The sequence below is a fragment of the Roseovarius sp. MBR-79 genome (assembly GCF_053628555.1).
Genome location: NZ_JBRJGP010000004.1, coordinates 1 through 112,511, shown reverse-complemented (window position 1 = coordinate 112,511; position 112,511 = coordinate 1). Strand labels below are relative to the sequence as shown.

Annotated in this window: 99 protein-coding genes, 1 tRNA gene and 3 pseudogenes (1 of these 103 running past the window's edge); 45 read left to right on the top strand and 58 right to left on the bottom strand. The window is 65.8% G+C overall.

The features are described from left to right. Together ACSSV8_RS05385 and fdhF are read left to right on the top strand one after the other, a co-directional pair. Nucleotides 1-582, top strand: the final stretch of a protein-coding gene (locus tag ACSSV8_RS05385) for a TIGR03862 family flavoprotein (RefSeq protein WP_454281760.1). It extends 588 nt beyond the left edge of the window; the window shows 582 of its 1,170 coding nt (coding positions 589-1,170); its start codon lies beyond the left edge, outside the window; its stop codon occupies nt 580-582. Between the two features lie 204 nt (nt 583-786). Then, entirely contained in the window at nt 787-3,561 is a 2,775-nt protein-coding gene (fdhF, locus tag ACSSV8_RS05380) for a formate dehydrogenase subunit alpha (RefSeq protein ID WP_454281759.1), read from the top strand. 82 nt (nt 3,562-3,643) lie between these two features. On the opposite strand, the gene ACSSV8_RS05375 is transcribed toward fdhF, so the two are convergent. Both ACSSV8_RS05375 and ACSSV8_RS05370 read right to left on the bottom strand, forming a co-directional pair. Then, the gene (locus ACSSV8_RS05375; RefSeq protein ID WP_454281758.1) at nt 3,644-4,300 is read right to left on the bottom strand and encodes an OmpA family protein; all 657 of its coding nucleotides are present in this window, start codon (nt 4,298-4,300) and stop codon (nt 3,644-3,646) included. Nucleotides 4,301-4,412: 112 nt separating this feature from the next. Continuing rightward, on the bottom strand, nt 4,413-5,237 hold the full coding sequence (locus ACSSV8_RS05370; protein WP_454281757.1) for a methylated-DNA--[protein]-cysteine S-methyltransferase: 825 nt from the start codon (nt 5,235-5,237) through the stop codon (nt 4,413-4,415). Between the two features lie 96 nt (nt 5,238-5,333). On the opposite strand from ACSSV8_RS05370, the gene nth reads away from it, so the two are divergent. The 3 genes from nth to ACSSV8_RS05355 are packed head-to-tail and all read left to right on the top strand — an operon-like array spanning nt 5,334 to nt 7,241. Then, nucleotides 5,334-5,978 carry an endonuclease III gene (gene nth, locus ACSSV8_RS05365; RefSeq protein WP_354537395.1) on the top strand — a complete coding sequence of 215 codons (645 nt, stop codon included), beginning with the start codon at nt 5,334-5,336 and terminating at the stop codon, nt 5,976-5,978. Continuing rightward, the gene (locus tag ACSSV8_RS05360; RefSeq protein ID WP_454281756.1) at nt 5,975-6,958 is read left to right on the top strand and encodes an adenosine kinase; all 984 of its coding nucleotides are present in this window, start codon (nt 5,975-5,977) and stop codon (nt 6,956-6,958) included. Before nth ends, ACSSV8_RS05360 begins: the two co-directional genes overlap by 4 nt. Nucleotides 6,959-6,971: 13 nt before the next feature. Further along, nucleotides 6,972-7,241: a DksA/TraR family C4-type zinc finger protein gene (locus ACSSV8_RS05355; RefSeq protein ID WP_354537393.1), complete on the top strand. Its 270-nt coding sequence runs from the start codon at nt 6,972-6,974 to the stop codon at nt 7,239-7,241. A gap of 311 nt (nt 7,242-7,552) precedes the next feature. On the opposite strand, the gene rplP is transcribed toward ACSSV8_RS05355, so the two are convergent. The 9 genes from rplP to ACSSV8_RS05310 all read right to left on the bottom strand — a co-directional run bounded on the left by rplP (nt 7,553) and on the right by ACSSV8_RS05310 (nt 13,972). Next, complete coding sequence (rplP, locus tag ACSSV8_RS05350; RefSeq protein WP_354537392.1) at nt 7,553-7,966, bottom strand: 50S ribosomal protein L16; 414 nt, start codon at nt 7,964-7,966, stop codon at nt 7,553-7,555. Between the two features lie 13 nt (nt 7,967-7,979). Further along, nucleotides 7,980-8,687, bottom strand: coding sequence for a 30S ribosomal protein S3 (rpsC, locus tag ACSSV8_RS05345; RefSeq protein ID WP_354537391.1), 708 nt, complete (start codon nt 8,685-8,687; stop codon nt 7,980-7,982). Continuing rightward, entirely contained in the window at nt 8,687-9,067 is a 381-nt protein-coding gene (gene rplV / locus ACSSV8_RS05340; protein WP_354537390.1) for a 50S ribosomal protein L22, read from the bottom strand. Before rplV ends, rpsC begins: the two co-directional genes overlap by 1 nt. Before the next feature lie 3 nt (nt 9,068-9,070). Then, nucleotides 9,071-9,349 (bottom strand): 30S ribosomal protein S19, encoded by a 279-nt coding sequence (rpsS, locus tag ACSSV8_RS05335; protein ID WP_354537389.1) that lies wholly within the window; start codon nt 9,347-9,349, stop codon nt 9,071-9,073. 3 nt (nt 9,350-9,352) lie between these two features. Continuing rightward, nucleotides 9,353-10,195 carry a 50S ribosomal protein L2 gene (rplB, locus tag ACSSV8_RS05330; protein WP_454281755.1) on the bottom strand — a complete coding sequence of 281 codons (843 nt, stop codon included), beginning with the start codon at nt 10,193-10,195 and terminating at the stop codon, nt 9,353-9,355. A 217-nt stretch (nt 10,196-10,412) separates the two neighbouring features. Further along, nucleotides 10,413-10,835, bottom strand: a complete 423-nt coding sequence (gene arfB, locus ACSSV8_RS05325) for an alternative ribosome rescue aminoacyl-tRNA hydrolase ArfB (RefSeq protein WP_354537387.1) — start codon at nt 10,833-10,835, stop codon at nt 10,413-10,415. Between the two features lie 260 nt (nt 10,836-11,095). Continuing rightward, nucleotides 11,096-12,016 (bottom strand): penicillin-insensitive murein endopeptidase, encoded by a 921-nt coding sequence (gene mepA, locus ACSSV8_RS05320; protein ID WP_354537386.1) that lies wholly within the window; start codon nt 12,014-12,016, stop codon nt 11,096-11,098. Continuing rightward, nucleotides 11,998-13,380, bottom strand: coding sequence for an MFS transporter (locus ACSSV8_RS05315; protein WP_454281754.1), 1,383 nt, complete (start codon nt 13,378-13,380; stop codon nt 11,998-12,000). Before ACSSV8_RS05315 ends, mepA begins: the two co-directional genes overlap by 19 nt. 52 nt (nt 13,381-13,432) lie before the next feature. Beyond that, on the bottom strand, nt 13,433-13,972 hold the full coding sequence (locus ACSSV8_RS05310; protein WP_354537384.1) for an acyl-CoA thioesterase: 540 nt from the start codon (nt 13,970-13,972) through the stop codon (nt 13,433-13,435). Nucleotides 13,973-14,108: 136 nt separating this feature from the next. Between ACSSV8_RS05310 and ACSSV8_RS05305 the strand changes: the two genes are divergently transcribed. The 3 genes from ACSSV8_RS05305 to yaaA all read left to right on the top strand — a co-directional run bounded on the left by ACSSV8_RS05305 (nt 14,109) and on the right by yaaA (nt 17,317). Beyond that, nucleotides 14,109-14,396, top strand: coding sequence for a YggT family protein (locus tag ACSSV8_RS05305; RefSeq protein WP_454281753.1), 288 nt, complete (start codon nt 14,109-14,111; stop codon nt 14,394-14,396). A gap of 79 nt (nt 14,397-14,475) precedes the next feature. Next, nucleotides 14,476-16,521: a DNA helicase RecQ gene (gene recQ / locus ACSSV8_RS05300; RefSeq protein WP_454281752.1), complete on the top strand. Its 2,046-nt coding sequence runs from the start codon at nt 14,476-14,478 to the stop codon at nt 16,519-16,521. Between the two features lie 31 nt (nt 16,522-16,552). Further along, nucleotides 16,553-17,317 carry a peroxide stress protein YaaA gene (gene yaaA, locus ACSSV8_RS05295; protein WP_354537381.1) on the top strand — a complete coding sequence of 255 codons (765 nt, stop codon included), beginning with the start codon at nt 16,553-16,555 and terminating at the stop codon, nt 17,315-17,317. Here the strand turns inward: yaaA and ACSSV8_RS05290 are convergent. Together ACSSV8_RS05290 and ACSSV8_RS05285 are read right to left on the bottom strand one after the other, a co-directional pair. After that, complete coding sequence (locus tag ACSSV8_RS05290) at nt 17,302-19,461, bottom strand: response regulator (protein WP_454281751.1); 2,160 nt, start codon at nt 19,459-19,461, stop codon at nt 17,302-17,304. The two genes, yaaA and ACSSV8_RS05290, sit on opposite strands and share 16 nt — an antisense overlap. An 80-nt stretch (nt 19,462-19,541) precedes the next feature. After that, nucleotides 19,542-20,717: an acetyl-CoA C-acyltransferase family protein gene (locus ACSSV8_RS05285; protein ID WP_454281750.1), complete on the bottom strand. Its 1,176-nt coding sequence runs from the start codon at nt 20,715-20,717 to the stop codon at nt 19,542-19,544. Nucleotides 20,718-20,909: 192 nt separating this feature from the next. Here ACSSV8_RS05285 and ACSSV8_RS05280 point away from each other — a divergent pair, with 192 nt between their 5' ends. Next, nucleotides 20,910-22,658, top strand: coding sequence for a hypothetical protein (locus tag ACSSV8_RS05280; RefSeq protein WP_454281749.1), 1,749 nt, complete (start codon nt 20,910-20,912; stop codon nt 22,656-22,658). A 139-nt stretch (nt 22,659-22,797) separates the two neighbouring features. Here ACSSV8_RS05280 and ACSSV8_RS05275 read toward each other — a convergent pair whose 3' ends face one another. The 7 genes from ACSSV8_RS05275 to pgsA form a co-directional block, all read right to left on the bottom strand. Beyond that, nucleotides 22,798-23,523, bottom strand: coding sequence for a metallophosphoesterase (locus ACSSV8_RS05275; protein ID WP_454281748.1), 726 nt, complete (start codon nt 23,521-23,523; stop codon nt 22,798-22,800). Between the two features lie 41 nt (nt 23,524-23,564). Further along, nucleotides 23,565-24,707: an alpha-D-ribose 1-methylphosphonate 5-triphosphate diphosphatase gene (locus ACSSV8_RS05270; protein ID WP_454281747.1), complete on the bottom strand. Its 1,143-nt coding sequence runs from the start codon at nt 24,705-24,707 to the stop codon at nt 23,565-23,567. Next, nucleotides 24,704-25,429, bottom strand: a complete 726-nt coding sequence (locus tag ACSSV8_RS05265; RefSeq protein ID WP_454281746.1) for an esterase/lipase family protein — start codon at nt 25,427-25,429, stop codon at nt 24,704-24,706. The genes ACSSV8_RS05270 and ACSSV8_RS05265 overlap by 4 nt, the downstream gene beginning before the upstream one ends. Nucleotides 25,430-25,592: 163 nt before the next feature. Next, nucleotides 25,593-27,275 carry a thiamine pyrophosphate-dependent enzyme gene (locus tag ACSSV8_RS05260; protein ID WP_454281745.1) on the bottom strand — a complete coding sequence of 561 codons (1,683 nt, stop codon included), beginning with the start codon at nt 27,273-27,275 and terminating at the stop codon, nt 25,593-25,595. A 60-nt stretch (nt 27,276-27,335) separates the two neighbouring features. After that, entirely contained in the window at nt 27,336-27,776 is a 441-nt protein-coding gene (locus ACSSV8_RS05255; protein WP_354539969.1) for a molybdenum cofactor biosynthesis protein MoaE, read from the bottom strand. 3 nt (nt 27,777-27,779) lie between these two features. Beyond that, entirely contained in the window at nt 27,780-28,025 is a 246-nt protein-coding gene (gene moaD, locus ACSSV8_RS05250) for a molybdopterin converting factor subunit 1 (protein WP_354539968.1), read from the bottom strand. After that, nucleotides 28,025-28,690 carry a CDP-diacylglycerol--glycerol-3-phosphate 3-phosphatidyltransferase gene (gene pgsA / locus ACSSV8_RS05245; RefSeq protein WP_454281744.1) on the bottom strand — a complete coding sequence of 222 codons (666 nt, stop codon included), beginning with the start codon at nt 28,688-28,690 and terminating at the stop codon, nt 28,025-28,027. The genes moaD and pgsA overlap by 1 nt, the downstream gene beginning before the upstream one ends. 120 nt (nt 28,691-28,810) lie before the next feature. On the opposite strand from pgsA, the gene parE reads away from it, so the two are divergent. After that, nucleotides 28,811-30,766 (top strand): DNA topoisomerase IV subunit B, encoded by a 1,956-nt coding sequence (gene parE, locus ACSSV8_RS05240; RefSeq protein WP_454281743.1) that lies wholly within the window; start codon nt 28,811-28,813, stop codon nt 30,764-30,766. Beyond that, complete coding sequence (locus tag ACSSV8_RS05235; protein WP_454281742.1) at nt 30,763-31,656, top strand: hypothetical protein; 894 nt, start codon at nt 30,763-30,765, stop codon at nt 31,654-31,656. Before parE ends, ACSSV8_RS05235 begins: the two co-directional genes overlap by 4 nt. A 401-nt stretch (nt 31,657-32,057) precedes the next feature. Here the strand turns inward: ACSSV8_RS05235 and ACSSV8_RS05230 are convergent, their stop codons facing one another. Further along, the gene (locus ACSSV8_RS05230) at nt 32,058-33,650 is read right to left on the bottom strand and encodes a 2-isopropylmalate synthase (RefSeq protein WP_454281741.1); all 1,593 of its coding nucleotides are present in this window, start codon (nt 33,648-33,650) and stop codon (nt 32,058-32,060) included. 250 nt (nt 33,651-33,900) lie between these two features. On the opposite strand from ACSSV8_RS05230, the gene ACSSV8_RS05225 reads away from it, so the two are divergent. Then, nucleotides 33,901-34,566 carry an SDR family NAD(P)-dependent oxidoreductase gene (locus ACSSV8_RS05225; RefSeq protein ID WP_354539964.1) on the top strand — a complete coding sequence of 222 codons (666 nt, stop codon included), beginning with the start codon at nt 33,901-33,903 and terminating at the stop codon, nt 34,564-34,566. Beyond that, nucleotides 34,560-36,089, top strand: a complete 1,530-nt coding sequence (locus tag ACSSV8_RS05220; protein WP_454281740.1) for a cryptochrome/photolyase family protein — start codon at nt 34,560-34,562, stop codon at nt 36,087-36,089. The genes ACSSV8_RS05225 and ACSSV8_RS05220 overlap by 7 nt, the downstream gene beginning before the upstream one ends. Here the strand turns inward: ACSSV8_RS05220 and ACSSV8_RS05215 are convergent, their stop codons facing one another. Beyond that, nucleotides 36,090-37,529, bottom strand: a complete 1,440-nt coding sequence (locus tag ACSSV8_RS05215) for a 2-isopropylmalate synthase (protein ID WP_454281739.1) — start codon at nt 37,527-37,529, stop codon at nt 36,090-36,092. Between the two features lie 154 nt (nt 37,530-37,683). Between ACSSV8_RS05215 and ACSSV8_RS05210 the strand changes: the two genes are divergently transcribed. Then, nucleotides 37,684-39,339, top strand: coding sequence for an NAD+ synthase (locus ACSSV8_RS05210; protein ID WP_454281738.1), 1,656 nt, complete (start codon nt 37,684-37,686; stop codon nt 39,337-39,339). 6 nt (nt 39,340-39,345) lie between these two features. Here ACSSV8_RS05210 and ACSSV8_RS05205 read toward each other — a convergent pair whose 3' ends face one another. Continuing rightward, on the bottom strand, nt 39,346-41,445 hold the full coding sequence (locus ACSSV8_RS05205) for an ATP-binding protein (protein ID WP_454281737.1): 2,100 nt from the start codon (nt 41,443-41,445) through the stop codon (nt 39,346-39,348). A 22-nt stretch (nt 41,446-41,467) separates the two neighbouring features. Then, nucleotides 41,468-41,866 carry a hypothetical protein gene (locus tag ACSSV8_RS05200; protein WP_354539959.1) on the bottom strand — a complete coding sequence of 133 codons (399 nt, stop codon included), beginning with the start codon at nt 41,864-41,866 and terminating at the stop codon, nt 41,468-41,470. A gap of 177 nt (nt 41,867-42,043) precedes the next feature. On the opposite strand from ACSSV8_RS05200, the gene ACSSV8_RS05195 reads away from it, so the two are divergent. Together ACSSV8_RS05195 and ACSSV8_RS05190 are read left to right on the top strand one after the other, a co-directional pair. Continuing rightward, the gene (locus ACSSV8_RS05195) at nt 42,044-42,841 is read left to right on the top strand and encodes an alpha/beta hydrolase family esterase (protein ID WP_454281736.1); all 798 of its coding nucleotides are present in this window, start codon (nt 42,044-42,046) and stop codon (nt 42,839-42,841) included. 44 nt (nt 42,842-42,885) lie between these two features. Next, nucleotides 42,886-44,250 (top strand): MATE family efflux transporter, encoded by a 1,365-nt coding sequence (locus ACSSV8_RS05190; protein WP_454281735.1) that lies wholly within the window; start codon nt 42,886-42,888, stop codon nt 44,248-44,250. Here the strand turns inward: ACSSV8_RS05190 and ACSSV8_RS05185 are convergent. Continuing rightward, entirely contained in the window at nt 44,247-45,356 is a 1,110-nt protein-coding gene (locus tag ACSSV8_RS05185; protein WP_454281734.1) for a pyridoxal phosphate-dependent aminotransferase, read from the bottom strand. The genes ACSSV8_RS05190 and ACSSV8_RS05185 overlap by 4 nt on opposite strands. Nucleotides 45,357-45,464: 108 nt before the next feature. Here ACSSV8_RS05185 and ACSSV8_RS05180 point away from each other — a divergent pair, with 108 nt between their 5' ends. Further along, nucleotides 45,465-46,259, top strand: a complete 795-nt coding sequence (locus tag ACSSV8_RS05180; protein ID WP_454281733.1) for a crotonase/enoyl-CoA hydratase family protein — start codon at nt 45,465-45,467, stop codon at nt 46,257-46,259. 185 nt (nt 46,260-46,444) lie between these two features. Here ACSSV8_RS05180 and ACSSV8_RS05175 read toward each other — a convergent pair. Continuing rightward, nucleotides 46,445-46,520: transfer RNA gene (locus ACSSV8_RS05175), tRNA-Lys, on the bottom strand. Nucleotides 46,521-46,761: 241 nt separating this feature from the next. Here ACSSV8_RS05175 and dapF point away from each other — a divergent pair. After that, nucleotides 46,762-47,598, top strand: coding sequence for a diaminopimelate epimerase (dapF, locus tag ACSSV8_RS05170; RefSeq protein WP_454281732.1), 837 nt, complete (start codon nt 46,762-46,764; stop codon nt 47,596-47,598). Continuing rightward, on the top strand, nt 47,595-48,851 hold the full coding sequence (gene mtaB, locus ACSSV8_RS05165) for a tRNA (N(6)-L-threonylcarbamoyladenosine(37)-C(2))-methylthiotransferase MtaB (protein WP_454281731.1): 1,257 nt from the start codon (nt 47,595-47,597) through the stop codon (nt 48,849-48,851). Before dapF ends, mtaB begins: the two co-directional genes overlap by 4 nt. A gap of 213 nt (nt 48,852-49,064) precedes the next feature. On the opposite strand, the gene ACSSV8_RS05160 is transcribed toward mtaB, so the two are convergent. From ACSSV8_RS05160 to ACSSV8_RS05145, 4 genes are all read right to left on the bottom strand, one after another. Next, nucleotides 49,065-49,997: an isocitrate lyase/PEP mutase family protein gene (locus ACSSV8_RS05160; protein WP_454281730.1), complete on the bottom strand. Its 933-nt coding sequence runs from the start codon at nt 49,995-49,997 to the stop codon at nt 49,065-49,067. Then, nucleotides 49,994-50,512, bottom strand: coding sequence for a hypothetical protein (locus ACSSV8_RS05155; RefSeq protein ID WP_454281729.1), 519 nt, complete (start codon nt 50,510-50,512; stop codon nt 49,994-49,996). The genes ACSSV8_RS05160 and ACSSV8_RS05155 overlap by 4 nt, the downstream gene beginning before the upstream one ends. A gap of 11 nt (nt 50,513-50,523) precedes the next feature. Continuing rightward, nucleotides 50,524-51,780, bottom strand: coding sequence for a 3-isopropylmalate dehydratase large subunit (locus ACSSV8_RS05150; protein ID WP_454281728.1), 1,257 nt, complete (start codon nt 51,778-51,780; stop codon nt 50,524-50,526). 84 nt (nt 51,781-51,864) lie between these two features. Further along, nucleotides 51,865-52,665, bottom strand: a complete 801-nt coding sequence (locus ACSSV8_RS05145; RefSeq protein WP_354539949.1) for an IclR family transcriptional regulator — start codon at nt 52,663-52,665, stop codon at nt 51,865-51,867. Nucleotides 52,666-52,823: 158 nt separating this feature from the next. Here ACSSV8_RS05145 and dctP point away from each other — a divergent pair, with 158 nt between their 5' ends. The 4 genes from dctP (at nt 52,824) to ACSSV8_RS05125 (ending at nt 57,511) form a co-directional block, all read left to right on the top strand. Next, nucleotides 52,824-53,897 carry a TRAP transporter substrate-binding protein DctP gene (gene dctP / locus ACSSV8_RS05140; RefSeq protein ID WP_454281727.1) on the top strand — a complete coding sequence of 358 codons (1,074 nt, stop codon included), beginning with the start codon at nt 52,824-52,826 and terminating at the stop codon, nt 53,895-53,897. Between the two features lie 89 nt (nt 53,898-53,986). After that, nucleotides 53,987-54,529: a TRAP transporter small permease gene (locus ACSSV8_RS05135; protein ID WP_454281726.1), complete on the top strand. Its 543-nt coding sequence runs from the start codon at nt 53,987-53,989 to the stop codon at nt 54,527-54,529. Between the two features lie 2 nt (nt 54,530-54,531). Then, the gene (locus ACSSV8_RS05130) at nt 54,532-55,875 is read left to right on the top strand and encodes a TRAP transporter large permease (protein ID WP_454281725.1); all 1,344 of its coding nucleotides are present in this window, start codon (nt 54,532-54,534) and stop codon (nt 55,873-55,875) included. A gap of 49 nt (nt 55,876-55,924) precedes the next feature. Continuing rightward, on the top strand, nt 55,925-57,511 hold the full coding sequence (locus ACSSV8_RS05125) for a hypothetical protein (RefSeq protein ID WP_354539945.1): 1,587 nt from the start codon (nt 55,925-55,927) through the stop codon (nt 57,509-57,511). A gap of 46 nt (nt 57,512-57,557) precedes the next feature. Here ACSSV8_RS05125 and dacB read toward each other — a convergent pair whose 3' ends face one another. From dacB to ACSSV8_RS05110, 3 genes are read right to left on the bottom strand one after another with little or no spacing between them, the layout of a single operon-like run. Beyond that, entirely contained in the window at nt 57,558-59,060 is a 1,503-nt protein-coding gene (gene dacB, locus ACSSV8_RS05120) for a D-alanyl-D-alanine carboxypeptidase/D-alanyl-D-alanine endopeptidase (RefSeq protein WP_454281865.1), read from the bottom strand. 58 nt (nt 59,061-59,118) lie between these two features. Then, a complete protein-coding gene (locus ACSSV8_RS05115; protein ID WP_454281724.1) occupies nt 59,119-59,733 on the bottom strand; it encodes a nicotinate-nucleotide adenylyltransferase in 615 nt (204 codons plus the stop codon). A 47-nt stretch (nt 59,734-59,780) separates the two neighbouring features. Further along, nucleotides 59,781-60,953, bottom strand: a complete 1,173-nt coding sequence (locus tag ACSSV8_RS05110) for an alpha/beta hydrolase (RefSeq protein ID WP_454281723.1) — start codon at nt 60,951-60,953, stop codon at nt 59,781-59,783. A gap of 159 nt (nt 60,954-61,112) precedes the next feature. On the opposite strand from ACSSV8_RS05110, the gene ACSSV8_RS05105 reads away from it, so the two are divergent. Beyond that, entirely contained in the window at nt 61,113-62,927 is a 1,815-nt protein-coding gene (locus ACSSV8_RS05105) for a putative bifunctional diguanylate cyclase/phosphodiesterase (RefSeq protein WP_454281722.1), read from the top strand. 71 nt (nt 62,928-62,998) lie between these two features. Continuing rightward, complete coding sequence (gene ettA / locus ACSSV8_RS05100; protein WP_354539940.1) at nt 62,999-64,654, top strand: energy-dependent translational throttle protein EttA; 1,656 nt, start codon at nt 62,999-63,001, stop codon at nt 64,652-64,654. Nucleotides 64,655-64,813: 159 nt separating this feature from the next. On the opposite strand, the gene ACSSV8_RS05095 is transcribed toward ettA, so the two are convergent. The 20 genes from ACSSV8_RS05095 to ACSSV8_RS05000 form a co-directional block, all read right to left on the bottom strand. Further along, the gene (locus tag ACSSV8_RS05095; protein WP_354539939.1) at nt 64,814-65,707 is read right to left on the bottom strand and encodes an FAD:protein FMN transferase; all 894 of its coding nucleotides are present in this window, start codon (nt 65,705-65,707) and stop codon (nt 64,814-64,816) included. Between the two features lie 5 nt (nt 65,708-65,712). Beyond that, a complete protein-coding gene (locus tag ACSSV8_RS05090) occupies nt 65,713-66,273 on the bottom strand; it encodes a nitrous oxide reductase accessory protein NosL (protein ID WP_354539938.1) in 561 nt (186 codons plus the stop codon). Beyond that, nucleotides 66,270-67,091 (bottom strand): ABC transporter permease, encoded by an 822-nt coding sequence (locus ACSSV8_RS05085; RefSeq protein WP_454281721.1) that lies wholly within the window; start codon nt 67,089-67,091, stop codon nt 66,270-66,272. The genes ACSSV8_RS05090 and ACSSV8_RS05085 overlap by 4 nt, the downstream gene beginning before the upstream one ends. Next, nucleotides 67,088-67,975 (bottom strand): ABC transporter ATP-binding protein, encoded by an 888-nt coding sequence (locus ACSSV8_RS05080; RefSeq protein WP_454281720.1) that lies wholly within the window; start codon nt 67,973-67,975, stop codon nt 67,088-67,090. The genes ACSSV8_RS05085 and ACSSV8_RS05080 overlap by 4 nt, the downstream gene beginning before the upstream one ends. Beyond that, complete coding sequence (locus ACSSV8_RS05075; protein ID WP_454281719.1) at nt 67,950-69,272, bottom strand: nitrous oxide reductase family maturation protein NosD; 1,323 nt, start codon at nt 69,270-69,272, stop codon at nt 67,950-67,952. Before ACSSV8_RS05075 ends, ACSSV8_RS05080 begins: the two co-directional genes overlap by 26 nt. 2 nt (nt 69,273-69,274) lie before the next feature. Then, nucleotides 69,275-71,203, bottom strand: coding sequence for a TAT-dependent nitrous-oxide reductase (nosZ, locus tag ACSSV8_RS05070; protein ID WP_454281718.1), 1,929 nt, complete (start codon nt 71,201-71,203; stop codon nt 69,275-69,277). Further along, a complete protein-coding gene (locus ACSSV8_RS05065; RefSeq protein WP_454281717.1) occupies nt 71,196-73,400 on the bottom strand; it encodes a 4Fe-4S binding protein in 2,205 nt (734 codons plus the stop codon). Before ACSSV8_RS05065 ends, nosZ begins: the two co-directional genes overlap by 8 nt. A gap of 1 nt (nt 73,401) precedes the next feature. Beyond that, nucleotides 73,402-73,752 (bottom strand): hypothetical protein, encoded by a 351-nt coding sequence (locus tag ACSSV8_RS05060; RefSeq protein ID WP_454281716.1) that lies wholly within the window; start codon nt 73,750-73,752, stop codon nt 73,402-73,404. Nucleotides 73,753-73,796: 44 nt separating this feature from the next. Further along, entirely contained in the window at nt 73,797-74,000 is a 204-nt protein-coding gene (locus tag ACSSV8_RS05055; protein ID WP_454281715.1) for a hypothetical protein, read from the bottom strand. A 16-nt stretch (nt 74,001-74,016) separates the two neighbouring features. Continuing rightward, nucleotides 74,017-75,570, bottom strand: a complete 1,554-nt coding sequence (locus ACSSV8_RS05050) for a cytochrome D1 domain-containing protein (protein ID WP_454281714.1) — start codon at nt 75,568-75,570, stop codon at nt 74,017-74,019. Then, on the bottom strand, nt 75,545-76,756 hold the full coding sequence (gene nirJ, locus ACSSV8_RS05045; protein WP_354539929.1) for a heme d1 biosynthesis radical SAM protein NirJ: 1,212 nt from the start codon (nt 76,754-76,756) through the stop codon (nt 75,545-75,547). The genes ACSSV8_RS05050 and nirJ overlap by 26 nt, the downstream gene beginning before the upstream one ends. A gap of 3 nt (nt 76,757-76,759) precedes the next feature. Beyond that, nucleotides 76,760-77,245, bottom strand: coding sequence for a siroheme decarboxylase subunit beta (gene ahbB, locus ACSSV8_RS05040; RefSeq protein ID WP_454281713.1), 486 nt, complete (start codon nt 77,243-77,245; stop codon nt 76,760-76,762). Next, the gene (locus ACSSV8_RS05035) at nt 77,242-77,715 is read right to left on the bottom strand and encodes an Lrp/AsnC family transcriptional regulator (protein ID WP_454281712.1); all 474 of its coding nucleotides are present in this window, start codon (nt 77,713-77,715) and stop codon (nt 77,242-77,244) included. The genes ahbB (ACSSV8_RS05040) and ACSSV8_RS05035 overlap by 4 nt, the downstream gene beginning before the upstream one ends. Beyond that, the gene (gene ahbB, locus ACSSV8_RS05030) at nt 77,712-78,698 is read right to left on the bottom strand and encodes a siroheme decarboxylase subunit beta (RefSeq protein WP_454281711.1); all 987 of its coding nucleotides are present in this window, start codon (nt 78,696-78,698) and stop codon (nt 77,712-77,714) included. The genes ACSSV8_RS05035 and ahbB (ACSSV8_RS05030) overlap by 4 nt, the downstream gene beginning before the upstream one ends. Before the next feature lie 3 nt (nt 78,699-78,701). Then, complete coding sequence (locus ACSSV8_RS05025; protein WP_354539925.1) at nt 78,702-79,859, bottom strand: cytochrome D1 domain-containing protein; 1,158 nt, start codon at nt 79,857-79,859, stop codon at nt 78,702-78,704. Beyond that, nucleotides 79,856-80,188, bottom strand: coding sequence for a c-type cytochrome (locus ACSSV8_RS05020; protein ID WP_354539924.1), 333 nt, complete (start codon nt 80,186-80,188; stop codon nt 79,856-79,858). The genes ACSSV8_RS05025 and ACSSV8_RS05020 overlap by 4 nt, the downstream gene beginning before the upstream one ends. Continuing rightward, complete coding sequence (gene cobA / locus ACSSV8_RS05015) at nt 80,181-80,963, bottom strand: uroporphyrinogen-III C-methyltransferase (RefSeq protein WP_454281710.1); 783 nt, start codon at nt 80,961-80,963, stop codon at nt 80,181-80,183. Before cobA ends, ACSSV8_RS05020 begins: the two co-directional genes overlap by 8 nt. Nucleotides 80,964-81,029: 66 nt before the next feature. Continuing rightward, complete coding sequence (locus ACSSV8_RS05010; RefSeq protein ID WP_354539922.1) at nt 81,030-81,446, bottom strand: hypothetical protein; 417 nt, start codon at nt 81,444-81,446, stop codon at nt 81,030-81,032. 80 nt (nt 81,447-81,526) lie between these two features. After that, a complete protein-coding gene (locus ACSSV8_RS05005; RefSeq protein WP_454281709.1) occupies nt 81,527-83,275 on the bottom strand; it encodes a NapC/NirT family cytochrome c in 1,749 nt (582 codons plus the stop codon). An 85-nt stretch (nt 83,276-83,360) separates the two neighbouring features. Beyond that, complete coding sequence (locus ACSSV8_RS05000) at nt 83,361-84,932, bottom strand: cytochrome D1 domain-containing protein (RefSeq protein WP_454281708.1); 1,572 nt, start codon at nt 84,930-84,932, stop codon at nt 83,361-83,363. Between the two features lie 252 nt (nt 84,933-85,184). Between ACSSV8_RS05000 and ACSSV8_RS04995 the strand changes: the two genes are divergently transcribed. The 7 genes from ACSSV8_RS04995 to ACSSV8_RS04965 all read left to right on the top strand — a co-directional run bounded on the left by ACSSV8_RS04995 (nt 85,185) and on the right by ACSSV8_RS04965 (nt 91,865). Next, nucleotides 85,185-86,396, top strand: a complete 1,212-nt coding sequence (locus tag ACSSV8_RS04995; RefSeq protein WP_354539919.1) for an NnrS family protein — start codon at nt 85,185-85,187, stop codon at nt 86,394-86,396. A gap of 76 nt (nt 86,397-86,472) precedes the next feature. Beyond that, on the top strand, nt 86,473-86,925 hold the full coding sequence (locus tag ACSSV8_RS04990; protein ID WP_354539918.1) for a c-type cytochrome: 453 nt from the start codon (nt 86,473-86,475) through the stop codon (nt 86,923-86,925). A gap of 12 nt (nt 86,926-86,937) precedes the next feature. Then, the gene (locus ACSSV8_RS04985; protein WP_454281707.1) at nt 86,938-88,302 is read left to right on the top strand and encodes a cbb3-type cytochrome c oxidase subunit I; all 1,365 of its coding nucleotides are present in this window, start codon (nt 86,938-86,940) and stop codon (nt 88,300-88,302) included. Nucleotides 88,303-88,307: 5 nt separating this feature from the next. Beyond that, nucleotides 88,308-89,117, top strand: coding sequence for an AAA family ATPase (locus tag ACSSV8_RS04980; protein ID WP_454281706.1), 810 nt, complete (start codon nt 88,308-88,310; stop codon nt 89,115-89,117). Between the two features lie 8 nt (nt 89,118-89,125). Further along, nucleotides 89,126-91,069, top strand: coding sequence for a VWA domain-containing protein (locus ACSSV8_RS04975; RefSeq protein ID WP_454281705.1), 1,944 nt, complete (start codon nt 89,126-89,128; stop codon nt 91,067-91,069). Then, nucleotides 91,066-91,608, top strand: coding sequence for a cytochrome c oxidase subunit 3 (locus ACSSV8_RS04970; protein WP_454281704.1), 543 nt, complete (start codon nt 91,066-91,068; stop codon nt 91,606-91,608). The genes ACSSV8_RS04975 and ACSSV8_RS04970 overlap by 4 nt, the downstream gene beginning before the upstream one ends. Next, a complete protein-coding gene (locus ACSSV8_RS04965) occupies nt 91,605-91,865 on the top strand; it encodes a nitric oxide reductase F protein (RefSeq protein ID WP_454281703.1) in 261 nt (86 codons plus the stop codon). The genes ACSSV8_RS04970 and ACSSV8_RS04965 overlap by 4 nt, the downstream gene beginning before the upstream one ends. 315 nt (nt 91,866-92,180) lie before the next feature. On the opposite strand, the gene ACSSV8_RS04960 is transcribed toward ACSSV8_RS04965, so the two are convergent. Beyond that, nucleotides 92,181-92,885, bottom strand: a complete 705-nt coding sequence (locus ACSSV8_RS04960) for a Crp/Fnr family transcriptional regulator (RefSeq protein ID WP_354539912.1) — start codon at nt 92,883-92,885, stop codon at nt 92,181-92,183. A 143-nt stretch (nt 92,886-93,028) separates the two neighbouring features. On the opposite strand from ACSSV8_RS04960, the gene ACSSV8_RS04955 reads away from it, so the two are divergent. The 5 genes from ACSSV8_RS04955 to ACSSV8_RS04935 all read left to right on the top strand — a co-directional run bounded on the left by ACSSV8_RS04955 (nt 93,029) and on the right by ACSSV8_RS04935 (nt 100,228). Beyond that, nucleotides 93,029-93,340 carry a hypothetical protein gene (locus ACSSV8_RS04955; protein ID WP_454281702.1) on the top strand — a complete coding sequence of 104 codons (312 nt, stop codon included), beginning with the start codon at nt 93,029-93,031 and terminating at the stop codon, nt 93,338-93,340. Nucleotides 93,341-93,587: 247 nt separating this feature from the next. Then, nucleotides 93,588-95,375 (top strand): sensor histidine kinase, encoded by a 1,788-nt coding sequence (locus ACSSV8_RS04950; RefSeq protein ID WP_454281701.1) that lies wholly within the window; start codon nt 93,588-93,590, stop codon nt 95,373-95,375. A gap of 17 nt (nt 95,376-95,392) precedes the next feature. Continuing rightward, nucleotides 95,393-96,736 (top strand): sigma-54-dependent transcriptional regulator, encoded by a 1,344-nt coding sequence (locus tag ACSSV8_RS04945; protein ID WP_454281700.1) that lies wholly within the window; start codon nt 95,393-95,395, stop codon nt 96,734-96,736. A gap of 197 nt (nt 96,737-96,933) precedes the next feature. Then, nucleotides 96,934-97,908 (top strand): TAXI family TRAP transporter solute-binding subunit, encoded by a 975-nt coding sequence (locus ACSSV8_RS04940; protein WP_354539908.1) that lies wholly within the window; start codon nt 96,934-96,936, stop codon nt 97,906-97,908. A 97-nt stretch (nt 97,909-98,005) separates the two neighbouring features. Continuing rightward, complete coding sequence (locus tag ACSSV8_RS04935) at nt 98,006-100,228, top strand: TRAP transporter permease (RefSeq protein ID WP_454281699.1); 2,223 nt, start codon at nt 98,006-98,008, stop codon at nt 100,226-100,228. A gap of 56 nt (nt 100,229-100,284) precedes the next feature. Here the strand turns inward: ACSSV8_RS04935 and ACSSV8_RS04930 are convergent, their stop codons facing one another. After that, a complete protein-coding gene (locus tag ACSSV8_RS04930) occupies nt 100,285-100,938 on the bottom strand; it encodes a peroxiredoxin (RefSeq protein WP_454281698.1) in 654 nt (217 codons plus the stop codon). A gap of 124 nt (nt 100,939-101,062) precedes the next feature. Here ACSSV8_RS04930 and ACSSV8_RS04925 point away from each other — a divergent pair, with 124 nt between their 5' ends. The 3 genes and pseudogenes from ACSSV8_RS04925 to ACSSV8_RS04915 form a co-directional block, all read left to right on the top strand. Beyond that, the gene (locus ACSSV8_RS04925) at nt 101,063-102,505 is read left to right on the top strand and encodes an aldehyde dehydrogenase family protein (RefSeq protein WP_454281697.1); all 1,443 of its coding nucleotides are present in this window, start codon (nt 101,063-101,065) and stop codon (nt 102,503-102,505) included. 268 nt (nt 102,506-102,773) lie between these two features. Next, nucleotides 102,774-102,920: pseudogene (locus ACSSV8_RS04920) on the top strand (SWIM zinc finger family protein); the annotation flags it as partial. Between the two features lie 1,548 nt (nt 102,921-104,468). Next, nucleotides 104,469-104,612 (top strand): annotated as a pseudogene (locus ACSSV8_RS04915) (IS256 family transposase); the annotation flags it as partial. Nucleotides 104,613-104,719: 107 nt separating this feature from the next. Here ACSSV8_RS04915 and ACSSV8_RS04910 read toward each other — a convergent pair. Continuing rightward, on the bottom strand, nt 104,720-106,750 hold the full coding sequence (locus ACSSV8_RS04910) for a hypothetical protein (RefSeq protein WP_454281696.1): 2,031 nt from the start codon (nt 106,748-106,750) through the stop codon (nt 104,720-104,722). A gap of 21 nt (nt 106,751-106,771) precedes the next feature. Beyond that, nucleotides 106,772-107,998, bottom strand: a complete 1,227-nt coding sequence (locus ACSSV8_RS04905; protein ID WP_454281695.1) for an ATP-grasp domain-containing protein — start codon at nt 107,996-107,998, stop codon at nt 106,772-106,774. 314 nt (nt 107,999-108,312) lie between these two features. Here ACSSV8_RS04905 and ACSSV8_RS04900 point away from each other — a divergent pair, with 314 nt between their 5' ends. The 5 genes from ACSSV8_RS04900 (at nt 108,313) to ACSSV8_RS04880 (ending at nt 111,769) form a co-directional block, all read left to right on the top strand. Next, the gene (locus ACSSV8_RS04900; protein ID WP_454281694.1) at nt 108,313-109,296 is read left to right on the top strand and encodes a helix-turn-helix domain-containing protein; all 984 of its coding nucleotides are present in this window, start codon (nt 108,313-108,315) and stop codon (nt 109,294-109,296) included. A 130-nt stretch (nt 109,297-109,426) separates the two neighbouring features. After that, nucleotides 109,427-109,867, top strand: a complete 441-nt coding sequence (locus ACSSV8_RS04895; RefSeq protein ID WP_354539901.1) for a DUF6789 family protein — start codon at nt 109,427-109,429, stop codon at nt 109,865-109,867. 28 nt (nt 109,868-109,895) lie between these two features. Then, the gene (locus tag ACSSV8_RS04890) at nt 109,896-110,642 is read left to right on the top strand and encodes a flavodoxin family protein (protein WP_354539900.1); all 747 of its coding nucleotides are present in this window, start codon (nt 109,896-109,898) and stop codon (nt 110,640-110,642) included. A 38-nt stretch (nt 110,643-110,680) separates the two neighbouring features. Beyond that, nucleotides 110,681-111,529: an alpha/beta fold hydrolase gene (locus ACSSV8_RS04885; protein WP_454281693.1), complete on the top strand. Its 849-nt coding sequence runs from the start codon at nt 110,681-110,683 to the stop codon at nt 111,527-111,529. A gap of 90 nt (nt 111,530-111,619) precedes the next feature. Next, nucleotides 111,620-111,769 carry a hypothetical protein gene (locus ACSSV8_RS04880; protein WP_454281692.1) on the top strand — a complete coding sequence of 50 codons (150 nt, stop codon included), beginning with the start codon at nt 111,620-111,622 and terminating at the stop codon, nt 111,767-111,769. 214 nt (nt 111,770-111,983) lie between these two features. On the opposite strand, the pseudogene ACSSV8_RS04875 reads toward ACSSV8_RS04880, so the two are convergent. Further along, nucleotides 111,984-112,398 (bottom strand): annotated as a pseudogene (locus ACSSV8_RS04875) (transposase); the annotation flags it as partial. Nucleotides 112,399-112,511: the final 113 nt, after the last annotated feature.

The window sequence follows — 112,511 nt, the reverse complement described above, 5'->3', positions numbered from 1 at the left end:
TCGGCGCATATGGCACCCCATTTCGGTCAGGCCGTGAAGGGTGTCGCGCTTCGGGCCGGTGCCACCGGCTCTCGCGGGGAATTCATCATTTCCGCCAGTGGGCTTGAGGGCGGAGGCATCTACGAGGTGAGCGCGTCATTGCGCGACGGCGCGGCGCTGACAATCGACTTGCTGCCCGACCTGAACCGCGAGGAGATCGCCACCCGGCTTGGCCGTGCGAGGTCCGGCGACAGCCTTGGCAACCGGCTGCGCAAGGCGCTGCGCCTCTCGCCGGTCAAACTCGCCCTGGCGATGGAATTCGCGCGGGGCGCGCCGGACATGGCGGGCGCGCTCAAGGCGTTGCCAGTGCCGCTCAATGGCCCGCGTCCGATGGATCAGGCGATTTCGACGGCGGGCGGCCTGCGCTTTGCGGCACTTGACGCAGGGTTGATGCTGCGCGCGCGTCCCGGCAGTTTCGCGGCGGGCGAAATGCTTGACTGGGAGGCCCCGACGGGGGGCTACCTGCTGACCGCCTGTCTCGCCACCGGGCTCTGGGCCGGACGGCACGCGGCGGCCTGTCTGAGGAATGCCCGGGCGCCGTGATCCGAAGCGCGATGCGCATATGGGGCGCGTGCACACCCGCCATGTCGGAAATTGCCCTCGAATGTCTCTGGCGGCGGCCCGGGCGGCGGGACTCATGCGATGATCCTCCCAGCGCGCGTAGCGTGTTTTCGATGAAACCGGAATTGACGGCGGGCGCCTGCGCCTGCCATGATCCGGTTTGATGAATGGCGAGGAGAGACAGGCATGGCCCAAACGATCCGGTTCACACTCGACGGCCGCAAGGTCGAGGCCGAAGAGGGGCAGACCATCTGGGAGGTGGCCAATGGCCGGGGCCTCAAGATCCCGCATCTGTGCCACAAGCCTAGCCCCGGATACCGCCCCGATGGCAACTGTCGTGCCTGCATGGTCGAGGTGGAGGGCGAGCGCACGCTGATCGCCTCCTGCATCCGCGAGGCCCGCGACGGCATGGTGGTCACGACCAATTCGGCGCGGGCGGAAAGCGCGCGCAAGATGGTGGTCGAGATGCTTCTGGCCGACCAGCCCGCGCGTGATGCCGCGCGTGACGCCTCCAGCCATCTGTGGGACATGGCCGACGCGAACGGCGTCACCCACAGCCGCTTCCCGAAGCTCGAGCAGGGCCGCATCCCGCTTCTGGATGACAGCCACGTTGCCATGCGCGTCAATCTCGATGCGTGCATCCAGTGTGGCCTCTGCGTGCGCGCCTGCCGCGAAGTGCAGGTCAACGATGTGATCGGCATGGCCGGGCGCGGCCACGATGCCTATCCCGTCTTCGACTTCGCGGACCCGATGGGCGAGAGCACTTGCGTCGCCTGCGGCGAATGTGTGCAGGCCTGCCCCACCGGCGCGCTGATGCCCGCCACTGTGCTCGACGCGGCCCAGAAGGGCGACAGCACCGATTTCGACAGCGAGGTGAACAGCATCTGCCCGTTCTGCGGGGTTGGCTGTCAGGTCTCGCTCAAGGTCAAGGATGGCCGCGTCAAATATGTCGAGGGGGTCAACGGCCCCGCCAATCAGGGGCGGCTTTGCGTCAAGGGGCGGTTCGGGTTCGACTATATCCACCACCCCCACCGTCTGACCAAGCCGCTGATACGTCGCACGGATGCGCCCCCGAAGGGCCTCAACGTGGATCCCGGCAACTGGCAGGCGTTTTTCCGCGAGGCGGAGTGGGACGAGGCGCTTGATTTTTCTGCGGATGGCCTCGCGCGCCTCAAGGAGGCGCATGGCGGTCCTTCCGTGGCGGGCTTTGGCAGCGCAAAGTGCACCAATGAAGAGGCTTATCTCTTTCAGAAACTCATCCGGCAGGGCTTTGGCCATAACAATGTCGATCACTGCACGCGGCTTTGCCATGCCTCATCCGTGGCGGCATTGATCGAGAATGTGGGTTCCGGTGCGGTCACTGCCACGTTCAACGAGATCGAAAATGCCGATGTGGCCATCGTGATCGGTGCCAACCCGGTCGAGAACCACCCGGTTGCTGCCACCTATTTCAAGCAGTTCACCAAGCGCGGCGGCAAGCTCATCGTGATGGATCCGCGCGGGCAGGGCCTGCGCCGCTTCGCCACCCACATGCTGCAATTCAAGCCGGGCATGGATGTGGCGATGCTCAACGCGATCTGCCATGTGATCGTGGAGGAAGGGCTTTACGACCGGCAGTATATCGCCGCCTTCACCGAGAACTGGGAGGCCGAAAAGGCGCATCTGGCGCAATTTCCGCCCGAGAAGATGGCGGCCATCTGCGGCATCCCCGCCGAGACGCTGCGCGCCGTGGCCCGCGATTTCGCCACCGCACAGGCCGGCATGATCTTCTGGGGGATGGGCATTTCCCAACATATCCACGGCACCGACAATTCGCGCTGCCTCATCAGCCTCGCGCTGATGTGCGGCCATGTCGGGCGCCCCGGCACCGGGCTGCATCCGCTGCGTGGCCAGAACAACGTGCAGGGCGCGTCCGACGCGGGCCTCGTCCCGATGTTCCTGCCCGACTACCAGACGGTGACTGACGACGCCATCCGCCGCGCCTTTACCGAGGTCTGGGGGACGGATGATTTCAGTGCCCAGAAGGGCCTCACCGTCACCGAGATCATGGACGCGGTGCACGCAGGCACGATCAGGGGCATGTATGTTCTGGGCGAGAACCCGGCGATGAGCGATCCGGATGTCGAGCACGCCCGCGACGCGCTCGCCAAGCTGGAGCATCTGGTCGTTCAGGACATCTTCCTGACCGAGACCGCGAACTATGCCGATGTGATCCTGCCCGCCTCGGCCTTCTACGAGAAGTCCGGCACCGTGACGAACACCAATCGGCAGGTGCAGATGGGTCGCCCCGCCGTGCCGCCGCCTGGGGAGGCGCGCGAGGATTGGGCGATCACCATGGCGCTTGCCAACCGGCTTGGCCTTGACTGGCGCTATGACAGCCCGGCGGATGTCTTCGCCGAGATGAAGCACAACATGCGTTCTCTTGACAACATCACATGGGAGCGGCTGGAGCGCGAGAGCGCCGTCACCTATCCCTGTCCCGCCCCCGATCATCCGGGCCATGCGGTCGTGTTCGGCGACGGCTTCCCGCGTCCGGAGGGGCGCGCGCGATTTACCCCCGCCACGATCATCCCGCCCGACGACGTGCCCGATGCCGAGTATCCGATGGTGCTGACCACCGGCCGCCAGCTTGAGCATTGGCATACCGGCTCGATGACCCGCCGCGCCAGCGTGCTTGACGCGGTGGAACCGGAGGCGAACTGCTCGCTGCACCCCTCGACGCTGCGCCGCCTCGGGGTAGAGCCGGGCGGCATGGTGCGCCTCACCACCAAGCGCGGCTCGATCATGGTGATGGCGCGCGCCGACCGGGCGGTTTCGCCCGACATGGTGTTTCTGCCCTTCGCCTATGTGGAGGCGGCGGCGAATATCCTCACCAATCCGGCGCTTGATCCCTACGGCAAGATCCCCGAGTTCAAATTCTCGGCGGTGCGCGTCGAGGCGGCAGAGGTGGCCGCCGAATGACAGGACGGGGGCGGCCCGCCTGTGACCGCCCCCGCTTCATCGTTCCAAAAATACTCATGGCCCCATCGAGGCCAGTGCCACCTCAGTTGGGCAGGATGACGATTTCCACCCGGCGGTTCTGGGCCCGGCCCTCGGGCGTGAGGTTCGAGGCCACGGGCTGATCCTCGCCGCGCCCGATGCTGCGCAGACGCGAGGCGGGAACGCCGCCCTGCATCAGCACATCCGTCACCGCCGCCGCGCGGCGCTCCGAGAGCGTCTGGTTGTAGCTGGCCGATCCGGTGCTGTCGGTATGGCCCACGACCTGCACGGTGGTGTCGGGGTAGCGCTGAAGGCTCGAGGCCACGGTGAAGAGGTCTTGGCGCAGCCCCGGCGCGACGGTAAAGCTGCTGGTTGCGAAAAGGATATCCTGCGGCATCGTCACGATGAGCCGGTCGCCGGTATTGACCACCCCAACCTCGTTGCCGAGATCCCGGCGCAGTTCTGCCGCCTGCCGGTCCAGCGCATTGCCGATGGCCGCCCCGCCAAGCGCGCCGATCGCCCCGCCCAGCAGCGCACCCGTGGCGCGGTTGTCACTGACCGCAGCACCTGTGCCCGCGCCGATGATACCACCGATGATCGCGCCCGACCGGGTGCGCTGGTTGGGATCGGTGCCGCCCACCTGATTGGGATCGGTGCAGGCCGTCACCAGCAGAAGGGCCGTGCCGGAGAGGGCGAGAAGGGTCTTGTTCGCTCGGATCATGGACATACCTCGTTGATGAACCTGCCCGATCACGTCGGGTATAACCACATGATATGCAATATCATGCCCGTCCCCAAGGCTCTTGAAGGGGGAATTTCGCGCGGTTTCCCGCCTATCCCTCTGCCCGTGCGCTTTCCCATGCCAGCAAAGCGCGTTTGACGGGCAGGCCCCAGTGATACCCCCCAAGCGCCCCCGATTTGCGCAAGGCGCGGTGACAGGGAATGAGGTAACTCACCGGGTTGCGCCCCACGGCGGTGCCGACGGCGCGCACGGCGCGGGGGTGGCCGATGGCGCGGGCGATCTCGGAATAGGTGGTGACATGGCCCGAAGGGATCGTGAGCAGCGCCTCCCAGACCTTGATCTGAAAGGGCGCGCCGATCATGTGCAGCCGCGCCTCGCCCCGGCCCGAGAACGCCGCTGCGACCCAGGGGGCAATCGCCTCGGGGGCCTCCTCATAGCGCGCCTCGGGCCAGCGCGCGCGCATGTCCGCCATGGCCGCCGCGCGCCCCGTCTCGGCGACAAAGGCGAGGCCACAGAGGCCGCGCCCGGTGCCCATGGCGAGCGCCTCGCCAAAGGGCGTCTCGAACCAGCCATACCGGACCGTCAGCCCCGCGCCGCCGCGCGCGAACTCGCCCGGTCGCATCGCCTCCCACCGCAGGAAAAGATCGTGCAGCCGCCCGGTGCCCGACAGCCCCGCTGCCTCTGCCGCCTCCAGCGTGGTAAAGCGCTGCGCCAGCATTTCCTTGGCGTGGCCAAGGGCCAGATATTGTTGATACCGCTTCGGAGACACGCCCACCCAGGCCGAGAACAGCCGCTGGAAATGCGCCGCACTCATCCCCATCTCGCCCGCCAAGGCCTCAAGCGTCATCCCCTCGCCGCCCGCGTCAATGAGCGCGATGGCGCGGCGCATGACATTGTAGTGATAGCTCTGCGACATTGCGGCCCCCGGTCGTTTCGCCACAAGATACGCCGCGTCACAGGGGCACGCGACCCGAATGTTGCGCAATCCCCGGTTTCGCGTCATAGACGGACCATGGCCCGCCAACTCGATTACCACACGATCCGCGAGATATTCACCCGCTTTCAGGCCGCCCAGCCCGAACCCAAGGGCGAGCTTGATCATGTCAACGCTTTTACTCTGCTGGTCGCGGTCGCGCTCTCGGCACAGGCCACCGATGTGGGCGTGAACCGGGCCACGCGCGCGCTCTTCCAGATCGCCGACACGCCGGAAAAGATGCTGGCGCTTGGCGAAGAGGCGCTTATCGGTCATATCAAGACCATTGGCCTCTATCGCAACAAGGCCCGAAACGTGATGAAACTCAGCCGCATTCTTGTCGAGGACTATGGTGGTGAGGTGCCCAACAGCCGCGCCGCGCTGCAATCACTGCCCGGTGTCGGGCGCAAGACCGCCAATGTCGTGCTCAACATGTGGTGGGGGCATCCGGCGCAGGCGGTCGATACGCATATCTTTCGCATCGGCAACCGCACCGGCATCTGCCCCGGCAAGGATGTGGAGGCGGTCGAACGCGCCATCGAGGACCATATCCCCGTTGATTTCCAGCGCCATGCGCATCACTGGCTGATCCTGCATGGCCGCTATACCTGCAAGGCGCGCAAACCCGCCTGCGGCACTTGTCTCATCCGCGATCTCTGCCCCTATGAGGAAAAAACCCTATGACACAATATCAGGTTGTCGGCATCGGCAATGCCATCGTCGACGTGATCGGAGGGTGCGACGACGCCTTTCTTGCCCGCATGGGGATCGACAAGGGCGTGATGCAACTGATCGAGACCGAGCGCGCCGAATATCTCTACGAGCAGATGCCCGAGCGGCGGCAGATGCCCGGCGGATCGGTCGCCAATACCGTCGCCGGGATTGGCGCGCTCGGCCTCTCCACGGCCTTCATCGGGCGGGTGAGCGATGACGAATTGGGCCGCTATTACGCCGAGGCGATGCGCGCCGTCGGCACCGACTTCGTCAACCTGCCGCGCGCGGGCGCGCTGCCGACCTCGCGCTCGATGATCTTCGTGTCCCCCGATGGCGAGCGCTCGATGAACACCTTCCTCGGCATTTCGACCGATCTTGACGAGGCCGACGTGCCCGAGGCCGTGGCGGGAGGGGCGCAGATCCTCTTTCTCGAAGGCTATCTCTACGACAAGCCCAAGGGCAAGGCGGCGTTCGAGCGCGCAGCACGGGCCGCGCGCGCGGGCGGCGGTCGCGCGGGCATCACCCTGTCCGATCCGTTCTGCGTCGACCGTCATCGCGCGGATTTCCGGGAACTGGTCAAATCGCTCGATTTCGTCATCGGCAACGAACATGAATGGCGCTCGCTTTACGAGACCGACGATCTTGGCGCGGCGCTGGAACAGGCGGCGCGCGAAAGCGGTCTCATCGTGTGCACCCGTTCGGGTCACGATGTGGTGCTGGTCGAGGGCGACGAGACGGTGAGCGTGCCCGTCACCCGCGTCGACCCGGTCGATACCACCGGCGCGGGCGATCAATTCGCCGCTGGCCTGCTCTACGGGCTGGCCACGGGCAAGCCGCTGGCGGTCGCGGGCCGCATGGGGTGCATTGCCGCCGCAGAGGTGATCGGGCATTATGGCGCGCGCCCCGAACGGGACGTGGCGGCGCTCTTCGCCGCCGAGGGGCTGATCTGAAGGAGGTGGCCCCATGGCAGGCGGCTGGACACGCGACGGCGCGGTGAGCGAGCAGATCGAGGCATCCATCGCCGAAGAGCTTGCGCGGCTGCGCGCCCGGCCCGTGCCATCGGGTGAAAGCCGCACCCATTGCGCCGAGTGCGAGGAGCCCATCCCCGAGGCGCGCAGGCAGGCCATCCCCGGCGTCAAGCTCTGCCTCGACTGCGCCAACGAGCACAACCACGCAGCGCGCCCGCGCAGCGGCATCAACCGGCGCGGCTCCAAGGACAGTCAGTTGAAATAAGCAGGGGCGTTGCCCCTCTTGGCCTTCGGCCAATTCACCCCAGGATATTTGCAGCCAGAAGAAACAACGATTTCTTCATCATTTTCCGACACTGTCGGGGCGCGGTACAGGCGGGGACGCCGATGACCGCGCCAGGAGAAGCACAGTCGTGTTTCGCGCGGGGGGTGCTATGTCCCCCGCGTTTCTTCTGGCCTCAAATATCCCCGCCGGAGGCTCCGACGCCGGCCACATGCGCGACGTGCGATATGAAAAACCCCGCGCGATCTCTCGCACGGGGCCAAATCTCGGGGGTGGATATCACCCTACCGCCCTTACCAGTCCTCGCGGACCACGACGCGGGTCTTGATCGGCAGTTTCATCGCGGCAAGGCGCAGGGCTTCGACCGCAACCGCCTCGCCGACGCCGTCGATCTCGAACATGACGCGGCCGGGCTTGACCTTGCAGACCCAGCGGTCGACCGAGCCTTTGCCCTTGCCCATGCGAACCTCGATGGGCTTGGCCGAGACCGGCACATCCGGGAAGATGCGGATCCAGACGCGGCCCTGACGCTTCATGTGGCGGGTCATGGCGCGGCGGGCGGCCTCGATCTGGCGCGCGGTGACGCGCTCCGGCTCGGTCGCCTTGAGGCCAAAGGTGCCGAAGTTCAGGTCCGAGCCGCCCTTGGCCTCGCCCTTGATGCGGCCTTTGAACTGCTTGCGGAATTTCGTGCGCTTAGGTTGAAGCATTTTTCAGTCCTCCTCAGCGACGGCCGCCGGCGCCACGCGGGGCCGGGCCATCCTGGAGTTCCTGGGCCTTGCGATCACGCGCACCGGGATCGTGCTCGAGGATCTCGCCCTTGAAAATCCACACCTTGATGCCGATGATCCCGTAAGGGGTCGAGGCTTCGGCAAGGGCGTAGTCGATGTCGGCGCGCAGCGTGTGCAGCGGCACCCGGCCTTCGCGATACCACTCGGTGCGCGCGATCTCGGCACCGCCGAGGCGACCCGACACGTTCACCCGGATCCCGAGCGAGCCCATCCGCATGGCGTTCTGCACAGACCGCTTCATGGCCCGGCGGAAGGACACCCGGCGTTCAAGCTGCTGCGCGATGCTCTCGGCCACGAGGGCTGCGTCAAGTTCGGGCTTGCGCACCTCGACGATGTTGAGATGCAGCTCGCTTGCGGTCATCGCGGCCAGTTTCTTGCGCAGGGTCTCGATATCGGCGCCTTTCTTGCCGATGATCACGCCGGGGCGCGCGGTGTGGATCGTGACGCGGCACTTCTTGTGCGGGCGCTCGATGATCACACGGCTGACGCCGGCCTGCTTGCACTCTTCCTTGATGAACTCGCGCATGGCGAGATCCTCGAGCAGAAGATTGCCATAGTCCTTGGTATCGGCATACCAGCGGCTGTCCCAGGTGCGGTTGACCTGAAGGCGCATACCGATCGGATTGACTTTGTTACCCATCAGGCTTGCTCCTCGAGTTGACGCACCTTGATCGTGAGTTCCGAGAACGGCTTGCGCAGCGCGCCGAACCGGCCGCGTGCGCGCGGGCGTCCGCGCTTGAGCACCAGGTTCTTGCCGACCCAGGCCTCGGCGACGATCAGCTCGTCCACGTCAAGCCCGTGGTTGTTCTCGGCGTTTGCTATCGCCGATTGCAGGCATTTCTTGACGTCCTGCGCGATCCGCTTGTTCGAGAAGGTCAGATCGGTCAGTGCCTTGTCGACCTTCTTGCCCCGGATCATCGCCGCGACGAGGTTGAGTTTCTGCGGGCTGGTGCGCAACATGCGCAGCTTGGCCATCGCCTCATTGTCCGCCACGCGGCGGGGATTCTTATCCTTGCCCATGGCTTACTTCCTCTTCGCTTTCTTGTCGGCCGCGTGCCCGTAATAGGTGCGGGTGGGGGAGTATTCCCCGAATTTCTGGCCGATCATGTCCTCGGAGACGTTCACCGGCACATGCTTGCGCCCGTTGTAGACGCCAAAGGTGAGGCCCACGAATTGCGGCAGGATCGTCGAGCGCCGCGACCAGATCTTGATGACTTCGTTACGCCCCGATTCGCGCACTGCCTCGGCCTTTTTCAGGACATAGGCATCGACGAAGGGGCCTTTCCATACAGAACGTGCCATGTGTTAACGGCCCTTCTTCTTGGCGTGACGCGAGCGCACGATGAGCTTTTGCGACGCCTTGTTCGTGTTGCGGGTGCGCGCGCCCTTGGTGGGCTTGCCCCAGGGCGTGACCGGGTGACGGCCACCGGAGGTGCGGCCCTCGCCACCACCATGGGGGTGGTCGATCGGGTTCATGACAACGCCGCGAACGCTCGGGCGAATGCCCTTGTGGCGCATCCGGCCGGCCTTGCCGTAGTTCTGGTTGCTGTTGTCGGGGTTCGAGACCGCGCCAACCGTGGCCATGCATTCCTGACGTACGAGGCGAAGCTCACCCGACGAAAGCCGGATCTGCGCATAGCCACCGTCGCGGCCGACGAATTGCGCATAGGTGCCTGCCGCGCGGGCGATCTGCCCGCCCTTGCCGGCCTTGAGCTCGATATTGTGGATGATCGTGCCGATTGGCATGCCCGAGAACGGCATCGCGTTGCCCGGCTTGATGTCGGCCTTGGCGCTGGCGATGACCTGATCGCCGATGGCCAGGCGCTGTGGTGCCAGGATATAGGCCTGCTCGCCGTCCTGATAGCGGATGAGCGCGATGAAGGCGGTGCGGTTGGGATCGTATTCGATCCGCTCGACGGTTGCCGGGATGTCGAACTTGGTGCGTTTGAAATCAACGATCCGATAGAGGCGTTTCGCCCCGCCGCCCTTGCGGCGCATCGTGATTCGTCCGGTGTTGTTTCGGCCACCGTTCTTGGTCAGACCCTCTGTGAGGGACTTGACCGGACGGCCTTTCCACAGCTCCGAACGGTCGATCAGCACCAGCCCGCGCTGGCCCGGCGTCGTCGGCTTATACGACTTGAGTGCCATGCTTTCTGTCTTCCGTTAGCTAGCGGCGGGTTGCCCCGCCTGTATGCAGGGTGGGAAAACCCACCCTTGGTTATAGGGCCCCGAAGGTCCCCGGCTCGGATTGCTCTTGCGAACAACAGCGAAGCCCCGGACGAATCCGGGGCTTTGCGGATGGGCTCTGTTAGGGGAGCGCGCCCCCGGCGTCAAGGGTATTGGCCGGTTTTCGGCGCAATCGCGTCTATTCCTCGCCCTCCACCTTGCCGCGCAGCGACTTGACCTCGCCGCGCACCTTCTTGGCCTTGAGGCGGCGCTTTTTCGCGCCAAGCGTGGGGCGGGTCGGGATGCGCCGTTTCGGGGCGACCAGCGCCTGCCGGATCAGATCGGCCAGCCGGTCGCGGACGATCTCGCGGTTGCGCACCTGGCTGCGGGTCTCGTCGCACTGGAGCACGATCGCCCCCTCGCCGGTCCAGCGCCGCCCGGCGAGGCGCTTGAGCCGCGTCTTGACCGGCGCGGAAAGGTGGGGCGAGCGCGCGGCCTCGAAGCGCAACTCCACCGCACTTGCCACCTTGTTGACATTCTGGCCGCCGGGGCCAGAGGCGCGGATGAACTGCTCGGAGAGTTCCCAATCCTCGATGGCGATTTCGTCGGTGATCCTCAGCATCGTTCCTGCCGGTTCAGTCCCTGCCCGATTGAAAAGGCCGCCCCTTGCGGAGCGGCCTTCCTGAAGTCGCGGAGGTGGGCCGGTCAGGCGCACCAATCCGGGTGGGGCCAATGCGCCCCGAGGCTGCTCTAGGCGCGCGCCCCCCGAACTGTTCCGACATCACGCTCCAATCCCTTCATAGACACTGGACCACCTCCTTTCGCTTGGTTGACGTTGCCCTGATGGTGCCACGGATCGCGCGGATTTCAAAACGAAATCTGTCACTGCGACTGAAGCACCGCGACACATTGTTGTGGCAGGTCGTGCATGGTCAGGTCGCGCTTGGGTTTGGGCTTGGGCGCATTGGGGTCGGGCGGGGCGGGCCGCAGGATGTTGCGCACCCACTGATCGGCCTCGGCGCAGCCATCGCCCTGCGGCGGGGCCTCCTGCGCTTCGCATCCTCTTGTTCCCTCGGGGCAATTCAGCCTGACATGGAAATGATAGTGATGCCCCCACCACGGCCGCACCTTGCGCAGCCAGGCGCGGTCGCCGGTCTCGTCGCGGCACATCTGCGCCTTGGCCCCGGCAAAGATGAAGATGCGCGCCGTGCGCGGATCGCTGGCCGCCGCCTTGACGATCTCGTGATGGGCGCGGGTCCACTGGCTGTTGGTATAGGCACCGTCCGCGCGCTGCATCGACACCGAGGAGATGTTTTCGCGCGCCGTGCGGCTGAGGGTCAGATCGGTGGCGGGCCTGAGCCAGATGTCGATATCGAGCCCCATCTGGTGGCTCGAGTGCCCCGAGAGCATCGGCCCGCCGCGCGGCTGGCTGATGTCGCCCACATAAAGCCCGGTCCAGCCCGGTTGCGTCGCGGCAAAGCGCGAGAGGTCCTGCACGAAACCGATTGCCTTGGGATGGCCCCAGTTGCGGTTGCGGCTGAGCCGCATCGCCTGCCAGGTGGGGCCGGTTTCCGGCAGTTGCATCGCCCCGGCCAGACAGCCGCGCGCATAGCTGCCATGGGGGGCCGGCCCCTGTGCCGAGGCCTTGGCATGGCCTCCGAAAAGCTGTTTCGCGGGCACGCCGCGCATCGCGGCGGGAATGTTCTGCGATGACACGACCGCCGCGGCCGGCACCGTCTCCTTGGTTTCCATGCAGCCCGCCAGGGCCAGAACCAGAGCACCGATTAACGTGACACGTCCCATGGCCCGCGATCTCCTTCTGCCTTGACATAGCGTAGCAGAAAAAGCCCGATCAGGAAAAGCACGATGACCGGCGAAATGCCGATCCGGGCATTGCCCGAAAGCGCCGTCACCAGCCCGATGAGCGCGGGCGCAAGAAACGAGGTCGCGCGCCCCGACAGGCCGTAAAGCCCGAAGTTTTCCGTGGGATGCTCCGGGTCGGTATGGCGCACCATCAATGTGCGGCTTGCGGCCTGAAGCGTGCCGCCAAGCCCGCCGATCAGCACACCGCAGCCAAAAAAGATCATGTCGGGCAGGCGAGAGCCCTCGGCGAGCGGGACGCCGAACAATTGCGTTCGGTCCATGCTGACCACCGTCACGCAGACTGCGATCAGCCCCCAGACCGCCACTCTGATCACCGGCTTGGGGCCAAAGCGTGCATCGAGCCTGCCGCCTGCCCAACTGAACAGCGCGGCGGAGATTGCCCCGATGATGCCGAAGATCCCGACCGAGACGATGGACCATTTCAGCACCAAGACCGCATAGGTCCCGCCAAAGCCATACAGCCCGTTGAGCGCGTCGCGGTAGAACATCGACGATCCCAGATAGGCGCTGAGGCTGAGCCGGTGCCGCAGCCCCTTGACCGTGCGCCAGAGCGAGCCGAGTGCTTCGCCGACCCGTGCGCCGCGCGTCGCCGGGCCGCTTTCGCGCACCCAGAGGAAATAGGGGATCATGAAGAGCGCATACCAGAGCGCGGTGAAGGGGCCGACAAGACGCGTGCCCTCGCGCGCGCCCGCGTCCAGACCAAAGAGCGGATCGAACCCGATCAGCGTCTTGCCCGAGGGCTGTTCGACAAAGAGCAGCAGCATCAGAAAGAGCGACGTGACCCCGCCCGCATAGCCGAAGGCAAAGCCAGACCCCGAGATCGCGCCCACCTCCTCTTCGGTGCCGAGCGAGGGTAGTTGCGCGTTGATGAAGATGAGCGCGTATTCCGCCCCGATGAAGCCGAAGGCAAAGGCCATCAGCCCCCACCACAGGTTCGATCCATCGGGCAGCATCCCCCAGATCGCAGCCGCCCCCACCACATACATGACGGAAAACACGGCAATCCACGGCCTGCGCCGCCCGGTCCGGTCGGCAAAGGCCCCCATGATCGGCGCGCCAAGCCCGATGATCAGCCCCGAAATGGTCAGCGCCTGAGACCACATGGTCTGCGCCTGCGCCGCCGCCGCCTCTGGCCCCAGGCCCGTGGTCAGGAAATGCTGGGAGGCGACCGAGGCGAAATAGGGCCCGAAGATGAAGGTGACGAGCAGGGTATGATAGGGCTGGCTGGCCCAGTCGAAGAAATACCAGCCCCAGATGCGCTTGTGCTGCGAGATATCCGCCATGCCTGCCCCTCGTTTTGTCGGGATAAGACAGGCTGGGGTCGGGTCTGGCAAGCTATTCCTGCATGGGTGGCCAGGGGCGGGTTTCCTCGGCGGCGATCCAGGCGCGCACCCAGTCGGGCAGGGGTGGTGTCACCGCCTGACCCTGCCCGAGTGCCGCCAGCACCTCGGCGGTCGGCACGATGCCCGCCCGTCCCGTCACCGCAGCGCGATAGAGGATATGGCTGGCACATTCGCCGCGCGCGTTCCACATCGACTGTTCCAGATACATGAAGCGCGCATCCCAGCCAATGAGCCGCGAGCGCATCTCGACCCGTTCGAACGCCCGCACGCGCCGCCGGTAGCGCACGCTCGCGCCCGCCATGGTCAGCCCCCAGCGGTTGCGCCTGAGCCCCCCGAAAAGGCCCACGCGCCCCGCCAGCGGGATGCGCCCCAGATCGTAGAGCGTAAGGGTGCGCCCGTTATTGAGTTCGCGCCACATGTCGATATCCCAAGGCAGGCAGTAGTGGTAGGAGACATGGGTTCCGGTGAGCGGCAGCGGTGGTGATTTGCGGTGCAGGTAAAGCTGCCAGAACATGCGGGCAAAGGGATACATGGGCAAACTCCGTGGCGGTGCGGGAAGGGCGTGACAGGCGCGCCACGCCCCGTCAACCGCGACCGCGCGTCAGGCTTGCGCTCGGGGCGCGGCCCGCTTAGGTCTGAACCCGACCCGGACCAAAGGACCCGCGCCCATGCAATCGCTTTTCCAGATCCTGATGCTGATCCTCGATGTGGTATGGTTCTTCATCATCGCGCATGTGATCATGTCATGGCTGATCAACTTCCAGGTGCTCAACACCCGTCAGCAATTCGTGGCGCAGATCTGGTATGGTCTGAACCGCATACTGGAGCCGCTCTATGCCCCGGTGCGGCGCATCCTGCCGCCCATGTCCGGCATCGACCTTGCCCCGCTGGCGGTTCTGATCGGGGTCTACGCGCTTCGGATCATCCTGATGAACAACGCGGCGGCGTTTTACTGAGACGGGGGCTTGTTCACCGAATCTTAGTATGAAAATGTCCCTGCTAGAGCAGATATAGCCAATCCTCACAGGGAATCCAATGTCCGGCGCTGCCACGCTTCTGCGCGATATCTTTGGATTCGATGCCTTCCGCCCCGGTCAGGAAGAGATCGTCCACACCGTCGCTGCGGGCTGCAACACGCTGGCGATCATGCCCACGGGCGGCGGCAAATCGCTCTGCTTCCAACTGCCCGCGCTGATGCGCGACGGCGTGACGGTCGTGGTCTCGCCGCTCATCGCGCTGATGCGCGATCAGGTGCGCGCGCTGCGCGCGGCGGGCGTTTCGGCGGGCGCGCTCACCTCCGGCAATACCGAGGAAGAGACGGCCGAGGTCTGGCGCGCGCTCGACGAGGGGCGGCTGAAGCTGCTCTATCTTGCCCCCGAACGGCTGGCCTCCTCGGGCACCACCGCGATGCTGCGGCGTGTAGGCGTCAGCCTTATCGCCGTGGACGAGGCCCATTGCGTCAGCCAGTGGGGCCATGATTTCCGCCCCGACTATTTGCGCATCGGGGCGCTGAGGCGCGCGCTCGACGTGCCGCTCGCCGCCTTCACCGCCACCGCCGATGCCGAGACGCAGGCCGAGATCATCGAGAAACTGTTTGACGGCACTGCGCCGCAAAGCTTTCTCTACGGGTTCGACCGGCCCAATATCCACTTGGCCTTTGCCCCCAAGGACAACCCGCGCCGCCAGGTCCTCGATTTCGCCACCGCGCGGCGCGGGCAATCGGGCATCGTCTATTGCGGCACCCGCGCCAAGACCGAGACGCTGGCGCAGGCGCTGTCCGAGGCCGGGCACGCCGCCTGCGCCTATCACGGCGGGATGGAGGCGGGCGCGCGCCGCGAGGTCGAAGAGCGGTTCAACACCGAGGACGGGCTCATCGTGGTGGCCACGGTCGCCTTCGGCATGGGGGTGGACAAGCCCGATATCCGCTGGGTCGCCCATGCCGACCTGCCCAAATCCATCGAAAGCTACTATCAGGAGATCGGGCGCGCGGGCCGCGACGGCGCGCCCGCCGAGACGCTGACGCTTTATGGCCCCGACGACATCCGCCTGCGTCGCAGCCAGATCGACGAGGGGCTGGCCCCACCCGAGCGCCGAAATGCCGATCACGGGCGGCTCAACGCGCTTCTGGGGCTGGCCGAGGCGATCGAGTGCCGCCGGGTGAGCCTCTTGCGCTATTTCGGCGAGGACCCCGCGCCCTGCGGCAATTGTGATCTGTGCGACGCCCCGCCCGAGGGCTTTGACGGCACAGAGGCCGTGCGCATGGCGCTCTCGGCGATGCTGCGCACCGGCGAGAGCTTTGGCGCGGGGCATCTCATCGACATCCTGACCGGGACCTTGACGGACAAGGTGCGCACGCGCGGCCATGATGCGCTGCCGACCTTCGGCGTGGGCCGCGCCCATGACAAGCGGCTTTGGCAGGGGGTATTTCGGCAGATGATGGGGCATGACCTCGTTCGCCCGGACGCCGAGCGCCACGGCGCGCTGGTGATGCAGGAGGGCGCGCGCCCGATCCTGCGCGGCGAGGCCACGATCCGGCTCAGGCGCGACACGCTGAAGGCCGCCGCCCGCCCTGCGCCGCGCGCACTTGTCGCCGACGAGGACGCGCCGCTTCTGTCCGCGCTCAAGGCCAAGCGCCGCGCGCTCGCAGAGGCCGCAGGCGTGCCCGCCTATATCGTTTTCACCGATCGCACGCTGATCGAGATGGCCGAGACGCGCCCCGCCACGCTCGACGCAATGGCGCGCATCGGCGGCGTCGGCGCGACCAAGCTGGAGCGGTATGGCTCGGCCTTTCTCGAGGTGATCACAGGTGCCGGGACAGAGGCCATGCACCCCACCCGGCGCAAGCTGGCGGGGCGGCCCGAGGGCGCGCTTTACGACCGGCTGACCGAGGTGAGCCGCAGCCTCGCGCGCGGGGAGTGCGGCACGCTGCGGCCGCTGTCATGCACCAATTCGACGCTGCGCCAGATCGCAGAGCGTCGTCCCGCGACACTCGACGCCCTTGAGCGGCTGCCGGGGATGGGCCCGCAAAAGACCGAGCGTTTCGGCGCGGCCTTTCTGGACGTTCTGCACGGGGCGGACTAAATCCCCGGCCAACCCGGTAAAGGAAACAAAGATGCTGGTTGTCGTCTCGCCCGCCAAGAAACTTGACATGACCCCCGCCCCGGGCATCACCGCCACCCGGCCCGCCTTTGCCGCCGAGGCCCGGGAACTGGCACAGGTGGCGCGCGGGCTGGATGCCGGAGGGCTGCAAAAGCTCATGAAGATCTCGCTGAACCTCGCGCAGATCAACGCCGGGCGGTTCGCGGATTTCGGCACGATGGACGAAAAACCCGCCGCACTCGCCTTTGCGGGCGACACCTATCAGGGGTTGGAGGCCGGATCGCTCGATCCCGATGAGATGGCTTTCGCGCAGGATCACCTGCGCATCCTTTCGGGGCTTTACGGCCTCTTGCGCCCGCTTGATGCGATCGAGCCTTACCGGCTCGAAATGGGCAGCAGGCTGGCCACCGCGCGGGGCCGCACGCTCTATGATTTCTGGGGCGACCGGATCGCGAAGGCGCTGAAGGATCAGGCGGCAGAGGTCGGCACCGAAACGCTCGTGAACTGCGCCAGCCTGGAATATTTCGGCGCGGTCGACGAGGCCGCGCTTGGCCTTCGTGTGATCACACCCGTCTTCATGGAAGAGCGTGGCGGCGAGGCCAGGATCGTGAGTTTTTACGCCAAGCGCGCGCGGGGCGCGATGGCGCGGTTCATCATCCAGAACCGGCTGGGCGATCCGGCAAGCCTGCTCGACTTCGACACCGGCGGCTATGCCCATGCGCCGGATCTGTCCACGCCGGACCGGCCTGTCTTCCTGCGCGCTCAGCCCGCCGCCTGAATCGCCGCTTCCGGTGGGCGCACACCGGGCGGCACCGCCGCGACCATCCGTTCGACAATGGCCGCGCGCTTGAGCGGCTTCGTGAGGTAGTGATCGAGTCCGGCGTCAAGGATCTCGGTCTCGTCGCCGCTCATGGCGTGGGCGGTCATGGCGACGATGGGCACATGCCCGCCCTGCCGCGCCTCGATGGCGCGGATGGCGCGGGTGGCCTCCTTGCCGTCCATCTCGGGCATGGAGATATCCATGAAGACGATATCGGGGGCGACGCTCTGGAACAACGCCACCGCCTCGCGCCCGTTCTCGGCGAAGGTGAGGTCGATATCGAGCGCCTGAACCATCTTGGAAAAGACCAGCCGGTTTGTCTTGTTGTCCTCGGCGGCAAGCACGCGCAACGCGCGCGGGGCGGCTTCGGGCGCGGGCACGGCGGGGGCCAGCGCGGCCAGGGCCGAGATGAGGTCGCGCCGCGCCACCGGCCTTTGCAGCACCGCCTGCACGACGTTGCGGGCGGGGTCATGGGCCAGGCTGGCGGGGCTGCTGCTGAGCAGGACAATCGGCATGGCATGGCCAGCGGCGCGCAAGGCCTGCGCCAGCTCGGTCCCGTCCATGCCGGTCATCGCATGGGCCGCCACCACCAGATCGGCCCCGGCGGCCAGACCCAGCGCGCTGGCCCCGTCGCGGCAGGTCGTCACCGTCAGCCCGAGTGCAGCCAACTGTCGCTCCAGCAGTGCGCGGCAGGTATCGTGCGGCTCGACCACCAGCGCGCGCGAGAGGCGGCCCGCAAGCGACAGAACATCCGGCGCGCCCGCCTCGGCCACCGGCAGGACCAGAGACAGGCCGAAGGTCGAACCCTGCCCCGGCGCGGATTCCACCCAGATATCGCCCCCCATCAGCCGCACCAGCCGCTGCGTGATCGCAAGGCCAAGGCCGGTGCCCTCGAACTTGCGGCTTTGCGCGTCGTCCACCTGATTGAATTCGCCGAAGATGTGGCCGATCTTGTCGGCGGGGATGCCGATGCCGGTGTCCTCGATGCTGATGCGGATATCGGCTTGCGACCCTTCGCCCGCCTGCACGCCGGTCACGCGGATCAGGACATGGCCCGCCTCGGTGAACTTGACCGCATTGCCCATGAGATTGGTGAGAATCTGCCGGATGCGACCCGGATCGCCGATCAGCTGCGTCGGCAGGAAAAGGTCGTAATCCACCAGCAGATCAATCCCCTTGTCGCGGGCATGGGCCTGCATCAGCGTCACAAGCTCGTGGATGCAGCGTTCCAGATCGAAGGGCTCGGGGTGCAGCACAAGCCTGTCCGCCTCGATCTTGGAATAGTCGAGCACATCGTTGATGATGACCAGAAGCGCCTCGGCGGAATGCTTGATCGTGGTGACATAAAGGTGCTGTTCCTCGTCCAGCGCGCTTTCCATCAAGAGATCGGCCATCCCCACCACGCCGTTCATCGGCGTGCGGATCTCGTGGCTCATATTGGCGAGAAAGGCGGATTTGGCGCGGTTGGCTGCCTCGGCGCGGCGGCGCGCCTCCTTCAGCTCCTTCTCGTGGCGGATCGTTTCGGTGATGTTGTGCACGAGGCTGACCACGTCACCGCCCGCGCCGCGCTGGTCGATGATGCGGATGTAATGCCCGTTCCAGAGGCGCAGCACCTCCGGTTCGGGTGCCGCGCTCTGCCAGCGGTCGAGCATGAATTCGCGCCAGTCCTGCGGGCTGCGACCTTGGGTATTGACGATCCCCTCTTCGGTGAGGATCTGAAGGATCTCGATATAGCTGATCCCCGGCTTCACCGCCTCAAGACCGTCGAAAACCGCAAGCCAGGCGCGATTGGCCGCGATCATCCGGCTGTCGGCGTCGAAAAAGGCAAACCCGTCCTCTATGGTCTGGATCGAATGCCAGAGCCTGCGCTCGGCGATCTCGACCTTCTGATGGGCCTCGGTGAGATCGGATTTGACGCGCTGATTCTCGTCGCGCACCTCGGCCACCTCGGCGCGGGTCTCGTGGATCTCATGGCTGAGGGCGCGCGCATGAAGGCCAAGCTTGCGGTTGGCGTCCTGCAATTCGGCCTGTTTCTGTTCCAGCAGACGTTCGGCGGCCAGTCGCGCGCGCCGTTCCTCCGCCAGCTTGTTCGCCAGGCTCATGCCCCTCCTCCGCCGTGCCGGATGGTGTTCGGGCCACCATCCGGCATCGCGGTGAAGATTGGCTTAACGCCGTTCGGGCGTCAGAGGGCTTCGATGGCGAGCGCGATACCCTGACCACCGCCGATGCACATGGTGATGATCGCGCGCTTGCCGCCCGTGCGCTCCAGTTCATAAAGCGCCTTGACCGTCAGGATCGCGCCCGTGGCCCCCACCGGATGGCCAAGGGCGATGGCCCCGCCATTGGGGTTGACGCGCGCGGCGTCGAGGCCAAGCCCCTTGTTGACCGCCAGCGCCTGCGCGGCGAAGGCCTCGTTCGATTCGATCACGTCGAAATCATCCGCCGTGAGGCCGATCCGCGCGAGCAGCTTTTCCACCGCCGGAACGGGCCCGATCCCCATCACCTCGGGGCGCACCCCGGCATGGGCATAGCCGAGGATGCGCGCGCGCGGCTTCAACCCCGCCTTCTCCGCCGCCTCGGCCCGTGCAAGCACCAGAGCCGCGGCCCCGTCGTTGATACCGCTGGCATTGCCTGCGGTCACGGTGCCGTCCTTCTGGAACACGGTTTTCAACCCGGCCAGTGCCTCTGCGGTGGTGGCCTTGGGGTGTTCGTCGGTGTCAAAGGCAACCATGTCACGTTTGACGCGCACCTCCACCGGCACGATCTGCGACTTGAACCGGCCCCCGGAAATGGCCTCTGCCGCGCGGCGCTGGCTTTCCAGCGCAAAGGCGTCCTGATCGGTGCGGCTGATCCCGTGTTCGGCGGCCACGTTCTCGGCGGTGACGCCCATATGGCCGGTGCCGAACGGGCAGTTGAGCGCGCCCAGCATCATGTCACGCGTCGTGACGTCGCCCATCTTGGCGCCCCACCGCTGATCGGGGATGATGAAGGGCGAGCGGCTCATGTTCTCGACACCGCCGGCAAGGCCGAACTCGGCATCGCCAAGCGCCAGCGACTGGATCACCGAAACGATGGCCTGCGCGCCCGACCCGCAAAGCCGGTTGACGTTCATCGCGGGCGCGGTGTCGGGAATGCCGGCCTCCATCGCGCTCACGCGGCTGACATACATGTCGCGCGGCTCTGTGTTGATGACATGGCCATAGACGACATGGCCGATCTGCCCGCCCTCGACCCCGGCGCGCGCCAGCGCTTCGCGCGCGACGATGCCCCCCAGTTTTGTGGGCGGCGTGCCTGCCAGCGCCCCGCCAAAGGTTCCGATTGCCGTCCGGCACCCGTCGAGAATCACGATATCGTTCATGGCTGTCCTCCGCTCTTCAAGCCTGCGTCACGCTAGGCTGTGCAGGTGCGGCATTGCAAGGGTGATGTGGGCGTGCCGCCGCCCTCCTCGGGCCTGACCCGAGGATCTCGCGGCCTGCGCGCGGCTTGTCAGGACGGGGGCAAGGTGCTTGTGTAAGACCCGACCCCAAGGCTTGCCCGAGAGTGCCCCGCGATGACGATCCGACGATATGCCGACATCGACGAGGCGGCGCTGAGCCCTGCCGAGCAAACCCTGCTGGAGAATTGCAAGGCGGGGGTGCCGACGGTTCTGGGCGATGGGACGCTGCCCGACGGCCCGAGCGATGCGCGCCGCGTGCGGGCGGACCTGCTGCGCTATCTGATCTGCGGCGGGTGCAGGAGGTGGCCGGTCGCTGATAGCGGGGTGGACCTGACGGGGGCCTATGTGACCGGCACGCTCGACCTGGATTTCGCCACGGCGAAAGGGGCGACCGGGCTATTCGCCTGCCGGTTCGAGAACCCAATCGAGGCGCTGCAAGCGCGGTTCGAGTTCCTAAACCTAAGTCGCAGCAACATGCCGGGGCTGATGGCGCAGGGCGCGCGGGTGACGGGCAACGTGTTTCTGCGCGGGGTCACGGCAGAGGGTGAGGTGCGCCTCTCCGAGGCCATGATCGGCGGGCAGTTGGCCTGCGTGGGCGCGCGGTTCGAGAACGCAGGAGGCAGGGCGCTGAACGCGCAGGGCGCGCGGGTGACGGGCGATGTGTTTCTGCGCGGGGTTACGGCAAAGGGGGAGGTGAGCCTGGCCGGGGCCGGGATCGGCGGGCAGTTGGATTGCGAGGACGCGCGGTTCGGGAATGCGGAGGGCAAGGCGCACATCGCGCAGAATATGGCGGCGGAGGATTTTTACTGGCGCGGGGTTGCGGCGGTCAGCGGAGCGGTGGACCTGAATGGCGCAAAAGTCGCGAACCTTGTGGATGATGCGGCGAGTTGGGATTTGGTCGGGTGCCTCTATCTCAACGGATTTCGCTATGAAAGTATCCACGGCCCGATGACCGCGCAGATGCGGCTGGGCTGGGTGGCCAAGGATGCCGAGGCGGCTAACGAGTTCCGCCCGCAGCCCTATGAGCAACTGGCCAGCGTCTTCCGGGCGATGGGGCATGACGCGGACCGGCGCGCGGTGCTGATCGAGAAGGAAAACGTCGAGCGCAAGCACGCGCGGGCGCGGATGCGCGACCAGAGGCGGTTTGCGCGGCTGGTGGCGAGGGCGTCTCGAACGCCGTCAAACGAATCTTTTGCTGTGTTGAGCGAGTTCACCAAATCGGCGCAAGCGCTGGATCACGGGTTTACCATGCCCCTGTTAGAGCGCTTCGAGCTTTTCCATCTGCAATGGCCCCAGACAGGCGATGGCACCACGCCGCCCGACCGCCATGCCGTGGCGATGGCGCAGGCCGGGTTTCGCGAGCAGATTTATTGGCAAAATGCCGGGTTGCGGGCGCGGATCGCGTGGAACCATTTCAAGGATCGCATGTCGCGCTGGCTGGCGGGCTATGGCTATCAGCCGTTCAATTTCATCTGGGCTTTGTTGCTTCTCTGGGCCATCGGCGCGGGTCTGGCGCATCAGGCGTGGCAGGCGGGCGATTTTGCGCCGAACTCGGATGTGATCCTGTCCACCCCCGAATGGTGGGCGCTGGCCGAGGATGGGGCGGTGGCGAACCCGGCGGCAGAGTGGTCGGCGCGGCATGGTAAGGGGCGCGATTGGGAGACGTTTCACGCCGGGGCCTATGCGTTCGACGTGGTGGTGCCGATCGTGGTGATCGGGCAGACCGGGGCATGGGCACCCTCGACCAATCGCGGGTCGTGGGGCTGGCACCTGTGGTGGGTGCGCTGGGTGCTGACGGTGCTGGGCTGGATCGTCACCGCCGTGGGGGCGGCGGCGATCACCGGGATCATCCGGCGGGAGTGAGCGTTGGGGGGGCCGTCATCCTCGGACTTGATCCGAGGATGACGGCACTGGTGAGAGATCCCCGCTTTCGCGGGGATGACGGGGTGGCTTTCGCGGGGATGACAGGGCGGCCTTCGCGGGGATGACGGGGAGGGGGCCGTTACCCTGTCGGCTCAAGCCGTTCCCGCCCGGTCTCGGTCAGCAGCCAGCAATCCCTCCCCTCGAACACGGCAGGCCAGAGCGGGCGGCCAAAGCCTGCGCCGCCGTCAAGGTCGATCCGGTTGCCGAAATGCGCGGGATGGTCGAGCGCGGTGTGACCATGCACCACAAGCCAGGGATGCGGTGCGGCATGGTCAAGAAAACCGTCGCGGATCCACATCAGATCGGCAGGGTCCTGACGCTCGGGAGGCAATCCGGGCCGGAGACCGGCATGGACGAAGAGCAATTCGTCCGCCTCGTGCCAGAAGGGCAGGCGCGCCAGCCAGTTCCGGTGCGCCTGCGGCACGGCCGTGCGGGCCTCGGTCCATGGCGGCGCGACCTCGCGCGCCGTCACCCCGTAGGCGGCCAGCGTCTCGATCCCGCCAAGCCGGGGATGGAGCCATGACTTGCCAGACAAGATGTGTGGCGAATGGATCGTGCCGTGGTCGAGAAAGTCGAGGAAAAGCTGATCGTGATTGCCACGCAGCACGATCCAGTCGCGCCCGTCGGCCTGTCCGGCCATCAGCTGCGCGATCACCGCGCGGCTGCCCGGGCCGCGATCCACAAGGTCGCCGAGGAAGATCACGCGCGCGCCCGGCCCGCCATCGGCCTCGATCCGCTCAAGCGCCTCGGCCAGCAGGGCGTCCTGCCCGTGAATGTCGGGAATGGCATAGATGGGATCTGTCATGCGCCCAGAAAGGCCAGAGCGCGCGGCGATTGTCCAGAGCGTCAGGCCAGGAATCGCGCCGCCGCCGCACCCGCCATGTAGCTGATGCGCCCGCCCGCGACGGTCGCCCCTATCCGGCGCGTGGCGCGCTCGATCACCACCAGATCGGCGCGGGTGCCCTCGGCCAGCGTGCCGCGATCGGTCAGGCCCATGATCCGGGCAGGCCCCGAGGACACAAGCGCCCAGGCCGCAGCCAGATCGCAGATACCCTCATCGACAAGGCAAAACGCCGCCCGCGCCAGCGAGGGCGCGTGATAGTCCGAGGCGAGCGCATCGACGAGGCCCATGGCCACCATCTCGCGCGCGCCCGCATTGCCCTTGTGCGAGCCGCCGCGCACCAGATTGGGCGCGCCCATGATCACCGCATCGCCCTGCGTGCGGGCGGTCTCGGCGGCCTCGACGGTCTCGGGGAATTCCGCGATACGTGCGCCTAGGGCGTGGGCGGCGCGGCGGTCCTGTGCCGTGCTGTCGTCATGGCTGCCAAGGCGCGCGCCCTGCGCGCGCAGCCGCTGGCCAAGCGCGGCGATCCGGTCCGGCACCTCGGGCATTCGCCCGTGCAACGCCTGCAAGAGGGCCAGATGCGCCTCGGGGCTGCGTCCGGCCTTGAGCGCCTGCCCGGTCAGGCGTGGCGGGCGCTTGTCCCGCGCCAGGGCGTCATGCGGCAGGTGGTCGTTGAACACGACATAGCCCACGCCGTGCCGTGCGACCATGTCCTCCAGCGCCGGATAGTCTTCGAAACCCGTCACCTCGAGCCGCAGTTGCGCCCGCAGATCGGTGGCCACCGTGTCCCGCACATCCTCAAGCGCCGCCAGCATCCGCGCGGCAAAGCCCACGCCGCGCATCCCTCCCTCCCAACTCAGGAACTGCGCGAGATACGCCGTGGTGATGCCATGCGCGGCAAGCTCTGCCTCGGCGCTCAGAAGCCCCGCACCAAGATCGCTCAGAGCGCCGCGCCGGGGTGCCAGGTGGTGCTCGAACCCGTCGCCATGCAGGTCAATCAGACCGGGCAGGATGAGGAACCCCGAGAGGTCCACCACCCGGCCCGCGCACCCCGTCCCGATGCGGCCACCCTCGACCGCCAGATCGCCGGGGCCGGGGCCGCCCGGCCAGAGCACCTCGGCCCCGCTGAGGGTCAGCGCCGTCATTCAAAGAGCCGGTCGGTCAGCACGTCGCCAAGCGTCAGGTCATGGTCGAACCGGCCATGGGCCAGAAATTCCAGCACCTGTGCGATCACCAGCGGGTTGTTCATCAAAAACGTATGCGTCACCGGCAGGGTCAGGTGATCGGCCATGCCGTCGATCTTGGTGGAGGCGACCGAAACCTTGCCATCGTCCGGCCCCTCGATCAGGTTGGAATAGATCGGGTTGAGCGAGCGATTGCCCGCGATCACGCCCAGCTCGAAATCCACCGGCGGCAGGTTCTCGGCAAAGCTGTCCGGCCCGGTGTGAAGCTGCTGCCCCGCGGGCCCGTTGATCCAGGCAAACAGCTCCAGCCCGCCCAGTTCGTCCACCAGTTGACTGCCATGGTTGGGGGGGGCCAGCATGACCACGCGGCCAAGGTTTTCGGGCCGGTTGTCGCGCAGCCAGTGGCGCAACAGGATGCCGCCCATCGAATGGGTGACGAAATGCACCGTCGTCTCGCCGCAGACGCGCAAGGCAAAGGGCAGCGTCTCGCGCGCCAGCCGGTCGATCTCGGTCTCGGTGGAGCGGTATCCGGGGCTGAACACGTCATAACCTTGCGCCTCCAGAACCTCTTCCATCACCAGAAACGAGGTCTCGGAGCGCGCCAGCCCATGCAGCAGCACCACGCAATCGGCGCGGGCGGGATGGCTCCAGAGGAGCAGGGCAAGAAGGGTCACGCGGATCATGGCAACGAGATAGGCGGAAAGCCACGCTGTGAACAGGGGAGATGTGTCATCCGCTGTCGCGTCCCGTCACTCCCCGCCCTGCGTGCCGTCATCCTCCGGCCTGACCGGAGGATCTCTTGTCGCCAAAGATCCCCCGCTTTCACGCGGAGGACGGGGCCGACACTCAGCCCCTTGCGCGTGCCTCTGCCGCGGCGCGGATCGCGCTCAGCGTGGTGCGCGGGCTGATCGCTTCGGGGGCGATGGCGAGGTCAAGCACGGCGGCGGTGCCGCAGGCGCGGGCGCGCGCGAAAGCCGCCGCGAAATCCTCGGTCCGTTCCACCCGCTCGCCGTGAAAGCCATAGGCGCGCGCCAATGCCGCGAAATCGGGGCTGACCATCTCGGTGCCCGAGATGCGGCCGGGATATTCGCGCTCCTGATGGGCGCGGATCGTGCCGTAGATGCCGTTGTTGAGGATCAGTACCACGGGCCGCGCGCCGACCTGTGCAGCGGTGGCCAGTTCCTGACAGGTCATCTGGAAATCGCCGTCGCCCGCGAAACAGACCACCAGCCGCTCGGGGTGCACGACCGAGGCGGCAATCGCGGCGGGCAGGCCATATCCCATCGCCCCCGATTGTGGCGCGAGATAGCGCATCTCGCCGCCATATTTCAGGAAACGCCCCGACCAGATTGCGAAATTGCCCGCGCCATTGGTGATGATCGCATCCTCGGGCAGCACCTCGCGCAGATGCGCGCAGACGCGGCCCATATCGACGGGCGAGGGTTGATCGGGCAAATCGAACGTCGCTTCCCATGCCGCGCGCCCCTCCGCGCGCCACGCGGCCCAATCGCCCGTGACCGGCCCGCCGGCCGCCAGCGCCGAGGCAAAGGCGTTCGGTCCGGCATGAAGCCCCAGCGCGGGCTGGTAGACCTTGCCAAGCTCCAGATCAGAGCCGTGAACATGGATCACCCGCTGCGCCGGTTCGGGGACCGAAAGCGCGGTATAGCCATCGGTCGAGGTCTCGCCGAAGCGCGCGTTGAGCGCGAGGATCACGTCGGCGCGGGTGATGAGGTCGCGCACATGGGGCACCATGCCCACCCCGGCCTCGCCGCAATAGACGGGCGAGTGGTTGTCGAACCGGTCCTGATAGCGAAAGACCGAGAGCACAGGCATGTCCGAGCCTTCGGCAAAGCCGCGCAGCGCCGCGCGCCCTGCCTGCGACCAGTTGCCACCGCCGTAAAGGATGAGCGGGCGGCGCGCGCCCGCGAGCATCGCGCGCGCTTCATCCAGCGCCGCAGGCTCGGGCGCGGCCTCGGCATAGCGGGCAGGGCCGGTGAGGGCGGGCACCTCGGTGAGGCTTGTCAGCATGTTCTCGGGCAGGGCCACCACCACCGGGCCGGGACGCCCGACAAGGGCCGTTTTCCATGCCCGCGCAACGATCTCGGGGATGCGGTCCACATCGTCGATTTCCACCGCCCATTTGGCAAGCGGGCCGAAGGCGGCGCGGTAATCCACCTCCTGAAACGCCTCGCGGCCCTTCATGTCGGTGCCGACCTGCCCGACGAATAGGATCATCGGCGCGCTGTCCTGCATCGCGGTATGCACACCGATGGCGGCATTGGTGGCCCCGGGGCCGCGCGTGACCCAGGCAATGCCGGGGCTGCCCGTCAGCTTGCCATAGGCGGCGGCCATGAAGGCCGCGCCTCCCTCCTGACGGCACAGGATGTAATCGAGCCGCCCGCGCGTGTCATGGAGCGCGTCGAGCACGGCAAGATAGCTCTCTCCCGGCACGCCGAACCCGTGCCGCGCCCCGAGCGCCAGCAGACACTCCACCAGCAATTGCCCGCCATTGCGCCTGTTGCCCTGCATCATGGTCTCCCTTGTCCAGATCGCGGCGAGCCTGCCCTCGGGTCACGCCAATGACAAGCCCTACCAGCGCGAGAGCGCGTCCTCATCCTCGTCGCGGGCGGCGACCCAGTTGGCACCGCCGCCGACATGCTCTTTCTTCCAGAAGGGCGCGCGGGACTTGAGGTAATCCATCAGGAAGTCGGCGGCCTGAAACGCATCCGCGCGGTGGCGCGATGCGGTGGCCACCATCATGATCAGATCGTCGGCGCGCAGCCGTCCGAACCGGTGCAGGATCAGCACATCGCCCAGCGACCAGCGCGCATGGGCCTCTTCGGCGATCTTTGTCAGCGCGCGTTCGGTCATGCCGGGGTAATGCTCGATCTCCATGACATCGAGCCCCTCCGTGACATCGCGCACGATGCCGGTAAAGGTCACGACCGCGCCCATGCCGCTTTGCCGCGCGGCAAAGGCGCGGGCCTCCTCGCCCAGATCAAAGGGGGTCTCCTGAACGCGGATATCCACCGCTCAGCCCCCGGTCATGGGCGGAAAGAAGGCCACCTCGCGCACACCCGCAAGCGGGGCGTCGAAATCGGCAAGCTCCTGATCCACCGCCACCCGCAGCGCCGAGAGATCGGCGAAGGCCGCCTGATACCGCTCTTCGCGCGCGCGCAACTCCTCGACCAGGTCGCGCACGGTGGCGGCCTCGGTCTCGATCCGGTCCTTGGGGGTACCGATGCGTTCGCGCACCCAGGCGAAATAGAGCACATCCATCAGCGGTCATCCTTGAGATAGGGCAGGGCCTTCATGAGGTAATCCGCCCCGGTGATCAGGGTCAGCGCAGCGGCGATCCAGAGCAGCACCACGCCGATATTGCCCGACCAGATCATGCCCTCGTATTTCCACCAAAGCCCCAGAACATCCTCAACCTGCCCGTCGAGAATGCCCATCACCAGAGCCTCGTCCATGCCGAAAATCGACATGCCGAAATAATGTTCGAACACCCCTTGGGCAAAGAGCACGGCAATGGCGATCATCTGCGCCGTGGTCTTCCACTTGGCCAGTTGCGTGACCCGGAGCGTGCCCGCCGTATCGCCGAGAAACTCGCGCAGGCCCGAAACGAACACCTCCCGGAACAGGATCACCGTGGCAGGCAGCACCAGCCAGGGCGACATCGACGAATAGCCCACGATCACCATGAGTGCGATCACCACCATCGCCTTGTCGGCGATGGGGTCGAGCATGGTGCCGATTTTCGTGACCTGTTTCCAGTTGCGGGCAAGATAGCCGTCGAACCAGTCGGTGATGGCCGCGCCGACAAAAAGGATGAGCGCGAACCAGTCGGCATAGGGCCGGGTGAAATAGAGGAACATCACCGCCACGCCGGGGGCCGCAAGCAGCCGGATCATGGTCAGGATATTGGGCACGGTCCACGTCATGAGCCGTTTCTAGCCTGACCCGGTGACAAGGGAAAGCGCGGGTTTGGCCGCGCCCACTTCCCCCGACCCGCCCGGTCTGCCATATTGCCGCCCAACCCATAAAAGCAAAAGAGCAGCGGCATGAACGATCTCCTGAGCCCTTCCCCCGCCTCCACCTATGACGCCTCTTCCATTCAGGTGCTCGAGGACATGGAGCATGTCCGCCTGCGCCCCGGCATGTATATCGGCGGCAAGGATGACCGCGCCCTGCATCACATGGTGGCCGAGATCATCGACAATTCGATGGACGAGGCGGTGGCGGGGCATGCCACCTGGATCGAGGTGGAACTGCACGCCAATGGCCATGTCAGCGTGCGCGACAACGGGCGCGGCATCCCGGTCGATCCGCACCCCAAGGACCCGTCGAAATCCGCGCTCGAGATCATCTTCTGCACGCTGAACGCGGGCGGCAAGTTCTCGGGCGACAGCTATCAGACCTCTGGCGGTCTGCACGGCGTTGGCTCGTCGGTCGTCAATGCGCTCTCGGATCACCTTCGGGTCGAGGTGGCGCGCAACCGAGAGCTTTACATGATGGAGTTTTCGCGCGGGATGCCGCAGGCACCCTTGGCCAAGATCGGGGCCGCCCCCAACCGGCGCGGCACCTCTGTGACCTTCCATCCCGACCCCGAGATCTTTGGCTCTCTCAGCCTCAAGCCGGCGCGGCTCTTCAAGATGGCGCGCTCCAAGGCCTATCTCTTCTCGGGCGTGGAAATCCGCTGGAAAACCGAGATCAGCGATGGCGAGACGCCCGCCGAGGCGACGTTCAAGTTTCCCGGCGGCCTTGCCGATTACCTGGCCGAGACGCTGGGCGGGGCCACCACCTATGCCGAGCGTCCCTTTGCCGGATCGGTCGATTTCCGCGACAAGTTCAACGTGCCGGGCAAGGTGGAATGGGCGATCAACTGGACACCCGCGCGCGACGGCTTTCTCCAGTCCTATTGCAACACCGTGCCCACGCCTGAGGGCGGCACCCATGAGGCCGGGTTCTGGGCCGCGATCCTCAAGGGGATCAAGGGCTATGGCGAGTTGTCCAGCAACCGCAAGGCCGCGCAGATCACCCGCGAGGACCTGATTTCGGGGGGCTGCGCGCTGGTCTCGTGCTTCATCCGCGAGCCGGAATTCGTCGGCCAGACCAAGGACCGGCTGGCCACGACCGAGGCCGCGCGCATGGTCGAAGGCGCGGTGCGCGACCATTTCGACAACTGGCTGGCCGCCGATACCAAATCGGCGGGCGCGATCCTCGATTTCCTGGTGCTGCGCGCCGAGGAGCGGCTGCGCCGGCGGCAGGAGAAGGAGACCGCGCGCAAGACCGCCACCAAGAAACTGCGCCTGCCCGGCAAGCTGGTCGATTGCACCTCGGCCACGCGCGAGGGCACGGAGTTGTTCATCGTCGAGGGGGATTCGGCGGGCGGTTCGGCCAAGATGGGGCGGGACCGCAAGACGCAGGCGCTCTTGCCGCTGCGGGGCAAGATCCTGAACGTGCTGGGGGCGGCGTCGTCAAAACTGGGCAGCAATCAGGAAATCAGCGATCTCACGCAGGCGCTGGGCGTCGGGCTGGGGACGAAATTCAACCTTGATGATCTGCGCTATGACAAGATCATCATCATGACCGACGCGGACGTGGATGGCGCGCATATTGCGGCGTTGCTGATGACCTTCTTCTTCACGCAAATGCGCCCGATGATCGACGCGGGCCATTTGTATCTGGCCTGCCCGCCGCTCTATCGGCTGACGCAGGGCGCGAAACGGGTCTATTGTCTGGATGAGGCCGAGCGCGATCTCTGGCTGGCAAAAGGGCTGGGGGGAAAGGGCAAGATCGACGTCAGCCGCTTCAAGGGTCTGGGCGAGATGGACGCCAAGGATCTGAAAGAGACGACCATGGACCCCGCCTCGCGCAAACTCATCCGCGTGACGATCGACGAGGATGAGCCGGGAGAGACCGGCGATCTGGTGGAGCGGTTAATGGGCAAGAAGCCGGAATTGCGGTTCCAGTATATCTCGGAGAATGCACGGTTTGTGGAGGAGTTGGATGTATGAGGGGGGACTGCGGACTTTGCGGAGTTCCGGGAGAGCTTCAAAGAAGCCATATTATTCCTAAGTTTGTTTTCCGTTGGCAGAAGAAAACGAGCCCAACAGGCTATCTTAGAACTGGGCAAACAATTGATCGACGCCAGCAAGATGGTTTTACCCAAGAAATGCTGTGTAAGAAGTGCGAAGGTGATCTTTCAGTTTTTGAAAATCGTTTCAAAGCTAGCATCTTCGATAACGCAGTTCAAAAGAAACCAAGTAAATTCACATACGACCAATGGTTGTCTAAATTTGCGCTATCGGTCGTTTGGCGCGCGACGCAAATGGATCAATTTGGGGGCACAGTTGGTTCTCAACTGGATGATAGGTCTAAGGCTTTGCTGGATAACGCAATTGCTCATTGGCGTAACCAATTATTGGGAAATGAAAGTAGTTATGGGCGCTTTCCAATACATATTTTTGAACATTGGCAACTGCACGATGCCAATCACGAAGACCTTCCTGGAATCTGGAACCGATACTTGAACAGACATAGTGTAATTCGGTTGATCAAGAATGATCCGACCGAATTATTTGTCGTCTACGTTAAAATGGGTCCAGTAGCAATTTTTGGCCATATTTCTAAACCTAAAAAGAGATGGAGAGGCACAAGAATAAATACCGCGAAGGGTATCTATGACAGCACTGACGTACGTTTGCCAGAAGACATATTCTATCTGTATATGTATGAGGCGCAGGACCATCACGAACTAATCTCTTCTGTATCTGAGAAACAACAGGACATTATCTACGACACCATGACGAGCGATATAGAGAGGGCCAAAGATAGCGATAGCTGGCGAGATGTTTTGGCTGATGTTTCACGCTTTAACAAAAACGCATTTATCCAAAAGAAATGAATGGCAAGCGTAGGCCAAAGGCCACCCCGCCAAACAAAGTCATTGCCCGCGCGAATAGCACCGAAGGTGCCGCGCGGATCGCCGGGCCGCCCCCCGGCCTGGCGATTTTGAGGTGTTGCGCTCCGTCTTGGGGGCACACGGACTTGGCAGGGATAAAGTGGCAGCCACCGCCGTCGCCTCGCCAGACCGCGGCCCGTCGACCGCGCGGCTCCCTCTTCCGAGGACGGGCCCCAAGAGATCCCCGCCTTCGCGGGGATGACGTGGCGCGCGGGGATGTCGGGTCTGCCATGCCGTCGGGGGCAGTCGCAGCGGAGCACAGAATCCCGCGCCGCCGGACCGGGACAGGAAAACGCCCGGATGATCCTCTCATCCGGGCGTTCCTGTCCCGCGCCGGGCCCGTGTTACGACACGTCCTTGTAGCTGACCTCGCGCGCGTCGCCGCCGGTTTTCTCGCGCCGGACAAGCAACCGGTTCAGCGCGTGGACATAGGCCTTGGCCGAGGCCACCACGGTATCGGTATCCGCCGATTGCCCGGTGACGATGCGGCCCGCCTCCTCCATCCGCACCGAGACGGTCGCCTGTGCATCGGTGCCCTCGGTCACGGCATGGACCTGATAAAGCTGCAACCGCGCCTCATGCGGAAACAGCGCCTTGACCGCGTTGAACGTGGCATCGACCGGGCCGTCGCCGGTGGCCTCGGTCGAGACCTCGCGCCCGTCGATCTCCATCGTGAGGCTGGCCTGTTGCGGCCCCTCGGTGCCGCAGATCACGCGCAGATGCTTGATCTGCAAGCGGTCATTCCCGGTGTCCCCGCCGGCGGTGACAAGGGCCACGAGATCGTCGTCGTAGATTTCCTTCTTGCGGTCGGCAAGCTCCTTGAAGCGGACGAAGACATCGTTGAGCTGGTTGTCGGCCAGCTCATGGCCCAGATCCTTGAGCTTGGAGCGCAATGCGGCCCGGCCAGAATGCTTGCCCATGACGATATTGGTCTCGGTGAGACCGATATCCTCGGGGCGCATGATCTCGAAGGTCTCGGCATTCTTGAGCATCCCGTCCTGATGGATGCCGCTCTCGTGCGCAAAGGCGTTCTTGCCGACGATCGCCTTGTTGAACTGCACGGCAAAGCCCGACACGGCCGCCACCCGGCGCGAGATGTGCATGATCTTGCGGGTGTCGATCCCGGTCTCGTAGGGCATGATGTCGCCGCGCACCCTGAGCGCCATCACCACCTCTTCGAGGGCGGTGTTGCCCGCGCGTTCGCCAAGCCCGTTGATCGTGCATTCGATCTGGCGCGCACCGCCCGCGACGGCGGCAAGCGCGTTGGCCGTGGCCATGCCCAGATCGTTGTGGCAATGGGTGGCAAAGACCACCTCACCCGCGCCCGGGACGGTCTCGATCAGGCGGCGGATGAGCGAGGCGGATTCCTCGGGCGCGGTATAGCCCACGGTATCGGGGATATTGATCGTGGTCGCGCCCGCCCTGATCGCGATTTCGACCACGCGACAGAGGTAATCCCATTCGGTGCGGGTGGCATCCATCGGCGACCATTGCACGTTGTCGCAGAGGTTGCGCGCATGGGTCACCGTCTCGTGGATGCGCTCGGCCATCTGGTCCATGTCGAGATTGGGAATGGCGCGATGCAGCGGCGAGGTGCCTATAAAGGTATGGATACGCGGGCTTCTTGCGTGGCGCACCGCCTCCCAGCAGCGGTCGATATCCTTGAGGTTCGCGCGCGCGAGGCCGCAGATCGTGGCATTCTTCGCGTTCTTCGCGATCTCGCTCACGGCGCGGAAATCGCCCTCCGAGGCGATGGGAAAGCCCGCCTCGATGATATCGACGCCCATGTCGTCGAGAAGTTGCGCGATCTCGAGCTTTTCGTCATGGGTCATGGTCGCGCCGGGGCTTTGTTCGCCATCGCGCAACGTGGTGTCGAAAATCACCACGCGATCCTTCTTCGCCTTTGGCGAAACGCGATCCTTTGTCGGGTTGGTCATGTCGGTCTCTTTCGGTTGATCCTTGGGCCTCTTGGCGCGAAACGGCACATCCTCTGAGCGCTCGCGCCGGGCGGCACGCTCAGAGGCGGCTAAGGCCTAGGCACAGCGCGCGCGCCGCGCGGAGGGCGCGGGCAAGGCAAGCGGTATGTGCGGTCACGATCATGTCCAAGACTATAGGCACGGGCGCGCGGCTTGAAAACCCCGAAATTGGCGGCTTGAAGCGATGCCGCTTCCGGCTAGCTCTGCGCACATGGACAGGGCATTGATCATCGGCGCGTCGGGCGGCATCGGGCAGGCGGTCAGTATGGCCCTCAGAGCGCGGGGCGTCGCCGTTACGGGCCTGTCGCGCAGCGGCGACGGGTTGGATGTGACGGATGAGGTCTCGGTCGCGGCCACCTTGGGGCGACTTGAGGGGCCATTCGATCTGGTCCTCGTGGCGACCGGCGCGCTGGAAATCGGCGGTGCCGCACCGGAAAAGGCGCTGCGGCACGTGAGCGCGCAGGCGATGCTGGATCAATTCGCGCTCAATTGTGTGGGGCCGTCGCTGGTTCTCAAACACGTCGTGCGCCTCTTGCCGCGTGACCGCCGCGCAGTTTTTGCCGCGCTCTCGGCGCGCGTGGGCTCCATCGGGGATAACCGATTTGGCGGCTGGTATAGTTACCGGACGGCCAAGGCGGCGCTCAACCAGATGACTCACACCGGCGCGATCGAACTGGGGCGCAGCCATCGCGAGGCCATCTGCGTGGCGCTGCATCCGGGCACGGTCGAGACCGAATTCACCCGCAAGTATCTGGGGCGGCACCCGGCGGTGCCCGCGTCGGAAGCGGCGGAAAACCTTTTGCGCGTCATCGAAGGGTTGCGGCCCGAAGACAGCGGCGGGTTCTTTGATTGGCAGGGGAAAACCGTGCCATGGTGACGCGGCTTGTGCTGGTGCTTGGCGATCAGCTTAGCCTTGATCTCCCGGCGCTCCGTGCGGCGGACAAGGCGTTTGACGTGGTGGTCATGGCCGAGGTGAGGGACGAGGGCAGCTATGTGCCGCACCATCCCAAGAAAATCGCGCTGATCCTGTCGGCGATGCGTCATTTTGCGCAAGAGTTGCGCGCGAACGGCTGGAAGGTGGCTTATACCCGGCTTGATGATCCGGAGGCCACGCCGTCGATTGTCGGCGAGTTGATGCGGCGCGCGGGGGAATTCGGGGCCTCCGAGGTGATCGCCACGCAGCCCGGCGAATGGCGGCTGATTGCGGCGCTCGATGAGGCCCCCCTGACCGTGACGCAACTGCCGGATGACCGGTTCATCTGCGCGCTCGATGAGTTCGACCGCTGGGCCGAGGGGCGCAAGGAATTGCGGATGGAGTATTTCTATCGCGAGATGCGCCGCAAGACCGGGCTGATGATGGAGGGTGACAAACCCGCGGGCGGCAAGTGGAACTATGACCACGACAACCGCAAACCGGCGCAGGCCGACATGCTGCGTGCCACGCCGATGCGCTTTGAGCCCGACGCGATGACCCGCGACGTGCTCGATCTGGTCGAGACGCGCTTTGGCGGGCATTTCGGCGATCTGCGCCCGTTCTGGTTCGCCGTGACATCCGATGAGGCGTGGCGCGCCTTCGATCACTTCGCCACCCATCTGCTGCCGAACTTCGGCGATTATCAGGATGCGATGGTGAGCGGTGACCGGTTTGTGCATCACTCGGTCATTTCGATGTATCTCAATCTCGGCCTGCTCGACCCGTTGGACATCTGCGCCCGCGTGGAAGCGGCGTGGAAAGCGGGCCTCGTGCCGATCAACGCGGCAGAGGGCTATATCCGGCAGGTGATCGGCTGGCGCGAATACGTGCGCGGCATCTATTTCCGCGAGGGGCCAGACTATACGGCGCGCAATGCGCTTGGCCAAACCCGTGATCTGCCCGGCTTTTACTGGGGTGGCGAAACACGCATGACCTGCGTGGCCCAGGCCGTCGACCAGACCAAAGAAGAGGCCTATGCCCATCATATCCAGCGGCTGATGGTGACGGGCAATTTCGCCCTGCTTGCCGGGGTGGACCCGGCCAAGGTTCACGCATGGTATCTGGCGGTCTATGCCGATGCCTTTGAATGGGTCGAGGCCCCCAACGTGATCGGCATGAGCCAGTTTGCCGATGGCGGGATCATCGCCTCGAAACCCTATGTGTCTTCGGGCAATTACATCGCAAGGATGTCGGATTACTGCGCTGCCTGCGCCTATTCGGTGAAGGCCAAGACCGGCCCCGATGCCTGCCCCTTCAACCTGCTCTACTGGGATTTCCTGATCCGCCACCGCGACCGGTTCGGGCGCAATCCGCGCATGGGGCCAGTTTACCGCACATGGGACAGGATGGCCGCCGACCACCGGAATGCGGTGCTGCGTGATGCCGCGCACCTGCTGACGCGTCTTGAGGCGGGCGGGGTGGTGTGATCACTCGCTGCGGGTGATGTTGTCGCTCAGCACGCCGTCTTCCCAGGTGCCGCTCTCTTCCTGCCCCCCGGCATAGCGCATCGTGCCCTCGCCCTGCCGCTTGCCCGCAAGGAACATGCCCTCGTAGACATCGCCATTGGCATAGGTGGCCACGCCGCGACCGGAAATCTCGCCTTCGCGCCATTCACCGTCATAGGCGAAGCTCTCGTTCTCGGGCGTCTCCGGATTGTCGGGGATGGTGATGCGGCCCTGTCCGTGGCGTTGGCCATCGGCAAAGCCGCCTTCATAGACCGAGCCGTCGGGATAGGTCACGGTGCCTTGCCCGTGGCGTTGCCCGTTCTGCCACTGGCCTTCGTAGCGATAGCCGTCGGGATAGGTCATCACGCCGTGGCCGTGGTTGCGCGCCTCGCGGAATTCGCCCTCGTAGACCAGCCCACTGGGATAGGTTGCGCGGCCCGTCCCCTCGATCACGCCGCCGACCCACTCGCCCTCGTAGGTGGCGCCGTCGGGATAGGTGATCGAGCCCTGCCCGTTGGCCAGATCGTCGCGAAACTGCCCCTCGTAGACCGAGCCGTCGGGATAGCTGACGCGGCCCTGACCGGAAATCTTGCCGTTCTGCCATTCGCCTTCGTAGCGATAGCCGTCCGTGCCGGTAAAGACCCCCTGCCCATGGCGCAGGTCGTCGGCGAACTGTCCCTCGTAGACATCGCCATTGGCATAGGTGACGCGCCCCGCGCCCTGCCGCTTCCCGGCCACCAGATCGCCCTCGTAGACATCGCCATTGGGCTGGGTCAGCGTGCCGCGCCCGTCGATCTGGCCCTCTTTCCAGGTGCCTTCATACACAAGGCCGTCGGGCATGGTCAGCTTGCCTTCGCCCTCGCGTGCGCCGCGCAGCACCGCACCCTCGTAGATCGCGCCGTCGGGATAGGTGATCGTGGCATTGCCTTCCTTGACGCCATTGACCCAGTCGCCCTCGTAGCGATAGCCGCCCGGACTCTCCATCCGGCCCTTGCCGTGGTGCATGGCATTCAGAAACCCGCCCTCGTAGCGCACCCCATTGGCATAGATCGCGATGCCCGTGCCGGTGATCTCGCCCTCGGTCCAGTCCCCCTCATAGGTGCCGCCATCGGCGAACACGATCTTGCCGATCCCGTGCGGCTTGCCGCGCTCGAACTCGCCCTCATAGACCGAGCCGTTGGGAAAGCGCGCGACACCGCGCCCGCGGATCTCTCCCTCGACCCAGTCGCCGGTATATTCGTAGCCGTTGGGCAGGGTATAGGTGCCGGTGCCGTGTTGCAGCCCGTCCTTGAACGTGCCCTCGTAGATGCCGCCATCGTCATATTGCTTGGTCTGGACGTCACTGTTCTGCGCCTGGGCACCCGCACCCGCGCCCACGAGCAGCGCCGCCGCGAAAATCATCTGTCTCGGAAAACGTGTCATCTCTGCCCCGGTGCCCCTCGCCTGCCCGATCCTGTGGCGGGTCGCGCCAAATCTAGAGGAGCGGTCGCGATGTGACAACGGGTTTCGGGCAATTCGGCTTTCCCTTGCGCGGCGATCTGTTATCTCGATTGGCAGAAGCGGCAAGGGGGCGCGCATGGCAGACCGGTTTCGCCTGACACTGGCACAACTCAACCCCACGGTGGGCGATCTGGCGGGCAACGCGGCGCTGGCGCGGCAGGCCTGGGAGACGGGGCGCGCGGCGGGGGCCGATCTCGTGGCGCTGCCCGAGATGTTCGTCACCGGCTACAACCCGCAGGATCTGGTGCTGAAACCGGCCTTTCATCAGGCCGCCATCGCCACGATAGAGGCTCTTGCGCGCGACTGCGCCCATGGCCCCGCGCTCGCCATCGGCGGCCCGGCGCTCGAGGGCGTCGGGCTTTATAACGCCTATTACATCCTGCAAGGTGGGCGTGTGACGGCGCGCGTGCTCAAGCATCACCTGCCCAACGAGACGGTGTTCGACGAAAAGCGGCTTTATGCCAGTGGCCCGGTGACCGGGCCCTATGCGGTTGCGGGGGTGCGCATCGGCTCGCCCATCTGCGAGGACGCCTGGCACGCGGACGTGGCCGAGACCCTGGCCGAGACCGGGGCCGAAATCCTACTCGTGCCCAACGGCTCGCCGCATTACCGCGAGAAGATGGCCGTGCGGCAAAACCTGATGGTCGCCCGCGTGATCGAGACCGGCTTGCCACTCGTCTATCTCAATCTTCTCGGCGGGCAGGACGATCAGGTCTTCGACGGCGGCTCTTTCGTGCTCAACCCCGGCGGCGCGCTGGCGCTGCAACTGCCGATGTTCGAAGAGGCGGTGGCGCATGTGGATTTCGTGCGCGGGGCCGAGGGTTGGCGCGCCGATCCCGGCCCGCTTGCCCATCTGCCCGACGATCTCGAGCAGGATTATCACGCCATGGTTCTGGCCTTGCGCGACTACCTGCGCAAGGCAGGTTTTTCGAAGGTTTTGCTGGGCCTTTCGGGCGGGGTGGACAGCGCGATTGTCGCCACCATCGCGGTCGATGCGCTGGGCGCGGAGAATGTGCGCTGCGTGATGCTGCCCTCGGAATATACCTCGCGTGCCTCGCTGGAGGACGCGCAGGCGGTGGCCAAAAATCTCGGGTGTCGCTATGATTTCGTGCCGATTGCCGAGGGGCGCGCGGCAATCGCAACGATCCTCGCGCCGCTCTTCGAGGGGATGGAGGCGGACCTGACCGAGGAGAACATCCAGTCGCGCCTGCGCGGCCTGTTGCTCATGGCGCTCAGCAACAAGTTCGGCGAGATGCTGCTCACCACCGGCAACAAGTCCGAGGTGGCGGTGGGCTATGCCACGATCTACGGCGACATGGCAGGCGGCTATAACCCGATCAAGGATCTCTACAAGACACGCGTGTTTGACATCTGCCGCTGGCGCAACGCCCATCACCGCGCGTGGATGGCGGGGCCTGCCGGCGCGCTGATCCCGCCGCGCGTGATCGACAAGCCGCCGAGCGCCGAGTTGCGCGCCGATCAGAAGGACAGCGATTCGCTGCCCGATTACCCGGTTTTGGACGGCATCCTCGAGATCCTCGTCGATCAGGATGGCGCGATTGCCGATTGCGTCGCGGCGGGCCATGACGAGGCCGATGCCCGCCGCGTCGAGCACCTGCTTTATATCAGCGAATACAAGCGCTTTCAGTCCGCCCCGGGCACGCGCCTGACCGCGCGTGCGTTCTGGCTTGACCGGCGCTATCCGATCGTCAACCGTTGGCGCGACCGCTGAGGCGCGTCACTCGGCGGCGTGCGGGGCAGCCTCGTCGCGCAAACGCGCGATATAGGCCACCAGATCGGCCTTGCGCAAAGGCTTGGGCATGAACCCGTCCATGCCCGCCAGATGCGCCGCCTGCCGGTGCTGGTCGAGCACATTGGCCGTGACGGCAACGATATGCGCGGGCGGCCAGTCGTGCGCGCGCTCCTGCGTGCGGATGAGGCCCGCCGCCTGATAGCCGTCCATGCCGGGCATCGAGACATCCATCAGCACCAGCCGCGCGGGGGCCTCTGCATAGAGCGAAACGGCCTCCGCCCCGCTCGCCGCCATCCGCAGCACCGCCCCTGAGCCGCTGAAATACCGCTCGATCAGCAAGCGGTTGGTGGCGTTGTCATCAACCGCCAGAATGTCCAACCCGACTGCCCATTTGGTCGGCGCTGGCAGGACGGGCGGGGGCACCGGGGACGCCGTGCCCCGGGGTTCCCCCAGTAGCCGCCGCAACGCGTCAACAAGCGCGCCCTCGCGCAAGGGCTTGCGCAGCGCCGCGCCGCCCTTGGGCGCGCAGGCCGGTGCGCCGGTCATCAAGAGGCGCGGCACGTCGGGGCAAGACGCCAGCCGTCCGGCGGCCTCGTCAAGCATGATCAGGTCCGGGCAACCCGCCTCGGGCAGGGTCGCCGCGCTCTGCGTGGCGCGAACCTCGGCCCCCAGATGCGTGAGCAGCGTTTCAAGTCCGGCGCGGCGGTCGCTGAGCGGGTCGGCCAGCCAGATCACCGGCGCAGGCGCGCCCTGTGGCCTGAGCGGTAGCGCGGCCCGTCCCTCGTGCGCGCAGTCGGGCACAAGCGGCAGCGTGACGGTGAAACAGGTGCCGCGCCCCTCCTCCGAGGCAAGCGCGATCCGTCCCCCCATGAGCGTGACAAGCTGGCGGCTTACCGCAAGGCCGAGCCCGGTGCCACCAAAGGCGCGCGCGGCCCCGTTATCGGCCTGTTCGAAGGCGGCGAACACCCTGTGCTGCTGATCTGCGGGAATACCCATGCCGGTGTCGGTCACGCGGATGGTGATTTCTCCGGGCCCCGCGCGCGCGACCTCCATCGCCACATGACCGTCCAGCGTGAACTTGACCGCATTGCCGGCAATATTGACGAGGATCTGCCGCAGCCGCCCGGCATCGCCGATCATCACCTCGGGAAGATCGGGTGCGACATGACTGAAAAGTTCGATCCCCTTGCGCGCGGCGAGCGGCGCAAGCAACTGCGTGACATCCTCGACGATCTCGCACAGGCGGTATGGTTCCCGCGTGAGGTCAAGCTTGCCCGCCTCGATCCTGGAGAAATCCAGAATGTCGTTGATGAGCGTCAGAAGCGCATCGCCCGAGCGCACCATGGTGCGCACATAACCGTCCTGCTCGGGGCTCAGTGCGGTCTCTGACAGAAGATCGGCCATGCCGATGATGCCGTTCATCGGTGTCCTGATTTCGTGGCTCATCTTGGCGAGAAACTCGGATTTCGCCTCGTTGGCGGCGATGGCGGCGGCACGCGCGGCCTCGAGCCGTCCGATCAGTCGCCGCAGCGGGCGGCCCACGATGATGCGGAACGACAGCCAGTTGGCCAGCGTGGCGATCACGATGCCGCCTGCCAGCAGCAACAGCAGAAGATCGCGCTGGTAGCGTTTGACGGCGGCGATCTCGCGCTCGTCGAAGCGGGTGACAAGCTCGGTGATGGGCCAGGAATAGACCTCGTAGGGCAGGGCGAGCGCGCCCTCGGCCCCGGCACAGCCCAGCCCTGCGGGGACCACGGCCAGCGACAGGCCCGAGGCCGGATCGCGCAGCTCGACGCAGCGGATTGCCGGGTCGCCCAGAAGCGTCTGCATCAGGTCGCGCACATGCGGATTCTGCCAGTCCACGGCCCCGTCGGCCTGATCGCTGAAGCGTTCGAGCGCGCCGCCCAGCCGCGCGGTGGCGTTGCCGATGCGCATGGCCATTGCCTCTTCGCTGCGCAACAGGTTCTTGCCGCTCAGCCACCAGAGCCCCGTGCCCGCGAAAAGCAGGAAGGTGGGAATCATGACCGCCGCGAGCCGCAGATAGAGGCCAAGCGTCGGCGTGCGCGGATCGGTCGTGGCGCTCATGCCCATGTCTTCTGCGCCCTGCCTATTGCAGCCGTCGGGCGCGGCCGGCGTCCATCAGGGCCTGAAGTGGTGCACGATTGTCGATTTCCATGCGCACCACGCCAAATCGCCCGCCGCTTTGGACGAGGTAGTAATCGACCGGCACGTCGCGCCCCGTCGTATCGACCAGCGTGGCACACATCACGTAGACATCGCCCATGCGCAGGATGATTTCGTGATTCTCGGTCGGGTAATAGGTGCGCAGGTCCCCGGTTTCGAGATCCACATGGTGCAACGCCCCGTCGATCATGCTGCGCCCGAGAGTGCGCTGAAGCGTGGCCTGAAGCTGTGTGCGCAATTCGCTCAGCGTCTGCGCGGCGGCCGCGTGCGGCAGGGGCCACAGGCCGAGGACAAGGATCAGGAGGGTGGTCAGGCGTGTCATCGGCGTCGCGTTTCCCTTTTGGTCATGTGCCCTCGGGGACATCCAAGCCGAACGACCTTACCAAACCGTTTCTTTTCGCCGTCCAGCCGATCACATCCGCGTGATCGCACCGCGCCGGGCACGGAGTTGTGACTTGTCCGGTCCATGACTCCGCGCAGGATGAGCCGGGGAGGCGACATGCGGCAGGCGATCATCGGTGCGATTCTCTGTGTCCTCGGCGGCGGTGCGCTGGCCTGCGGGGCCGAGAGCGATTGCGTGCTCGGCGACCGGCATTACCGCATCGCGCTGCCCGAGGGGACGGCCACGACGGGGGCTGTGGTCTATGCCCATGGCTATCGCGGTTCGGCGGCGGGGGTGATGCGCAACGGTGCGCTGCGGCGCGCTCTCTCGGAACGGGGGCTGGCGCTCATCGCGTTGAAATCGCTCAGCGATGACTGGGTGATCCCGCATGTGCCGGGCCATCCCGAAGCCACCGGACAGGAGGAGACCGCCTATGTCGAGGCGGTGATCGCGGATGCGGCGCGTCGCTTTGACATCGACGAGCGGCGGCTGGTGGCTGCCGGGTTCTCGGCCGGTGCGATGATGGTCTGGACGCTGGCCTGCACCATGCCCGAGCGCTTTGCGGGCTTTGTCGCCATCTCGGGCACCTTCTGGCAGCGCGCGCCCGAGACCTGCGCAGCCCCGCCCGCGAGCGTGGTGCATCTCCACGGCACGAGTGATCCGACCGTGCCGATGGAAGGCCGCCCGATCCGCGAGACCTGGCAGGGCGATGTGCGCGATGTGCTCGATTTCTACGCCCGGTTCGGCGGATTCGCGGCAGCGGGCGAGACGCGGACGGGCGATCTCGCCTGCACTCAAAGGCGCAATCCCGAGGGCGCGATCCTCGATCTCTGCCTGCATCCCGGCGGACATGCGTTCCGCAACAATGACCTCCTCTTCGCCCTGAACCGGCTCGCGGCGGCGGGGCGGTTCTGAGCCTGCCTCTTGCCTCCGCCGCGCCTCCGGCATAGGCGAGGGCCATGTCCGCCCGCCTGTCATATCGCCAGCATCTGCGCGCCATTCTGGGGCTTGGCCTGCCGCTCATCGGCAGCCATGTGGCGCAGTTCGCCATCACGCTCACGGATGCGATCATGCTGGGCTGGTATTCGGTCGAGGCGCTGGCCGCCGAGGTGCTGGGCGGCACGCTCTTCTTCGTGCTCTTCATCATGGGATCGGGCTTTGCCTGGGCGGTGATGCCGATGGTGGCAAGCGCCGCGGCGGCAGGCGAGGGGGCGCAGGTCCGGCGGGTGACGCGGATGGGCCTCTGGGCCTCGGCGCTTTTTGGCCTGTTGACCCTGCCCGCGATGCTGGGGTCGCGCGCGGTCTTTGGCTGGCTGGGGCAGGAGCCCGCCACCTCGGCGCTGGCCGCCGATTATCTGGGCATCGCGGGCTGGGGCATCCTGCCCGCGCTCATGGTGATGGTGCTCAAATCCTACCTCGCCGCGCTGGAGCGCACGGGCGTGGTGCTCTGGGTGACGCTGGCGGCGGTCGCGCTCAATATCGTGATCAATTACGCGCTGATCTTCGGCAATTTCGGCCTGCCCGAGATGGGCGTGAAGGGCGCGGCGGTGGCTTCGCTTCTGGTCAACCTCGCCTCGATGGTGGTGCTGGCGATCTATGTCACCCGTGCCACGCCCGAACACGCGCTCTTTCAGCGGTTCTGGCGACCGGATCGTGAGGCGTTTGGCCGTGTCTTTCGCCTCGGCTGGCCCATCGGGTTGACCAATCTGGCCGAGGTGGGCCTTTTCGCCGCCTCTTCGGTGATGATGGGCTGGCTCGGCACCTTGCCGCTGGCCGCGCACGGTATCGGGCTTCAGGTCACATCGGTGATGTTCATGGTCCATGTGGGCCTCTCGAACGTGGCCACGGTGCGCGCGGGGCAGGCGCAGGGGCGCGGTGACGTGCAGGGCTTGCGTGACGGGGCAAAGGTGGTGCTGGCGGTCTCGGCCACGGTGGCGCTCTTTACGGTCATCATGTTCCTGACGATGCCGCAGGTGCTGATCGGCCTCTTTCTCGCGCCCGACGAGCCCGACCGCGCGGCGGTGATCGGCATCGGCGTGACGCTCCTGGCGGCGGCGGCGCTGTTTCAGCTGGTGGATGCGGCGCAGGTCATGGCGCTTGGCCTCTTGCGCGGGGTGCAGGACACGCGCGTGCCCATGGTCATCGCGGGGTTGAGCTATTGGGCCGTCGGCGTGCCGGTGAGCTATCTTTTGGGCTTTACCTTCGGCCTGGGCGGTCCCGGCATCTGGCTTGGCCTTGCCGCCGGGCTGGCGCTGGCGGGGGTGTTCATGCTGGTGCGCTTCTGGGGCTGGTCGGTGCCGCGTCTGGCGGCAGAGCGCCGTTAACCTACCCGCGCCGCTTCCAGCGCCGCGGGCAGCGCCCCGGCCAGAACCGCCAACGCCCGCTCAGGGCCACAGCTTATACGGATGCAGCGATCCTGCGGCGCGACAAACGGCATCCGCACGAACACACCCTGCGCCACCAGCGATCCCAGCACGCGGCGGGCGAAATCGCCGTCGCGCCCGCAATCGACCGTCACGAAATTGGTGGCTGATGGCAGGGCGGTCAGGTTGTTTTCCGCCGCGATCCGGGCGATCCCGGCCCGTGCGCGGACCACTTCGGCCTGCACATGCGCAAGCCACGCAGGATCATTGAGCGCGGCAAGCGCGCCCGCCTGCGCCATCCGGTTAATGCCGAAATGGTTGCGCACCTTGTCGAACGCCTTGATCAACCCCGCCTCGGCCACCGCATAGCCGATCCGCGCGCCCGCCATCCCGTAAGCCTTGGAAAAGGTGCGCATCCGGATCACGCGGGGATCGTCGGCGGCGATGTCGGGCGCGGTGCCCTCGGGGGCGAACTCGATATAGGCCTCGTCGAGGCACAGCACGCAGCCCTCGGGCAGGGTATCGAGCGCCGCGGAAATGGCCGCGCCCCGCACCCATGATCCCATCGGATTGTCGGGATTGGCGAAATAGATGAGCTTCGCGCCCACCTCATGCGCGCGGGCGATGAGCGCGGGCAGGTCCTCGGCGTCATTGGCATAGGGCACCCTGTCGAGCACGCCACCAAAGCCCGCGACATGGTAGTTGAAGGTCGGATAGGCCCCGTCCGAGGTTACCACCCGGTCGCCGGGGGCAACAAGCAGCCGCACCAGATTGCCCAATAGCCCGTCGATCCCCTCACCCACCAGCACGTTTCCAAGCGCCACGCCCAGATGCGCCGCCAGTGCCGCGCGCAGATCGTGGCTTGTCGGGTCGCCGTATTTCCAGACCTCCGCCGCCTCATGGCGCATCGCCTCCAGCGCGGCGGGCGAGGGGCCGAAGAGGTTCTCGTTGGCCCCCAGCCGCGCGGCAAAGGGTGCGCCGCGCGCGCGCTCCTGCTCCTCGGGGCCGACAAAGGGCACGGCGGCGGGCAGGCTCTGGATCAGCGGGGTGTATCGCGGATGGGTCATGGATGCAGAGATAACGGGATGCGGGGGTGTGCGGCAAGGGCCTGCCGCCACGTTCCTCTGGCCAGCGGGGCCTCGTGCGTGTTTCATCGCCGCAAAGGAGGACCGCTCATGCCCCGCGTCACCACCGAGATCAAGGGTCACATCGCCCATGTCACCCTCACCCGCCCCGACAAGCGCAACGCCGTCGATCCCGAGATGGCCGAGGCCATCGTCGCCGCCGGTCACGCGCTGATGGAGGCCGATATCCGCGCCGTTGTGCTTTCCGGTGAAGGGCACTCATTTTGCGCCGGTCTCGATGTGATGAGCTTCGCGGCCCTTGCCCGTGGCGACCCCGAGGCGCTCATTCTGCCGCGCACACATGGCACGACCAACCTCTTTCAGGAGGTGGCGATGGTCTGGCGCAAACTCCCCGTGCCGGTGATCGCGGCACTTCATGGGGCGGTCTATGGCGCGGGGTTCCAGCTTGCGCTCGGGGCCGATATCCGCCTCGCGGCACCGGATGCGCAACTGGCCATCATGGAAATGAAATGGGGGCTGATCCCCGATATGGGCGGCATGGCGCTTTTGCCGCGCCTTACTCGCTCGGACGTGATCCGGCACCTGACCTATACCGCCCGGCCCGTCCCCGCCGTGCAGGCCGCGGACTGGGGCCTTGTCAGCGAGGTGGCCGAGGACCCGCTCGCCGCCGCGTGCGACCTGGCCGCAGAGGTCGCCACCCGCAGCCCCTCGGCCATCCGCGCCGCCAAGCGTCTGATTTCAATGGCAGAAAGTGGAGCGGACGAGGCCACGATCCTCATGGAAGAGAGCCGTGAACAGGCGGCCCTTGTCGGCCAGCCCGACCAGATGGAACAGATCTCCGCCAACATGGCCAAGCGCGCGCCGGTCTTCGGCAGGAAGGGTTAGAGGTTTCGGCCGGGCATGGGGTGCCTTTTCACGGCAGGGTGTCGGGTCCTGTGCCGGCCGGTTTCATCGCAGCGGTCGGATGACGGCACGGGGGCGTTTGCGGCGAATTTCAGCTTGTCAGCGTGCCGTTCGCACAAGGCTCCGCACAGCTAGCGCTCTGCGCCACCTGATTTCACGGGGAAAGATGGTGAGCCGTGCAGGATTCGAACCTGCGACCCACTGATTAAAAGTCAGTTGCTCTACCAACTGAGCTAACGGCCCATCTCAAGTACCGGACCGCCCGAAAGCCGACCCAGCGTCCCGTCTTAAACTGTTTCATCCCGAAGGAACAACCAGTTATGTCGTCCCGGACCGTTTTTTAACGTCAGTTGGTCTGACAACTGCGTTAGCGGTCCATTAGGGGCGGTATCTAGAAAGGCGGGCGGGAAGGGTCAACCCCGAAAACGCGGCTTCTGTCGCGGGCGCTGGAATTCCGTTCCGCGCGGGCGTATATGCGCGAGCAATGGACACGCGCGCGGATACCGGTTTGCCCTTCATGAAGATGCACGGGCTGGGCAATGACTTTGTTGTCATTGACGGGCGGGAGCGTGCGCCGACACTCTCGGTTGCGCTCATCCGTGCCATTGCCGACCGGCATTGCGGGCTAGGCTTCGACCAGCTTGCGGTGATCGACGGGGCCGAGGGGGCCGATGCGCATCTGACCTTTTACAATGCCGATGGCTCCGAATCGGCGGCTTGCGGCAATGCCACGCGCTGCATCGCGCGGCACCTGATGGACGAGACGGGCAAATCCGCGCTGCGGCTCACGACCGCGCGCGGGATGCTCGCGGCGGTCGATGCCGGCGGCGGCCGCACCTCGGTCAACATGGGTCAGCCTCAACTTGACTGGCGGGATATTCCGCTTGCCCGAGAGATGGACAGCCTGCATCTGCCGATCGAGGGCGATCCCGTGGGCACCGGCATGGGCAACCCGCATTGCACGTTTTTCGTCGAGGATGCCGGGGCGGTGGCGCTCGACGACATCGGCCCGCGCATCGAGCATCACCCGCTTTTCCCCGCGCGCACCAATGTGCAGGTGGCGAGCCTGATTGCGCCCGATCATCTGCGGATGCGCGTCTGGGAGCGGGGCGTGGGCGTGACACTCGCCTCCGGCTCTTCCTCCTGTGCCACGGCGGTGGCGGCTGCGCGGCGCGGGCTCACGGGGCGGCGGGTGCGGATCACGCTCGATGGCGGCACGCTGGAGATCGACTGGCGCGCGGATGGCGTCTGGATGACCGGCGAGACGGCGCATGTGGCCAGCGGCGTGCTGACGCCCGATTTCCTCAGGGCCAACGCATGAACGCGCCGAAATTCACAACGCTTGGCTGTCGTCTCAACGCCTATGAGACCGAGGCGATGAAGGAACTGGCCGCGCAGGCCGGCCTGTCGGGCGCGGTCGTCGTCAACACCTGCGCCGTCACATCCGAGGCGGTGCGCAAGGCACGGCAGGAGATCCGGCGCTTGCGCCGCGAGAACCCCGGTGCCCGCCTGATCGTGACCGGTTGCGCGGCCCAGACAGAGCCCGAGACCTTCGCCGCCATGGCAGAGGTCGATGCCGTCATCGGCAATACCGAGAAGATGCAGGCCGATACCTGGGGCCGTCTCGCTGCCGATTTCATCGGGGATACCGAGCGCGTGCAGGTCGATGACATCATGTCCGTGACCGAGACGGCGGGGCATCTGATCGACGGTTTCGGCACACGCTCCCGCGCCTATGTTCAGGTGCAGAACGGTTGCGATCACCGCTGCACCTTCTGCATCATTCCCTATGGCCGTGGCAATTCGCGCAGCGTTCCGGCGGGCGTCGTGGTCGATCAGATCAAGCGGTTGGTCGGGGCGGGCTATCACGAGGTGGTGCTGACCGGCGTGGACCTGACAAGCTGGGGGGCGGATCTGCCCGCACAGCCGAAACTCGGCGATCTGGTGATGCGCATCCTGCGGCTGGTGCCGGATTTGCCGCGCCTGCGCATTTCCTCCATCGATTCCATCGAGGTCGATGAGAACCTGATGCAGGCCATTGCCACCGAGCCTCGCCTCATGCCGCATCTGCATCTGAGCCTGCAACATGGCGATAACCTGATTCTCAAGCGGATGAAGCGGCGGCATTTGCGGGATGATGCCATTCGCTTTGCCGAAGATGCCCGCCGTCTGCGCCCCGACATGACATTCGGCGCCGATATCATCGCCGGTTTCCCGACCGAGACGGAGGCGCATTTTGCCAATTCGCTGCGACTGGTGGAGGAGTGCCACCTGACCTGGCTGCATGTCTTTCCCTATTCGCCCCGCCCCGGCACCCCCGCCGCGAAGATGCCGCAGGTTCCCGGTGCCGCGATCAAGGCGCGCGCCGCGCGGCTGCGCGAGGCCGGTGTCGCGCGGGTCGCGGCGCATCTGGCCGCACAGCAGGGCCGCGCGCACCGGGTGCTGATGGAAAGCCCCCGGATGGGCCGCACGGAGCAATTCACCGAAGTGCTTTTCGACAGCGACCGCCCCGAGGGCGCGATTGTGCCCGCCACGATCACCGGGCACACTGAAACGCAACTTCTGGCAGGCTGAGCGCTGCATCTCACGCGGAGCGCGACGGGCTGCGCCCGGACCGCGCGGCGCTGGCCGCCCTGATGCGCGACCCGTCCGCCCCCTGAGCGGCCGGGCACAAGCGCGGGATCGTTTGCAAGGACGCTCCATGCCTGGCAGCGTCGACCGGGCTCGGTTCTGTCGCTTGGACCGCTTGCATCATGACGACGACGTTTTCGGGGATGCAACGCGCGATCACGTATCGCCGAACACCTTGTCCATCGCCGCGGCCAGATTTTTGTCGCGGTCGCTCGAGGGCGGGTCGCCCAACAGGAACCTGTCCTGCGCCGATTCGGCCTTGGCAAATCCAATCAACTCCTTGAATTCGGACATGGACGTAACCGGCTGGGGCAGTGTGCGCGTGCTGTAGCCGTTCCGCAGCGTTGCCATGTTCCGGCGCATCGCCTCGGTCGCGCTCATCAACGCGACGAGAGGGAAAACCGCGAGTCCGGCAACCGCCTCGATCTCTTCGGGCTTCAGATCGGTCTCAAGCCATCCGAGGATCTGGAGCGAGAGCGGAACGCCCACGGCCTCGCGCAGGCGCGTCAATCCGGCAATATCGTGAAAGCAGCGCGAAATCGGCTGGATCAGATCGGCCCCCGCCTGAACGTAGAGCCGCCCGCGCATGATCGCCTCTGCCTCGGTCGCCGCGTCGGTGCGGGCAATGATGATCGTGTCGGGGTCGCGGCGCGCCTCGACGGCGGCACGTATCTTGGCCGCGTGTTCCTCCGGCGTCAGAATCTCGATGCGGCCTGCGGCGGCAGGGCACCGTTTCGGGGCAAGCTGATCCTCGAAGATCATCGCGGTCACCCCTGCCTTCTCGAAGGCGCGCACGGTCCGCATGACGTTCAGGGCATTGCCATATCCCGTATCGGTATCGGCAATCACCGGCACCTCGACCGCATCGACCATGCGCGAGACAACCCCGAGGTTTTCGGTCATGGTGTAGAGTTCGACATCGGGGGCCCCGAGATGCGAGGCCGAGATGCCGAAGCCGGTGCTCATGATTGCATCGAAACCGGCCTGTTCGGCCAGCTTGGCCGAGAGCGCGTCATAGGCACCGGCGGCCCAGAGTGTCCTGCCCGCACGCAATTGCGCGGCGATTTCCGTCTTGGTGGTGGGTGTCATGCGCTGGTCTCCCTGTCGCGGGCATGAAGGTAGCCGATGAGCCCGCCATGGGCGAGCATCATCCGGTCCCCTTCGGACAATGGCTCGACCGGCAGTTCGGCCCCGGTGGTCAGATTGCGAAACAGGTTGCGCGCCCAATCGAGTTCTATCTCATCCCAGCGCGACACGGCGCCAAGGATGCCCGGACAGGCCGCCTGAGCGAAGCCCATGGCGATCTCGCCCCGCCAGTAGCCCGGCGAAAAGCTTTCGGCGATCACCCCGGCCAGACCGAGATGCCGCATTGCGATCATCGGCGGATAGTGCGGATGGCCGTAGCCGAAATTCTCGCCGCCGATGAGAACGTCACCCGGTTTTATCTTGTCGGCAAAATCGGGATCGAATTCCTTCATGGCGACCTCGGCCAGCTTCTCGGGGTCCTTCAGCTTGATGTTCGCGACACCGACGATGTCGTCGATGTCGAAATCCGGCTCGTCGAAAATCCAGGCCACGCGGCCACGCAGGTTTTTCAAAGTCACGTCGGCCTCCTTCAGAGATAGTCGCGCGGATCGGCGATCTTGCCTTCTATCGCGGCGGCGGCGACTGCCGCAGCGTTGACGATGAAAATCTCGGAGTCGCGGCTGCCCATGCGTCCGCGCACGTTCAGCGTGCCCGTCGAGACCGCCCTCTGCCCGGCGGACATGACGCCCATCCGACCAAAGCAGTAATCGCAGGATGACGACGTCACGAAGGCACCGGCCGCGACCAGATCGGCTATGATGCCCTCTTCCGCCGCTTGCCACATGATTGCCTGGCTGGTCGGCACGACGTTCAACTGAAACCCCGGCTTGACCTGTCGTCCCTTCAACACCCGGGCCGCGATGCGCAGATCCTCCAGCCGCCCCGAGGCACAGGACCCCAGATACCCCAGATGCACCTCGGTGCCGAGATGGTCGGAAAGCTTCTGCGTGTTCGCAGGGCTTGGCGGGATGACGACGACCGGCTCCAGATCGGAAATGTCGATGGTGTGCTGCGCTGCGTAATCCGCATCGTCATCCGAGAACAGCGGCTCTATTTTCGCCCTGGCCCTTGGGCGCGCGTAATCGAGAGCGGTCTTGTCGGGATTGATGATCGCGGTGATCGCACCGGTGAACATCGCAAGGCAGGTGATGGATTGCCGGCCTTCCAGCGACAGGGCGTCGATCACCGGCCCGGCCAGTTCGAGCACCTTGAAGCGGCAGGCGGAACTGCCGATCTCGCGCACGATGTGGTGAAAGATGTCGCGCGCCATCACGCCCGGTCGCAGTGTGCCGGTCAGATTGACGCGCACCGTTTGCGGCACGTTGATGAGAATATGCTCCTTGACGAACGCCTCGAGCAGGTGCCGCCGCAGGCCAAGGGCGAATGTGCCGAACGTGCCCAGTTGCGAGATATGCCCGTCAAAATGCACCGCGAAGGCCCCCGGCGTCGCATAGCCAAGCTCTGCGGCGACCTGGTGACCGATGCCCTTGCGCTCGTAGACAGGCACACCCTGCGCCTTGCCCCAGTCGCGCGTGATCTGGTGCAGCTCTTCCTCCGCCGGGGTGACGGCCGGCACCATGTGGTCGATGAAGAGCGCAAAGCGTTCGGGGGCGACGACCCTGTCGATGCCGAATTCCTCTTTCATCTGCCTGAAGATGACATCGGTGTAGCCCGGAAAGTCATAGGCGATGACGAAATCCGGGCGCGCCCGGATATCCTCTCCTGCACGGACCCTGTCGCGTCCGGCGCTGCGCGCCAGAATCTTTTCGGCGATGGTCAGCCCCATACGGACCTCCTGTTTCTGACTGCGGCCAGCGTATTGGTCCGGGGCGGTTTGTCAATTTATGATTTTGATTTCATCAGATGAAAACTACAGGAGGCTTGCGCCTATGCCCGCGCAGGCCGCCTCCAGCGCGGCAAGCAGCGGGCGGCGCGGGGCCCCACCGTCATCCACGATCGCGGCCGTCAATCCGCCAAGCGAAACCGCGCCGATCACCGTTCCATCCGCGCCCCGAACCGGGGCTGCCAGGGCCGATAGCCCTTCGACCACATCATCGGTCGATACCGACCACCCTTGTGCCCGGATTGCGTCGATCTGCTCTTTCAGGGCCAGGGGATTGGTGGTGCTGTGCCGCGTCATCGCCGTCAGCGGCACCTCCATGGCGGCGTCCCGCTCGGCCTCGGGCATGTGCGCCAGCAGGAGGCGCGGCGCGGCACCGCAGTTCAGCGGCATCGCCTCGCCAACCGGCCACCAACGGACCTGAACCGGCGAATCGCCGTGCTGCCTGTCGATGCATATGGCCTTGCCGTCCTGCATGACGGACAGCAGAACGGTCAGCCCGGTCGCGTCCGCAAGCGCGCGCAGGTGATCTTGCGCCACCTCCCGCAAGGACCGCCCCTCGGGCACGGCAGAGGCGAAGCGCATCATCTGCATGGTCAGGTAATAGCGCCCGTCCGGCGTCTGTCCGATCACGCCATTGTCTCTCAGCGTGACCAGAAGCCGCCGCGCCGTTCCCGCGTCAAGCCCGGCACCGCTGCCGATTTCGCCAAGCGTCAGATACATCCGCGCCGGAGAAAAGCATTTCAGAATCGTGATCGCCCGCGTCACCGAACGCACCCGCGCCAGGGTCGAGCCGTCCCGCTTTGCGATGCCGCGTTCGTTGAGTGTCATGCTCGCCCTCGTGCCCGTTTCGCAATTTGCGCGCCGCAACTCTGGCACGTCCCGGAGTATATTTCAACAGATGAAATTATGATTGCCAGTTGACATATGCCTGATCTCCGCCAAACACTGAACGCAGCCCGTAAGCCGGGCCCAAAGGGAGGATACCAATGCAACACTTCAAGATCGCACTCGGTGCGGCGGTGCTGGCGCTGACAGGCCTTGCAACCTTCACGGCAACCCCGGCCGACGCACAGACCCGCGAACTCCGCTTCGCCGAGTTCGGCCCCAATGCCGGCGCGCGCGCGTCCGGTATTGTCTGGCTGGACCAGGAACTGCGCAAGAGATCCAACGGCGAGCTTGGCCTCGACATCATCTGGGGCGGGGCGCTGGTCGGCGCAGCCGGTGCCGCGCAGGCGATTTCCGATGGCGTGGCCGACATGGGGTCCATCGTGCCGGTCTACGCGCCCGGTCAGCTCGTGAGCTATGAGGTCGTGGATACGGGCGAGATTTCCGACGAATACATCGGCATGATGGCGGCCTATGAGCTCATGACAACGCACCCCGTCGCCCTGGAAGAGGCGCAGCGGTTCAATGTCCGGTATTTCGGCAACTACACGACCGGTCCCACCCAGCTTCTCACCCGCAACACGCCCGTGGCCAGCCTCGACGATCTCAAGGGATTGACGATCCGCACGACGGGCGCGCATGTTCCGGCGCTCGAAGCCTTCGGCGCGGCGACCGTGTCAATGTCGCAACCCAATGTCTATGAAGCCCTCTCCAACGGTTCGGTCGACGGATCGACCACCTATTACTACGTCGTCGACGGCTACAAGCAATACGAGGTCGCCAACTACATGACCGAGATCAACATGGGCCAGACCCTGGGATTCGGCATCATCATGAACCTCGGGACCTACCAGAGCCTGACCGAGGACCAGCGTGCCCTGATGGATGAGTTGGGCCGCGACTTCACCGTCGAAATGGCCGGGATCATGGCCCGCTCGCGCATCGAGACCAAGGCCAAGCTCGCCGCGGGGATCGACGGCAAGGCCGTCGAAATGCTGGGTGCGCCCACGGAGATGCGCGAGGCGCTGATCGAGGTGGCGCTGGCGGATGCCGCCAACTGGATCGCCAAGGCCGACCAGAAGGGCATTGACGGCAAAGCGTTCTTTGGCGAGTGGATCGCCCTTACCGAAAAATGGGCTGCCGAAGTTGCCGCCAAGGGCTATCCTTGGGAGTGATCCCGCAGCCCTGATCGACCATGCGTCCGCCGCGCAGGCGGACGCCCTTCATCCGCCCCCTTCCGCCTGACAGCACCGGAGCGCCCAAGATGATCGCAAGAGCCGACAAGCTGCGCAAGGCGATGGTTGCCCTCGAGACTGCGGCCCTGAGCCTTGCGGGGCTCGTGCTTTTGGTCATGGGTCTGATCATCGTCTCCTCCATACTCGGCAAGACGCTGTTTTCCCGGCCTATTCCCGATGATCTGCTGATGGTGGGCCTGCTCAATGTCGCCGTGATCACCCTCCCGCTCGCCTATGTCGAAAGGCAGCGTGGCCATATCGCGGTCACGATCACGACCGACTGGCTCGGCATCCGCGCCAAGGGGGCGCTCCGGGCGTTCGGCGCGCTGGCCATGGCGGTATTCTTCGGCGGCATCGGCTTCATGGTCGCGCGGCGCATGCCCGACGAGATCACGCGCGGGGCCTATTATGACGGCACGCTTCAGATTCCGACCTGGCCGATGAAGGCGGTCTTCGGCGCGGCGGTCCTGCTCTTCGTGGCGCGGCTGGTGCTCAGCGTCATCGAGGGCATCCAAACTGCCGTGACGGGCGAGGACATCGCGCCGGACGATACGCGCAACAGGGAGGCCTGACCGTGGATCCGCTTCTCGTCGGGTTCATCGCGCTCTGCGTCACGCTGGTCTTGCTGGCGATCCGGGTGCCGATCGCGGCGGCGCTGGGGATCTCGGCCTCTATCGGCATATTCATCATCTTCGCCTGGCGTCCCGGGGCCGACTTCGCGGCACAATGGGCTTGGCGACCGACCCTGTCGCTGATTGCGAACGGGCCTTACGATTTCCTCAAGAGCTACAGCCTTGCGACGGTGCCGCTTTTCATCCTGATGGGGCATCTCGCTTTCGAGGCGGGCTTTACCACGGATGTCTACCGCGCCGCGCGGCTCTGGCTTGTGCGGTTGCCGGGCGGGGTCGCGATGGCGTCGGTCGTCGGTTGCGGCGGGTTCTCGGCAATCACCGGCTCTTCCGTGGCCTGCGCCGCCGCAATGGGCCGCATCGCGATCCCGGAAATGCTCCGGTTCGGATATTCCAAATCGCTGGCAACCGGGTCTGTCGCCATAGGCGGCACGCTCGGCTCTCTCATTCCACCGTCGATCCTGTTCATCCTCTACGGGGTGTTTGCCGAGCAATCCATCGCCCGTCTGTTCATGGCGGCGATCATCCCCGGCCTGCTGTCGCTGGTGGCCTATCTCGCGGTCATCTATATCTGGGTCCGGCTCAGACCCGAGGCCGCGCCGCGCCCCGACGAGAAAATCACCCCGGCCGAACGCTGGCGTAGCCTGGGCCGGTGCTGGTCCATCATCGTGCTGTTCGCGGTCGTGATCGGGGGCATCTATGCGGGGTTTTTCACCCCGTCCGAGGCCGCAGGCGTCGGGGCCATCGCAGCACTGGTGCTGGGCCTTCTGCTGGGACGGCTGAACCTGGCCAAGATCGCATCGGCCCTGCGCGAGAGCGTGTATCAATCCTCGATGATCTTCGCCATCGCGATTGCCGGCAAGATCTATGTCAGCTTCATCGCGCTCACCGGGCTGTCCAATTTCATCGGTGACTGGATCGCGGCATCGGACATTCCGGTGATCGCCGTGCTCGCCATCATCGTCGTTTTCTATCTGGTGCTGGGCATGTTCCTCGATCCCATCGGGATCATCCTGCTTACGCTTCCGCTGACCATACCGATCATCGATGGCTACGGCATGTCGCTGATCTGGTTCGGTGTGGTCGTGATCAAGCTGCTGGAGATCGGCCTTGTCACGCCGCCCATCGGGCTGAATGTCTTTGTCATCAAGTCGATCGTCGGCAACAGTATCCGGCTCGAGACGATCTTTTACGGCATCGGCATGTTCCTGCTGGCCGAGATTGTCGTGCTCGGCATGATCGTTGCCTTCCCCGCCATATCGCTCTGGCTGCCCGGTATTCTCATGTGACCTGCAGGCACCGGTCAGCCCCGGCGCGACCAACCGAAAGGACGAGACCATGAACAGGACGGACATTCCCCGCACGGCCGACCCTCAAGCCATGAGGCCCGCCGCGTTTCCCCGGTTCCCGGAGCCGCCGCTGCGCGGCACGCGACCGCCGCGCTGTCCGCCCTTCGTGGAGATCACTTCGTCGGATCAGTTGTTGCCCTATCTCGAACATGTGGCGCGCCGCCCCTACAATCATGGCCTGAATGCCTGCTGGGATCTCAGGCGCGGCGAGCGGGTCATGCTGCGGGTGGACAACTGGCACTCTCCGCTGACCATCGAGGCCTGCCAGCGGATCCTTGAGAAATACGGGGTGAAATACACCATCCGCCATATCGACCGCGGACCGGTCCCGCAATGGATCGGGGCGGATGAGGTGGACTATTACCTGTTCCGCACCAAGGAACTCGCCGAATGGATGGATATGTGGGAAGAGGAGGAGAAGAAGCAGGAATTCGACAAGATCCTGATGGGCTATGGTGGCCCGGTCCTTGCCGAACGCTTCATCAAGATCCAGCGGATGCCGTTCATCACCCCTGAAATCCTTGCCTCTCCGGCCCATGCCATGCCGATCGAGGTGCTCAATGCCATCGACCGCTGGACCTGGGACCGCATCCGCAGCGCCAAGCGCGCGCGCATCACCGATCCGGAAGGCACGGACATATCCTTTACCAACCATGACGATTACTGGGATGCTGACCGCCAATTCTACAATCCCGACCTGACCGCCGCGACCTGGACCGGGAACGAGCATTTCGGCAAGACCTATCTGCCGGGTCACATCACCGGGCGGCCCTGGATGTTCCACCCGTTCAAGGAAGACGGCACCGGCGTGATCGCGGGCACCACCAATCACATCGCGCCCTGCGACTGGACCAGACTGATTGTCGAGAACTCGAAGATCACCGAAATCCAGGAGGGTGGCGAATTTGGCCGCAAGTTGCGCGAGGTGATGGAAAGAACAAAGGACATCCAGTATCCGACCTTTCCCGGAAAGGGCATCATGCACTGGTGGGAAGCCTCCATCGGCACCAACCCGCACATTCACCGCCCGCGCAAGGATTTCCCCAGCGGCTTCGTCAACTGCCTCTACGAGCGCGTGCGCTCCGGCGTGATCCACATGGGCTTTGGCACCATCATCAGTTCGATGGCCGAACGCGAGGCGGCGCGCGCCGGGCACCTCGTGGGGCATTGGCATCTGCACCTCTATTTCCCGACCTATACATGCGAGCGCGACGGCGACAACGAACCGATCATCCAGGATGGTCGTCTGCTGGCGCTCGACGATCCGGAAATTCGCAAACTCTGCGCCAATTACGGCGATCCGGACATGTGGCTCGACGAGTCGTGGAACCCGGCCGTGCCGGGGCTGAACATGGATGGCGACTACTGGGACCATTACGGCCGCGACCCGTTGCATTGGGTCAGGACCGAGTTGGAAGTCTGTCGCACCTATCACCCGATGTTCATGAAAATGACCGGGGCGGATGACAAATACTGTCATGGGGCCGGCGCCGACTGGTGGAAAGGCGGATGCGTCAACCATTCGGGTGTCCGTGCAGATGTGCTGTCCGGCAATTGCTGCGGGACGGATCACTGAACCGGTGCGGTCGATGCCGGGGACGCATCGGATGCCAACACCCGCCTCACCCCCCGTGCACGGCGCTCCAGCGCTCTATGAGGGCCTGCTGCAGACCCTTGGCGCGGCCGTTCCAGCCGCGGGCGCCGGGCGGGCTGTCGTCTTGTGCGGGGTTGATGCGCGCGCGCAGGCTGTCGCTCGCGGTGAAGATGGCAAAGACAAGATCCTTGCCCCCCGGCGTGGTGACATAGCCTGCCAGCGTGCTGACGAAATAGAGCGTCCCGGTCTTGGCCACGACTTTCACGGGATGGTTTCTGGCCACGTTGCCCTTGGCGTCGCGCAGGGTGAATTCCCGCAAGAGCGGGCGCAGGAGGGCCGCGCGCCTGGCCCCGGCCAATCCCCGCGCCATGTCCGCCGCCGTCAGGCGCGAGCGGTCGCTGAGGCCCGAATGATCGCGCAGCGCGGCGGCCGTCATGCCAAGGCTCGCCGCCGCCCAATCATTCATCGCCTGCGCCGATTGCGCCAGCGTCGCCGCGCGCCCCTGTCTGCGCGAGGTGGCGGCGATCCCCACCATCTCGGCGGTGAGGTTGGTGGAAAACCGCAGCATGTCGCGCAGCACTGTCTCCAGCGTCTCGCTCTTGTGCGTGACCAGAACGCGGCCCGAGGGCGCACCCGTCATCACCTCCGGTGTGCCGAGCACGATGCCCTGCGACCGCGCGAAGGTGGCAAACACCTCGCCTGCGTAAAGCTCCGGCTTGCGCACCGGCAGCCAGCGCGCACCGCCATTGCCAAGCGCCCCGCGCGCCACGCTCCAGTCATCGCGCGCGCCGCCATCGGCATAGACATAGACCGGCGCGGCGCGGTCGGCGATGCGCATCCGTGCCATGGTCACATCCGGGCGGTAGCGGTCCGAGCGCGCGTCCATGGTGACCGCATATTGACCGCCCTGCCGCTTCCACTCGAAATGCACGCGGTTGTAATTGAGGTTGAGCCCCGACAGCGCCGGGTTATAGCCCGCATGATCGGGCTGTTTCTCGTCGATGGCGCGCTTGAACGGCACCGCCCCCCCCCAGAGCCGGAACCGCCCCCGCACCTCGCGCAAGCCCGTCTTCTTAAGTGCGGCCGCCATCCCCGCCAGCGCATTGGTATCGAGCGTCGGATCACCGCCCCCCGCCAGCACCAGATCGCCGCGCAGCACGCCGTTCTCCACCGGCCCCGTGGCAAGGAGCCGGGTCTCGAACCGGTGGCCCGTGCCCAGAGCGTCCAGCGCATAAAGTGCGGTGACCGCCTTGGTCACGCTCGCGGGGGGCAAGGCGGCGCTGCCGTCCTGCTCCTCCAGCACCCGGCCCGTGGCGGGATCGACCACCGCAAACCCGACCCGACCCGAGAGATTGGCCTTGGCGATCAGCGCCTCGGCGGCGGGGGCCCCGCGCGTGGCCACGATGCCCGCACCCCGCGCCGGTCGCGCCACCGGGCGCAGCGATGTGGCGGGCGGCCCCGACAGTGCGGGGCTGGCCAGCGCGGCAAGGCTGGTGGTCAGGAAAAACCGTCTGGAAAAGGTCTGCGTCATGACGAGACAGTAGCCAATCGCGCGCCGCCCGCGCAATCGCGATGAGGCCTGCGCACTGTCACTTTTGTGCAACATCCGCCGTGATCCCGCGCGCGCGCAGCGCGGTGGAGGAAATGTCCGTCATCGGCACGTTGACAAAGCACCATGCCGGCGGGCGCGCCGCCCCGAGCGCGTGGCTCTGTCCGGTCGCCAGCCGCGCGCCGCCATAGACCCGCGCCGCCACCGAGAGCCGTGCCGATATGCGCTGACCCGGCCGTGCCAGCACCCCCACCGGCACGCTTTCCATGATCGCGCGCCAGTCCTGCCAGCGGTGCAGTTGCGCGAGGTTGTCCGCCCCCATCAGCCACACGAACCGCCTCCCCGGACAGATGCGCCGGAGCGCGGCCAGCGTCTCGGCGGTGAACCGCGTGCCCGCGCGCGTCTCGAAATCCGTGACCGCGATGCGCGGGTGATCCACCAAGGCGCGCGCCGCCGCCATCCGCGCGGGCAATGGCGCGGGGCCGTGGCGCTTCAGGGGGTTGCCGGGGCTGACCATCCACCACAACCGGTCAAGCCCGAAGCGGCGCAGCGCCTCGCGGCTGATATGCAGATGTCCGGCATGGGGCGGATCGAAAGAGCCGCCCAGAAGGCCGATCACCTGACCGGGACGTGAAAAGGGCAGGCCGTGGGTCATGCGCCTGTCATTGCCAGCGCGCCGCGCGGTGTAAAGCGGAAATGCGCTCAACGGCCGGGATCGCCGATGCGCGGGGCGGGCCGGGCCTGCACCAGCCGCCAGAAATTGCCCTCATCCGGTTCAAGATTGCGCGCGCCGCTTGCGGGCACCGCCCCGGTGGCGATGACGAGCGCCATGTCGCGCAGCACCTCGGGATTGTTGCGGAAATAGTTGTGGCTGGAGGTGCCGGTGACCGCGCTCACATTGATGAAATCCACGTTGCGGATGCGGGTGAAGATCTCGCGCTCGGCCTCGCCCAGTTGCTCGAACGAGATCCGCCCGAATCGCGTGCCCGCCAGCAGCACCTGCGCGAGGCCCAGCGCGCTGTCGCCGGGGTTGATATAGACGGTGATGCGGCCGAAGGCGGGGCCGAACCGTTCGGCAATGAGCCGCTGACGCACCACTGAGAAATCCAGATCGGGTGCGGCAAGGATCAGGTTCTCGACCTTCAGGCACCGGCGCGGATCATGCCCGCCCGCCCGCGCCTCTATCACCAGCTCGCGCAGCGCGGTCGTGACCACATCGCTTCCCCGGCTATGGGCGACGATATGGATCTCGTTGAGCCCCGGCACATCGGCAAGGATGCGCAGCGTCTCCTTGAGATGAAACACCGAGAACTCGCCGCTTTCGCGGTCCTTGAAGTAGCCGAAGGCACCGGGATTTCCCGCAGGCCAGCCAAAAGCCACCGGCACCGTGTGCGCGCCGCTTGCCTGCCAGAGCCGGGCAAGCGTTGCCATCGTGTCGTCGAACTGGCTGTTGAAGCCGTGCACATAAAGCAGGATGTCGCGCCGGCCGCTCCGGCGCAGCGCCTCGGCAAGGCTGGCACGCATCTCGGCGCGCGCGGCCTCGTAGGTGCGCGCCTGTCCGGGGTCGGGGACGGGCCTGCCGTCCTGCATCGTGAAAAGAAGCGGCGTGGCCGGAAAGCGCACCGTGTCGCGCGCAGCTTGCAGGCGCGGGCGACCCTCGCCCGTGTCGATTTGGGCCGTGCCAAAGCTCATCGCCGCATCGCGCCGCACACTGAACCGCAGACTGTCCGGCTCGTCGCGCTCGATCATGCGGTTGCTCACGAAGAAGAAGTCCGGCTCGGCGGGTGCGTCAAGGATAGGCAGGCTGCGGACACCGCCGCAGGCGGCCAGCATGAGCGCCAGCAAAAGCGCGAGAGAGGCCGAGAGAGGGCGCATCTTGGCTCCGCGTTCCGGTTTGCGTCAGTATGACGCCGAAGCCGCGCGCGGCAATGGTCAATGTCTTGCATCAGAGCGATTTCCTGTGCGGATGTTCATGGTTTGTTAGCGTGTCGCGTGCAACGTCCGTCAGCAGCAGACCACAAAGCGGGGCAGGCCGTGGCTTTGACGGACGACAGCAGCGAGGACGGGGCGCAGGGGCTTTTCCGGCGCATCGTCGCGGGTGCGCAGGACGGTATCGTGGTGCAGGACATGGCCGCGCGCATCGAATGGGCCAACCCGGCCTGCGAACGGCTCTATGGCTGGCCTCTCGATCAGATGCGCGGGCGCAAACCGCAGGAATTCATCCTCCCGCCGGAGACGCGGCCACCCGAGACCGAGATTGCCGGTTTCCGCTACGATCCCCGCAGCGCGCTCTTTGGCCGCTATCAGCTCAGCCGCCACATCCGCCGTGACGGCACAACCTTCTGGAACCAGCAGAGCTTTGCGCTTCTCGATCTTGGCGCGGACGGGCAGAAGGTGGTCATCACCTGCCGCGACGTGACCGATCAGGTCTCGACCGAACAGGCGCTGCGGCAGGTGCAGGTCGATCTGCGCCATGCGGCCCATCATGATGACCTCACGGGCCTCGCCAACCGCAAGAAGCTGGCCGAATATCTCGCCTCGCCGCCGGTGCGCGCGGCGATGGCGCGTGGCGCGCTCGGCGTTCTGGTCATCGACATCGACAAGTTCAAGGACATCAACGATTCGCTGGGCCATCGGGCAGGGGACCGGACGCTGGCCCATGTGGCGGCCCTGCTGGCGCGCGTGGCGGGGCCACGTGATCTTGCCTGCCGCACCGGCGGCGATGAATTCCTGCTCGTGTGTGACGCCCCCGACGGCGAGGAGGGGTTGAGGGCGCGCGCCGAGGCGGTGCTGCGCGCGCTGGACCGGCCGTTTCTCTGGCGCGACCACTCCATAGCCATCGGCGCGTCGATCGGGGCCTGTCTCGCCACCGGTCCTGCCACCACCGGTGAAGAGATGATCCAGCACGCCGATACCGCGCTCTACGCAGCCAAGGCGCGCGGTCGCGGTCGCGTGATGCAGTATACCGCCGATCTGGGACAGGCACAGCGCGCCCGCCAGACGCTCGCCCGCGACCTGCGCGAGGCGGTTGCCTGCGATCAGTTCGAGATCCATCTCCAGCCGCAGCTTTGCCTGAATTCCGGGCGCATCCGCGGCTGCGAGGCGCTTATCCGCTGGCGCCATCCCCGCCGCGGCCTGCTCGCCCCGGCAGCCTTTCTGGAGGCGGCGGACGGCTTGGGCCTTATGGCCGAGATCGATTATCTTTCGATGACAATGGCGCTCGACGCGCTCCGGACCCTGATCGAGGCGGGTTTCGGCCACCTCACCATGTCGATCAATGTCTCGGCAGCGATTCTCGCCGATATCAACTATCCCGGCCTGCTCGACTGGGCCCTGCAATCGCGCGGCCTGCGCCCCGATCAGATCTGCGTCGAGGTGCTGGAAACCACGATCCTCGACGGTTCCGGCGCGGATGTGGTCAGCGCGGTCGCGCGGCTCAAACGGCTCGGTGTGCGCGTCGCTCTCGACGATTTCGGCACCGGCTACGCGGGTCTGGCGCATATGGCCAGCTTCGAGGTGGACGCAATCAAGCTCGACCGCTCGATGATCGCCCGGCTCGACCATGACCCGCGCAACCGCGTGATCGTGCGCGCCATCATCCGGCTCTGCCGTCTTCTGGACATGAGTGTGGTCGCCGAAGGGGTTGAGACGGCGGATCAGCTTGCCATTCTGCGCCGCGCCCACTGTCCGGTCATTCAGGGCTTTGGCCTCGCGCGGCCCATGCCGCTCGATGTGCTCATCGACTGGCTCTGTGCCAACGATCCCTTGCCCGCCACGGCCCCCTTCGGCGCAGCACTCGGCGCCCCCGCCGCGTCGGTGCCACCCCGCCTCATCGGTCATGTGCGCTGACCATTGCCCCCGGCCCGCGCGCCCGCTATCACCACGGGCGATCATGAAATCCCCGACGGAGAGGCAGTCCCATGGCGTCCTATCAATATGTCTACAACATGCAAGGGGTCTCCAAGACCTATCCGGGCGGCAAGAAATGCTTTGAAAACATCCACCTGAGCTTTCTTCCCGGCGTCAAGATCGGCGTCGTCGGCGTCAACGGCTCGGGCAAGTCCACGCTCATGCGCATCATGGCGGGGATCGACACCGATTTCACCGGCGAGGCGCGCGCGGCGCAGGGCGCGCGCGTGGGCTATCTCCCGCAGGAGCCGCAACTCGACGAAACCCTCAACGTGCGCGGCAACGTGATGCTGGGCGTGGCCGAGAAACAGGCCAAGCTCGACCGATTCAACGAGTTGGCGATGAATTACAGCGACGAGACCGCCGACGAGATGGCGCAGCTTCAGGACGAGATCGACAGCGAAAATCTGTGGGATCTCGACAGCCGGATCGACGTTGCCATGGAGGCGCTGCGCTGCCCCCCCGATGACGCGCAGGTTGCCAGCCTGTCGGGCGGCGAGCGACGCCGCGTCGCGCTCTGCAAGCTGCTGCTCGAGGCCCCCGACATGCTGCTTCTGGACGAGCCGACCAACCACCTCGACGCCGAAACCATCGCCTGGCTGCAACAACACCTGATCGACTACAAGGGCACGATCCTCATCGTCACCCATGACCGCTATTTCCTCGATGACATCACCGGCTGGATTCTCGAACTCGATCGCGGCCGCGGCATCCCCTATGAGGGCAACTATTCCGCCTGGCTGGAACAGAAGGCCAAGCGCCTCGCACAGGAAGCGCGCGAAGACAAATCGCGGCAAAAGACGCTGGAACGGGAACTGGAGTGGATCCGCCAGGGGGCCAAGGCGCGGCAGGCCAAGCAAAAGGCGCGGATCAACGCCTATGAGGATCTGGCCGGCAAGTCCGAGCGCGAGAAAATCGCCCGCGCCCAGATCGTCATTCCCAACGGCCCGCGCCTTGGCTCCAAGGTGATCGAGATCGAGGGGCTGAAAAAGGCCATGGGTGACAAGCTCCTGATCGAGGATCTCAGCTTTTCGCTGCCGCCGGGCGGTATCGTCGGCGTGATCGGCCCCAACGGCGCGGGCAAATCGACGCTCTTCAAGATGTTCACCGGGCAGGAAAAGCCCGATGCCGGCACCATCGCGTATGGCGACACGGTGCAGCTTTCCTACGTCGATCAGTCGCGCGATGACCTCAAACCCGATGACACCGTGTGGGAGGCCATTTCCGGCGGGGCCGAGATCATCCAGTTGGGCGATGCCCAGATGAACTCCCGCGCCTATTGCGGCGCGTTCAACTTCAAGGGCGGCGACCAGCAGAAAAAGGTCTCGCTGCTGTCGGGCGGCGAGCGCAACCGCGTCCACATGGCGCGGCTCCTGAAAGAGGGCGGCAACGTGCTGCTGCTCGACGAGCCGACCAACGACCTCGACGTGGAGACGCTGCGCGCGCTTGAGGATGCGCTCACGGATTTCGCCGGCTGCGCCGTGGTCATCTCCCATGACCGCTTTTTCCTCGACCGCATCTGCACCCACATCCTCGCCTTCGAGGGCGACGCGCATGTGGAATGGTTCGAGGGCGACTTCTCGGCCTATGAGGAAGACAAGAAACGCCGTCTCGGCCCGGACGCGCTGGAGCCGAAGCGGGTGAAATACAAGAAGTTCGCGAGGTGATCGTCATCCCCGACTTGATCGGGGATCTCCTGGCCACGAAGATCCTCGGGTCAAGCCCGAGGATGACGGCTCAAACCGGGTGAAGGCCGCGCGCAACCCGGACGCAAGGCCCGCCGCGCGGTCATCATTCTTCAATCATGGCTCTGGTGCGATCCGCTCTCACGCGCCTATATGTGCCACGCGCACCTTCGGGAAGTGCGCGACGAGCCGCGCCAGTTGCGCCGCATCGGGCATCAGGCAGGCGGCGGTCGAGAGCGCATCGGCCACCGCCGCGCGCGGCGCGGCAATCGAGACGCGCGCCCATGGAGCAGGGCGGTCCGCGCCGTCCGGTGACAGGATATGCCCCTGCCGTCCGTCCCGGTCCATGACCGTGCCGAAGAGGCCCGAGGTGGCCAGCGCCTCATTGCCAAGGCTCAGGTGCGGGCCGTCCTCGATGCGCACCGGCCAGCCCGCGCCGATGGCGGCGATCTCGCCGGTGTCGATGAGGCCAAGCGTCAGTCCCTCGGCACGCAGAAGCGCCGCGACGCGATCGGCGACATAGCCCTGCGCCACCCCGTTGAGCGTCAGCGCCATGCCGGGCCCGAGCGTGATTGCGGCGGGCGTCACCGACACCCGTTGCCAGCCGACATGCGCGCGGGCCTGCGCGATCTGCGCGGGGTCGGCGGGCCGGCCCTTGGCATGGGCGTGCGCCAGCGTGGCCCAGAGGGGCTGCACCGTCGGGTCAAACCGCCCGCCGCTGGCACGGTGCACCGCGCCGCAAAGGCTGAGGATGTCGAGCATCTCGGGCGGCGGCGCGTCAAGCCGCCCCGATGCGTTGAGCCGCACCAGCGCCGAGTCGATCCGGTGAAGGCTGAAGAGGTGCTCGAGCCGCGCGATTTCGGCCAGTGCCAGAGCGGCGAGGCGTTTCGCTTCGGGGTGGCGCAGGTGCAGTGTGACCGCCGCCCCCATCGCCTGCCCGCGATGGACGGATGCGGGCACGGCCCCGGCCCCGCGCGCGGCCAGCGCCACCGGCAGGGCGGCGCAGATGGTGAGAAAGCGGCGACGGCTCTGCATCGGGGTCATCCTTCGGTCGGGGTCAGCGCCCTGAGGCGGCGGCGGAAATCGTCGGTATCTGCGGGGCTCTCTTCTGGCGTCGTCACCGGAGCGAGCAATGCGGCATCGGGGATATCGGCAAGGCCCATCACCCTGCCGCCATGGCGCGCGGCGAAGGCCTGCGCGGCACCGGCATCGGCGAAGGGCTGCGCCTCGGGCGCGCCCATGCCGCCAACCCGTTCCGAGCCGATCACGTAATGCGCGGCCCCGGCGGCGATCCAGTTATCCGCGCCCATCTCGTCCCAGCTTGGCGCGGCGCCCAGATCGTTGACATAGATGGCGGCGATGATGTGGCTTTGTTCGGGCATCCGCGCATAGGCCAGCGCATCGCGCACCTGGCTGAAGAAGAGCGGCATGGGCAGCCCGTCAAGATGCACCTGCGCCTTGGGGCCGGGATGCTCGATCAGGTCCATCTGACAGAAATGGCCCACGGCCTCGGCGGTCAGTTCCACCGGCGGCGGGGCCTCAGTTCGGTCCTCCTTGCAGGCGGTGAGCGCGAGAAGGGCAACAAGTATCAGGCGGATCATGGCGTGATCTTTCGAAAGGCGGCAAGCGCAAGGCCGAGGGCGGCCAGCGGCCACAAGAGAAGCGAGGCCAGCGCCGCGCCCGGCGGGATCGCGTTGGCCGCCCCGGCAAGGCCCGCGGCGGCGGCCCCCGCCTCGGACGCGGCGAGGTTGTAGAGGCGGAAGGCATCCGCCGGATTGGCCAGCAGCGCCACGGGAAACACATCGGTGGTGAACCAGCCGCCATTATCCGCGACGAGCGCCGCCAGCAGCCCCAGATCCCACAGCACGATCACCCCAAGCCACAGCCCGATCGCCAGCCCCGCCGCCCCCGAAGGCCGCCGCGACATGGCCGAGAGCGCATAGCCCGCGCCAAGAAACACCGCCCCCAGCACCACCGAGGACCATGTCAGCCGCCAGAGCGCGGGCAGCCCCGCCACCGCGCGCGCATCCCAAACCCAGATCGCCAGCGCGGCAAGGCCGTAGCCCGCCCCCACCGCCAGCGCCAGCACCGCCACATGCGCCAGCAGCTTGCCCAAAAGCACCTCGGCGCGGCTCAGCGGATAGGTCAGCAGAAGCGGCAGCGTGCCGCGCTCGGCCTCGCCCGCGATGGCGTCGAAACTCATCAACAGCGCCACCAGCGGCACAAGATAGACCCCGAGCGAGGTGAGCGAGGCCACCGTCACCGAGAGCCGGTCCACCCCCACCGTGCCCGACGGGGCCGATCCGGCAGCGGCGAGAACGATGGAAAACACCGCCATCATCACCACCGACACCGCCACCCAGCGGTTGCGCAGGCTGATGCGGAATTCGGTCTGCGCCATGGACAGGATACGGATCATTGCGCGCCCTCCCGGCTGAAATGGGTGTAGAGGTCTTCAAGGCTGGGCGGGTGCATCTCGATATCCTCCAGGCTTTCGGTCTGCGCGCTCAGACGGCGCAGAAGGCCCATCTTCTCATCCTGCCGACAGCGATAGGTGATGCGGTCGCCGCGCAATTCGCCGCCCGGCACGGCATCGAGGATCGCCGCGCGCGCGCCGTTGACGGCGGTCAATTCCACCGTCACCGGCAGGTCGGCGGTGCGGCGCAGCGCGCTCAGGCTGCCCTCGGCCCGCAGGCGGCCATGGGCAAGGATCACCATGCGGTCGGTGCGCGCCTCGACCTCGGTCAGGGCGTGCGAGGACAGCAGGATCGCCACGCCCTCGCTCGCAAGCTCTTCCAGAATGGTGTAAAAGCCCCGCCGCGACACCGGATCGAGGCCCGATGTCGGCTCGTCCAGAACCATCAGCCGGGGCCGCCCGATCAGCGCCTGCGCCAGCCCGACGCGCTGGCGCATCCCCTTGGAATAGGTGCCGATGCGCCGGTCGGCGGCGTCCGACAGCCCCACCCGTTCCAGCAGCGCGCCCGCCTGCGCCGCAGGCTCGCCCCGCAGGCGCAGGTAATGGGCGATGGTCTCGCGCCCCGTCAATGCGGGATGAAAGGCCGCGCTTTCGGGCAGATAGGCCACGCCCGCGCGCGCCGCCCCCGATCCGGGCCGCGCGCCCAGCACCTCGACCGTGCCGCCATCATGCGGGATGAGGCCCAGCACGATCTTCATCAGCGTGGACTTGCCCGCGCCGTTATGGCCCAGAAGCGCCACGCGCTCGCCGGGGGCGACCGTCAGTGACACATCGTCGAGCGCGGTCGCGCCGTCAAAGTGCTTAGTGAGATGCGAGAGCGTCAGCATCGTCCCTCCTTCGGTTGCGGGCCTTTGCAAGGGCGCGCGCCTCGTCGGGCAAAAGCGCCTCGGGCACGGCGATCTCGACAGGGGCCATCATCGGGTAGCTGTCCACCACGCCCCCCGGAAGCACGGCGGGAAACGCCGCCTGCGACCAGCGCAGAAGCTGCACCACCGGCGCGCCCAGAAGCAGCTTGGCGGCGGGTTGCGACCACAGGATATGGTCCATCAGATCGTTGGGCCGGAACGGGCCATCGGCACGCCCGTCGCCATCAAGGTCAAAGGCCGGGTGGTCCGACCAGTAATTGCCGCGCCCATCAAGGCTCCATTCCACGTCGCGGGTGCCCACGTATTTGACCTGCGTGCGGTTGCCGACAAAGGCATTGCCGGTGATCGCGTTGCGCTCTGACCCGGCGGTGAAATGAATACCGATCTCGCAGCCCTCGAACCGGTTGCCGGCAATCAGGTTCTTGTGGGCGTTGTAGACGAACGTGCATTTCTCATGCGTGCCGCCGCGCACCAGATTGCCGGTCACATCGGCGCTGTTGGCATAGTTGAGCATGAGGCCATGGGTTCGGTCGCCGAGCGAGAGATTGTCGCGCACCGTGATCCGGTCCGAGAACATCAGCGCATAGCCCAGCGTGTTGCCGATACTGATATTGCCGCTGATCTCGGTGTCGTTGGTATACATGAAATGCACGGCAAAGCGCAGGTCGCGGAAGATGTTGTCGCGAAACACGTTGCGGCGCGAGGCGTTGGAAAAGATGCCGTCGCGCCCGAGGCGGATATCGTTGCCCTCCACCACCGCGCCGGGGGCGTTCCAGACATAGATGCCGTTGCCCCGGTCGTTGACGCGGTGAAAATCGCTGCCGATCACGGTATTGCCGCGCACAACGGCATCCTGCGCGCCGTGAATGTCGATGCCGTGCAGGTTGCCGGTCAGGTGGTTGCCCTCGACAAGCGCGCGGGTCGCCCCCTTGAGCAGGCGGATGCCGGAATCGACCGCCGCCCCGTCCTGCCCCGAGCCCGAGATGGCAAGCCCCCGGATGATGACATCGGGTGCGGTCACGGTGATGACCGAGCCCTCGCCAGTGCCGATGATCGCCGCGCCGGTCTCGCCCTCAAGCGTCATGGGCCGGTCAAGGATCACCGGGCCAGCGTGGCGGCCCGGTTCAAGGATCAGATGCGCGCCGGGGTCTGCCCGACCCAGCATGTCCTGCAACGCCCCCACCGGCACCCGCTCCTGCCCCGCCGCCACAAGCGGCAGGACCAGAAAGCACAAAACGGCAAGGGCGCGCAGGATCATGCTCAGGCGCCTTTCGGCTCGACGAACATCCGGCCGCGCATCTCCATGTGGAGCGCGTGACAGAACCACTGGCAGTAATACCAGTAAACGCCCGGTTTTGCCGCCTTGAACGTGATCGAGGCGGTCTGGTTCGGGCTGATCTCCATGGCGACGCCGTGATCGCCCATGGTAAAGCCGTGGGTCAGGTCCTCGATATCGTCAAGGTTGGTGATGATCACCGTCACCTCGTCATCCTGCTGGACGGTGAAGCTTTCCTTCGAGAAGTTGGGCGCCTGACTGCTCATGTAGACGCGCACCTTGTCGCCGTCGCGGATCACGGCATCCATGTAATCGTCGATGTCCACCCCGTCGGCCTCGGCCTGCGCGCGCGTGGCGGCCCAACCCGGATCGTTGCGGTCATAGACGTGCAGCGGATTGACCACCGAGCGGTGGACGATGATCGAATCGTGCGGTTCGGCAAAGGTGGGGCCATCATGCACCAGCTCCAGTTTGTCGCCATCGATGACGAAAAGCTGCTCGTTCTCGGGCTTGAGCGGGCCGACGTTCAGGAACCGATCCTTGGAAAACTTGTTCATCGAGATGAAGTATTTTCCGTCCGCCTCCAGCGTCTCGCCCATCGAGGTCGAGTTGTGGCCGGGCTGATAATGCACATCGGTCTTGGAGATGATCGGGTTCACATCCTCGCCCTGATAGGCGCGCACGGCCTTTTCGATGTTCCAGAACGCGATCTGGCTGTCGAGGAAGAGCGTGGTGTAGCAATTGCCCTTGCCGTCAAAGGCGGTGTGAAGCGGGCCAAGGCCCAGTTCCGGCTCGGCCACCACGGCGCTGCGCGGGTCGATATCGCTCTCGAACAGCGCATCGAGCTTGCGGACGTCGATCACCGACACCGTCGGCGACAGCTTGCCGCCGATGCACAGGTGGATCTTGTCGGGGGCCATGTTGCAGCCATGCGGGTTGTTGGGGATCGGGATATAGCGGGTGTAGTTCTTGTTTTTCCCCTTGCGCCCGTCGATCACCTTGACGCCGTTCTTTTCCTCGTAATCGCCGGCGGCGAGGCCCTTCTCGATCTCGGCGAGGTTGAAGATGACGACATGATCCATGTCGGATTCGGTCATCTCGCCAAGGTTCATCCCCATCTCCGAGTTGTAGGAGGTGGAAAACGCCCATTTGCCCTCGTAATCGGCATCGGTATTGTCAAGGTTGCCGGTGACCATCACCTGCCAGGCCACTTCCATCGTGTCGGCATTGAGCGCGGTGTAATAGTTCACATATTGCGACGGATCGTCGAGGATCTTGCCGTCATTGATGATCGGCGTCTCGTCCTCGCCATTGGCAAAGACATAGTTGGTGCGCGGCCATTTCTGCGGGCGCAGACCGTGGATCGCCTTGGCATTGGGGATCTCGGTGATCTTGTCGCATTTCATGATGTCGCAGCGCACGCGGGCGACGCGGGTATTGGCCTTGTCGTTCATGAACAGATAGCGGCCGTCATACTTGCCCTCGGTAAAGGACATATGGACATGGTGCAGGTCGCCATTGTCGTGGATCTGCTTGCCGTTCGCGGCGAGAAAAGCCTTGGTCTGCGGCTGCATCCGTTCCTGATGGATGCGGATGGATTCGTTGGTCTGGCCCCAGCCGGTGGCCGAGCAGCGGTTGAACACCGGCACGCGCATGAATTCGCGCATCGAGGGGATGCCGAGAATGCGCATCTCGCCGGTCTGGCCCGAGGACCAGAAGCCGTAATATTCGTCCAGCTCGCCGGGCGCGACGTTTGCTGCCCCGGCGGCGGCACGGGCGGGGGTCGCGCCGCCCACGGCGGCGGCCCCGCTCAAAAGCGCCGCGCCGCCCATGGTGCCAAGGGCCGCGGTGCCCGCGGTGGCCCCCAGCAGGCCCCGGCGGCTGATGCCGGCTTTCAGGATCTTGTCAGACATTGGTCGTTCCTTTCTTGAGGTTTGGAAGGTTCGGGTGATTGGTCAGGACCCGGTCGACGCTTGCCGCGCCCCTGGCGGCAGTGTCGCGGCGTTTCAGCCGCTTGATGACGACCGGGCATCTGTCTTCGGACTGATAAAGAACCTGGCAATGCAGGCAGTTCAGGCATTCGTTGGGGTTGATCTCACCCGTCGGGTGGATCGCCTGCACGAAACATTCGTTGGCGCAGGTCTGGCAGGGATTGCCGCACTCGCGGTAGCGCCGCAGCCAGTCGAACATCCGCATCCGAGCCGGGATCGCCAGCGCCCCGCCAAGCGGGCACAGATAGCGGCAATAGAACCGCTCGACGAACAGCCCCGCCCCCAGCAGCACCAGCGCATAGAGCACGAACGGCCAGGCGCGGTCGAACTTGAGCACGATGGCGGTCTTGAACGGCTCCACCTCGGCCAGCGTCTCGGCCTGTTCGATGGAGGCGAGCGAGACCCCGAAGAGCCCCAGGAAAAGGATGTATTTCACCGCCCAGAGCCGCTCGTGCAGGCCCCAGGGCAGGGTCCATTGCGGCACCCGCAGGCGGCGCGCGATCTGGTTGCTGAGTTCCTGCAACGCCCCGAACGGGCAGAGCCACCCGCAATAGGCGCCCCGCCCCCAGAAGATCAGCGAGGCCGCGACCGAGAACCACAGGATGAAGGTCAGCGGATCAAGCAGGAAGGCCGACCATGTGAACCCTTCCTTGAGCGAAGAGGCAAGCGCCATGATGTTCACGACCGAGAGTTGCGCATTGGCATACCAGCCCAGAAACACCAGCGTCACCGTGAGGAACCCCATGCGGAACCAGTAAAAGCCGCGTTCCGAGACGGTCGCATAGGTCTGGAAGAAGAACGCGCCCGTCAGCACCAGCAGCATCGCGCCCAGCCCGGCGATTTCCACCGCCTTGTCACGCCAGATCCGTTGCCAGAGCGCGGTCATCGCGGCACTCTCGTTTTCTTCGATGGCCAGCGGCGCGGGGGCCTTGGCGGCGGGCGGTGCGGGCAGGTTGCGCAGCAGGTGCGCGGGCGGCTGCCAGCCGGTCTCGAAGGTGGTATAGATCCGCTCCAGCGCGCCCACCTCGCGGCTGACCAGCAGTTGCAAGCGCCAGGGCTGTGCCGGGTCAAAGCCGCTCTCGGCGGGGATGCGGAACATGTCCTGCTCGCGGAATCGCGGTGTCCCCTCCGGCAGAAGATCGCCAACACGGCGATGATCGCGGTCGCGGAACCGGATCGCCATATCGCCCTGGATAAGCTGGATACGGTCGAAAAGCCCGCCCCGCACATAGCCCGATCCCTTGAAGGAATAACGCCCCAGCCCCATCAGCATCAGGACATGGTCGCCCTCACCCATCCAGTCGCGCAGGGTGGCATATTCACGCTCCAGCAACAGCGCGCGCCCGATGGCGGGAATGCTGGGCAGGGTGGTGTAAAGCTCGATGAAATTGTCGGTCTCGGGTCCCTCTTCGGGCACGTCGAGCGCGCGCGGATCACCCAGTTCGGCGAAGGCGGCGTTGACCTCGGCCACGCTCAGCACCATGCGCCGCACGGTGCCGTCGCCCACAAGGCTGTCCCAATTGCCGATCACTTCGGCCTCGGGGTCGATCTCGACGCGGGGGGCGGCGGGCGTGCCCGCCTGTCCCAGCCCGCCCAGATCAAGCGCGCGCGCCACCCTGAGCGACGAGCGCAGGATCGAATCGTCGATCACCATGATGGTGACGGTCACGCCCGAGATGATTTCCAGCGGATGCTCGGCCTCGCCGCGCGCCTCGGCGGCGATGTCGCGGCCCTTGAAGTCGGATGTAAGCTTGGCAATCCGCGCTTCGGGGATGCCGATCAGAACAATCGGTTCGGAATGTTTGACCAGCCGCACACCCTGCACCACCGCTGACTCGTCCAGCGCGACGACGATATGGATGGGCTTGCCGGAATAGCCGGTGGTGCCCACGAAATCGGAATTGACGAAGGCATAGCCAATACGCTCGCCACCCTTCAGCACCGGCGCCACCGGCAGATCGGGCAGCGGCGCGCCATAGCTGTCGGCACCCTCGTACAGCTCCGAGGCGGGGACTTCGGCCAGATAGCGGGTAAGGAGCGTGTGATCGGTCTGCGCCAGTGCAGCGCGGGGCAGGGCCAGCCCGATCAACAGAAGGAGGAGAAGCGCGAAACGGTGCATGTCAGACCTGTGCCAGCGGGGGGCCGCGCGGGGCCGGGAAAAGCGCCGCGCGTTCGGGCAAGAGCGCAACGCGCGGAAAGACGGATGCACGGAGCGCGTGTGAGGCGGGGCGCGGCATGGCCGTCGTGTCGGGCAAAAGCGCCGGGGCCGGGCCGCAGGCGGCGCAGCACAGCGCGCAATCCTCTTCGGTCTCGACGGGTTGGCCATCAAGGCCCACGCGGATCACATGCTCTGCCCCGCCCGTGCAGATCACCATGTCCAGCCCCAAAGCCCGACCGGGCAGCGGCAGGAGGCCGGTCGCCAGACCGGGCAGCAGGCAGAGAAGCCAAAGGAATCGCAGGAGCGGTGTCATGCCGTCACCCTCGCAAAACGGGGGCAGGGCGGCCTTGACTTTGGTTATGCCGCCTCGTCCAGAAGTCCGCGCACCCAGCGACCGCAGAGCCATGCGGCGGGCACGCCCAGGGGCAGCGAGAGCCAGAGCGCCAGCACCGGCGGCAGCGCGGCGAACCCCGTCTTGTGCGCGATCAACCCCGCCAGAAAGAGGTTGATCGCCACGGCGGGCGTGGCGAAGGGGTAAAGCAGCAGCGCGAGTTTCCACACCGGCCAGCGCCCCGGCTCAGTGGGATGTGCCCTCGGCGAAGGTGATCTTGTTCCAGACATTGTATTTTCCCGAAGGTTTGCGCATCGGCAGCCGGGTCACCTCGGTCAGCGTCTCGGCGTCGTAGACGATCACCGCGCCGTCATCCTCCCAGATCGACACAAGCGCGTGCCGTCCGTCGCGGGTGAACTCGGTATGGGCCACGGTCTGCCCGGGCGCGGGGCGCAGCGTGCGCACGATTTCCAGCGTCTGCTTGTCGATGACATGCATCGCGTCCTTGTTGGGGCCAAAGAACACGTCGGCCCAGACATAGCGGCTGTTGGCATGGGAGCGCATGAAGAAACCCGGCCCCTCGGTCTCGATGCGCTTGATGGTTTTCCAGGTGGTCATGTCGATGAAGGAAATCATCCCCTCCTTGAGATGCGGTGTTGCCATGATCCTTGTGCCGTTCCAGTCCCAGGTGATGCCCGATCCCAGATGCGGCATTCCGGGCAGGTCGATCTCGGCCACCTTGTGACCATAGTCGAGGTCGATCACCAGCGCGCTCTCGGTCGCGCGCGAGGCGCCGATCAGGTTCACATAGCCCTGATCGAAAAAGAAATCGTCGAGGATCTGCTCGGTGCGCATCTTGCGCACCGGAAAGCGGCGGGCAATCTCGGGCGGGCCCTCGACGCGGGTATCGTGGACCCAGCCGGTATGCGGCGGGGTGTCGGCGGTGGAGATTTCCCAGACCTCGGGAATGTCCTTGAGCGCCAGAACGAAGCTGTCGCGCGGCGGCGCCTGATAGACCGCCGAGACGCGGCTTGGCGTGCCGTCGCGGCCCCTGATCTCGATCACCTTTTCGGGCAGGAGCGTGGCCGCGTCGAGAATGGTCAGCGTCATCGGCAGATAATTGGCCACGGCAAGCCATTTGCCATCGGCGCTGATCGCGATGTTGCGGGCGTTGAGACCGGCGCGGATGCGTCCCATCTCGGTCAGGCCCCAGAGGTCGTATTTCTGCACCCAGCCATCGCGCGACACCACGTAAACCAGCCGCCCGTCGGGGCTGAACTTCGGCCCGCCATGCACCGCAAAGGGCGTCTCGAACCGCGCCAGCACGGCGAAGGTATCGCCGTCGAGCACCGAGATATGGCTGTCGGCGATTTCGACCGCAAGCGTCACGTTCATCGGATCGGCGCTGAAAACCGGCGTGGTGGCGGGGGTGTGGGCGTCGTTGAAACTGCGCGTGGCCAGCATCTCGGCCATGCCCCAGTGCGGCGTCTCGGTGAGCGGTTCCTTGAGATGGGCGGCGATGGCGGCGATTTCCTCGGGCCTGAGCACCTCGGCAAAGCCCGGCATCTGCGTGGCGGCGCGGCCATGGGCGATCACCGCCTCAAGTTCCGGGCCGCCGATGCGGCCAAGCGTCTGCGGAATGAGCGCGGGGCCGGTGCCGCCCAGCCGCGTCTCGGCATGGCAGGCGGCGCAATGCGCGCCATAAAGCGCGGCACCGTCGGGCGCGGCCATCACCGGGGTGGCAAGGAGGAGGGCGGCGGCGATAACCGCGCGTTCAGAAGAAACGATGCGCCGGATCATGGCTTTTCCCCCGGAATGGCGTGACGGTCAGGCGGGCCGCGTCGGCGCTCAGGCCGATTTCCTCGGCGCTGAGATAACAGGCCGGATCCTCGGCCCAGGGATCGCCCGAGACCTGAAGCGCGCGGATCCGCGTGTTGCCGCCGCAGATCGCCTGATGCGCGCAGGCCCCGCAGCGGCCCTTGAGCGGGCGCGGGCGGGTGCGCAATGCGGCCAGCATCGGATCGTCGCCGGTCCAGATCTCGGAAAAGGGCCGGTCCTTGACCGATCCCACGGTGTAATCCGACCAGTAGGTATCGGGATGCACGCGGCCTTGCGTGTCGATATTGGCCACGCCCAGACCGCTGGAATTGCCGCCCCAGGCGGTCAGGTGCGCGCGCAGATGCGCAATCTTTTCGGCGCTGAAATGCCGCTCGGCCCAATGCAGGAAATAGACCGCGTCGGCATCGTTGTTGCCGGTCACGATGTCGAGCGGCTGCTCTTCGGCCACCGCCACCCAGGCCCGGTCGATCAGGTGATCGAGCGCCACGCGGGTATGCAGATGCTGGGCATCCTCGCCGCGATGCTTGTCGCCGCGCCCGGCATAGACAAGGTGCGAGAGATAGAACTTGTCCACCCCCTCGGCGTCGCAGAGATCGAGCATGTCGGGCAGGGTATGGGCATTGTCGCGCGTCAGCGTAAAGCGCAACCCCACCTTGACGCCGCGCGCCTTGCAGGCCCGCACGCCCGCAAGGGCGGCGTCAAAGGCCCCGTCGACCCCGCGAAACCAGTCGTTCACCCCGCCGATCCCATCGAGCGAAATGCCGACATAGTCGAACTCGAGCGCGGCGATCCGGTCGATATTCTCCGAGAGCCGCGTGCCGTTGGTCGAGAGCGCCAGATACCGGAAATCGAGCGCGCGGGCGCGTTCCGCCAGGTCGAAGAAATCGATGCGCGACAGCGGCTCGCCCCCCGACAGGATCAGCGCGGGCACCTTGAAGGCGGCCAGATCGTCGAGCACATCCATCGCCTCGCCATGGCTCAACTCGCCGGGAAAGGAGATATCGGCAGAGGTGGTATAGCAATGCCGGCACCGCAGGTTGCAGCGGCGGGTCAGGTTCCAGATCACCACCGGGCGCACCGTTCCCATACGGGCGCGCACGGGACTGGGGTTCACCAGCTCGCGCATATATTGGGTCAGACGAAACATGGCTCAGCCCTCCGGCCTCAGGCGCATCCCGGTCTTTTTCAGGATGCGGGTGGAATAGAGAATGTCATGGCGCGCGCAGGCGTCGCCAAGTATCGCGGCCACCTCGGCGCGATGCGCCTCGACGGTGCCGCGGTCCGGCCCGTGCAGCATGGCGAACAGGTTGTAGGGCCAGAGCGGCCGCGCGCGCGGGCGCAGGTAGCAATGCGACACGAACGCGAGCGCGCCGACCATCTCGCCCAGCGCCTCGGCGCGGGTATCGGCCACGTCCCAGACGCTCATCCCGTTTGCCTGCATCCCCAGCGCATAGTGGTTGGGCGCAAGTGCCACGCGCCGCACGATGCCGCGGTCCTGCATGGCGCTCAGCCGCGCGATCACCTCGGCCTCGGGCAGGCCAAGCCAGCCCCCCACCTCGGCATAGGGTTCGGCCACAAGCGGCAGGCCCGCCTGCGTCGCGGCGATGATCCGGCGGTCGGTGGTGTCGAGTGTCATGCCTCTACCCTGAAGCCGATGAAGAATTCCCGCAGCTTGGGAAAGCGCAGGACGCAAAGCCCGGTCTCGTGCTCGATCCGCGCGGCCACCCGCTCGATCCCCTCGCGGGTCTCGCAGGCGAGCACGAACCACATGTTGAGCCGGTGCGTGCGTTCATAATTATGCGCCACCTCCGGATGGGCATTGACCAAAGTCACGACCTCGTTGAAACGCGCCTCCGGGATCTCCATGGCGCAAAGGCAAAAGGCCCCGCCCATGGCCTCGGCGTCGAAGAACGGGCCAAAGCGGGTGACGGCACCGATCTCGCGCAGATGCGCCAGCCGCTCGGTCAGTTCCGTGCCGCTCAGGCCAAGGGGGGCGGCGGCCTGCGTGAACGGGTCATGGGCGATGGGAAAGCCGTCTTGCAGCGCGTTGAGGATCGCGCGGTCCGTGGCGTCGAGCGCCTCGGGGGGGAGCGCCGCGCGTCTCATGCTGCCTCGGACGGCAGAAGCCGCGCACCGGTCTGCTTGAAGCAGCGTTGCGAGAACAGCACCTGATGGGGGGCACCGCGCAGGTCCGGCAGGGCGCGGGCGGTGGCGAGAACCGCCATCGCCTCGGGGCGGCTGCGCCCGTGGATCATGCAAAAGAGGCCGTAGGGCCAGACCCCCGGCACGGTGCGGCGCTGATAGCAGAGCGTCACGCCGGGATGCGCGGCAAGCGCGCGGCCTGCCGCCTCCATCCGCGCCTCCGGCAGATCGAAGGTGACCATGGCATTGGCGGCCCAGCCAAGCGAGCGGTGGCGCACGATCACGCCCAGCCGGGTGAGGATGCCCGCCGTCAGCAGTGCGCCGATGCGCTCGATCACGGCTGCCTCGCTCATCCCCAGATCGCGGGCGGCGGCGGCGTAGGGATCGGCGACGATCGGCAGGCCTTGCGAGAGCAGGTGCAAAAGCGGGCGGTCGCCGTCGCGGAGCGCGGCGCAGTTCACCGGGGCGTCGCGCCGGGGGACCGGGCGCGCGCCCTGCAAAGGAAAGCCAAGGTCGATGTTGAACGCCCGCCGAAGCCGCAGGTCGAGCACCTCATGCCCGCTGCGCGCGGCGATGCGGTCAAGCGTGGCCTGCAACCCGGCACCGTCCGCTGCGGTGGCCACGAACCACAGGTTCCAGGCATGATCGCGCTGATAGCTGTGATTGACGCCCGGCTCCTGTCCGACGATGGCGGCGACCGCCTCGAGTTGCTCCGCCGGAACGCCAAGCGCCGCGAGCGTCGAGGCCCCGGCGGTGTTGGGCCGCACGGTGGCACCCACGCGGGCGATCTTGCCCTCCTCGGCAAGGCGCGCGAGGCGTTCGATCACGTCGGCTTCGGTCAGCCCGATCCGGTCGGCCATCACCGCAAAGGGGCGCGGCACCAGCGGCAAGTCGCGCTGAAAGCGGTCGAGAAGGGCGGTGTCACGGGGGTCGAGACGGGCCGGCATGGTCTATAGCCCCGTGCGATGCGCGCGCGCGGTGAAGAAGATGCCGGAGGGGCTTTCAGCCTCCAGTTCCGCCTTTACCGTGCGGTTGTGGGTGTCATAGACAAAGACCCGGTTGCCATCGCGCGAACTGACCCAAAGCTCGTGCCCGCGCGGGCTGAACTCCATGTGCAGCACGGCGGCGCCGGGGGTGAGGGTCGCCACCACCTCATGCGTGCGGCTGTCGATCACCTGAAGCGTGTCGTTATGCGGCAGGGCGAAATTCACCCAGACATAGGGGCTGCCGGGTTGCGCCACGGCAAAGATCGGCTGGCCATGCAGCGCCGTGCGGCCGGCCTGCGCAAGTGTCGCGCGTTCCACCCAGAGCAGCGCGTGTTGTCCCACGGCAGGCAGGGCGAACTGCCCTTCGGTCAACGCCCAGCCTTGCAGGTGGGGCATCTTGTAGACCGGCATTTCCGCGTCCTCGCGGCCGTAATCGTCAAGGAACCGCACCGGCTCGGGCGTGTCCTGCCACATGTCGAATAGCGTCAGGCCCTTTTCGCCGAACAGCCCCACGATGTAATGACGCCCGTCGCCCGAGAGCACCGCGTCATAGGGGTTGAGGCCCGCATGACCCAGATCGGTGATGACCGGCGCGGCCCCCGACAGATCGGCCAGCCAGACCGTTCCCGTTTCCCACACGGTCCAGGCAAAGCGCCGGTTCGGCAGATCGACAAGGCCCACGGTCTTGCCGTCCGAGGGAATGTCGGCGACCATCTCCAGCGTTGCGGCGTCGAACACGCGCACGCCGCCCGGCTCGTAATTCGATACCGCCACCAGCGCGCCATCGTCCGAAATCGCCCCGCCGATGGAATTGCCGCCCTGAATAACGCGGGCGGTGATCGCGCCCGTCAGCATATCCACCTGCGTCAGCCCGCCGTCGCGGCCAAAGACATAGGCCAGCCGCTCGTCGGGCGAGAAGGTGACCGAGGCGTGGCTGAGATCGCCCAGGCCGTCGATGCGCGTTATGACCTCATGCGCGATCCGGTCCACCAACAGGACCGAACCGGTCGCGCGCTCGATCACAAGTCCAAGCCCGCCGGTGGCGCGCAGAGAGGTCCCGGCCCCGGCGGGCGTTGCGAGAAGGGCGACCAAAACGGCGAGGGTGGACAGGATCCGTTTCATTCGTGTGGCTCCGTCAGAAGTTGCTGCGCCATCCACAGCGCCTCGGCGTCGGTCAGAAGCGCGCGCCAGGGCGGCATGGCGGTGCCGGGGATGCCGTCGAGGATGATCGCGGCGAGCCCCTCGGGCGCGGCATGGCCAAGCGCCTCGCGCGTCAGCGGGCTGCCAAGCCCGCCCTTGCGCGCCAGCCCGTGACAAGAGCCGCAATCCTGCACCAGCATATGCCCAAGCCGTTCGGCGCGCTCGGCACTGATCTCGGCCGTGGCGGGAAGCGGGGCGAGCCAGGTCATGACGACGGCAACGGCAAGGCAGAGGGCGGCCGTGTTACGCATAGACCCTCACCTCGGCATGGGGCAGCGGCAGGGCGGCATTGCCCTCGTAAAGCCGCACCACATGGCCAATGACAAAGAGCACCGGGGCGGCAAGGTCGGCCTGCGCGATCTCGGGGCCGATGCGGTCGAGCGTGGAGACCAGCCGCGCCTCGCGCGGGGTGGTGACGCTGGCCACCGCCATCACCGGCAGGTCGGCAGGCAGGCCATGGGCCATCAGTTCCGCCGCGATCCGCGCGATATTGGCCACGCCCATGTAGACGACAAGCGTGGTCTCCTCGCAGGCGAGCGACGCCCAGTCCAGATCGAGGCTGCCGTCGCGCGCGCGGTGCCCGGTGACATAGCGCACGCCGGTGGCCAGGCCGCGATGCGTGAGCGGCACACCCGTGGAGGCGGCCATGCCCTGCGCGGCGGTGATGCCGGGCACGTAATCCACCGTGATCCCGGCGGCGCGCAACACCTCTGCCTCCTCGCTGCCGCGCCCGAAGATCAGAGGATCGCCGCCCTTGAGCCGCACCACCCGCAGCCCCTGCCGCGCCAGATCGACCAGCAGCGCGTTGATCCCCTCCTGCGGGACGGGGTGGCATTTGGGCGTCTTGCCCACGTCGATGCGCCGCACGCGGGCAGGGACAAGCGCGAGGATTTCGGGGCTGACCAGCCGGTCAAAGACCAGCACATCAGCCTCTTGCAGGCACCTGAGCGCCTTGCAGGTCAAGAGGTCGGGATCGCCCGGACCGGAACCGACAAGGGAAACGTGGCCTTGGCTGGGGTATGACATGGGACTCTCCGGGCTTGGCTGTGATCCCAGATTGACCGATCGCCCGCGCGCGAACCTTGACTTTCGTTAAGGCCGCGCGTCTTGCGGTGCCGTTTCGCGGGTTGCCTCGATGAGATATGCAATCACCATGTCGCGGTCCTCGGTGCGGCGGCGGAAGCCGCCGAAATTCATCTCTGTGCCGGGGATGAATTCATCGGGCTTGGTCAGCCAAAGCTTGAGATTCTCGACCGTCCAGACCCCGCCCCAGGCGCGCATCGCCTCGGAATAAGGGAAATCGGGCACCGAGGCCGCGGGCCGCCCGATCAGCCCGTTGAGCCAAGGCGCCTTGTAGATCACGTGGTCAAGCCCGTGGCACTGGCTGCACCGCCGCTCGAAAATGGCCGCGCCCTCGGCCAGCGATTCGGGGTCTGTTGGCAGGTCGTCGGCCAGCGCAGTCAGCGGCAGGAACGCCAGAACGCTGGCGAGGGTGCGGATCGGGGGCATGGCTCTCTCCCTTTCTTGGGGTGGAAATGACGACCCCGGCCCGTCAGTGGAGCCGGGGCCGCCTCCTGCCGCGCCCGCCCTCAGGGCGCGACGGCGTTCAACTCGACCGACGCATCGTCGAGCGCCAGCCGCAGATCGAGCGAGACATGGTGGAACCGTGCCGCCGCGTGATCGTCATGGAGCGCGAACCCCACCGTGTAGACCTTGCCCGGCACGATGGCGATCTGTCCCGGCGCGGTGGCCGCAAGCGGGCGCACCAGCACCGCCGTCCAGGTATCGCCCTCCAGCACCATGGAGCCGTCGACCGGGTGGCCTGCATCCTCGTGCCGCCGCTCCAGCAGATAGCCGCGCCGCGCATTGCCCGAGGCGTCAAGCCGTGTGAAGTCCATGAAGGTGTCGTTCTCCAGGAAGGCGGCAAGCTCGCCCTCGTCGCGCAGCAGGTCCCAGCCGCCCATCGGGCGCGCACGGCCCTTGAGTTCGATATCGGTGCGGCTGTTGGGGATGTATTTCTGCACATAGCCGTGCCCGCCGAGCGCCGCGTCAAGATCGCCAAGGCTCTCGGGTGCATTGGGCATGGTGCGGCTGTCCATGTGGCAGCTTGACCAGCAGCCCGCCTGATCGGCGCGCTCCACCCCGCTGCCCACGATCATCATGGCGAGTTTGACGGGGTTCTCGGGGTCCATCATGCCGCCCTCGACGAAGGGCACGGGGGCGTGCCCGCCATCTTTCCAGCGCAGGCGCAGGTAGAGGTTGGTGTCGTCATGGGCGGCCTGAATGGCCACGTCCACCGACCCGCGCTTGCCCGGAATGGGGGTGGGTTCGGCCTTTTCGCCGCTGACCATCTTGGCCCCCATGGCGGCGGTTTCCTTGGCATGGCAGACCGAGCATTGATCGCCGCCCTTGGTAAAGGCGCGGGCGCCACCATGTTCCTTGCCGTTGAGCACCCATTCCCAGGGCGTCTGGCCGGGATAGAAGAGGCCGACCGTGACGGGGGTGATGGCGGACCAGTCGATGGCGCCGCCCGGCCCCTCGTCGGCAGGTGCCGCCGAGGCGTCGCTCGCGCTCAGGGCCTGTTCGACAGCCGCGGCGATGCGCGCCTCGACCGCCGCCTCTTCGGCCTGGGCCGCCTCTGCGGCGGCGGCGGCCTCTTCGGCCTCGACCTGCTGGATATAGGCCAGCCCGTCAAGGAAGCTTTGCGGGACCTGCTTGATGTGCTTCGGGTTGGGCGTCTCGAGCGCCTCGAGCAATTCGTCGGGGGCGCGGTCGCGCACGTCGGAATGCGCGATGCCCTTGTGGCAGTCGATACAGGTCTGCCCCGTCTCCATCGCCACCAGATGCTGCTGACGTGCGCGCGGTTTCTGAAAGCGGGGGTTCATGCTCTCGATGGTGTGGCAGTTGCGGCATTCGCGCGAATCGGTCTTTTTCATCGCGGTCCAGACGCGGGTCGCGAGGCGCAGGCGCTCCTCCTCGAATTTCTCGCGCGTGTCGATCGTGCCGACAAGCTTGCCATAAAGCTCGCGCGAGGCCTGCACCTTGCGCACCATCTTGTGCACCCAAGGGTCGGGCACGTGGCAATCCGAACAGGTCGCCTGCACGCCAGAGCGGTTCTCGTGGTGGATGGTGTGTTCGTATTCCTTGAACACGTTTTCGCGCATCTCGTGGCAGGAGACGCAGAAATCCATCGTGTTTGTGGCTTCCATGGCGGTGTTGAACCCGCCCCAGAAGACAATGCCCGCGGCAAAGGCGGCGGCGGCACCGGCGACGGGCACGCCGAAAAGCACCCAGCGCCGCCATATGCGGCCGGGTTTCTTGGGGGTTTCGTCAGTCATGTGATCCGCGCTCCGTCCGGTCTGCGGTTGATCTCGGGAAAGGACGAAGGCCGGGGGGCGATGATGCCCCCCGGCCCGGTTTCGCTCAGGTCTTGTGGTTCGACCGGTTGTAGACGTTGAACTTGCCGGTGGGGGCGAAGAGCCCCTTGATCCGGGTTTTCTCCTCCAGCGTCTCGGCGTCGAAGATCACGATCTCGCCGTTGTCGGTTTTCGAGTCGCTCCGGTTCCAGACCGAGGCCCAGACCTCCGAGCCATCCTGGTTGAATTCGAAATGGACGGCGACAGAGCCTTCGGTTTCGGTCAACTGGATGGTCTTGACGATCTCGCCGGTGGCCTTGTCGATCACCTGCACCGATTGCTGGATCTCGGGTTCGGGATGCAGCGTCTGATCCGCCCAGACATATTTGCTGTCCGGATGGGTGCGCACGAAGAGGCCCGGCCCGTCGGTTTCGACCTCGTAGCAGATTTTCCAGGCGTTGTCGGGATGGCCCTCGGGATCGTTGCCCCAGACCGTCACGAAGCCGGTGCCAAGATGCGTGGTGCCGCCCACGGGGCCGCAATTGGGATCGATCCAGTTGGCACCGGGGCCGGGATGCGGTTTGGACTTGACGTCGATCGTCGCTTCGAGCTTGCGGGTCTTGGTGTCGATCACGACCATCTGGTTCGAGGCATTCGCCGCGATCTGGAAATACCGGCCGGTCGGATCAAAGAACCCGTCATGCAGGTATTTGGAGTTGTCGATCTTGTCGATCCGCAGGTTGTCGAGATCGGTGTAATCGACCTGCCAGATCTGGCCCAGTTCCTTGATGGCAACCACCCATGTCGGCTCGTGCGGGGTGGTGTAGATGGCGGCGACGCGCGCCTCTTCGACATATTCGCCATCGACGTTGACGCCGCGGGTCGAGACGACCTTTTTCGGCTCCATCGTTTCAGCATCGACGATGGCGAAATGCGGCGGCCAGTAGCCTCCGCCGATGACGTATTTGCCGTCACCCGATACGGCCACGTCGCGGGCGTCATAGGCAATCTTGACCTCGGCCACGAGCATGTTTTCGGGCTTTTGCCACAGGTCGATCTTGGTCATCTTGCCGTCGCGGCCCATCGTATACCAGAACCGGCCGGGATTTTCCGGCTCGTCGATGCTGTGATGCTCGGACGCCTTGAGGACGTGCACGGCATAGCCGGTTGGAATATGGACCAGCACCTCCTTGGTGTCGCCGTCGATCACCGCGACCTTGCCCACGTCGCGTTCGATCACGACGAAGAAGTTTTCCCAGTTGCGGCCATGCAGCGGCGCGGTCGGGTAATCCTCGGGCTCGATATAGACCTTGCGGGTCTGCATCATCTGGGTGATCGACATCTCCGGCGGTTTGGGCGGGTCGATCTGGATATAGGTCGCAAGATCGACGATCTGCTCAGGGCTGAGGATGCCGTCGAAATTGTTCATCCCGCCTTCGGTGCCGTAAGCAATGATGCGCTCCAGCCGGTCCTGGCCAAGCTTGAGCGTGCCGGTCACCGTCTCGGTGCCGTCGGCGGCCTTGGTCTTGACCTCGGGCAAGAGCGGCTTGCCGGTAGCACCCTTGCGCAAGACGCCGTGGCAGCCGGCGCATTGCTCGAAATAGGTCTGCTTGGCGGCGTCGAACGCCTCCGGGCTCATGCTCGGTTGTTCCTGGGCGAGTGCGGGAAGTGCCGCCGTCGAAAGCAGGAAAGACAGACCGGCGCCGAGCAAGAGCCCTGGCGTCTGCGGTGTCCTCGCGGCTGGGATTGTCATGTCAGAATCTCCGTTGGCTGGTGAGGCTCCTTCAGTCTGGTCGATCACCGGCGCGCGATCCTTGACTTTCGTTAAGGTGTCCCGTGCGTTTCGGCGCGAGGGTCGATGTCAGGTTTTCCGGACAGCGGGGCGAGGGCCATGGCACAGGGCAACACGGGCGCGGTGGCGCGCTTTTTCTCCGACGGGTGGCGGGTGTTCTTCACCGCCGCCGCCCTTTACGCGGTGTTCTCGCTGATCGTCTGGACCGGCTGGCTCGGCATCCATGCCGCAGGCGGGATTGTGAGCGATCTGCCCTTCTCGCCGCCGCCGCATCTGTGGCACGCGCATGAAATGGTGTTCGGCTATCCGGCGGCGGCGATGGGGGGATTTTTCCTCACCGCCGTGCCGAACTGGACCGGAACCCCCGCCGCGCGGCGCGGCTTTGTCGTGACGGTGGCCGCGCTGTGGCTGGCGGGGCGGCTGGGCATCTGGTTCTCGGGCAGCCTGCCGGTGGTCATGGTGGCCGCGCTCGATCTGGCCTTTCTGCCGGTGCTGGCGGCCAAGATCCTGGGCCAGCTTCTCAAGCGCCCGAAGCCGCAGAACATGATGTTTCTGGGCGTGCTCGCGCTCATCTGGGCGGGCAATCTCATGGTGCACCTCGACTGGGCCGGGGTAACGGGCAGCGGGGCCGAGGGGTTGCGGCTGGGGCTTTTTGCCACCTGCGGGCTGATCGTGGTGCTGGGCGGGCGTGTCACCCCCGCCTTTACCCGCAACGCGATGACCCGCGCCGGGATCACGCAGCGCCTGCCGCAAAGCCGCCTGTCGCTCGACATGGCGGTGATCGCGCTCACGCTCCTGACCGCGCTGGCGGCGGGCCTGTCGCTGCCGGGGCCGGTCTTTGCCGCGCTGGCGCTGGCGGCGGGCAGCGCGCAGCTTTTGCGCGGCGCGTTCTGGCGACCGCTCTGGACCTGGAACCAGCCCATTCTCTGGGTGCTGCATCTCGGCATGGCGCTGCTGGGTCTCGGGCTGATCCTGTCGGGGCTGGCGGCGCTCGGGCTGGGATCGGAGGTGGCCGCGCTGCACCTGCTGGGCATCGGCGCGGTGGGGGTGATGACGCTGGCGGTGATGTCGCGCGCGGCGCTGGGCCATGGCGGTCACGCGCTTGTCGCGCCCTTTCCGGTGGCGCTGGCCTACGCGCTTCTGGTGCTGTCGGCGCTGGCGCGCTGGGCCGGCTCCAGCCTCGGGGTCGAGCATTATTATGCGGGCGTTCTCGGCGCGGGGCTTCTGTGGGTGCTGGCCTTCGCGCTGGCCGCCGCCGCGCTCTGGCCGGTGCTCACGGGGCCGCGCGCGCAAACCGCCGCCGCCGATTGACTTTCGTTAAGGAAGGCGCGACCCGCCCGCGCCACAGTGAACCCACCGTCAACCGCTCCGAAAAGGAGACTGCGCCATGCGCGAAGTCCTGACCAAGACGATGGCCCGCAACATATTCTACGGCGGATCATTGTTCTTCATTATCATCTTCGTGGGCCTCACCGCCCATTCCCACCGCTACATCGTGACCAAATCAACCGACCGTGGCGGCCTCACCGAGAGTGTCGCGGCGGGCAAGCATGTCTGGGAAAGAAATTCCTGCATCAACTGCCACTCGATCCTTGGGGAAGGCGCCTATTTCGCCCCCGAACTGGGCAATGTGATGGCCCGCTGGGGCGTTCAGGACGACCCCGAGGCGGCCGCCGACATGCTCAAGGGCTGGATGGACGCGATGCCCACGGGAATCGAGGGCCGCCGCCAGATGCCGAATTTCGGCCTGAGCGACGAAGAGTATCGCAACCTTGCGGATTTCCTTCTCTGGACGGGCCGCATCAACACGCAGAACTGGCCGCCGAACGACGCCGGTTGAGGAGCGAGAACCATGAAATACCAAACCCAGAAAATCGCCCTGGCCTATTTTGCCGTGGCGCTTGCGCTCTTCGCGGTGCAGGTGACCGTCGGCCTGATCATGGGCTTTGTCTATGTGGCACCCAATTTCCTGTCGGATCTGGTGCCCTTCAACATCCTGCGGATGCTCCATTCCAACAGCCTGATCGTGTGGTTGCTGCTGGGCTTCTTCGGATCGGCCTATTACCTCCTGCCCGAGGAATCGGAGCGCGAGATCCATTCGACCAAGCTCGCCTATCTGCAACTGGGCATTCTCGTGCTCGGCACGCTTGGCGTGGTGGTCACCTATCTCTTCAACATCTTCGAGGGCAATTTCCTGCTCGGCAAGGAGGGGCGTGAATTCCTCGAACAGCCGAAATGGGTCAAGGCGGGCATCGTCGTGGCGGCGCTCATCTTTCTCTACAACGTCTCGATGACGGTGCTGGCGGGACGCAAGACGGCGATCACCAACATCCTGCTTCTCGGCCTCTGGGGCCTGTCGCTCCTGTTCCTCTTTGCCTTCTACAACCCGTCGAACCTGGCGCTCGACAAGATGTACTGGTGGTATGTGGTCCATCTCTGGGTGGAGGGCACGTGGGAGCTGGTGATGGCCTCGATCCTCGCCTTCCTGATGCTCAAGCTGACGGGCGTTGACCGCGAGGTGGTCGAAAAATGGCTCTATGTCATTGTCGCGGCCGCGCTCTTCTCGGGCATCCTCGGGACCGGGCACCACTATTACTGGATCGGCACGCCGGGATACTGGCAGTGGATCGGCTCGATCTTCTCTTCGCTGGAGGTGATCCCGTTCTTTGCCATGATGTCCTTTGCCTTCGTCATGGTCTGGAAGGGGCGACGCGACCATCCCAACAAGGCGGCACTTCTCTGGGCGCTCGGCTGTGCCACGCTGGCCTTTTTCGGCGCGGGGGTCTGGGGCTTTCTGCACACGCTGCACGGGGTCAATTACTACACCCACGGCACGCAGATCACCGCCGCCCACGGCCACCTTGCCTTCTACGGGGCCTATGTCTGCCTTGTGCTGGCGATCGTGACCTATGCCATGCCGCATCTTCTGGGGCGCGATCCCTATAACCAGGTGCTCAACATGGTGTCGTTCTGGCTGATGTCCTCGGGCGTGGTGTTCATGACCTTCGTGCTGACCTTTGCCGGCACGGTGCAGACCCATCTGCAACGGGTCATGGGCGAAGAATTCATGTTCGTGCAGGATCAGCTTGAGGTGTTCTTCTGGATGCGGTTCGGCGCGGGCATCGCGGTGGTGCTTGGTGCGCTCCTCTTCATCTATGCCGTGTTCGTGCCGCGCCGGGAGGTTATCGAGCCCGGCCTGAGCCAGCCTGCGGAGTGATGCAGATGGACGGGTCCAACCCCAACCTGAAGGGGGCGGCGGACGCCCCCTTCTACCTGCCGCAGGGCGACGAGATCGCGCTTGTCACGGCGGCGCATGAAAACCGCCTGCCGGTCCTGCTCAAGGGGCCGACGGGCTGCGGCAAGACGCGGTTCGTGGCGCATATGGCCGCGCGCCTTGGCCGCCCGCTCTATACCGTGGCCTGCCATGACGATCTGTCGGCGGCGGACCTGATCGGGCGCTACCTGCTCAAGGGCGGCGAGACGATCTGGGCCGATGGCCCGCTCACCCGCGCGGTGCGCGAGGGCGCGATCTGCTATCTCGACGAGGTGGTGGAGGCGCGTAAGGATGTGACCGTGGTGCTGCACCCGCTGACGGACGACCGCCGCATCCTGCCCATCGAGCGCACCGGCGAAGAGCTTGTGGCACCCGAAGGCTTCATGCTCGTGGCGTCCTACAACCCCGGCTATCAGAACATCCTCAAGACGCTGAAACCGTCCACCCGGCAGCGGTTCATCTCGGTCGAGTTCGACTTTCCGGCACCTGCGCGCGAGATTGCCGTGGTCGCGCGGGAATCGGGCCTGCCCGAGGACCGCGTCAAGCCGCTGGTGCGGCTTGCCAACCGGCTGCGCGACCTCAAGGGGCAGGATCTGGAGGAAGGGGTCTCGACCCGCCTCGTGGTCTATGCCGCCACGCTCATCCATCAGGGAATACCGGTCGAGCGTGCGATCCTCGCTGCGATGATCGAACCGCTGACCGATGACCGCGACACCAAACGCGGGCTCCTCGATCTTGTCACCGCCGTTTTCGGGTGAGGCCGGTGATGGGCAGGATCGACGTCGACCCATGGGAACCCGAAGAAACGATCGGGAAACTGTGGCACGCCTATGCCAGCCGTCTCGACGCCCCGGGCGTGCATGACGGAGCCCGTGTCGACCTCTCTGAGGTCGCGGGGCGGCTGGCAGTTCTTTTTCGGGGCCTCGGCGGCGATCCGTCCGTCGAGGTCAAGGCCGTGGCGGAGGAGACAAGCCATCATCGCCTCTCCTTCCTGCGCCGCCTCGGCACGCCTGCGGAGGTGCTGCCGCGCGCCAGTTTCGACGGGGCCGCGCTGCGCCTGCCCGCGTCGCTGGCGGTCTTTCCCGCGCGAGAGGCCAATGGCGCGCTCTATCTGTGGCTGGCTGCCTGCGCTGCCCATGCCCCCGCCGCGCCAGACCATAACGACCCGCTTGCCGCCGATCTGGCCGCGATCACCGCCGCGCAAGCCATGGTTGCCGCCACGCTTGAGGCGGCACCCGGCTTTCGCGCGCTTTATGCCGATCTCTGCGGCGGGCTTCTGGTGCTGCGCCCCCGCCCCGCGCTTCCCGCCATCGAGACGGCGGTCGAGGTGCTCATCCGGCACGCTCTCGGCGATCCCGCGCCGCTCGGCGCGCGCGCCGAAGCGCTGGCCGGGGCCGACCCCGCCGCCTTGCGCGCGCCGCGCGGCTATCGCCCGTTCCGCCCCGTGCCGCTCTGGCCCGATCCGCGCGCGACGGGCCGCAGCGAGGCCGACCAGGTCGAGGACCGCGAGACCGAGGGCGCGCCCGAGACCGGCGAGGGCAGCGAGAAGACCCGCCGCGCGCGCCGCCGCAAATCCGACCTGATCGACCGCAAGGACAGTTTCATCCTGCACAAGTTCGAGGCGATCCTGAGTTGGGCCGAGTTCATCAACCTCAACCGCCGCGTCGAGGATGATGACGAGGACAGCGCCAAGAAGGCCGCCGACGATCAGGAGGAAATCGGGCTGGGGCAGGTGTCGCAGGCCCCCGCGACCCGGCTCAAGCTGCATCTTGATCTTGCGCCCGAGGATGTGGACCGCGAGGCGCTCTCGGACGTGCTGACCTACCCGGAATGGGATGTGCGCACGGGTACCTACATGCCCGATCATGTGCGCATCCTCGCCAGCGACCTGCGCCCCGAGGCGGGTGTGCTTGCCGCCCCCGATCCGCGCGCGGCGCGCCGCATCCGCGCGGTGAAACGCCAGTTCGAGGCGCTCCGACCGGGTCGCGTCTCGACCCCCGGCCATCCTGATGGTGACGAACTTGATACCGAACGCGCCGTGCGGGCGCGGGTGGATTTCCTCGCCACCGGCGAAAGCGATGACCGGATCTGGCGGCAGACGCGCCCGCAAGCGCGCGATCTGGCGGTGTCGATCCTGCTCGATGTCTCGCGGTCCACCGAAGGCACGGTGACGGGGCATGACGGCGGCTCGCGCTCGGTGATCGAGATCGAGCGCGAGGCGCTGGCGGCGCTGTCATGGGGCCTCAACGCCTGTGGTGACAGCTTTGCCATCAACGCGTTTTCCTCGCTCAAGCGGCACCGCGTCTGGTTGCACCGGCTCAAGGGGTTTGACGAGCCGATGAGCGCGGCCATCGAGGCGCGCATCGCCGCCCTCAAGCCCGGCCATTACACGCGCCTCGGGGCCGCGATCCGCCATGCCAGCGCCGAGCTTGCCCGCGAGACGCGCAAGCGGCGGCTGCTCTTGGTCATCACCGATGGCAAGCCCAACGATCTCGATCATTACGAGGGCCGCCACGGCATCGAGGACAGCCACATGGCGATCCGCGAGGCACGGCGCGCGGGCCATTCGGTTTTCGGCATCACCGTGGACCGCGACGGCAAGGCTTGGTTTCCACGTATGTTCGGGCAGGGGGGGTATGCGCTCATCCCGCATCCCGACAGGCTGACCGCTGCGCTGCCGCAGATCTACCGGCAGTTGGTGGGGGCATGACCGACCTTCTCGACGAACTGCCAGGCGAGCCGATGATGTGGGTTCTGATCGTTTCGGAACTGCTGGTTTTCGGGGCGGGGCTGGCGGCGCTGAGTTCCATGCGCCTCACCGATCCCGCGGGCTTTGCCGAGGCGCAGGCGCATCTCAACCGCGCGGGGGCTGCGCTCAATACCGTGGTGCTGGTCACGTCCGGTTGCCTCGCCGCGCTTGCCGTGCGTGCGGCCCAATCGGGGCGCGAGGGGCGCAAGCGCGCGCTGCTGGCCGGCGCCATGGTGCTTGGCGTGGTGTTTCTGGTCATCAAGGGGCAGGAATATGCCGCCAAATCCGCGCAGGGCATCGACTGGGAAACCCACCCGTTCTTTACCTTCTACTACCTGCTGACCGGCTTTCACGCGGCGCATGTAGTGGCGGGGATCGTGCTTCTGGGGCTGGTGGCGGTGCTGCGCGATCCGCGCGCGACCGAGACCGGCGCGGCCTTCTGGCACATGGTCGATCTGGTCTGGGTGCTGCTGTTCCCGGTCGTCTACCTGATCCGATGACCCGCGATCCGCTCCTCCTGGCCTGGGCTGGCCTCGTGACGCTGAGCCTTGCCGGTGCGGGGCTGAGCCTTGTGCCTGCGGGGCCTGTGCTCTCGCTCATGGCGCTCGCGCTGGCCTTGCTCAAGGGGCGGATCATCCTGCATCGCTATCTGGGCCTTGCCCACGCCCCGCGCTGGCGGCGCGGCTTTGACATGGTGCTGGCGGGGTTCTGCGCGGGGCTTGCGGGGCTGGCGCTGCTGCTGGGGACCGGCATTTGAAAGGCTGGTGCCGATTGGCAGTCGGACGTGGCGGGGAAAAATCTGGTCGGGAAGGGTCATGAATGGCCTGTTGTCGGCATTGGGGAGCCGCGCAAGGGCCCGACCGCGGGTGGGCGCTGCAACAGCCTTGGTGAGCGCTTTATGGTGCCAAATACTGGAACGATTGTAGGGGTTTCAACGTCGAAAAAGCGCCCGCCCGGGGGGCGGTCGGGCGCTCGCGCGGCGGCGTGCGGGGCACGCCTTGATTCCGCGCGGGGGCAACCAGCACCGTCCGCTCAACGCCAAGAACCGCCACCCCACCCGGGTCGCGCGACATCAGCGGTCCCGGCTCCACGCCTCGGCCGGGTCGGCCAAGGCATAGTCCTGCAACCGCTCCAGATCGGCTATTTCGGCCATGTTCTGCCGGATGCTCACACCATGGTCGCGCAGCTTGGCGAAGGCGCGGCTGAGGCTTTCGGGCTTCATCCCCAGACGCCCGGCAATCAGCGCCTTGTCATAGGGCAGGACCACCTCGCATTTGCCTTGCGTGCAAGTGGCAAGATCGAGCAGGAACTCTGCCACGCGCTGTGCCGCCGTCTGCGCCTTGAGCGCCTCGACCTGTCCGACAAGGGCCTGAAGATGGGCGAAGGTGGCCGAAAGGATTGCAATCGCCACCTCGGGCACGTCACGGACCTCGCGCAGGAGAGCGCCCGCATCCACCTGAATGAGCGTGCAATCCGTCACCGCCTCGGCAGCGACGGGATAGGCTGCATGGCGCAGCGCCACCGCCTCGCCGAAACTGCGGCCACGGGTGAAAACGCCCACAACCGCCTCTGCCCCGTTGGGCGCGATGCGATAGAGCTTCACCCAGCCTTCGGCGACGATATAGATCGAGCGCGCGGGCTCGCCCTGCAGGAAGATCGTCGCCCCCCGGTCGAAGCGGCGCACATGCGAGGCGGCAATCAGCTTCTCGGCCACCGGCTCGGGAACCGAGGCAAACAGCACCGATTGCCGTGCGATCTCGACATAGTCCGCTTTCATGACGATCGGCCCCGCTGTTTCGCACCCCGTGACAAGCGGCTTACCATGACCAGTGATACCGATACGAGCCTTGACCTTCATCAAGAGCCACCGCGATTGCCACGTTATGATGACTCGACACCACAACAAAGAGGCAACGCGACATGGGCCTGAACATTCTGGCGTTTCTCTGGTTTGCGGGCATGGCGGGCGCGGTGGCCTTCGCCGTGCGCGCGGGCGGCCAGAGGGGTGTGTTCCGGGGGGTATGGGTTGTGCTTGCCTGCCTGGTGCTTTTGCAGATCATGCATCTTGCGGCAAGCCATGCCTGCATGCCCGGCAATTGCGGGGATCTTGGCCTGCTGCTCGGGAGAATAAGGATGACCCTTGGCGCGCTGACCCTTGCGGGTGGGCTCGCCGGCCTTCTGCTCGGCCTGTGTGTCCTCGCACCGAGGGATGATCGGGCCGGATCACACTGACGCAGAGGGTGCGCGATGCCGGTCCCCTGACGCATCCGGGCAATGCCCGTCCATGGTGGCGTGCGGGACGGGTGCGATTGTTCCTTGGCAGACCCCGGCCGCTTCGGTTTCGGGTCCGGTGACGCGGCGACGATTGCCGCAGTGTGAATCGGGTGGTATCAACAAATCCGTGTCACACGGGATATCACATGTCGCGCAGGCGCGGCGCCGGTCGCGTTGGGGCCTTTGGCTCGGCCTTGGGCTGATCATGCTTTTGGCCGTCGGGGCCGCTGTTCACGGTCAGGCAACGCGGGTGTTTCTGGGGGAAACGGCCGCCCGCGCCAGCGGGACGTTGCAGCTTGCGACAACCGCGCTGAGCGGCTATCTCGAGCGCTTTGAGCGGCTGCCGCCGCTTCTTGCGCGGCAAGAGGCGATCCGCAATCTGGCGGCGGCCCCGGACGATCCGGATGCGATAGACGCGGCCAACCTTTTCCTTCAGGAAGTGACCGGAGATCTTGGGGCGTCCGATATCTACTTCATGGACATGACCGGATTGACGCTTGCCGCCTCCAACTTTGCCCAGCCGCATAGTTTTGTCGGCGGCAACTTTGCATTCCGCCCCTATTTCAGTGATGCGGTGGCCAGCGGCGCGGGACGTTTCTACGCTTTGGGAACGACCTCGCTCAAGCGCGGATATTATTTCGGAGCGCCGGTTCTGGACGGCGACAAGATTCTCGGCGTTGTCGCGCTCAAGATCGACCTGGATGCTGTCGAGGCGACCTGGACGGGGGCGGATTACCACGTGATCGTGGTCGATCCCCAGGGCGTCGCATTTCTGACAAGCAAGCCCGAGTGGCGCTTTGGCCGCACCCGGCCCATGACCGCCGAAGGTCAGGCCGCGCTCGAGGCCACCCGCCGCTATGCGGATGCAACGCTGTTGGACATTCCGCTTGTGCAGGACCGGACCGGGGCCGGACATGTGCTGTGGCGCACCGGCGCGCCGGGGCAGGAGGCTCAGGAATATCTGGTGGCCGACTTGCCCATGCCCGAAGCCGACTGGACCATGATGGTGCTGCAAAGCACGGCACCTGCCCGCGCGCAGGCCATGATCGTCAGCTTGGGCAGCGTTCTGGCGCTGGCGCTTCTGGGGATGATCATCGCCGTCGTGCTGCAACGCCGGGCGCGGTTGCGCGATCTTCTGGAGATGCAGGCGGCGGCCCAGACCCAGCTTGAGACGCGGGTGGTCGAGCGCACGCGCGAACTGGCCGTGGTGAACGAGGCGCTTGGGGCAGAGGTGGCGGAACGGCGTCAGGCCGAGGCGTCGTTGCGCCGCGCGCAGAATGATCTGGTGCAGGCGGCGAAGATGGCGGCGCTGGGTCAGATGTCCACGGCATTGGGCCACGAGGTGAACCAACCGCTGGGGGCGCTGCGCAATTATGCCGAAAGCGCCGTCATGCTGCTGTCCAAGGACCGCCTGGCCGAGACGCAGACGGCACTGGAGCGCATCCTTGCCATGACCGACCGGATCGCGGCAATCGCCAAGCGGCTGCATACGTTCGGCAGGCGTCCGGGCGCGCAACTGGTTGCCGTCGATATCGGCGACACGATCGAGGCGGCGCGCGAAATCGCGGGGCCGCGGCTGCGCCAGATCGGCGTCGATCTCTTCGTGGATATCGCCGCTGGTGTCGCGCCGGTCAGGGCGGGGCCGGTGCGCCTTCAACAGGTGCTGGTCAACCTTCTGACCAATGCCGCGGATGCCGTGGCCCCGCGCGAGGATCGCCGGGTGCGGATCAGCGCCCGGGGCGACGGCGATGCCGTCATCCTGCGGGTCGAGGACAGCGGGCCGGGCGTGCCGCCCGACATTGCGCCGCGCATTTTCGATCCGTTCTTCTCGACCAAGGGCGTTGGCAACGGTCTGGGGCTTGGCCTGTCGATCACCTATAACATCGTCAAGGATTTCGACGGGGACATCACGCTTGTCGCGGGCACCCTCGGGGGGGCCGCCTTCGAGGTGCGCCTGCCCGCCGCACAGCCCCAGGCCGAGGCCGCCGCGTGACGGCGGGACGCCCGCCCGTGCATGTTCTCGTGGTCGATGACGACGTGGACCTGCGCGCCTCGACGGTGCAGGCGCTCGATCTTGCGGGTCATCAGGTGCAGGATGCGGCCTCGGCCGAGCGGGCGCTTGACTATGTAAGCTTCGGCTTTCCGGGCGTGGTGCTGACCGATATCCGCATGCCGGGAATGGACGGCCTGACCCTGATGAGCCGGGTGCACGAGATCGACCGGGAAATTCCGGTGATCCTGATGACGGGGCATGGCGATGTGCAACTGGCCGTGCGGGCGATGCGCGAGGGGGCGCATGATTTCATCGAGAAGCCCTTTTCGGCCAGCCAGATGACAGAGCTTGTCGCCCGCGCCGTGGATTTCCGGCGGCTGGTGCTGGAAAACCGGGTGTTGCGCGCGGCTGCCGGGCAAGCCGATGATCTGGAGCAGCGTCTGATCGGGCGCTCCAAGGCGATGATCGACCTGCGCCGACGGTTGCGCACCATCGGTCCTGCGGAAACCGATGTGCTCATCGTGGGCGAAACCGGATCGGGCAAGGAGGTGGTCGCGCGCGCCCTGCACGACCTGTCGCCGCGGGCGCGTCATCCGCTGGTGGTGATCGACTGCGCCGCGATCCCGCCGCACCTTATCGAAAGCGAGCTGTTCGGCCATGAGCAGGGGGCCTTTGCCGGGGCGATGCGCGCCCGCGCGGGCAAGTTCGAACATGCGCGCGGGGGCACGGTGCTGCTGGACGATATCGCGGCGCTGCCGCCGCCGCTTCAGGGCAAGCTTCTGCGGGTGATCGAGGACAGGGTGGTCAGCCGTCTGGGATCGAACGAGGAACACCGGCTGGATATCCGCATCCTCGCCACCGCCCGCGTGCCCCTGATGGCCGAGGTCGAGGCCGGGCGGTTCCGCGCCGATCTGCTCTATCGTCTCAATGTGGTCACGCTCGAGGTGCCTGCGCTGGAGGAGCGGCGCGAGGATATCGCGCTGCTCTTCCTGCGCCTTTTGACCGAGGCCGCCGCGCGGCATCGCATCGACACCGTGCCCGAGGTGCCCCCGGCATTCCTGGCCGCGCTCGGCAGCCGCGCGTGGCCCGGAAACGTGCGCGAATTGCGCAATGCCGCGGATCGCTTCGCGCTTGGGCTCGGGCTTGATGTGGCAGGCGAGACCGCGGCTCTGCCCGCACGGCTCGCGGATCGTGTCGCCGCGTTCGAGCGGCGCGAGATCGAGGCGGCGCTTGCCGCCCATGGCGGGGCGTTGCGGCCGGTCTACGAATCCCTCGGCCTGAGCCGCAAGTCGCTTTACGAGAAAATCCAGAAACTCGGGATCGACAGGACCGACTTTCTTGCCGATGGCGACGGCGGCTGACCGACGGACGATCCCATTCGGTGACATAAGCGGGCCGCGATGTCCCCTTTTCCACCCATTCTGACGCGCGGGGTGCCGAATATGCGCCACATCCCTGCCGTGGCGGTTGATCGGTGCGTGGAATCTGATTTGATGGATGCAGCGTCATTCCGTCCGGGATGGCGGTTGAAACGATGAAAGACTCTGGGAGGAGCAACATGACCTACCGCTTTATCGCGGCCATTGCGGCCGCTGCTACCCTGTCGCTTGGCACGGCGTCGCTGGCGCAGGACAGGGCCGGATGGCCCAACAGCCTGACCATCGGCACGGCAAGCCAGGGCGGCACCTATTTCGTCTATGGCAACGGTTTCGCCAGCTTCATCTCCGAATCACTCGGCATTGCCGCAAGCGGTGAAGTGACCGGCGGCCCGGTGCAGAACGTGACCCTGGTCGAGACCGGTGATCACCTCATGGGTCAGGTGACGATGGGCCCCGCCTATGATGCGTGGAACGGCAAGTCGGAACTCGCGCCGGGGCTGGAGCACCGCTCGATCCGCGCGCTCTTCCCGATGTATCAGACCCCGTTCCAGGTGATTGCGCTGCGCTCGTCGGGCATCACCTCGGTGTCGGATCTGGCCGGCAAGCGCGTGGGCGTCGGCCCGGCCGGCGGCACGCCCGGCACCTATTGGCCACAGTTCCTCGAGGTGCTTGGCGTTGACGCGACGGTTTCGAATGCGGGTGCCTCGGATTCCGCCGGCCAGTTGCAGGACGGCTTGATCGACGCCTTCGCCTTTGCGGCGGGTGTGCCGATTTCGGCCTTCGCGGAACTGGCGGCCAGCCAGGACGTGGTGATGTTCGGCTTCAACGACGCGGAAATGCCCAAGATCAAGGAAGCATTCCCGGCCTTCGCCCCGCTGACCATCAAGGCGGGCACCTATGCCGGGCATGATTACGATCAGAACACGGTCGCGATGTGGAACTTCACCATCGCGCATGAGGAAATGCCGGAGAGCCTCGCCTACGAGATCACGAAGCTTGCCATGGATAATCCCGAGCGCATGGTCCAGATCCACGCCGCCGCCCGCGAGACGCTGGTCGAGAACTGGGACAAGAACACCTTCATGCCGTTCCATCCCGGTGCCGTGCGGTATTTCGAGGAAAAGGGCATCACCATCCCCGACAACCTGCGCTGACCCAGAGGGGAGTCACACGGGCGGGCTCCGGGCCTGCCCCTGCCTGCTCCGGCGCGTGTCGGGGCGGGCGAGTTTGAGGGTGGAGGAGACCTGAACCATGACCGCGCAATCCGCAAGACCGGCGGCGACGCCATCACCGGTGCCAGACGCCATCGCCGATGGGGTCGATGCCGAGATCTTCACCGCGAACCAGCGCAAGCCGCTTGGCCAGCTTGGCCTGATCGCGGCGATCCTGTGCATCGCCTATACGGTGTTTCATGTCGGGGTGATGAACGGTCTGCATGACCGCATCACCGATTTTCTGGGCCTTAACTCCATCGATCTGACGGAGCCATGGCGCTATCGGCTGATCCATGTGGGCGGCGGTCTGGCGCTGGGATTTTTGCTCTATTCCTCCACGCTCTTCTCCGAAGACCGGCCCGGGCAGGCCGATCCGCGCCGGATGCTGGCGATCCTGCCCGGCGCTCTGGCCGTCACCCTCGCCTTCGCGCAGGTTCTGCTGTTCTGGATCACGGGGCAGGGGGTCGATCAGGCCGCCGGGGCCAATACGGCCGTCTGGACGTTCGGCCTGCCGCTTGTCGCGGGGAGTGCCTGGCTTATCGTCGTGGGCTGGTTCTGGCCTGACCGGCGGCGCGGGCATTTCGACATGGCGGACCTCTTTCTTGCGCTCGCGGCGACCACGGTGGCGATGTATCTGATCTTTCACGCGCCGTTCCTGCGGCTGCGGGCCGGAACCGGGCTGGCGAAACAGGCGGACATGTATGCGGCCCTTGCCGGCACGGTGCTGATCCTTGAATTGACCCGCAGGCTGGCGGGGCTGGCGCTGGTGGTGATTGCCGGGATCTTCGTGCTCTATGCCTTTGTCGGGCCGTGGCTGCCGGGCATCCTGCAACATCGCGGTTACACGATGACGCGGTTCTTCAGCTATGTTTACACCGATCAGGGCATTCTCGGGCCGACGACGGCGATTTCCTCGACCTATATCATCCTCTTCGTGACCTTCGCGGCCTTTCTTCAGGCAAGCCGCGTGGGCGAATATTTCGTCAACTTCGCCTTTGCGGTCGCGGGGGGCGCACGGGGTGGTCCGGCCAAGGTGGCGATCTTCTCCTCGGGGCTGATGGGGATGATCAACGGCACGTCGGCGGGGAACGTGGTCTCCACCGGATCACTGACGATCCCGCTGATGAAGAAGGTTGGCTACAAGCCCCAGACCGCCGCCAGCGTCGAGGCCGCAGCCTCATCGGGCGGGCAGATCCTGCCGCCGATCATGGGGGCGGGTGCCTTCATCATGTCCGAGATCACCGGCATCCCCTATTCCGAGATCGTGACCGCCGCGATCATCCCGGCGCTGCTGTATTTCGCATCCATCTATTTCAACGTCGACCTCAACGCGCTGAAATACGGCATGAAGGGCTTGCCGCGCTCTGAATTGCCGCGTTTTGACCGGCTGGCGCGGCAGGCGTTCCTGTTCCTGCCGATCTTCATCCTGATCGGGGCGCTGTTTGCGGGCTATTCGGTGATCCGCGCGGGGACTTACGGGATGGCGGCGGCGGCTGTCGTGTCGTGGCTGACCCCCTACCGGATGGGGCCAGGGCAGATCCTTTACGCTTTCGAGATCGCGGCCAAGATGACGCTTCAGCTTGTCGCGGTCTGCGCGGCGGCCGGGGTCATTGTCGGGGTCATCGCGCTGACCGGGATCGGGACGCGGTTTTCCTCGATGCTGTTGGGGATGGCGGATCAGAACCAGGCGATCGCGCTCTTTTTCGCCATGATCGTCTCGATCATTCTCGGCATGGGAATGCCCACGACCGCTGCCTATGCCGTGGCCGCGAGCGTGATCGGCCCCGGACTTGTGCAGATGGGCATTCCGCCGCTCACCGCGCATTTCTTCATCTTCTACTATGCGGTGATGTCGGCAATTACCCCGCCGGTGGCGCTTGCCGCCTATGCGGGCGCGGCCATCGCGCAGTCGGACCCGATGAAGACCAGCGTGGAAAGCTTTCGCATCGGTCTGGCGGCCTTCGTGGTGCCGTTCATGTTCTTCTCCTCGCCCGCCCTGTTGATGGATGGTAGCTGGGGAGAGATCATTCACGTGGTGGTCTCGGCCTCGCTTGGCATCTTCATGCTGTCGGCATCGGTGCAGGGCTGGTTCTTCGGCCTGCTGGCCTGGCCGCTGCGGATCGTTCTGCTGGTTGCGGCGCTGTCGATGATCGCCCAAGGGTGGTTTACCGACTTCATCGGTCTGGGAACGGCGATTGCGGTCTGGTTGTTCCAGAAACGCATGGTCAATCCCCAGACCGTCATCCGCGGCTCGGATTGACAGGGGAGCGGGGTGCGCGGGGTCCGGTTGGTCCAGATCCCGCCACCCGGCACCTGCTATCCCGGCAGTTTCACGCGGCGCAGATATGGCAGGTCCGCGTCGAAGCTGCCGAATTTCGCGCGCGCGGCCTCGTCATTCACCGAGGGTGGAACGATGACATCCTGCCCGATGGTCCAGTCGGCAGGCGTCGCCACGCCGTGTTTCGCCGTGGTCTGAAGCGCGTCGAGCGCGCGCAGCACTTCGGCGAAATTGCGCCCCACCGTCATCGGATAGGTCATCGACAGCTTCAGTTGCTTGTCCGGTCCGATGATGAAGACCGAGCGCACCGTGGCGCTGTCGGCGGGCGTGCGCCCGTCGGGCAGATAGGCCTCGGCGGGCAGCATGTCGAAGGCTTTGGAGACCGCCAGCCCGTCATCGGCGATGATCGGGAAGCGCGGCGCGGCACCGCCGACCTTCTCGATATCGCCCTTCCATTTGCGATGATCCTCGACGCCATCGACCGAGACGCCGATCACCTTGGTGCCACGCTTCTCCCACTCATCGGACAGCCGCGCGACGGCGCCGAATTCGGTCGTGCAAACAGGCGTGAAATCCTTGGGATGCGAAAACAGAATCGCCCAGCTATCCCCGATCCAGTCGTGCAGCGAAAACGTCCCGAGATCGGTCTCGACCGTCAGATCGGGGATCGTGTCGTTGATGCGAAGTGCCATGTAAGCCTCCTTCTTTTGAGGGCGCGCGCGGGAATTTGATCAAATCTCCCGCAGGCCGGATGATCCGACCTTGCGGCGCGCGATTACCGCTGACAGAGTGCCGCCAAATCCACGGAGGTCAACCATGATCGAGAAAAAGATGTTCTATATTGACGGGGCTTGGCAGAAGCCCCGTTCTGGCCGCGATCACGCCGTCATCAACCCCTCGACCGAAGAGGCGTGCGCGGTGATCTCGCTGGGCGGGCAGGCCGATACCGATGCCGCCGTCGCCGCCGCGCGCGCGGCCTTCCCGGCATGGATGGCCACCCCGCCCGAGGAGCGCATCGCCCATGTCGAGAAAATCCTCAAGGTTTACGAGAGCCGCGCCGAGGATCTGGCCCAGGCCACCAGCATGGAAATGGGCGCGCCCATCGACATGGCCCGCAAAAGCCAGGTGCCCTCGGGGACCTGGCACATCACCAATTTCCTGACCGCCGCGCGCGCCTTCAAATTCGACGAACCGCTCGGCGATCACGCCCCGAATGACCGCATCATCCACGAGGCCGTCGGCGTGGTGGCGATGATCACGCCATGGAACTGGCCGCAGAACCAGATCACCCTCAAGGTCATCGCGGGGCTGATCGCGGGCTGCACCATGGTGCTGAAACCCTCCGAGGAATCGCCGCTCAACGCGCTGATCTTCGCCGAGGTGATCCATGAAGCGGGCCTGCCCAAGGGGGTGTTCAACCTCGTCAACGGCGACGGCCCGGGCGTGGGCAGCCAGCTTTCGGCGCATCCGGATGTGGACATGATCAGCTTCACCGGATCGTCGCGCGCCGGTCGGCTCATCTCCAAATCCGCCGCCGACACGCTCAAGCGCGTCAGCCTCGAATTGGGCGGCAAGGGCGCGAACCTCATATTCGCCGATGCCGACGACAAGGCGGTCAAGCGCGGCGTGATCCACTGCATGAACAATACCGGCCAATCGTGCAACGCCCCCACAAGGATGCTGGTGGAACGGTCGCGCTATGACCGCGCGGTAGAAGAGGCCGCCGAGGTCGCCGCCGCGATCAAGGTCGGCCCCGCCCATGAAGAGGGCGGCCATATCGGCCCGGTCGTCAACGAGACGCAGTTCAACAAGATCCAAGGGTTGATCCAGACCGGCATCGACGAGGGCGCGCGGCTTGTGGCGGGCGGGCTGGGCCGCCCCGACGGGCTTAATCGCGGCTTCTTCGTGCGGCCTACGGTCTTTGCCGATGTCACCCCCGACATGACCATCGCGCGCGAGGAAATCTTTGGCCCGGTCCTGTCGATCATGTCCTTTGATACGGAGGAGGAGGGGCTGCGCATCGCCAATGACACGCCTTACGGCCTGACCAACTATGTCCAGACCGCCGATCCCGCGCGCGCCAATCGCCTTGCGCGCGGCTTGCGCTCGGGCATGGTCGAGATGAACGGCAAGTCGCGCAGCGCGGGATCGCCCTTCGGCGGCATGAAGCAATCGGGCCATGGGCGCGAGGGCGGCAAATGGGGCATCGAGGACTTCCTCGAGGTCAAGGCCGTCTCGGGCTGGACACCGGGGGCCTGACCCCGTCGGGATGGGGCCGCGCGCGGTCGGTGGCTGACAGGTTTTGCCCCATGATGATGCGGTCTGCCATGCGGCGCGGGGCGGTGCGGCAGGGGGCGTGAATGGCCTCTTGCTGCCATCAAGGCGCAGTTCCCTTGCGCGGAATCAGGGGTGCAGCCCCCGCCGCGCAGCGCCCGTCCGCCCAGAGGTGGTCGCGGAAATCCGGACCGATTGTTTGGCGCGGGGGCGTGAGTATGCGCGCCGAGGATTTGTTGTGTCGGTCGAGGCGATGCCCGATGGTGCGCTCCGGGCGCGGGTGTCGAACGGGCGCGGGCAGAGCTATCAGCAACGGATGACGCTGGATCACGGGCTGGTCGATGGCATGTGTTCCTGCCCGGTCGGATATAATTGCAAACATGTGGCTGCCGCCCTCGTGACATGGGACGCGGAGCAGGGCGGCCCCCGTCGCGCCGCATCAGGACTTGCGGCACCGGTGCAGGGCTGGCTGCGCCGGATCAAGGAGAGCACCGCCCCGACACTGCCGGAAATGCCGCCCGAGGATTACCCGGACACGGTGAAGGAACGGCTGCTTTATGTGCTGATGCCGCAAGACCCGAAGGTCAAGATCGACATCTACAAGGGCCGGATCAATGCGGCGGGCACCGCGCTCAACCGGTCCATCCGGCGCTATGACGCGCTGCGCGGGCTGCAAGGGGCCACCCCGGCCAAGTTCATCCGTCCGTTGGATCTCGACCTTCTCGCAGCCCTGGCGCAGGCGCGCCTGTGGGAGGCGCATTACAGCTATGGCCTACCCGACCTCATCCGACCCAAGGGCAAGGATGTTCTTACCCTGATCCAGCGGCTTTGCGACACGGGGCGGTTCCTGCATGACAACGCCCCCGAGGCGCATCTGGCCTGCTCGGCGGCGTGCCCGACGCCCCGGCTTGCCTGGCAGATGGCGGCGGATGGCAATCAGAGGCTGGGGTTCGAGGATGAGAGCGGCCAGCCGCTGGAATTGCGCGGGATGGACGGGGACGCGCTCTGGCTCGACAAGGGAAAGGGGCAGATCGGGGCGCTGGCGCAGGCGGTCGACACGGAGGTGTTGCACCTTGTGGCCGCCAGCCCCGAGATCGCCCCGCATGAGGCGGGCACGCTTGCCACGGCGCTGCCCGCTACGCTTGGCGGGCTCGACCTGCCGCCCCCTGCTGCGCCACGCCAGATCCGGCGCGCAGCGACACAACGCATCGCGCGGCTCACGCTTGGGGCCGAGACCGCCCGCGATGGTTCGCGCTATTGGGGCAATTCGGTGCTGTTGCCGACGCTCACCGTGCGCTTTGTCTATGACGGGCAGGAGGCCCCCGAGGATGGGGACGATCCGCGCAGGCTTGAAGAGGGCCAGATCGTGACGCTGGCGCGTGACCCCGACTGGGAACGGGCCTGCGCCACCACGCTGATGCGGGCGGGGGCGCTGCGGGTGGAGGAGTTGGAATTCCATTGGCCGGGCGAGCGGATGATGACATGCGATTTCGTCTTTGCCGATGGCGAGATGAACATGCACAGCCTTGAGATATCGACCGGGCGCGAGGCACTGGATTTCGCCTTTCGCACCCTGCCTGCCTTGCGCCGCGACGGGTGGGAGGTGATCAAGACGCCAAGATGGCCCTTTCGCCTCAGCCCGCTTGCGCCCTTGCTGCATCTCTTTCTGACCCATCATGCCGAGCTTGGCGCGCTGCACCCCTCTGACGCCACTGTCGCGCGACTGGTCGAAGAGGCGCTGGCGGGCAACGATATCCGCTTTGCCGACAAGGCCGGAGTCCTGCCGCTGGCGCGCAGCCTTCAGACGCTGGCCGAGGCGAAAACCTTTGAGGCCCCCAAGGGGCTGAAGGCGCAGTTGCGCGATTATCAGGCCTATGGGGCGGCATGGATGGGCAACCTGCTCGCTGCCGGGTTCGGCGGTGTGCTGGCCGACGATATGGGGCTGGGCAAGACCGTGTTTCCTTGCGCCGAGACCGTGCCGATGCTGCTCTGGGCGCTGCTGGCTGCTGGTCAAATCACCATGCGCAAGATCGACGGCTGGCAAACCCTCGACAAGCCGATTACGCCCATGACCCTTGACCTCGCCGCCTGATCAGGCCCAAATCAACCTACCCGGAAAACGCCGCCGGAGAATTTCCACCAGATTCGAGACACGACCCGCCACGTGATCTGGCAGCTTCACAAAAACAGCGGCGAAGGTCAAAAATCCGGGTGGCCTTCCGTAGCGGCGAGGCGCGAGATGGCTTCGCCGCTGATCTCGTGGCGTCCGGCGGCCCATGTCCTGCGGGCCATCGTCGCGACGCGGTCGAGAATATCGCTTTCAGGGCGGAGCGTGAGCGCCGGGCGCATCGCATCCTCATGGAACAGATAGAGACGCGAGGCGAAGATCTCGAACGGAAGCGAAGCCTCGCCGAAGCGCTCGCCACAGCCATGGGTCGAGACCAGCGCGCCGTCGCCCAGATCCTGCCCCGAATCGTTATTCGGGTTGTAGAAATAGACCCGCATCACGCCCTCGCGGTCGCGGGCGACGCGCAGGATGGTGATGGCGTGCCAGCCGATGAAGCGACCGGCGGCGTCAGTCGCGGCAATGCCTGCGGGTTGCGGGTGGATCACCGGCTCGCCACCGTTATAGTCGGGGTGATAGGCACCGTGAAAGCGGGCGATGAAATCCTCGATGGCGGCCAGCGCGCCGGTGGGCACATCCACGGCCACCGCGCAGGACCGGCCCACCCACCAGCCGTGAAATTCCGGGTTGATCCAGATATGCGGATCGTCGTTGCGGTCGGCGCACAGGCGGCCCATTTCGGCATAGATGCGGTCGAGATGCGGCACCAGAACCACCGAGACCGGATCGGCATCAAGCGGCGCGCCGCTGGCCAGACCCGCGGGCAGAGCGCCGGAATTGATCGCGTGCCCTTCGAAATGCATCATCACCGTATCGATGCGCGCGGCCTGCGTCACCAGATGCAGCAGGTAATCGGGATCGTTCTGCCCCCACATCGCGATGGCGCGGGCCGATTGACAGGTCGGGTTTGCGCCCTGCCCCACCCCCAGTGGCTGGCCCAGAACCTGAATACAGCCCGCAAGCAGTAGATCGGCGGGCGGGGCCGCGTGCAACCCTGCCATCGACAGGCGTTCGGCCACCGCCGCGCAGGGCTCCAACGTCAACAAACGCCTCAGCGCAGGCGCAATCGGCGCGTAATGCAGGATCCCGCGATCGAGCATGAGCGACATGCCGTAAAGCGCCTGCGCGGTTTCGGGCCGCACCGCGCGGCGGATCACCTCGATGACAAGGCCGCGATGGTGCTGAAGACAGTCGCGCCCGGTGGTGCCAAGGCCAAGCGTATCGGCGATCATGCCGTCATGTTCGGTATCGAGCACCCATGTCAGGAACGCCGCGTGATAATCCGACACGAGGCCGGTATCGTGCATGGCGCGCGCCAGCCCCTGCGCCTCGTGGCGCAGGTCGCTTTCATCCATCACGGCAAGACGCTGGCGATAGGTATCGAGCCCCGGATCACCGAGGCAGGCCGATGTCGGGCCGAACAGGGCTGAGACCAGCCGGTCGGCCCCAAGACGCCGGTCGCCGATCTCGCCACCGCGTTCGCTGAGGGTGATGGCGATCTGCGCGATCATGTCCTTGACATGGGCCACCTGGATGGGCCGTTGCCGCAGGATGCGCCAGATCTCGTCGACCAGTTCGCCCAACACGTCCTGAAACCCGACATGATCCGCGAGATACTGAAACAGCGCATCAATCGTCGCCTGCCGCGCGCCCGCCGCGCGCGCCGCCTCGTCCGTCGCGCCAAAGAACCGCCGCATGTTGAGCGCCAGAACCTGCGTCAGGAACCGCCGCGCCGCGGCGGCGTGGATGCCGGGATGCTCGGCCTCGCCCTTGGCCACGGCCAGCAGGCGCAGCAGGCTGACGGCCTCGACCGTCACTGATGCCTGCACGCCGTGGTCAAAGGTGCCCGCGACAAGCCCCGGCAACAGGTTGGCGGGTGCATCCCAGTCGGACCCGGCAAAGAGCCCCGCCGCATCCATCCGGGGGGCAAGCGCGTGCAGACGCTCCAGCCCGCCGGGCACAGCGAGCAACCGCCCCGCCACATCAAGCACCTGCGCCTGAAAGCGCGGCTTGGCAAAGGGGCGGGCCTGCTCGAGATTTTCCAGCGGCCTTTGAAGCGTGGCGACAAGGCGCCCAGCCTCGTCACCGTGATGCTGTTCGCTCATCCGAAATTCCCGCCAACCGGATCACACATAAAAATCCAGCTCTTCCTGTGCCTTCAGCAGGTCGCGCAAGCGGTGCGGATCCTCGCCAAAAAAGTATACCAACCCCCAATGGGTACCGAAAGCGGTGCGCTTTGTCACCTTCTGCTCCATCGGCTGGGCCAGTTCGTGGAATTCGAAATAGGGATCGTTGGCGGTGATCTCGGGGATTTCCATCCGCTCGACCACGCGCCTGCGCGGATAGGCCCCGAAACAGCCGGCATGGCCCTTGGAATCCTTGACCGGGGTCGGGAAGAAGGCGTCAAGCTCGTCCTGCGTGGCCTTGGGGTCGAAGGCCAGCACGATGCCCTGATAGCCGTTGAAGCCATAGGCTCGCTCGATGAGTTCCAGCGCGTTGAACCCCGGCGGACGATAGGCCACCTCGCCGAAATACATCGTGCCGTCGCTGGTCACGAAATATTCGGGGTGGATGAAGCCGAAGTCGATGTCGAATGCCTTGATCAGCTTGTTGATCTCGTCCTCGATGCGCGGCCGCCAGGATTCAAGCTCTGGCGTCGCGGGCACAAAGACGGAATAGCCAAGCGTCACGTATTCGGAAATATTGAGAAACTGGATCTTGCCATCCTTGATCCATGCCTCCACCGCAAATTCCCATCCGTCCAGATGACTTTCCAGCAGGGCCGGAAACTCGTCCTCCGAGATTGAATCCACATCCTCGACCGTGCGGATCGTGCGGTGGCCAAGGCACCCGGCCTTGTCGAAGGCCTTGAAGTGGATCGGGTCGTTCGGGTCGCCGTCAAGCTTGAGCAAGGTCTGGTTCACACGCTTGAGAAAGCGCACCACATCGGCGTGATTGTCCGCCTCCTCGAAAATGCCCACGCGGATACCGGCCAGTTGAGCGCGCCGTTTCATCAGCGACTTGTCGCGGAACAGCATGGATTGGCCCAGAAGGCGCGGATTGTCGAGCAGGACCGAGTTGATCGCCCCGGCCCATTCCACGGTTTCCTCGTAAAGCGGGATTGCCACATCGCAGCCCTCTTCCTTGAGGATCTGCGCGATTTCGTGCGACCGCTCGTTCAGCCGGTAAAAATCCCAGGCGATGAAGGGAATGTCGTTGGCCCGCGCATACTCCTCGGCCCAAGGGGGTGCCACGATCACGTAGCGGCGGTCAAAGCGGTCGATGGCGTCGATGGCGTTCAGCGACCAGCCGAGGATCGCCACGTAGCCTTTGTCTGGGTTTTTTCCGGTCATATCTGCCTTTCGTGTCGTTGCGAGCGTCCAGACGTGGCCGCACGAAGTATCCTTGATATATAGCATGACTAAATAAAAAATCAAAGAGCTAGTGCTGCGACGGTCGATGATAGTGCCGGGGGTAAGCTATTAAATAAACGAAAAATATATAATTAATGATACTTGACGTGGATGGGCGTCGCCGGGCTGTCGCTCTGGCGACACTCCCTTTATTTAGAATAACTAAGTGTATATGATCGATCCTTGCCGCTTTCAATACGGCTCAGAATAAATTCTAGTTCCCAAAGGAGATCTGCATCGCGCGAGGGACTGTCATGCAAACCGGCCAGATGATCGATCAGCTGCTCATCCATCTGGATGCGCGCGTGGATGCGTTTGCGATCTGCGAGGTGGCCGATCGCTGGCGGCTTGGGCTTGGCCCGATGAAAATGCCGATGTTTCATTACGTACTGGAGGGAGAAGGCCAACTCGGCGGGGTGACACAGCCGCTTGGACCCGGCGCACTTGTAATCATCCCTGCGGCTCGGCGCCACGAATTGCAGGCACCGGGCTATAGTCCGCGCCATCAGGAGGCAATGTCCGAATTCCGCGTCCTGCCCGAGGGGTTGCTGCGGATCAACGCGGGCGACACCCCGGTCTTGCGCACCGCCTGCGCCACGATTGCCGGGCGGTATCTGCATCAGGCTGATCTATTTTCCGGCCTGACGGAACCGATGGTGTTCCGGTTTCCCGACACCGCCCGCGTCCCTGCGATTTTCGAGGAACTGGTGGAAGAGTTGCGCACCCCCCGCTTTGGCACCCGCGCATTGGCCTCGGCGCTGTTGAAACAGGCGTTTGTCCTGCTGATCCGCGCACAGTTGCAGGAAGGCGGTGCCGATTTTTCGTGGATCCTGTCGCTGCGCGACCGGCGGATCGCCCGTGCCGTCGGGGCCATGATCGACGCGGGCGAAGAGCGTCTGTCATCCGACGCGCTCGCCGATCTGGCAGGCATGAGCCGCGCCGCATTCCAGCGCCGGTTTCTCGACGTAATGGGCGTCACGGTGGCCGATTTCGATGTCCGCCTGCGCCTGCATCGCGCGGCCCTGCTGCTGGTCGAGACCGATTTGCCCGTGGGCGCCATCGCAAGCGCGATCGGCTATTCCAGCCGCAGCCACTTTTCGCGCGCCTTCCGCAAGGCGCTCGGTGTGGACCCGTCCCGCTTTCGCCGCGATCAGGCCTCGGGGGAAATCCTGTCCTCGGTCAAGGACTTCATCTCGGCGCTGCTGCACCCGCCAAAGGCGAAAAGCGCACCGGATTGAGCCGACATCGCACGTGCGCCCGTGTCAAGATCGCCTCACGGGTTGTGCGAAGCGTTCGGGACCTGAAAGCCGCAGCTTGGATTATCCGTTAAGGTTTTGCCACACTCTGATGCAAGAAAAGGAGGCTCAGATGACCCCACTTACCGCCGGAATAGCCGCAGGGCTGATCGCGACGGGCGTTCTGTCACTTCTGATGATCGTCAAGGGGATGATGGGCGTCATGCCCGATCTCAACGTGATCGCGATGCTCGCGGCGACCATGGGCACGGGGGCCGCGATGGGATGGGTCGCGCATGTCGTGATCGGCATCGGGTATGGCGTCGTGTTCAGCCGCTTGTCACAGGGCGGCGATGTGAACAAAGCCGCGCTCAAGGGTATCGTCCTCGGCATCGTCGGTTGGGCCGCGATGATGACCCTGCTCATGCCGATGATGGGCAAGGGGCTGTTCGGGGTCGAAATGGCATCCGATCTGCTGATCGTTCCACTCGCCACGCTCATGCTGCACGTGATTTTCGGCGCGGTGCTGGGGGCGACCTATCACATATTCGTCAAGGATCGCGTGCAGGCGTGACGCGGACCCGACAGATCGGACACACCCCATGACCCTCAACACGGTTCAAGAACGGCTCTGCGAGGAGCACGAGATGGATTTCTCGCATCTCACGGCGCTTATCCTCAACTGCACGCTCAAGCCGTCGGGGCAGCCGTCGCATACCGATGCGCTGCTGCAGGTGCCGCGCGCGATCATGCAGGCCAATGGCATCGCGGTCGAGATGCTGCGCCCGGTCGATTTCGATCTGCCGCCCGGCGTTTACCCTGATATGCGCGAACATGGGTTCAGGACCGACGATTGGCCGGACCTGTGCGCCAAGGTCATGGCCGCCGATATCCTCATCATCGGCACGCCGATCTGGCTGGGCGAGGAAAGCTCGGTCTGCCGTCGCCTGATCGAACGGCTCCATGCCGACTCCGGCAAGCTGAACGACAAGGATCAGTCCATCTATTACGGTCGCGTCGGCGGCTGCATTGTCACCGGCAACGAGGACGGGGTGAAACATTGCGCGATGAGCGTGCTCTACGCGCTGCAACATCTGGGCTATCTCATTCCGCCGCAGGCCGATGCCGGCTGGATCGGCGAGGCCGGGCCGGGGCCGTCCTATGCCGATGACGGATCAAACGGGCCGCAGAACGATTTCACGCAGCGCAACGCCACCTTCATGACGTGGAACCTGATGCACATGGCCCGCATTCTCGGCGACTGGGGCGGCATCCCCGCGCATGGCAACCAGCGCAGCGCCTGGGACGATGGCTGCCGCTTCGACCACCCAAACCCGGAATACCGCTGATCCGCGCGGATGGCGGCCCAATAGGAAAGGAAAATCGAATGAGCGACGTCACCCCGACCCATCACTTCGCAATGGTCGAAGGCCACCGCATCGCCTATCTCGACGAGGGCGCGGGCCCGCCTCTGGTCCTGTTGCACGGCATCCCGACGTCGAGCCTCCTGTGGCGCGCGGTGATCCCGGAGCTCGCAAAGTCCCGCCGGGTGATCGCGCCTGACATGCTGAACTATGGCCAGTCCGACAAGCCCGCGCGCGCCGATGTCTCGATCGCCGCGCAGGCGCGCATCCTGCGCGGCTTTCTCGATGCGCTCGGTCTGGCCCGTGTCGATCTGGCGGCGCATGACATCGGTGGCGGCGTGGCGCAGATCCTCGCGGCGCGGCACCCTGAACGGATCAACCGCTTGATCCTGCTCAGTGCCATCTGTTTCGACAGTTGGCCCATCCCGGAATTCGAGCCCCTGCTAGACCCGCATGCCGAGGCGGAGATGAGCCTTGATGCCTTCGGCAAGATGATGATCGATTTTCTGCCCCAGGGCGTGGCCTCCAAGGAGGGCTTGAGCCCCGAGGCGATGGAGATCATCCTGCGCCCCTGGAAGGGGGAGGACGGCAAGGCGGCGCTGTTCCGCAATTTCCGGCGCCTCAATCCCGAATATACCATGGCCATCGCGCGGGAGCTGGAAGCGTTCGATATCCCCACGCTTGTGCTCTGGGGGGACAAGGACCCGTTCCAGAAACCCGCCTATGCGCGGCGTCTGGCCGACACGATCCCCGGCGCGCGGCTGGAATGGATTGAGGGGGCCGCGCATTGGATCATGGAGGAACAGCCACAAGCGGTGGCCGGTCATATCGCCGGATTTCTCGATACATCGAAAGCGCACGGCACCGCGTGACGACGCAGAGGCGACACGGAATGACACTCACCGCACCTGTCCCGGATGACATGATCACCCTCTTAGCGGAGGTCCGCACGCAGACCGTGCGTGCATCTGGCCGCGCCGCTCACCCCCGAGGATGCGATGCTGCAATCCATGGAAGAGGCCAGCCCGCCCAAATGGCACCTGGCGCATACCACATGGTTCTTCGAGGAGTTCATTGACGAAAGCGGGCTCGACACCAGGATGACCCGGTGATGCGGACGTGGGGCACGCGGTGCCCCCTGCATCGGGACCGTCCCGCATGGGCACTGGCGCAACAACACCTTCATCGCAGGGCTGCGCAACGACCGGATCGACGCCCCGATGCTGATCGAGGGTGCCATGGACGCCGACGCGTTCTGCGCCTGGGTCGAGCAGATGCGCGCGCCAACCCTCGCCGCAGGCGACATCGTTCGTCGGGAAAACAGCCCCCCCGGACTGTTTTCTGATCCTCCTCGCTCCAGCGCGCGTCGATATCCTTCTGCGACCGCTTGGCAGGCTTGTCGGCCCAGCCGTCGGGCACGTCGCCGCCCTTGATCGTCTTGTTTTCATCGCGGGTGTTGCGATTGCGTGGCACCGGCACGATGGACGCGTCCAGGATCTGACCACCCCGCGCGATGTAGCCCTGCCGCGCCAGATAGCCGTCGAACTGGCTGAACAGCGCCTCGACCAGCCCCGCCTGCGCAAGCCCCTCGCGATAGAGCCCGACCGTCTTGGCGTCGGGAACCCGGTCCTCGAGACCCAGCCCCAGAAACCGTCCTGGCCGAAAGCCGGTCGCGCACCTGATACTCGATCTGGTCGTCCGACAGGTCGTAGAGCGCGCTCAGGACCAGCGTCTTGAACAGTGAGGCCCCGAACGCCACTGATGAAGTGGATGGCTCCCGCTTTCGGCATCGCAATGTGCCATGTTGGGTGCTGTGAAACGGCCAACAAAGGGAGCCATCCATGGACAAGGTTA

What these genes read in the sequence shown, in the direction of transcription:
- fdhF (WP_454281759.1), top strand. Translation starts at nt 787, where the DNA reads ATGGCCCAAACGATCCGGTTCACACTCGACGGCCGCAAGGTCGAGGCC.
- ACSSV8_RS05375 (WP_454281758.1), bottom strand. Translation starts at nt 4,300, where the DNA reads ATGATCCGAGCGAACAAGACCCTTCTCGCCCTCTCCGGCACGGCCCTT.
- ACSSV8_RS05370 (WP_454281757.1), bottom strand. Translation starts at nt 5,237, where the DNA reads ATGTCGCAGAGCTATCACTACAATGTCATGCGCCGCGCCATCGCGCTC.
- nth (WP_354537395.1), top strand. Translation starts at nt 5,334, where the DNA reads ATGGCCCGCCAACTCGATTACCACACGATCCGCGAGATATTCACCCGC.
- ACSSV8_RS05360 (WP_454281756.1), top strand. Translation starts at nt 5,975, where the DNA reads ATGACACAATATCAGGTTGTCGGCATCGGCAATGCCATCGTCGACGTG.
- ACSSV8_RS05355 (WP_354537393.1), top strand. Translation starts at nt 6,972, where the DNA reads ATGGCAGGCGGCTGGACACGCGACGGCGCGGTGAGCGAGCAGATCGAG.
- rplP (WP_354537392.1), bottom strand. Translation starts at nt 7,966, where the DNA reads ATGCTTCAACCTAAGCGCACGAAATTCCGCAAGCAGTTCAAAGGCCGC.
- rpsC (WP_354537391.1), bottom strand. Translation starts at nt 8,687, where the DNA reads ATGGGTAACAAAGTCAATCCGATCGGTATGCGCCTTCAGGTCAACCGC.
- rplV (WP_354537390.1), bottom strand. Translation starts at nt 9,067, where the DNA reads ATGGGCAAGGATAAGAATCCCCGCCGCGTGGCGGACAATGAGGCGATG.
- rpsS (WP_354537389.1), bottom strand. Translation starts at nt 9,349, where the DNA reads ATGGCACGTTCTGTATGGAAAGGCCCCTTCGTCGATGCCTATGTCCTG.
- rplB (WP_454281755.1), bottom strand. Translation starts at nt 10,195, where the DNA reads ATGGCACTCAAGTCGTATAAGCCGACGACGCCGGGCCAGCGCGGGCTG.
- arfB (WP_354537387.1), bottom strand. Translation starts at nt 10,835, where the DNA reads ATGCTGAGGATCACCGACGAAATCGCCATCGAGGATTGGGAACTCTCC.
- mepA (WP_354537386.1), bottom strand. Translation starts at nt 12,016, where the DNA reads ATGGGACGTGTCACGTTAATCGGTGCTCTGGTTCTGGCCCTGGCGGGC.
- ACSSV8_RS05315 (WP_454281754.1), bottom strand. Translation starts at nt 13,380, where the DNA reads ATGGCGGATATCTCGCAGCACAAGCGCATCTGGGGCTGGTATTTCTTC.
- ACSSV8_RS05310 (WP_354537384.1), bottom strand. Translation starts at nt 13,972, where the DNA reads ATGTATCCCTTTGCCCGCATGTTCTGGCAGCTTTACCTGCACCGCAAA.
- ACSSV8_RS05305 (WP_454281753.1), top strand. Translation starts at nt 14,109, where the DNA reads ATGCAATCGCTTTTCCAGATCCTGATGCTGATCCTCGATGTGGTATGG.
- recQ (WP_454281752.1), top strand. Translation starts at nt 14,476, where the DNA reads ATGTCCGGCGCTGCCACGCTTCTGCGCGATATCTTTGGATTCGATGCC.
- yaaA (WP_354537381.1), top strand. Translation starts at nt 16,553, where the DNA reads ATGCTGGTTGTCGTCTCGCCCGCCAAGAAACTTGACATGACCCCCGCC.
- ACSSV8_RS05290 (WP_454281751.1), bottom strand. Translation starts at nt 19,461, where the DNA reads ATGAGCCTGGCGAACAAGCTGGCGGAGGAACGGCGCGCGCGACTGGCC.
- ACSSV8_RS05285 (WP_454281750.1), bottom strand. Translation starts at nt 20,717, where the DNA reads ATGAACGATATCGTGATTCTCGACGGGTGCCGGACGGCAATCGGAACC.
- ACSSV8_RS05280 (WP_454281749.1), top strand. Translation starts at nt 20,910, where the DNA reads ATGACGATCCGACGATATGCCGACATCGACGAGGCGGCGCTGAGCCCT.
- ACSSV8_RS05275 (WP_454281748.1), bottom strand. Translation starts at nt 23,523, where the DNA reads ATGACAGATCCCATCTATGCCATTCCCGACATTCACGGGCAGGACGCC.
- ACSSV8_RS05270 (WP_454281747.1), bottom strand. Translation starts at nt 24,707, where the DNA reads ATGACGGCGCTGACCCTCAGCGGGGCCGAGGTGCTCTGGCCGGGCGGC.
- ACSSV8_RS05265 (WP_454281746.1), bottom strand. Translation starts at nt 25,429, where the DNA reads ATGATCCGCGTGACCCTTCTTGCCCTGCTCCTCTGGAGCCATCCCGCC.
- ACSSV8_RS05260 (WP_454281745.1), bottom strand. Translation starts at nt 27,275, where the DNA reads ATGCAGGGCAACAGGCGCAATGGCGGGCAATTGCTGGTGGAGTGTCTG.
- moaD (WP_354539968.1), bottom strand. Translation starts at nt 28,025, where the DNA reads ATGGATGTGCTCTATTTCGCCTGGGTGCGCGAACGCATCGGTACCCCC.
- pgsA (WP_454281744.1), bottom strand. Translation starts at nt 28,690, where the DNA reads ATGACGTGGACCGTGCCCAATATCCTGACCATGATCCGGCTGCTTGCG.
- parE (WP_454281743.1), top strand. Translation starts at nt 28,811, where the DNA reads ATGAACGATCTCCTGAGCCCTTCCCCCGCCTCCACCTATGACGCCTCT.
- ACSSV8_RS05235 (WP_454281742.1), top strand. Translation starts at nt 30,763, where the DNA reads ATGAGGGGGGACTGCGGACTTTGCGGAGTTCCGGGAGAGCTTCAAAGA.
- ACSSV8_RS05230 (WP_454281741.1), bottom strand. Translation starts at nt 33,650, where the DNA reads ATGACCAACCCGACAAAGGATCGCGTTTCGCCAAAGGCGAAGAAGGAT.
- ACSSV8_RS05225 (WP_354539964.1), top strand. Translation starts at nt 33,901, where the DNA reads ATGGACAGGGCATTGATCATCGGCGCGTCGGGCGGCATCGGGCAGGCG.
- ACSSV8_RS05220 (WP_454281740.1), top strand. Translation starts at nt 34,560, where the DNA reads ATGGTGACGCGGCTTGTGCTGGTGCTTGGCGATCAGCTTAGCCTTGAT.
- ACSSV8_RS05215 (WP_454281739.1), bottom strand. Translation starts at nt 37,529, where the DNA reads ATGACACGTTTTCCGAGACAGATGATTTTCGCGGCGGCGCTGCTCGTG.
- ACSSV8_RS05210 (WP_454281738.1), top strand. Translation starts at nt 37,684, where the DNA reads ATGGCAGACCGGTTTCGCCTGACACTGGCACAACTCAACCCCACGGTG.
- ACSSV8_RS05205 (WP_454281737.1), bottom strand. Translation starts at nt 41,445, where the DNA reads ATGAGCGCCACGACCGATCCGCGCACGCCGACGCTTGGCCTCTATCTG.
- ACSSV8_RS05200 (WP_354539959.1), bottom strand. Translation starts at nt 41,866, where the DNA reads ATGACACGCCTGACCACCCTCCTGATCCTTGTCCTCGGCCTGTGGCCC.
- ACSSV8_RS05195 (WP_454281736.1), top strand. Translation starts at nt 42,044, where the DNA reads ATGCGGCAGGCGATCATCGGTGCGATTCTCTGTGTCCTCGGCGGCGGT.
- ACSSV8_RS05190 (WP_454281735.1), top strand. Translation starts at nt 42,886, where the DNA reads ATGTCCGCCCGCCTGTCATATCGCCAGCATCTGCGCGCCATTCTGGGG.
- ACSSV8_RS05185 (WP_454281734.1), bottom strand. Translation starts at nt 45,356, where the DNA reads ATGACCCATCCGCGATACACCCCGCTGATCCAGAGCCTGCCCGCCGCC.
- ACSSV8_RS05180 (WP_454281733.1), top strand. Translation starts at nt 45,465, where the DNA reads ATGCCCCGCGTCACCACCGAGATCAAGGGTCACATCGCCCATGTCACC.
- dapF (WP_454281732.1), top strand. Translation starts at nt 46,762, where the DNA reads ATGGACACGCGCGCGGATACCGGTTTGCCCTTCATGAAGATGCACGGG.
- mtaB (WP_454281731.1), top strand. Translation starts at nt 47,595, where the DNA reads ATGAACGCGCCGAAATTCACAACGCTTGGCTGTCGTCTCAACGCCTAT.
- ACSSV8_RS05160 (WP_454281730.1), bottom strand. Translation starts at nt 49,997, where the DNA reads ATGACACCCACCACCAAGACGGAAATCGCCGCGCAATTGCGTGCGGGC.
- ACSSV8_RS05150 (WP_454281728.1), bottom strand. Translation starts at nt 51,780, where the DNA reads ATGGGGCTGACCATCGCCGAAAAGATTCTGGCGCGCAGCGCCGGACGC.
- ACSSV8_RS05145 (WP_354539949.1), bottom strand. Translation starts at nt 52,665, where the DNA reads ATGACACTCAACGAACGCGGCATCGCAAAGCGGGACGGCTCGACCCTG.
- dctP (WP_454281727.1), top strand. Translation starts at nt 52,824, where the DNA reads ATGCAACACTTCAAGATCGCACTCGGTGCGGCGGTGCTGGCGCTGACA.
- ACSSV8_RS05135 (WP_454281726.1), top strand. Translation starts at nt 53,987, where the DNA reads ATGATCGCAAGAGCCGACAAGCTGCGCAAGGCGATGGTTGCCCTCGAG.
- ACSSV8_RS05125 (WP_354539945.1), top strand. Translation starts at nt 55,925, where the DNA reads ATGAACAGGACGGACATTCCCCGCACGGCCGACCCTCAAGCCATGAGG.
- dacB (WP_454281865.1), bottom strand. Translation starts at nt 59,060, where the DNA reads ATGACGCAGACCTTTTCCAGACGGTTTTTCCTGACCACCAGCCTTGCC.
- ACSSV8_RS05115 (WP_454281724.1), bottom strand. Translation starts at nt 59,733, where the DNA reads ATGACCCACGGCCTGCCCTTTTCACGTCCCGGTCAGGTGATCGGCCTT.
- ACSSV8_RS05110 (WP_454281723.1), bottom strand. Translation starts at nt 60,953, where the DNA reads ATGCGCCCTCTCTCGGCCTCTCTCGCGCTTTTGCTGGCGCTCATGCTG.
- ettA (WP_354539940.1), top strand. Translation starts at nt 62,999, where the DNA reads ATGGCGTCCTATCAATATGTCTACAACATGCAAGGGGTCTCCAAGACC.
- ACSSV8_RS05095 (WP_354539939.1), bottom strand. Translation starts at nt 65,707, where the DNA reads ATGCAGAGCCGTCGCCGCTTTCTCACCATCTGCGCCGCCCTGCCGGTG.
- ACSSV8_RS05090 (WP_354539938.1), bottom strand. Translation starts at nt 66,273, where the DNA reads ATGATCCGCCTGATACTTGTTGCCCTTCTCGCGCTCACCGCCTGCAAG.
- ACSSV8_RS05085 (WP_454281721.1), bottom strand. Translation starts at nt 67,091, where the DNA reads ATGATCCGTATCCTGTCCATGGCGCAGACCGAATTCCGCATCAGCCTG.
- ACSSV8_RS05080 (WP_454281720.1), bottom strand. Translation starts at nt 67,975, where the DNA reads ATGCTGACGCTCTCGCATCTCACTAAGCACTTTGACGGCGCGACCGCG.
- ACSSV8_RS05075 (WP_454281719.1), bottom strand. Translation starts at nt 69,272, where the DNA reads ATGATCCTGCGCGCCCTTGCCGTTTTGTGCTTTCTGGTCCTGCCGCTT.
- nosZ (WP_454281718.1), bottom strand. Translation starts at nt 71,203, where the DNA reads ATGTCTGACAAGATCCTGAAAGCCGGCATCAGCCGCCGGGGCCTGCTG.
- ACSSV8_RS05065 (WP_454281717.1), bottom strand. Translation starts at nt 73,400, where the DNA reads ATGCACCGTTTCGCGCTTCTCCTCCTTCTGTTGATCGGGCTGGCCCTG.
- ACSSV8_RS05060 (WP_454281716.1), bottom strand. Translation starts at nt 73,752, where the DNA reads ATGACACCGCTCCTGCGATTCCTTTGGCTTCTCTGCCTGCTGCCCGGT.
- ACSSV8_RS05050 (WP_454281714.1), bottom strand. Translation starts at nt 75,570, where the DNA reads ATGATCCGGCGCATCGTTTCTTCTGAACGCGCGGTTATCGCCGCCGCC.
- nirJ (WP_354539929.1), bottom strand. Translation starts at nt 76,756, where the DNA reads ATGTTTCGTCTGACCCAATATATGCGCGAGCTGGTGAACCCCAGTCCC.
- ahbB (WP_454281713.1), bottom strand. Translation starts at nt 77,245, where the DNA reads ATGACACTCGACACCACCGACCGCCGGATCATCGCCGCGACGCAGGCG.
- ACSSV8_RS05035 (WP_454281712.1), bottom strand. Translation starts at nt 77,715, where the DNA reads ATGAGACGCGCGGCGCTCCCCCCCGAGGCGCTCGACGCCACGGACCGC.
- ahbB (WP_454281711.1), bottom strand. Translation starts at nt 78,698, where the DNA reads ATGCCGGCCCGTCTCGACCCCCGTGACACCGCCCTTCTCGACCGCTTT.
- ACSSV8_RS05025 (WP_354539925.1), bottom strand. Translation starts at nt 79,859, where the DNA reads ATGAAACGGATCCTGTCCACCCTCGCCGTTTTGGTCGCCCTTCTCGCA.
- ACSSV8_RS05020 (WP_354539924.1), bottom strand. Translation starts at nt 80,188, where the DNA reads ATGCGTAACACGGCCGCCCTCTGCCTTGCCGTTGCCGTCGTCATGACC.
- cobA (WP_454281710.1), bottom strand. Translation starts at nt 80,963, where the DNA reads ATGTCATACCCCAGCCAAGGCCACGTTTCCCTTGTCGGTTCCGGTCCG.
- ACSSV8_RS05010 (WP_354539922.1), bottom strand. Translation starts at nt 81,446, where the DNA reads ATGCCCCCGATCCGCACCCTCGCCAGCGTTCTGGCGTTCCTGCCGCTG.
- ACSSV8_RS05005 (WP_454281709.1), bottom strand. Translation starts at nt 83,275, where the DNA reads ATGACTGACGAAACCCCCAAGAAACCCGGCCGCATATGGCGGCGCTGG.
- ACSSV8_RS05000 (WP_454281708.1), bottom strand. Translation starts at nt 84,932, where the DNA reads ATGAGCCCGGAGGCGTTCGACGCCGCCAAGCAGACCTATTTCGAGCAA.
- ACSSV8_RS04995 (WP_354539919.1), top strand. Translation starts at nt 85,185, where the DNA reads ATGGCACAGGGCAACACGGGCGCGGTGGCGCGCTTTTTCTCCGACGGG.
- ACSSV8_RS04990 (WP_354539918.1), top strand. Translation starts at nt 86,473, where the DNA reads ATGCGCGAAGTCCTGACCAAGACGATGGCCCGCAACATATTCTACGGC.
- ACSSV8_RS04985 (WP_454281707.1), top strand. Translation starts at nt 86,938, where the DNA reads ATGAAATACCAAACCCAGAAAATCGCCCTGGCCTATTTTGCCGTGGCG.
- ACSSV8_RS04980 (WP_454281706.1), top strand. Translation starts at nt 88,308, where the DNA reads ATGGACGGGTCCAACCCCAACCTGAAGGGGGCGGCGGACGCCCCCTTC.
- ACSSV8_RS04975 (WP_454281705.1), top strand. Translation starts at nt 89,126, where the DNA reads ATGGGCAGGATCGACGTCGACCCATGGGAACCCGAAGAAACGATCGGG.
- ACSSV8_RS04970 (WP_454281704.1), top strand. Translation starts at nt 91,066, where the DNA reads ATGACCGACCTTCTCGACGAACTGCCAGGCGAGCCGATGATGTGGGTT.
- ACSSV8_RS04965 (WP_454281703.1), top strand. Translation starts at nt 91,605, where the DNA reads ATGACCCGCGATCCGCTCCTCCTGGCCTGGGCTGGCCTCGTGACGCTG.
- ACSSV8_RS04960 (WP_354539912.1), bottom strand. Translation starts at nt 92,885, where the DNA reads ATGAAAGCGGACTATGTCGAGATCGCACGGCAATCGGTGCTGTTTGCC.
- ACSSV8_RS04955 (WP_454281702.1), top strand. Translation starts at nt 93,029, where the DNA reads ATGGGCCTGAACATTCTGGCGTTTCTCTGGTTTGCGGGCATGGCGGGC.
- ACSSV8_RS04950 (WP_454281701.1), top strand. Translation starts at nt 93,588, where the DNA reads ATGCTTTTGGCCGTCGGGGCCGCTGTTCACGGTCAGGCAACGCGGGTG.
- ACSSV8_RS04940 (WP_354539908.1), top strand. Translation starts at nt 96,934, where the DNA reads ATGACCTACCGCTTTATCGCGGCCATTGCGGCCGCTGCTACCCTGTCG.
- ACSSV8_RS04935 (WP_454281699.1), top strand. Translation starts at nt 98,006, where the DNA reads ATGACCGCGCAATCCGCAAGACCGGCGGCGACGCCATCACCGGTGCCA.
- ACSSV8_RS04930 (WP_454281698.1), bottom strand. Translation starts at nt 100,938, where the DNA reads ATGGCACTTCGCATCAACGACACGATCCCCGATCTGACGGTCGAGACC.
- ACSSV8_RS04925 (WP_454281697.1), top strand. Translation starts at nt 101,063, where the DNA reads ATGATCGAGAAAAAGATGTTCTATATTGACGGGGCTTGGCAGAAGCCC.
- ACSSV8_RS04910 (WP_454281696.1), bottom strand. Translation starts at nt 106,750, where the DNA reads ATGAGCGAACAGCATCACGGTGACGAGGCTGGGCGCCTTGTCGCCACG.
- ACSSV8_RS04905 (WP_454281695.1), bottom strand. Translation starts at nt 107,998, where the DNA reads ATGACCGGAAAAAACCCAGACAAAGGCTACGTGGCGATCCTCGGCTGG.
- ACSSV8_RS04900 (WP_454281694.1), top strand. Translation starts at nt 108,313, where the DNA reads ATGCAAACCGGCCAGATGATCGATCAGCTGCTCATCCATCTGGATGCG.
- ACSSV8_RS04895 (WP_354539901.1), top strand. Translation starts at nt 109,427, where the DNA reads ATGACCCCACTTACCGCCGGAATAGCCGCAGGGCTGATCGCGACGGGC.
- ACSSV8_RS04890 (WP_354539900.1), top strand. Translation starts at nt 109,896, where the DNA reads ATGACCCTCAACACGGTTCAAGAACGGCTCTGCGAGGAGCACGAGATG.
- ACSSV8_RS04885 (WP_454281693.1), top strand. Translation starts at nt 110,681, where the DNA reads ATGAGCGACGTCACCCCGACCCATCACTTCGCAATGGTCGAAGGCCAC.